Source organism: Synechocystis sp. LKSZ1 (assembly GCF_040436315.1).
Taxonomy (GTDB): Bacteria; Cyanobacteriota; Cyanobacteriia; order Cyanobacteriales; family Microcystaceae; genus Synechocystis.
In genome coordinates, this window is the sequence record NZ_AP031572.1 from 3505111 (window position 1) to 3619718 (window position 114608).

At 51.0% G+C, this 114608-nt stretch carries 103 protein-coding genes and 1 tRNA gene (1 of these 104 running past the window's edge); 51 read left to right on the forward strand and 53 right to left on the reverse strand.

From position 1 onward, the window contains the following. On the forward strand, positions 1-224 hold the 3' end of the coding sequence (gene pheA, locus ABXS88_RS15920) for a prephenate dehydratase (protein WP_353673026.1). The gene continues 664 nt to the left of window position 1, outside the view; 224 of the gene's 888 nt are visible here — the last part of the coding sequence; its start codon lies off the left edge, out of view; it ends in the stop codon at positions 222-224. Here the strand turns inward: pheA and ABXS88_RS15925 are convergent. The 9 genes from ABXS88_RS15925 to ABXS88_RS15965 all read right to left on the reverse strand — a co-directional run bounded on the left by ABXS88_RS15925 (position 180) and on the right by ABXS88_RS15965 (position 14429). Next, positions 180-1478, reverse strand: coding sequence for a PAS domain-containing sensor histidine kinase (locus tag ABXS88_RS15925; RefSeq protein WP_353673027.1), 1299 nt, complete (start codon positions 1476-1478; stop codon positions 180-182). The two genes, pheA and ABXS88_RS15925, sit on opposite strands and share 45 nt — an antisense overlap. A 7-nt stretch (positions 1479-1485) precedes the next feature. Further along, a complete protein-coding gene (locus ABXS88_RS15930; RefSeq protein WP_353673028.1) occupies positions 1486-1869 on the reverse strand; it encodes a response regulator in 384 nt (127 codons plus the stop codon). 32 nt (positions 1870-1901) lie between these two features. Beyond that, positions 1902-3398 carry an ATP-binding protein gene (locus ABXS88_RS15935; protein ID WP_353673029.1) on the reverse strand — a complete coding sequence of 499 codons (1497 nt, stop codon included), beginning with the start codon at positions 3396-3398 and terminating at the stop codon, positions 1902-1904. 18 nt (positions 3399-3416) lie between these two features. Beyond that, positions 3417-8312, reverse strand: a complete 4896-nt coding sequence (locus ABXS88_RS15940) for a PAS domain S-box protein (protein ID WP_353673030.1) — start codon at positions 8310-8312, stop codon at positions 3417-3419. A 102-nt stretch (positions 8313-8414) separates the two neighbouring features. Then, the gene (gene nadA / locus ABXS88_RS15945; RefSeq protein WP_353673031.1) at positions 8415-9371 is read right to left on the reverse strand and encodes a quinolinate synthase NadA; all 957 of its coding nucleotides are present in this window, start codon (positions 9369-9371) and stop codon (positions 8415-8417) included. 129 nt (positions 9372-9500) lie between these two features. Continuing rightward, positions 9501-10457 (reverse strand): RNA polymerase sigma factor, RpoD/SigA family, encoded by a 957-nt coding sequence (locus ABXS88_RS15950; protein WP_353673032.1) that lies wholly within the window; start codon positions 10455-10457, stop codon positions 9501-9503. Between the two features lie 983 nt (positions 10458-11440). Further along, positions 11441-12556: an NAD(P)/FAD-dependent oxidoreductase gene (locus ABXS88_RS15955; RefSeq protein WP_353673033.1), complete on the reverse strand. Its 1116-nt coding sequence runs from the start codon at positions 12554-12556 to the stop codon at positions 11441-11443. Further along, entirely contained in the window at positions 12553-13302 is a 750-nt protein-coding gene (locus tag ABXS88_RS15960; RefSeq protein ID WP_353673034.1) for a methyltransferase domain-containing protein, read from the reverse strand. Before ABXS88_RS15960 ends, ABXS88_RS15955 begins: the two co-directional genes overlap by 4 nt. Next, on the reverse strand, positions 13302-14429 hold the full coding sequence (locus ABXS88_RS15965; protein ID WP_353673035.1) for a type III polyketide synthase: 1128 nt from the start codon (positions 14427-14429) through the stop codon (positions 13302-13304). Before ABXS88_RS15965 ends, ABXS88_RS15960 begins: the two co-directional genes overlap by 1 nt. Positions 14430-14810: 381 nt before the next feature. Here ABXS88_RS15965 and ABXS88_RS15970 point away from each other — a divergent pair, with 381 nt between their 5' ends. Then, positions 14811-20453: a translocation/assembly module TamB domain-containing protein gene (locus ABXS88_RS15970; protein WP_353673036.1), complete on the forward strand. Its 5643-nt coding sequence runs from the start codon at positions 14811-14813 to the stop codon at positions 20451-20453. A gap of 22 nt (positions 20454-20475) precedes the next feature. Continuing rightward, positions 20476-21378 (forward strand): lipid kinase, encoded by a 903-nt coding sequence (locus ABXS88_RS15975; RefSeq protein WP_353673037.1) that lies wholly within the window; start codon positions 20476-20478, stop codon positions 21376-21378. Here ABXS88_RS15975 and ABXS88_RS15980 read toward each other — a convergent pair. The 3 genes from ABXS88_RS15980 to rpe all read right to left on the reverse strand — a co-directional run bounded on the left by ABXS88_RS15980 (position 21361) and on the right by rpe (position 25367). Further along, positions 21361-23340 carry an NAD-binding protein gene (locus tag ABXS88_RS15980; RefSeq protein WP_353673038.1) on the reverse strand — a complete coding sequence of 660 codons (1980 nt, stop codon included), beginning with the start codon at positions 23338-23340 and terminating at the stop codon, positions 21361-21363. The two genes, ABXS88_RS15975 and ABXS88_RS15980, sit on opposite strands and share 18 nt — an antisense overlap. Positions 23341-23356: 16 nt before the next feature. Beyond that, positions 23357-24550 carry an FtsW/RodA/SpoVE family cell cycle protein gene (locus tag ABXS88_RS15985; protein WP_353673039.1) on the reverse strand — a complete coding sequence of 398 codons (1194 nt, stop codon included), beginning with the start codon at positions 24548-24550 and terminating at the stop codon, positions 23357-23359. A 121-nt stretch (positions 24551-24671) separates the two neighbouring features. Next, positions 24672-25367 (reverse strand): ribulose-phosphate 3-epimerase, encoded by a 696-nt coding sequence (gene rpe, locus ABXS88_RS15990; RefSeq protein WP_353673040.1) that lies wholly within the window; start codon positions 25365-25367, stop codon positions 24672-24674. Between the two features lie 263 nt (positions 25368-25630). On the opposite strand from rpe, the gene ABXS88_RS15995 reads away from it, so the two are divergent. The 3 genes from ABXS88_RS15995 (at position 25631) to ABXS88_RS16005 (ending at position 31402) form a co-directional block, all read left to right on the forward strand. Beyond that, complete coding sequence (locus tag ABXS88_RS15995) at positions 25631-28480, forward strand: cation-translocating P-type ATPase (RefSeq protein ID WP_353673041.1); 2850 nt, start codon at positions 25631-25633, stop codon at positions 28478-28480. Positions 28481-28544: 64 nt separating this feature from the next. Next, positions 28545-29963, forward strand: coding sequence for a DUF2079 domain-containing protein (locus ABXS88_RS16000; protein WP_353673042.1), 1419 nt, complete (start codon positions 28545-28547; stop codon positions 29961-29963). Further along, positions 29963-31402 (forward strand): DUF2079 domain-containing protein, encoded by a 1440-nt coding sequence (locus tag ABXS88_RS16005; RefSeq protein ID WP_353673043.1) that lies wholly within the window; start codon positions 29963-29965, stop codon positions 31400-31402. Before ABXS88_RS16000 ends, ABXS88_RS16005 begins: the two co-directional genes overlap by 1 nt. A gap of 14 nt (positions 31403-31416) precedes the next feature. On the opposite strand, the gene ABXS88_RS16010 is transcribed toward ABXS88_RS16005, so the two are convergent. Beyond that, the gene (locus ABXS88_RS16010) at positions 31417-31863 is read right to left on the reverse strand and encodes a CopD family protein (protein ID WP_353673044.1); all 447 of its coding nucleotides are present in this window, start codon (positions 31861-31863) and stop codon (positions 31417-31419) included. 290 nt (positions 31864-32153) lie between these two features. Between ABXS88_RS16010 and ABXS88_RS16015 the strand changes: the two genes are divergently transcribed. Beyond that, complete coding sequence (locus ABXS88_RS16015) at positions 32154-32390, forward strand: hypothetical protein (protein ID WP_353673045.1); 237 nt, start codon at positions 32154-32156, stop codon at positions 32388-32390. Between the two features lie 13 nt (positions 32391-32403). On the opposite strand, the gene ABXS88_RS16020 is transcribed toward ABXS88_RS16015, so the two are convergent. Beyond that, complete coding sequence (locus ABXS88_RS16020; RefSeq protein ID WP_353674835.1) at positions 32404-33561, reverse strand: chloride channel protein; 1158 nt, start codon at positions 33559-33561, stop codon at positions 32404-32406. Positions 33562-33719: 158 nt separating this feature from the next. Then, positions 33720-34277, reverse strand: coding sequence for an HPP family protein (locus tag ABXS88_RS16025; protein ID WP_353673046.1), 558 nt, complete (start codon positions 34275-34277; stop codon positions 33720-33722). Positions 34278-34753: 476 nt separating this feature from the next. Between ABXS88_RS16025 and ABXS88_RS16030 the strand changes: the two genes are divergently transcribed. Continuing rightward, entirely contained in the window at positions 34754-35638 is an 885-nt protein-coding gene (locus tag ABXS88_RS16030; RefSeq protein WP_353673047.1) for a response regulator, read from the forward strand. 22 nt (positions 35639-35660) lie between these two features. Further along, a complete protein-coding gene (locus tag ABXS88_RS16035; RefSeq protein ID WP_353673048.1) occupies positions 35661-35954 on the forward strand; it encodes a circadian clock KaiB family protein in 294 nt (97 codons plus the stop codon). On the opposite strand, the gene ABXS88_RS16040 is transcribed toward ABXS88_RS16035, so the two are convergent. Further along, a complete protein-coding gene (locus tag ABXS88_RS16040) occupies positions 35944-36660 on the reverse strand; it encodes a precorrin-2 C(20)-methyltransferase (protein WP_353673049.1) in 717 nt (238 codons plus the stop codon). The genes ABXS88_RS16035 and ABXS88_RS16040 overlap by 11 nt on opposite strands. Before the next feature lie 65 nt (positions 36661-36725). Here ABXS88_RS16040 and ABXS88_RS16045 point away from each other — a divergent pair, with 65 nt between their 5' ends. From ABXS88_RS16045 to ABXS88_RS16070, 6 genes are all read left to right on the forward strand, one after another. Then, positions 36726-37646, forward strand: coding sequence for an NAD(+) kinase (locus ABXS88_RS16045; RefSeq protein ID WP_353673050.1), 921 nt, complete (start codon positions 36726-36728; stop codon positions 37644-37646). 203 nt (positions 37647-37849) lie between these two features. Then, a complete protein-coding gene (locus ABXS88_RS16050; RefSeq protein WP_353673051.1) occupies positions 37850-39280 on the forward strand; it encodes a protein kinase in 1431 nt (476 codons plus the stop codon). A 240-nt stretch (positions 39281-39520) separates the two neighbouring features. Beyond that, a complete protein-coding gene (locus ABXS88_RS16055; protein ID WP_353673052.1) occupies positions 39521-41794 on the forward strand; it encodes an ATP-binding protein in 2274 nt (757 codons plus the stop codon). Continuing rightward, positions 41775-42221 (forward strand): response regulator, encoded by a 447-nt coding sequence (locus ABXS88_RS16060; protein WP_353673053.1) that lies wholly within the window; start codon positions 41775-41777, stop codon positions 42219-42221. Before ABXS88_RS16055 ends, ABXS88_RS16060 begins: the two co-directional genes overlap by 20 nt. Positions 42222-42281: 60 nt before the next feature. Then, positions 42282-43487, forward strand: a complete 1206-nt coding sequence (locus tag ABXS88_RS16065; protein ID WP_353673054.1) for a hybrid sensor histidine kinase/response regulator — start codon at positions 42282-42284, stop codon at positions 43485-43487. An 88-nt stretch (positions 43488-43575) separates the two neighbouring features. Further along, positions 43576-43995, forward strand: coding sequence for a universal stress protein (locus ABXS88_RS16070; RefSeq protein WP_353673055.1), 420 nt, complete (start codon positions 43576-43578; stop codon positions 43993-43995). Here ABXS88_RS16070 and ABXS88_RS16075 read toward each other — a convergent pair. The 7 genes from ABXS88_RS16075 to ABXS88_RS16105 form a co-directional block, all read right to left on the reverse strand. Continuing rightward, a complete protein-coding gene (locus tag ABXS88_RS16075) occupies positions 43958-44320 on the reverse strand; it encodes a hypothetical protein (protein ID WP_353673056.1) in 363 nt (120 codons plus the stop codon). The genes ABXS88_RS16070 and ABXS88_RS16075 overlap by 38 nt on opposite strands. A gap of 38 nt (positions 44321-44358) precedes the next feature. Beyond that, entirely contained in the window at positions 44359-45870 is a 1512-nt protein-coding gene (ilvA, locus tag ABXS88_RS16080; RefSeq protein WP_353673057.1) for a threonine ammonia-lyase, biosynthetic, read from the reverse strand. Positions 45871-45982: 112 nt separating this feature from the next. Further along, the gene (locus ABXS88_RS16085; RefSeq protein WP_353673058.1) at positions 45983-47377 is read right to left on the reverse strand and encodes an ABC transporter substrate-binding protein; all 1395 of its coding nucleotides are present in this window, start codon (positions 47375-47377) and stop codon (positions 45983-45985) included. Positions 47378-47447: 70 nt separating this feature from the next. Beyond that, positions 47448-48395, reverse strand: a complete 948-nt coding sequence (locus ABXS88_RS16090) for a prohibitin family protein (protein WP_353673059.1) — start codon at positions 48393-48395, stop codon at positions 47448-47450. A 166-nt stretch (positions 48396-48561) separates the two neighbouring features. Then, complete coding sequence (gene psbA, locus ABXS88_RS16095; protein WP_353672378.1) at positions 48562-49644, reverse strand: photosystem II q(b) protein; 1083 nt, start codon at positions 49642-49644, stop codon at positions 48562-48564. Between the two features lie 221 nt (positions 49645-49865). After that, a complete protein-coding gene (gene asnS / locus ABXS88_RS16100) occupies positions 49866-51257 on the reverse strand; it encodes an asparagine--tRNA ligase (RefSeq protein ID WP_353673060.1) in 1392 nt (463 codons plus the stop codon). A 45-nt stretch (positions 51258-51302) separates the two neighbouring features. Then, on the reverse strand, positions 51303-53264 hold the full coding sequence (locus ABXS88_RS16105; RefSeq protein WP_353673061.1) for a pentapeptide repeat-containing protein: 1962 nt from the start codon (positions 53262-53264) through the stop codon (positions 51303-51305). Between the two features lie 113 nt (positions 53265-53377). Here ABXS88_RS16105 and ABXS88_RS16110 point away from each other — a divergent pair, with 113 nt between their 5' ends. Beyond that, positions 53378-54346 (forward strand): aldo/keto reductase, encoded by a 969-nt coding sequence (locus ABXS88_RS16110; RefSeq protein ID WP_353673062.1) that lies wholly within the window; start codon positions 53378-53380, stop codon positions 54344-54346. Positions 54347-54434: 88 nt separating this feature from the next. On the opposite strand, the gene psaK is transcribed toward ABXS88_RS16110, so the two are convergent. Then, positions 54435-54698 (reverse strand): photosystem I reaction center subunit PsaK, encoded by a 264-nt coding sequence (gene psaK, locus ABXS88_RS16115; protein WP_353673063.1) that lies wholly within the window; start codon positions 54696-54698, stop codon positions 54435-54437. A 127-nt stretch (positions 54699-54825) separates the two neighbouring features. Between psaK and ABXS88_RS16120 the strand changes: the two genes are divergently transcribed. Continuing rightward, positions 54826-55560 (forward strand): LapA family protein, encoded by a 735-nt coding sequence (locus ABXS88_RS16120; protein WP_353673064.1) that lies wholly within the window; start codon positions 54826-54828, stop codon positions 55558-55560. 17 nt (positions 55561-55577) lie between these two features. Here ABXS88_RS16120 and ABXS88_RS16125 read toward each other — a convergent pair whose 3' ends face one another. Continuing rightward, positions 55578-55910, reverse strand: coding sequence for a hypothetical protein (locus tag ABXS88_RS16125; protein WP_353673065.1), 333 nt, complete (start codon positions 55908-55910; stop codon positions 55578-55580). Between the two features lie 113 nt (positions 55911-56023). Beyond that, positions 56024-57550 carry a D-alanyl-D-alanine carboxypeptidase/D-alanyl-D-alanine-endopeptidase gene (dacB, locus tag ABXS88_RS16130; RefSeq protein ID WP_353673066.1) on the reverse strand — a complete coding sequence of 509 codons (1527 nt, stop codon included), beginning with the start codon at positions 57548-57550 and terminating at the stop codon, positions 56024-56026. A gap of 61 nt (positions 57551-57611) precedes the next feature. Between dacB and ABXS88_RS16135 the strand changes: the two genes are divergently transcribed. Together ABXS88_RS16135 and ABXS88_RS16140 are read left to right on the forward strand one after the other, a co-directional pair. Beyond that, positions 57612-58046 (forward strand): hypothetical protein, encoded by a 435-nt coding sequence (locus ABXS88_RS16135; protein ID WP_353673067.1) that lies wholly within the window; start codon positions 57612-57614, stop codon positions 58044-58046. 22 nt (positions 58047-58068) lie between these two features. Beyond that, complete coding sequence (locus ABXS88_RS16140) at positions 58069-58353, forward strand: DUF2288 domain-containing protein (RefSeq protein ID WP_353673068.1); 285 nt, start codon at positions 58069-58071, stop codon at positions 58351-58353. Here the strand turns inward: ABXS88_RS16140 and ABXS88_RS16145 are convergent. Next, on the reverse strand, positions 58350-59645 hold the full coding sequence (locus ABXS88_RS16145) for a sugar ABC transporter substrate-binding protein (RefSeq protein ID WP_353673069.1): 1296 nt from the start codon (positions 59643-59645) through the stop codon (positions 58350-58352). The genes ABXS88_RS16140 and ABXS88_RS16145 overlap by 4 nt on opposite strands. Before the next feature lie 138 nt (positions 59646-59783). Here ABXS88_RS16145 and ABXS88_RS16150 point away from each other — a divergent pair. Both ABXS88_RS16150 and ABXS88_RS16155 read left to right on the forward strand, forming a co-directional pair. Then, positions 59784-59857, forward strand: a tRNA-Pro gene (locus ABXS88_RS16150). 376 nt (positions 59858-60233) lie between these two features. Continuing rightward, a complete protein-coding gene (locus tag ABXS88_RS16155) occupies positions 60234-61106 on the forward strand; it encodes a hypothetical protein (RefSeq protein ID WP_353673070.1) in 873 nt (290 codons plus the stop codon). Positions 61107-61430: 324 nt separating this feature from the next. On the opposite strand, the gene ABXS88_RS16160 is transcribed toward ABXS88_RS16155, so the two are convergent. The 4 genes from ABXS88_RS16160 to ABXS88_RS16175 are packed head-to-tail and all read right to left on the reverse strand — an operon-like array spanning position 61431 to position 65493. Beyond that, the gene (locus tag ABXS88_RS16160) at positions 61431-62363 is read right to left on the reverse strand and encodes an S-layer homology domain-containing protein (protein WP_353673071.1); all 933 of its coding nucleotides are present in this window, start codon (positions 62361-62363) and stop codon (positions 61431-61433) included. Beyond that, positions 62360-63595 (reverse strand): NAD(P)/FAD-dependent oxidoreductase, encoded by a 1236-nt coding sequence (locus ABXS88_RS16165; protein ID WP_353673072.1) that lies wholly within the window; start codon positions 63593-63595, stop codon positions 62360-62362. The genes ABXS88_RS16160 and ABXS88_RS16165 overlap by 4 nt, the downstream gene beginning before the upstream one ends. A 16-nt stretch (positions 63596-63611) precedes the next feature. Next, complete coding sequence (locus ABXS88_RS16170; RefSeq protein ID WP_353673073.1) at positions 63612-64955, reverse strand: TRAP transporter large permease subunit; 1344 nt, start codon at positions 64953-64955, stop codon at positions 63612-63614. Further along, positions 64939-65493, reverse strand: coding sequence for a TRAP transporter small permease subunit (locus tag ABXS88_RS16175; RefSeq protein ID WP_353673074.1), 555 nt, complete (start codon positions 65491-65493; stop codon positions 64939-64941). Before ABXS88_RS16175 ends, ABXS88_RS16170 begins: the two co-directional genes overlap by 17 nt. Positions 65494-65789: 296 nt before the next feature. Here ABXS88_RS16175 and ABXS88_RS16180 point away from each other — a divergent pair, with 296 nt between their 5' ends. Further along, on the forward strand, positions 65790-67004 hold the full coding sequence (locus tag ABXS88_RS16180) for an SGNH/GDSL hydrolase family protein (protein WP_353673075.1): 1215 nt from the start codon (positions 65790-65792) through the stop codon (positions 67002-67004). Here ABXS88_RS16180 and ABXS88_RS16185 read toward each other — a convergent pair. Next, positions 66955-67839, reverse strand: coding sequence for a biotin--[acetyl-CoA-carboxylase] ligase (locus ABXS88_RS16185; protein ID WP_353673076.1), 885 nt, complete (start codon positions 67837-67839; stop codon positions 66955-66957). The genes ABXS88_RS16180 and ABXS88_RS16185 overlap by 50 nt on opposite strands. 270 nt (positions 67840-68109) lie before the next feature. Between ABXS88_RS16185 and ABXS88_RS16190 the strand changes: the two genes are divergently transcribed. The 3 genes from ABXS88_RS16190 (at position 68110) to ABXS88_RS16200 (ending at position 69938) form a co-directional block, all read left to right on the forward strand. Next, the gene (locus ABXS88_RS16190) at positions 68110-68442 is read left to right on the forward strand and encodes a DUF6679 family protein (RefSeq protein ID WP_353673077.1); all 333 of its coding nucleotides are present in this window, start codon (positions 68110-68112) and stop codon (positions 68440-68442) included. Between the two features lie 105 nt (positions 68443-68547). Then, entirely contained in the window at positions 68548-69456 is a 909-nt protein-coding gene (gene crtE, locus ABXS88_RS16195; RefSeq protein WP_353673078.1) for a geranylgeranyl diphosphate synthase CrtE, read from the forward strand. A gap of 26 nt (positions 69457-69482) precedes the next feature. Further along, on the forward strand, positions 69483-69938 hold the full coding sequence (locus tag ABXS88_RS16200; RefSeq protein WP_353673079.1) for a divergent PAP2 family protein: 456 nt from the start codon (positions 69483-69485) through the stop codon (positions 69936-69938). 2 nt (positions 69939-69940) lie between these two features. On the opposite strand, the gene ABXS88_RS16205 is transcribed toward ABXS88_RS16200, so the two are convergent. From ABXS88_RS16205 to ABXS88_RS16215, 3 genes are read right to left on the reverse strand one after another with little or no spacing between them, the layout of a single operon-like run. Continuing rightward, the gene (locus ABXS88_RS16205; RefSeq protein WP_353673080.1) at positions 69941-70789 is read right to left on the reverse strand and encodes a hypothetical protein; all 849 of its coding nucleotides are present in this window, start codon (positions 70787-70789) and stop codon (positions 69941-69943) included. Positions 70790-70825: 36 nt separating this feature from the next. Further along, positions 70826-72307, reverse strand: a complete 1482-nt coding sequence (locus ABXS88_RS16210) for a TM0106 family RecB-like putative nuclease (RefSeq protein WP_353673081.1) — start codon at positions 72305-72307, stop codon at positions 70826-70828. A 36-nt stretch (positions 72308-72343) separates the two neighbouring features. Next, positions 72344-72700 (reverse strand): DUF2605 domain-containing protein, encoded by a 357-nt coding sequence (locus ABXS88_RS16215; protein ID WP_353673082.1) that lies wholly within the window; start codon positions 72698-72700, stop codon positions 72344-72346. A gap of 127 nt (positions 72701-72827) precedes the next feature. On the opposite strand from ABXS88_RS16215, the gene ABXS88_RS16220 reads away from it, so the two are divergent. After that, positions 72828-74054: an FAD-dependent oxidoreductase gene (locus tag ABXS88_RS16220; RefSeq protein WP_353673083.1), complete on the forward strand. Its 1227-nt coding sequence runs from the start codon at positions 72828-72830 to the stop codon at positions 74052-74054. A 3-nt stretch (positions 74055-74057) separates the two neighbouring features. Here ABXS88_RS16220 and ABXS88_RS16225 read toward each other — a convergent pair whose 3' ends face one another. Beyond that, the gene (locus tag ABXS88_RS16225) at positions 74058-74540 is read right to left on the reverse strand and encodes a YbjN domain-containing protein (protein WP_353673084.1); all 483 of its coding nucleotides are present in this window, start codon (positions 74538-74540) and stop codon (positions 74058-74060) included. Between the two features lie 394 nt (positions 74541-74934). On the opposite strand from ABXS88_RS16225, the gene ABXS88_RS16230 reads away from it, so the two are divergent. Both ABXS88_RS16230 and ABXS88_RS16235 read left to right on the forward strand, forming a co-directional pair. Next, positions 74935-75624, forward strand: a complete 690-nt coding sequence (locus ABXS88_RS16230) for a class I SAM-dependent methyltransferase (protein WP_353673085.1) — start codon at positions 74935-74937, stop codon at positions 75622-75624. 122 nt (positions 75625-75746) lie between these two features. Beyond that, complete coding sequence (locus ABXS88_RS16235) at positions 75747-76379, forward strand: TetR/AcrR family transcriptional regulator (protein WP_353673086.1); 633 nt, start codon at positions 75747-75749, stop codon at positions 76377-76379. A gap of 191 nt (positions 76380-76570) precedes the next feature. Here the strand turns inward: ABXS88_RS16235 and clpB are convergent, their stop codons facing one another. Beyond that, entirely contained in the window at positions 76571-79189 is a 2619-nt protein-coding gene (gene clpB / locus ABXS88_RS16240; RefSeq protein ID WP_353673087.1) for an ATP-dependent chaperone ClpB, read from the reverse strand. 193 nt (positions 79190-79382) lie between these two features. On the opposite strand from clpB, the gene ABXS88_RS16245 reads away from it, so the two are divergent. Together ABXS88_RS16245 and ABXS88_RS16250 are read left to right on the forward strand one after the other, a co-directional pair. Further along, positions 79383-80618, forward strand: a complete 1236-nt coding sequence (locus ABXS88_RS16245; RefSeq protein ID WP_353673088.1) for a hypothetical protein — start codon at positions 79383-79385, stop codon at positions 80616-80618. A gap of 126 nt (positions 80619-80744) precedes the next feature. Continuing rightward, positions 80745-81401, forward strand: a complete 657-nt coding sequence (locus ABXS88_RS16250) for an NAD(P)H-dependent oxidoreductase (RefSeq protein ID WP_353673089.1) — start codon at positions 80745-80747, stop codon at positions 81399-81401. On the opposite strand, the gene ABXS88_RS16255 is transcribed toward ABXS88_RS16250, so the two are convergent. From ABXS88_RS16255 to nuoH, 7 genes are all read right to left on the reverse strand, one after another. After that, positions 81388-81804, reverse strand: a complete 417-nt coding sequence (locus tag ABXS88_RS16255; protein ID WP_353673090.1) for a ferredoxin — start codon at positions 81802-81804, stop codon at positions 81388-81390. The genes ABXS88_RS16250 and ABXS88_RS16255 overlap by 14 nt on opposite strands. Continuing rightward, positions 81804-82190: a DUF1257 domain-containing protein gene (locus tag ABXS88_RS16260; RefSeq protein ID WP_353673091.1), complete on the reverse strand. Its 387-nt coding sequence runs from the start codon at positions 82188-82190 to the stop codon at positions 81804-81806. The genes ABXS88_RS16255 and ABXS88_RS16260 overlap by 1 nt, the downstream gene beginning before the upstream one ends. 58 nt (positions 82191-82248) lie before the next feature. Beyond that, a complete protein-coding gene (locus tag ABXS88_RS16265) occupies positions 82249-82464 on the reverse strand; it encodes a DUF2997 domain-containing protein (RefSeq protein WP_353673092.1) in 216 nt (71 codons plus the stop codon). Positions 82465-82684: 220 nt separating this feature from the next. Further along, positions 82685-82996: an NADH-quinone oxidoreductase subunit NuoK gene (gene nuoK / locus ABXS88_RS16270; protein WP_353673093.1), complete on the reverse strand. Its 312-nt coding sequence runs from the start codon at positions 82994-82996 to the stop codon at positions 82685-82687. Between the two features lie 62 nt (positions 82997-83058). Next, on the reverse strand, positions 83059-83655 hold the full coding sequence (locus tag ABXS88_RS16275; RefSeq protein ID WP_353674836.1) for an NADH-quinone oxidoreductase subunit J: 597 nt from the start codon (positions 83653-83655) through the stop codon (positions 83059-83061). A 66-nt stretch (positions 83656-83721) separates the two neighbouring features. Next, positions 83722-84309 (reverse strand): NAD(P)H-quinone oxidoreductase subunit I, encoded by a 588-nt coding sequence (ndhI, locus tag ABXS88_RS16280; protein WP_353673094.1) that lies wholly within the window; start codon positions 84307-84309, stop codon positions 83722-83724. 66 nt (positions 84310-84375) lie between these two features. Further along, on the reverse strand, positions 84376-85494 hold the full coding sequence (nuoH, locus tag ABXS88_RS16285) for an NADH-quinone oxidoreductase subunit NuoH (protein ID WP_353673095.1): 1119 nt from the start codon (positions 85492-85494) through the stop codon (positions 84376-84378). Positions 85495-85710: 216 nt separating this feature from the next. On the opposite strand from nuoH, the gene pyrG reads away from it, so the two are divergent. The 7 genes from pyrG (at position 85711) to ABXS88_RS16320 (ending at position 92354) form a co-directional block, all read left to right on the forward strand. Then, on the forward strand, positions 85711-87348 hold the full coding sequence (gene pyrG / locus ABXS88_RS16290; RefSeq protein WP_353674837.1) for a glutamine hydrolyzing CTP synthase: 1638 nt from the start codon (positions 85711-85713) through the stop codon (positions 87346-87348). Between the two features lie 69 nt (positions 87349-87417). Next, entirely contained in the window at positions 87418-87762 is a 345-nt protein-coding gene (locus tag ABXS88_RS16295) for a rhodanese-like domain-containing protein (RefSeq protein WP_353673096.1), read from the forward strand. An 84-nt stretch (positions 87763-87846) separates the two neighbouring features. Continuing rightward, positions 87847-88935, forward strand: a complete 1089-nt coding sequence (gene hrcA / locus ABXS88_RS16300; RefSeq protein ID WP_353673097.1) for a heat-inducible transcriptional repressor HrcA — start codon at positions 87847-87849, stop codon at positions 88933-88935. 187 nt (positions 88936-89122) lie between these two features. After that, positions 89123-89674, forward strand: coding sequence for a hypothetical protein (locus ABXS88_RS16305; protein ID WP_353673098.1), 552 nt, complete (start codon positions 89123-89125; stop codon positions 89672-89674). A 109-nt stretch (positions 89675-89783) separates the two neighbouring features. Further along, on the forward strand, positions 89784-90038 hold the full coding sequence (locus ABXS88_RS16310; protein ID WP_353674838.1) for a DUF6761 family protein: 255 nt from the start codon (positions 89784-89786) through the stop codon (positions 90036-90038). Positions 90039-90052: 14 nt separating this feature from the next. After that, complete coding sequence (gene purU, locus ABXS88_RS16315) at positions 90053-90907, forward strand: formyltetrahydrofolate deformylase (protein WP_353673099.1); 855 nt, start codon at positions 90053-90055, stop codon at positions 90905-90907. Between the two features lie 85 nt (positions 90908-90992). Continuing rightward, positions 90993-92354, forward strand: a complete 1362-nt coding sequence (locus ABXS88_RS16320) for an NAD-dependent succinate-semialdehyde dehydrogenase (protein ID WP_353673100.1) — start codon at positions 90993-90995, stop codon at positions 92352-92354. On the opposite strand, the gene ABXS88_RS16325 is transcribed toward ABXS88_RS16320, so the two are convergent. Continuing rightward, complete coding sequence (locus ABXS88_RS16325) at positions 92355-92834, reverse strand: SRPBCC family protein (RefSeq protein WP_353673101.1); 480 nt, start codon at positions 92832-92834, stop codon at positions 92355-92357. Positions 92835-93054: 220 nt separating this feature from the next. Here ABXS88_RS16325 and hemF point away from each other — a divergent pair, with 220 nt between their 5' ends. Beyond that, the gene (gene hemF, locus ABXS88_RS16330) at positions 93055-94089 is read left to right on the forward strand and encodes an oxygen-dependent coproporphyrinogen oxidase (RefSeq protein ID WP_353673102.1); all 1035 of its coding nucleotides are present in this window, start codon (positions 93055-93057) and stop codon (positions 94087-94089) included. Between the two features lie 11 nt (positions 94090-94100). Here the strand turns inward: hemF and ABXS88_RS16335 are convergent, their stop codons facing one another. Continuing rightward, positions 94101-95570 (reverse strand): TldD/PmbA family protein, encoded by a 1470-nt coding sequence (locus ABXS88_RS16335; RefSeq protein ID WP_353673103.1) that lies wholly within the window; start codon positions 95568-95570, stop codon positions 94101-94103. Positions 95571-95737: 167 nt separating this feature from the next. Here ABXS88_RS16335 and ABXS88_RS16340 point away from each other — a divergent pair, with 167 nt between their 5' ends. The 6 genes from ABXS88_RS16340 (at position 95738) to lepB (ending at position 100515) form a co-directional block, all read left to right on the forward strand. After that, positions 95738-96361 carry a class I SAM-dependent methyltransferase gene (locus ABXS88_RS16340; RefSeq protein WP_353673104.1) on the forward strand — a complete coding sequence of 208 codons (624 nt, stop codon included), beginning with the start codon at positions 95738-95740 and terminating at the stop codon, positions 96359-96361. A gap of 55 nt (positions 96362-96416) precedes the next feature. Further along, the gene (locus ABXS88_RS16345) at positions 96417-96983 is read left to right on the forward strand and encodes a Uma2 family endonuclease (RefSeq protein ID WP_353673105.1); all 567 of its coding nucleotides are present in this window, start codon (positions 96417-96419) and stop codon (positions 96981-96983) included. A 178-nt stretch (positions 96984-97161) separates the two neighbouring features. Beyond that, positions 97162-97392, forward strand: coding sequence for a photosystem I reaction center subunit IV (locus ABXS88_RS16350; protein WP_353673106.1), 231 nt, complete (start codon positions 97162-97164; stop codon positions 97390-97392). Between the two features lie 35 nt (positions 97393-97427). Further along, complete coding sequence (locus tag ABXS88_RS16355) at positions 97428-98276, forward strand: DNA-formamidopyrimidine glycosylase (protein ID WP_353673107.1); 849 nt, start codon at positions 97428-97430, stop codon at positions 98274-98276. 10 nt (positions 98277-98286) lie between these two features. Continuing rightward, positions 98287-99693 (forward strand): hypothetical protein, encoded by a 1407-nt coding sequence (locus ABXS88_RS16360; protein WP_353673108.1) that lies wholly within the window; start codon positions 98287-98289, stop codon positions 99691-99693. 201 nt (positions 99694-99894) lie between these two features. Further along, positions 99895-100515, forward strand: coding sequence for a signal peptidase I (lepB, locus tag ABXS88_RS16365; protein WP_353673109.1), 621 nt, complete (start codon positions 99895-99897; stop codon positions 100513-100515). Here the strand turns inward: lepB and ABXS88_RS16370 are convergent. From ABXS88_RS16370 to queF, 3 genes are read right to left on the reverse strand one after another with little or no spacing between them, the layout of a single operon-like run. After that, positions 100512-101582: an AI-2E family transporter gene (locus ABXS88_RS16370; protein ID WP_353673110.1), complete on the reverse strand. Its 1071-nt coding sequence runs from the start codon at positions 101580-101582 to the stop codon at positions 100512-100514. The genes lepB and ABXS88_RS16370 overlap by 4 nt on opposite strands. A 16-nt stretch (positions 101583-101598) precedes the next feature. Next, on the reverse strand, positions 101599-102549 hold the full coding sequence (locus tag ABXS88_RS16375) for a lysylphosphatidylglycerol synthase domain-containing protein (protein WP_353673111.1): 951 nt from the start codon (positions 102547-102549) through the stop codon (positions 101599-101601). Then, positions 102546-102971, reverse strand: coding sequence for a preQ(1) synthase (gene queF / locus ABXS88_RS16380; protein ID WP_353673112.1), 426 nt, complete (start codon positions 102969-102971; stop codon positions 102546-102548). The genes ABXS88_RS16375 and queF overlap by 4 nt, the downstream gene beginning before the upstream one ends. A 247-nt stretch (positions 102972-103218) precedes the next feature. Here queF and ABXS88_RS16385 point away from each other — a divergent pair, with 247 nt between their 5' ends. The 6 genes from ABXS88_RS16385 to ABXS88_RS16410 all read left to right on the forward strand — a co-directional run bounded on the left by ABXS88_RS16385 (position 103219) and on the right by ABXS88_RS16410 (position 106958). Next, entirely contained in the window at positions 103219-103635 is a 417-nt protein-coding gene (locus ABXS88_RS16385) for a DUF1816 domain-containing protein (RefSeq protein WP_353673113.1), read from the forward strand. A 59-nt stretch (positions 103636-103694) separates the two neighbouring features. Beyond that, on the forward strand, positions 103695-104276 hold the full coding sequence (locus ABXS88_RS16390) for a phycobiliprotein lyase (protein ID WP_353673114.1): 582 nt from the start codon (positions 103695-103697) through the stop codon (positions 104274-104276). 156 nt (positions 104277-104432) lie between these two features. Next, the gene (locus ABXS88_RS16395; RefSeq protein WP_353673115.1) at positions 104433-105182 is read left to right on the forward strand and encodes a phycobilisome rod-core linker polypeptide; all 750 of its coding nucleotides are present in this window, start codon (positions 104433-104435) and stop codon (positions 105180-105182) included. Positions 105183-105427: 245 nt separating this feature from the next. Beyond that, on the forward strand, positions 105428-105670 hold the full coding sequence (locus ABXS88_RS16400; RefSeq protein WP_353673116.1) for a hypothetical protein: 243 nt from the start codon (positions 105428-105430) through the stop codon (positions 105668-105670). A gap of 49 nt (positions 105671-105719) precedes the next feature. Beyond that, the gene (locus tag ABXS88_RS16405; protein WP_353673117.1) at positions 105720-106379 is read left to right on the forward strand and encodes a hypothetical protein; all 660 of its coding nucleotides are present in this window, start codon (positions 105720-105722) and stop codon (positions 106377-106379) included. Positions 106380-106385: 6 nt separating this feature from the next. Beyond that, complete coding sequence (locus ABXS88_RS16410; protein ID WP_353673118.1) at positions 106386-106958, forward strand: TIGR04376 family protein; 573 nt, start codon at positions 106386-106388, stop codon at positions 106956-106958. Between the two features lie 54 nt (positions 106959-107012). Here ABXS88_RS16410 and ABXS88_RS16415 read toward each other — a convergent pair whose 3' ends face one another. From ABXS88_RS16415 to ABXS88_RS16425, 3 genes are all read right to left on the reverse strand, one after another. Continuing rightward, entirely contained in the window at positions 107013-108125 is a 1113-nt protein-coding gene (locus ABXS88_RS16415; RefSeq protein WP_353673119.1) for a response regulator, read from the reverse strand. Between the two features lie 373 nt (positions 108126-108498). Then, the gene (locus ABXS88_RS16420; RefSeq protein WP_353673120.1) at positions 108499-109245 is read right to left on the reverse strand and encodes a response regulator transcription factor; all 747 of its coding nucleotides are present in this window, start codon (positions 109243-109245) and stop codon (positions 108499-108501) included. 34 nt (positions 109246-109279) lie between these two features. Continuing rightward, a complete protein-coding gene (locus tag ABXS88_RS16425; protein WP_353673121.1) occupies positions 109280-111358 on the reverse strand; it encodes a PAS domain S-box protein in 2079 nt (692 codons plus the stop codon). Positions 111359-111544: 186 nt separating this feature from the next. Here ABXS88_RS16425 and shc point away from each other — a divergent pair, with 186 nt between their 5' ends. Next, positions 111545-113479 carry a squalene--hopene cyclase gene (gene shc / locus ABXS88_RS16430; protein WP_353673122.1) on the forward strand — a complete coding sequence of 645 codons (1935 nt, stop codon included), beginning with the start codon at positions 111545-111547 and terminating at the stop codon, positions 113477-113479. A gap of 260 nt (positions 113480-113739) precedes the next feature. Here shc and ABXS88_RS16435 read toward each other — a convergent pair whose 3' ends face one another. Beyond that, positions 113740-114561, reverse strand: coding sequence for an ABC transporter permease (locus ABXS88_RS16435; protein ID WP_353673123.1), 822 nt, complete (start codon positions 114559-114561; stop codon positions 113740-113742). Positions 114562-114608: the final 47 nt, after the last annotated feature.

Below are 114608 nucleotides of genomic sequence, written 5' to 3' on the forward strand. Positions count from 1 at the left end.
AGCGTCAGATTAATCTCTGTCGCATTGAATCCCGGCCCACTAAGCGTTCCCTGGGCGAATACCTGTTTTTTATGGATCTTGAAGCCAGTCAGACCGATGAGCATTTGCAGGCTGCCTTGGCAGAATTAGAACAGTACACGGAAATTTTGAAACTTTTCGGTAGTTACCGTGTCCAGCACCTAGACCCGATCCAAGGGACGCTGGCGGGGCAGACAAACGGATAAATGGGCACCACCGGTATCGGGGTCGTTGCTTGCCGTAATCTGGCCCCCGTGGGCGATGATAATTTCCTTGGCAATGGCCAGGCCCAGACCACTCCCCTGGCGGCCTGCCCGGTACTGAGTGCGGGAACGGGAGGGCTCCCCCTGGAACAATCGCTCAAAAATGTGGGGCAAATTATCGGGATGAAATCCTTCCCCCTGATCAACAATATCAACCTGGAGGACAAATTCTTCTAAGGCCCTGGCCTGCACCGAAATCTTGCTTCCTGGTGGACTATGTTTGATGCAGTTGTCTAATAAATTCATAAACACTTGAATCAATCGGTCATGGTCGGCTTCGCAGGGTAGTTGGTCGGGGCCATCATAGGCAATGTGAACTTGTTTTTCCGCGGCCAGGGGAGATAGTCGTTGCCAACTGGAAATGAGAATATCGTGGAGATCCACTACTTGATAGTCTAAACATTGTTTCGGGTTCTCCCCAAGCCGGGCTAAACTGAGCCAATCATCCACAAGGGTGCGTAGCCGCTCTGTTTCCTCCAGCATTTGCTTTAACCAGTCTTGTTCCGGTGGCTGGAGCCGGTGATGGAGGGCCTCGGCGACCAGGGAGATGGCCGTTAAGGGAGTGCGGAGTTCGTGGGTTAAGTCGGAAAAAATTCGGTCTTGTTGACGCTGAATTTCGGCCAGGGGCTGTAGATTTTCCAAGAAGACGGCGACTTTTTGTTGGGGGAGGGGATAGCTATGACCTTTAAGGAGCAAGGATTCTGAAGATAGCTTGGTTTTTGTTTCTTGAAAGGAGATGGGCGACGGAAAAAAAAGCCATTCCTGGACGTGGGGTTGTTGGGTATGACGGGTATGTTGAATTAATTGATCCAACTCGTAGGAACGAACTAGTTCCAGGAGCAAGCGGATTTGCGGAGGTCGCCAACGGTCAATCTGGAGTAGGGCCTGGGCGACGGTATTGCACCATAGCAGATGATCCTCGGCATCCACGTATAAAAATCCGATGGGGGCCTGGTCGAGAAGTTGTTGCCAAGCCTGGGATTCCGCTTGATAGATCTGGCACTGTTGCTGGAGGTAGCTCAACTCTCGACGAACGAGGGAGGTAAGGGACAAGGACTTGGCCACTTCAGCGGTATCTTGCAAACTGGTCAATAGGGGCTGGAGGCGGCGTTTTAGTTGATGACGTTCCCAAGCACCAATCGCCAGGCCCAGTAAGCCACCTAGGAGCAAAAATAGAACATTCACCGTGACTTTCATAAGCAACTTAGGCGGTTGGGGCCTCTCCTAGAATGGCCTGGAGTTGTTGGGCCAACTGGAGAGGACGAAAGGGCTTAGGCAGGATCCCAACGGCACCAAGGGCAGTTAGGGTTTCCGGCGGGAGGGGAGCCGCCGTCATCAGGAGTACGGGGATAGATTGGGTTTGGGGATGGGCCTTGAGCTGTTGTAGGGTGCTGGGGCCATCCATGCCGGGCATCATGCGATCCAGCAGGATTAGATCAGGCTGTTGAGTCTTGGCCAAACTGAGGGCTTCGGGGCCAGAGCTAGCGAGGAGAACTTGCCAAGGGGTCTGCAGGGTCAGGGCCAATTGGATAATTGACCGGATATCTTCCTCATCATCAACGACTAAAATCCTTTGGGGGCTTGACACTCGCTCTAGATATTCCAGAATTTTTTGCTAGTTTAGCGCACTGGGGGAAGAAGGATATGGAAAGTACTGCCTTGGCCCAACTGACTCTCGACCCAGAGGCGTCCTTGGTGTTGTTCCACCAGGCGGCGACAGATGGCTAAACCCAAACCAGTACCCCCCTTTTGGTAGGCATCGGCGGTATTCACTTGCCGGAACGGCTCAAAAACCTGCTGGAGTTGTTCCGCGGGAATGCCCCGGCCTTGGTCCCGCACCCATAGGTGGATGCCTTGTCTATCCTGACTACCCCGTAACCATACTGTTTGGCCCGGTTCAGAAAATTTAATGGCATTGCTGAGGAGATTGGTGAGGGTCTGCACCAGACGGTCCGGATCGGCCCAGAGGGTCAGAGGAGGGGCCTGGTAATCGAGGGTAATGCCCTGGCGGTCGGCCCAGGACTGGAGGGTCTGCACTGACTCCCGAAACAGGTCTTCTAGAGAACACTCGACCTTGCTGAGAACCAGATGGCCGGCTTGAATCCGGTCTAGATCCAGAATGTCGTTCACCAAGCGGATCAGACGCTCACTGTTGCTAATGGCAATATCTAGAATATGCTGGCCCTGGGGGGTGAGGGTTCCCAATTGTCCGGTACGGAGCAGATCAAGAGAACCAACGAGGGCATTTAAGGGCGTCCGCAATTCATGGCTCACCAGGGAAATAAATTGCGTTTCTAGGCGTTTATATTCGGTAATGTCGTGGAAAATATGCAGTGTGCAGGGGTTGTCGTCTAGCTCCAGGGCCTCGATGGAGAGTAGCACGGTGCGTGTTTCTCCGGTTTTGGTTTGTAGCTCACAGGCCTGGTTGTAGAGAGCACCCTGCTGGTTTAACTGGGCTAGCCATTGCGGATAGGTTGCTTGGCCAGTGCCTAGGTGTAGGTCATCGAAGTTGCGCCCGAGAATGTCCTGCAGGTCATAGCCCGTTAATTGGCTAAAACTGGGATTGACTTCTAGAAACTGGCCCTCGGGACGGCGGAGAATGGCAAGGGGACTGGGACAGGCCCGGAAGGCCTTGGTAAATTTCTCCTGAGCCGCTAAACGTTCCGCCATTTCTTGCTGGAGTTGCTGATTTTGGGCCTGGAGTTGCTGTTGCAGACGACGGAGGGTAAGGTGGGTTTCGATGCGGGCCAGCACTTCTTCCGCCTGGAAGGGCTTGGTGATATAATCCACTCCGCCGATGCCAAAGGCCTTGACCTTATCGATCACTTCCCCGAGGGCACTAATAAAAATTACGGGAATGGCCTGGGTGTGTGCTTGGGCCTTGAGGCGTTGACAGACCTCGTAGCCATTCATCTCCGGCATACGAATATCCAAAAGAATCAGATCCGGCGGTGCGGCCTGGGCGCCGCGTAAACCAGCCGAGCCCTTGGTCACACTCCGCACCTTGTAGCCTCTTTCTTTAAGCAGTTGGGACAACAGGGCCAGATTTTCAGGGGTATCGTCTACGACCAAGATATCTCCCTTGGAAGCACTGGAAGGGGGTTGAGTCAGGGTCATACGGATTATCTTTTGAGATCAGTGGGATTCTCGATTTAGGGCCTCATCGGCCAACTTAATAATGGCATCAAAGTCGTAGTCATGAGTGAGACGGATCAGAGCCTCCGTTAAACGGGCCTGGACCGGGGGAATTTGGGCCAATAATGTTTCGATCCAGTCGCCATCCACTTCCACGGCCGCCTGTCGCAGGGCCTGTAGCCAATCCGGGGTCATGCTTTGTAGGGCCTGGGGACTAAGGGGCGCTAAGGTGATACGACGGGGGGGCAGACTCGGGTCAGCATAGAGGTATTTGAGGCCTAAATACTGAGCCATCTTATCGAAAATAATTGATTCCTGAAAGGGTTTGCGTACCATATCATCACAGCCCATGGCCAGGATTCCCGCCCGTTGTTCCTCAAAGGCCGTAGCCGTCAAAGCAATAATAATCGGCGTAGGGCCCTGGGAAGAGCGCTTGATGCGTTGGGTGGCCTCGTAGCCATCCATCACCGGCATGCGCATATCCATCCAGATCAGATGGGGTTGCCAGGCCTGCCAGACGGCAATGGCCTCTTCGCCATTGGCGGCCGTGCGAGTTTCTAGGCCGACACTGGCTAGCAGACGAGCCAACAGTTGCCGGTTTTCTTCCCCATCATCGACGACCAGAATGCGGTACTGGGGTTGGTCGGGCAGGAGCCCAATCACCCGCCGCCGGACCGGATTGGTGGGGACTTTACCAGGAGGGGTAACGATGAGGGGCAGAGTAAAGCTAAACACAGACCCTTGCCCCGGCTGACTCCGAACCTGAATGTCTCCCCCCATCAACTGCACAAACTTGCGACTAATGGCTAGGCCCAGGCCCGTTCCCCCTTCATTCTGGCCATCGCGGCCGGCTTGGACAAAGGGCAGAAAGAGTTGAGCAAGGTCGGCGGCCGCAATCCCCCGCCCGGTGTCTTCAACGGCAAAATAAAGCTGGCCTGGGGTTTCCAGATTCACCCGCAGCGTGACGCCTCCCGTTTCTGTAAACTTGAGGGCATTACTCAATAAGTTAATCAGGACTTGGCGGAGTTTTCCTTCGTCGGCGCGGATAAATTGCGGCAGGGTCGGCGGCAGATCCATCTGCAAAAATAGGCCTTTTTCCTGGGCCCGGGGCTGAAATAACTCCTGTAGGGCCTGCAACAGATGCTGAAAATCGAAGGAAGTCGGATGGAGCCGAGTTTGGCCGGCCTCAATTTTGGACATCTCCAGCACATCATTAATGAGATTCAGCAGGTGTTCGCCACTGCGGTTAATAATGGCTAGGGATTCCTGTTGTTGGGGCGAGAGGGTTGTATCTCGCTCCATCAATTGGGCAAACCCAATAATGGCATTGAGGGGCGTTCGTAGTTCGTGGCTCATGTGGGCCAGAAATTCACTTTTGGCTCGATTGGCGGATTCGGCGCTCCGCTTAGCCGCCTCTAAATCCCGGCGTTGGCGTTTTTCTTGGGCCAGCAGTTGACCCTGGGCAATGGCAATCCCCACTTGGGCCGCAACGGCTTCCAGTAACTCGATTTCCCCCTGGCTCCAATGGCGGACTTGGTGGCGTTGATAGACCACAATGGCCCCGTTGGGTTCACTTTGATAGGAGGTGCGGATGGCAATTAACGATTGAATATCCATTCGTTGGTCAAGATGAGTGGGGTCGTCGTCGGCCTGCCAAATCACCGCTTGATCCTGAGTCAAGGCCTGGTCTAAACCCGCTACATCGGCCAATTGCAGGGACTCCTCGTTACCAATGTGGGAGCAGGGCTTGCGATATTCCGCCACCACTTGGGCTTGATTATCGGCCTGGTAACTGAAGATCTGACAGCCATCGACCTGAAAACTTTGGCCAATCTGGTTCACTGCCGTGCAGGAAATGCGTCCCAAGTCTAAGCTCTGGCGAATATTCTGGGTAATTTGCTCCAGCAAGAGGGCTCGCTGGAGTTGTTGTTCCAGGGCCATTTCCGTGCGCAACCGCTCTAATTCAGCTCCAGCCCGAGCAGCAAAAATCTTTAAAATCAGCTTTTGATCTTCAAAATTAGGCTCATCCAAAGGTTTAGTATCTAGTGCTGCAATATGGCCCAAAATATCGCCAGCAGGATTCAGTAGAGGCATACTGACGTAACTTTCCACTCCGAGTTTGACGAGATCGATATCTTCGGGAAAACGGGTCTGAACCGCATCCGAGTAACAGACCATTCTGCCTTGGAGAATGGCCTCACAGGGGGTTCCAGCAATATCGTACTCAAAGTTTTCACCAAAGTCTTTACCCGTCCAGACAGCGAAGGTTCGTGCCCGCCGTTTACTGGCATCGGTAAATTCAGCAATGAGCGCATAGCGGACTTTCAGGAGTTCCACTAGGGAGCGGACACAAGAGCGGAAAAAATCATTACCGATCTTGGCGGCGGTACCCTCCACAATCAGACGCAGGGCCTGTTCCCGCTGTTTTCGGTGGGTAATATCCTGGAAATACCAAACACGGCCGTAGTAGTCGCCCTGGCTGGAGTGAATCGGGCTAGAATAGCGCTCTAAAATACGCCCGTCCTTGAAGGGAATCTCATCCCGGCTAATTTCTAGGGGGGATTGGTAAAGATAATCTAATTTGGCTTTAAACTCCTCGGGTTCCGCCAACTTCGACAGAACGTATTCTCGGAGGGGAATGGCGTTGTCCCCTGTCATGACGGCGGGAGGAATTTGCCAGAGATCCCGAAAACGCTGATTGTAGGAAATAATTTGGTGTTGCTCATTGACCACCAAAATACCTTCGGGGGAGGCATCGCGCTGGGCCTTGAGCAGGGCATTATTCCGCTCTAGCATGGCCTGTACCTGTTGGCGTTGGTGGGTTTCCAGAGCCAAGGCCACAAAATCAGCAATAGAGCCCGCAAAATTCTGCTCTGCCAGCGTCCAGACCCGGGGGGCTTGAATTTGTTCGTGGCAGACCACCCCAACAATTTTCCCCTTCACCCGGATCGGTGCATCCAGGTTGGCCTGGATTCCCAGGGGAATGAGGTAGGAATCCAGGAGTTCCTGGAGGCGGGGGTCATTCTGAGCATCGGGAAAGGATAAACTCCGGCGCGAAGTCTGGAGGGCCTCGCAATAGGAGGGATAATCCCGAATGCACAATTCCAGACCCAGACTATGACGGTCATCTGGTAATTCGTAGAGGTCGGCACAGCGGAGTTTGGTATGGTCGCGGTCAAAGAGCCAAATCCCCACCCGCTCAACCCGGAGGGAACTGGCGGCGGCTTCGGTAATGGCGCGGAGGGCCAAATCGAGCTGGCCCAGGGCCAGGGCCTGACTTTGGGCCAGACTTGCCAAGGCCTGACTTTGTTGCTGTAAGCGCCGTTCACTATCGGCTAGGGCCATTTCGGCCTGTTTACGGTCACTGATATCGAGCATTACTCCTTCTAGGCAGTTCTCCTCCCGATTAAGCCGAACCGAGCAGAGGCCCCACCGCAGGGACTGGTCGTGGCGACGAAAACGCAGTTCGTAGTAGCCCAATTCTCCCTGCTGTTGCAATTGGGCCACAATCCGTTCCCGGTCACTGGGATCGGCGTAAAAGTCCAGGGTGCGTAATTTCCCGACCACCTCTGAGGGGTCTTGGTAGCCCCCCAATTCAATAAAGCGTTGATTAGCTTCGAGAACCAGACCATCGGTTACCCGAGTGCGAAAAATACCAACCTGGGAATTTTCAAAGAGGTTGCGGTACTTGAGTTCACTGCGCCGCAGGGCCTCTTCCGTCCGCTTACGCTCTGTGAGGTCGTAGATAATGCCTTGAACAAGACGACGATCACCAATCTGAATCGGGGTTAACCAGACCTCGGCTAGAAAGTCAGTGCCATCGGCCCGGCGATGAATCCATTCAAAACGATGACTCCCCTGGGCAAAGGCCTGCTGGATATATTCATTGGCCAACTCCTGGGAAGAACGTCCATTGGGTTGCTGGGGCGGGGATAAACGACTGGGGTGTTTGCCGATAATATATTGGCGACTGCATCGAAAAAGGATTTCCGCCGCATTGTTACAGTCAAAAATCCCCTCATCGTTGCCGGTAATAATGCCCAAGCTAATGGAATCGTAGAGGACGCGCAGGCGGGTTTCCGATTCTAAAAAAGCCTGCTCCGAACGCTTCCGGTCAGTAATATCTTCACAAATCACCAGCAAATGTTGGGGTTGCTGGGCCTCATCGTAGAGGGGAATCTTGCGGGTATGGAGTATCCGCTGTCCTTGGTGAGGAGTATCAATAAACTCCTCGGGAATTTCTTCGGAGTGGCCCTGCTCAAAGGCCTGGTGGTCTTTTTGCTCAAAAAACTGGGCCTGCTCTAAGGGTGAAATATCATAGACGGTTTTTCCCAGGGCCTGCTCAGCGGAAATACCAAACATGCGTTCACAGGTTTGATTCCAAAATTGAAACTGGCCAAAGGTATCAGGACGGCCATCCTTAACAAACAGGGCCAGGGGAATGTTATCAATCAGCGTTTGTAAAAAGGCCTGGGAGCGCTGGAGTTCCCTCGCCAGAGCTTGGGCCGGCCCCCCATCGGCCGGAATGACTTCCATCAGCCAAAAGGTACCCAGGTCGGGTCGCTCTCGATCGATCCAACCTCCCCAAATTTGCAGGGACTCCTCTCTGTAATCATAGATTCCTGCTCCGGTTTGGCCCCGGCGGAATCGGGCCTCGGGATAGTCGCTGGCTGCAAGGAGCCGGCCGCCCTGACGGAGGGGCATCACATCGGGCCAGGTTTGGCCCTGGAGTGGTCTAGGATTCGGGCACCAACTGGCCCAGCGGGAATTGTAGTGACTAATTTGTCCTTGGGCATCCAACCACACCACCCCCTGATTCAAGGCCGCTATGACCGCCCGATACTGGGCCAATTCCGTCTGCAGTGGTTCGACAGGGGAGACAGTGGGGGTAGACATGGGGTTCCAAGCTTGCAAGCCAGACTATGCAGACAGGATAGCTCAGCCCAAGGTCGAAAGGTTCCTCCCTCTGGGGGGATTTTGGCCTGACCGAAGGCAGCCCTAGGACAGGTCTAGCATCCGCTGAATAGGTTTCAAAGCCGCCTGGAGCGTTGTCGCTGGTAACGTAATTTCCGGCTGACGATGCTTCATGGCCAGATAGACCTTTTCCAGGGTATTTAGGCGCATGTGGGGACATTCATTGCAGGCACAGTTTCCCAGGCCCGGCAGAGGAATAAAGATTTTATCGGGGCAGGCCTTTTCCATCTGGTGGATAATCCCCGGTTCCGTGGCCACAATAAAGGCTTGGGACGCACTGCGCTGGCTATAGGTCAACAGGGCCGTGGTCGAGCCAATGAAATCAGCATGCTGGAGGATCGGCGTTTCACACTCGGGATGGGCAATCACCTCAGCTTGGGGATGCTGGAGCTTGAGGTCAATCAGTTTACGTTCCGAAAAGGTTTCATGGACGATACAACTGCCCTGCCATAACACCATCTCGCGGCCCGTTTGTTCCATCACGTAGCGGCCCAGGTTCCGATCCGGAGCAAAAATCAGCGGCTGGGAAGGGGGCACTTGCTGGACAATCTTAACGGCATTGGAGCTAGTACAAATAATGTCGCTCATGGCCTTGACTTCCGCCGAGCAGTTGATATAAGAAATCACCCAATGGTCGGGATACTGGGCCTTAAAACGGGCAAAGGCCTCCGGGGGACAGCTATCAGCCAAAGAACAGCCCGCCGCCAAGTCGGGTAACAACACCAATTTATGGGGATTGAGAATTTTGGCCGTTTCCGCCATAAAATGCACCCCGGCAAAGAGAATCACATCGGCCTGGGTTTGGGCCGCCTGCTGGGACAGTCCCAGGGAATCTCCTAAATAATCAGCAATGTCCTGGATCTCTGCGGCCTGGTAATAATGAGCCAAAATCACCGCATTTAATTCCTGCTTGAGGGCCTGGATGGCCCCTACTAAATCTCGGGGCAGGGGAGTAGACGGACGAGCAACGGTGGTGAACACTAACGGAAAAACTCCTGCGGTCAATAACTAGCTTATAGTTTATTCTACCAAAAATTATAGTCTATCTTACTAAAAAAAGGCCAGGGAAGGGAGAGCCGTCCCAAGCCAACTTCAATCCAGCGGAGGGGCCTAACTGGCCAAGTATTCTCGAATCACTGATTTGCGCTTACGGAGTTTCGTTAAGGCCTCCCGTTCGATCTGACGTACCCGCTCCCGGCTGATATTCAGGAGAGTGCCAATTTTGGCCAGGGTCAGGGGTTGGCCGTTAGTCAGGCCAAAGCGGAGAGTCAAGACTTCACGCTGTTGGGGGGTCAGGTCAGCCATCAAATTATCAAGGTCTACTTGTAGGGCAACGTGGGTGGCGAAGTCTTCCGGTTGAGGGCCATCATCCTCGAGCAACTCCCCGAGTTCGGTATCTTGGTTATCTCCCACCCGCAGATCTAAAGAGAGGGGATGGCGGGCCCGTTCCAGATAATCTCGCACCTGACGGGGGGTCAGCTCCAGGGCCTCTGCTAGTTCGCCAATGGTGGCCGCTCGTCCTTTCTCCTGGGCCAGTTGCCGCTGGGCCTTTTTGATTTTGTTCAGTTTCTCGGTGATGTGGATGGGGAGTCGGATGGTGCGGCTCTTTTCCGCAATCGCTCGGGTAATGGCCTGGCGGATCCACCAGTAGGCATAGGTCGAAAAACGATAGCCCTTGGTGGGGTCAAACTTTTCCACCCCCCGTTGCATCCCGATGGTTCCCTCTTGGATCAGATCCAGAAGGTCAAGATTCCGCTTGAGATATTTTTTGGCCACGGACACCACCAGTCGGAGGTTCGCTTCCACCATTTTTCGCTTGGCCGCATCCCCTGCCGCCGTGGCCGCCAGTAATTCTGTTTCTGTCAGACCCGTGGCCTCTGCCCACTGCTCTAGGCTGGGTTCCTGCCCTAACTGTTCCTTTAACGTCGCTTTTACCTCTGCCAGAGAGACAGAACGCTGAATCCGTTTCGCATAGAGAATTTCTTCCTCGTGGGTTAAGAGAGGAACGCGACCAATTTCTCGTAGGTAGGAACGTACTGGATCAGGGGTGTTTTTCGCAGTCTTCATAGCAGAAAGTGGGGTAAAAAGGCAATCCTAGGCAATAGAAGCAGGGGTCGTGCAAAGCGGACGGTTGTCAGGGCCTTAATCAGGTCAGCAGTGGAGAGAAGTCGGCGAACTAGAAGTGTTAGGGAAAGGCAGGCAGACTTCAGGAGTTGCTAGGGTAGAAGCGATTTTCTCGTAGGTAGGAACGTACTGGATCAGGGGTGTTTTTCGCAGTCTTCATAGCAGAAAGTGGGGTAAAAAGGCAATCCTAGGCAATAGAAGCAGGGGTCGTGCAAAGCGGACAGTTGTTAGGGCCTTAATCAGGTCAGCAGTGGAGAGAAGTCGGCGAATTAGAAGTGTTAGGGAAAGGCAGACTTCAAGAATTGCTAGGGTAGAAGCGATCGGGAAAAACGGTGTTCCTTAATAATACTAAACAAATCTTTAAGTTTTGTAAAGCAAAGCTGAGGATTACAGGGCCTCCTTCTTAACTTTGATGATCAATCGTTACCATTGGCCCTCCGACAAACTCATCGGAAGCCTCCGGTGTCCACAACCCATTGTGGCCATCATCTCCCCTAGACTTCTGTGTTCACAGTAGCCAAACGCCAGAAATAGTTCAAAAGATCCAATGGCAGACCAAGAAGAGTAACCCGCGAGGTGTCCTTGTAACTAGGCTAGACTCCCACAAATGTTAGCCTTGGAAATCTTGCGCTATCCTACTTTTAGTACAAAATCTTTATTCTGTCTGCTCACAACAAAGCTGCCAACTGGAGTGAGGAAAACTACTTATTTTATCGACATTTAGCTTGTAGCCTAGATACAGCAAGGGTTGTAAGACTCAGGAGAGTCCCCTTAGATGAATTTTTCACTACATAGATAACACCAATCAGAGGTCTTTGGGCTCTAGATTAACGACTTCTGGCTTGTTTCCGCTACTCCTAGGTTTTCATAAGCTTGCGAAGTACTTGAATGGAATCTTTCGATTTCGCGTAGTATCCTAAAAATGATTACGCAGCTTTTCCCCTCGTAGAGGCAATCAACCAACGACCGAGGGCAGGGAAGAAACGACAACTATTCACCCCGATCGCCGCAAGAGTCGGATTAATAAAGGCCTGGTGCATAAAACGACCCAGTTGTAAGCGTTGGTTAAATTCCTGTCGCCAAGCACGCTCATAAAGGTCTTTAAAGGTTGCTAAGGGAAAGGAATCTTGTAATAGTTGACTGATTAAAGGAACCACTAGATCGGCAGACCGCAGGGCCATGGCCATGCCATCCCCACAAAGCGGCGTAATCATCCCTCCTGCATCCCCAATCAAACAAAGGTCGTCTTCAAAGGGGTCTTTACGGGCAAAGGAAATCTGGGCGAGATTTTTGGGACTCGTCACCCGTTCCCAGGACTGTAATCGCTCGGCTAACATCGAATTCTGAAACAGGGCTTCTGGGGTATGACGGTCTCTAGGGTTATTTTTCAAGACACGCTGATGGGCAATCCAGCACACATTGATTTTGCCCGCTTCCACCTGAGACAGTCCACAGTAACCCCCAGGAAAAGCATGGAGTTCAATTCCCTGAGGTAATTCTTGCCCCTGATAATGGGCTTTACTGGCAATCCAGGGAGATTTTTGCTGGATAAAGGGTCGGTTTAGCTGGTGATCCAAGGATGAGGCTTTACCAAAGGCTCCTAGGACAAAACGACCGTCAAAGTTGCCCCGATGGGTACTCACTTGAAAGCCTTCTCCAAAAGACCCGGCGATCGCCTTGACTGCTGTTCCTTGATGGGCGATCGCTCCCACCGCCTCGGCCCGTTCCCACAAAATACGATCCAATTGGTAACGACTGAGTCCTAGGGCGGTACCCGGTAATTCTCCGCGAAATTCTGCCCCCTGATTGTTAGTGAGATAGACGTTTTGGATGGGATAGGCCCCGACAGCTCTCACGGTTTCTAAAATGCCTAGCCGTGCAAAGATTTCAATCACTTCAACGGATAAAAATTCGCCACAAAGTCGGTGGGTGGGATAACGAGCTTGTTCTAATAGCAGAACCTGATAACCTCGTTGGGCCAGTTGAATGGCCGCGCTAGACCCCGCTAATCCTGCGCCGACAACAATCACGTCATAAATCATTTGCTTCTTTCCCTCCGTACTGTACTGAGTAACCAGCGAAAGGGAAAATACCACCGCAAGGAAAAATCCGTTAACCCTGCACCTTCGGCGATCGTCGTCAAATCATTAGCCCGAAAACCGCGCAATACGGACAGAGGGCCGTCATGGCGTACCATCGGAGCGGCGGGTAATAAACGGGTCAAGCTATAGATGCCCGCATAGGCCAGGGGATGACGGTGGAGATCGTTGATAATAATGCCGTGCTGGGAAACCCGTTGCAGATCTTTCACAATGGCGATCGCCTTGGGTTGGGCAAAGTGATGTAAAAACATGGCTCCCATACCAATATCAAAGGCATGATCAGCGTAGGGTAAGGCTAAAGCATCGGCCACTTCGAGACTAATTTTTGCGCGTTGGCGATCATTTAAACGTTTTTCTAGGGTTTGCTGGGCATAGTCAATGGTGGCCGGGTTGGCATCTACCGCCGTAATTTCTATCGGTATATCAACGGATTGAGCCTCCGCCCAGCGCACAATATATTCGGGAAAATCGGCAATCCCTGTTCCTAAATCCAGAATGCGTGTCACCTGGCCCGCCCTTGACTGCAAAAACGGAGCCAAAATCGCCATCGTGGTACTATAGCCCCCCAATAAACGATTGACCCAACGTAATTGCTCCAAAGCCTCGGTTAAGCGTTCATCGGTAATGGAAAAATCATCCATTAATTCATCGGTGTCGGTACGAATTTGAAAAGACGGAAAAACCATTATGCGTTTGCCCCTAGCTGTTGCCATAAACAACTTTCAATGGTTAAGCCCGGCCCAAAGGCCAGACCTACCAGATGATTGAAACCGTTTCCCGCCGTTAAACCTCTGTGATGACGGGCCAGTAAGCGTTGCAAGATAAATAAAATCGTGGGAGAACTCATGTTGCCATACAAACGTAGAACTTCAAAGGAATCGTGAACTAATGAATCGGACAGAGCTAACAGGTCTTGAATGGTTTCTACAATTTTTCTACCCCCTGGATGAATCGCCCAACCGTCAATCATGGCAGGATTTAATTGGTGTTTAGCTAAAAAGTCGTGCAAAAAATGTGGTAAATATTCGGCAATGACTTCTGGTACTTTTGGCGACAATCCCATCAAAAAACCGGTATCACCAATCGTCCAATTCATTAAATCTTCCCCCGCCAATAGTTGGCTATAACTGTCTTGATAGATCAGTTTTCCTACGGCTTCTGAATAAGACTGCGATCGCAGAATGGCGGCAGCGGCTCCATCGGCAAAAATGGCATTAATCACCAAATTTTCCACCGAATCATTGATCTGAAAATGAAGCGAACAGAGTTCCACACAGACCAGTAAGACCTGAGCTTGATCGTCTCCCTGACAAATAGCATGGGCTAATTTCAACCCGTTTAAGGCGCCATGACAGCCCATAAACCCGACGAGAGTTCTGGCTACCATTGCGGGGAGTCCCAAACTTTGGATGAGATGAATATCTACCCCTGGCGCAGAAAAGCCTGTACAACTGACCACAATCAGATGGGTAATGGTTTCTGGTTTTAAGCCTGCTTTTTCGAGGGCCTGTTGGGCCGCGCTGGTGGCGATTGCCTTGGCCCAGATTTGATACTGTTGATTACGGTCGCGGGTACTGGGGGCGGGTTGTAGGTAAGGGTTATTGGCAAAAAAGCGAAATTGATCTGGCTCTAACCCATAGTCTTCAAGACAGCTATAACGATAATCAATGCCCGATTGTTGATAAATACGAGTAATACGATTTTGTGTAGCCTCGGAAAATCGCTGAACACGGATCATAAACGCGGCGGCTTCTGCCTGGGATCGCCGAAAAGGAGGATTAGCCGTCCCAATAGATTCCAAAACCGTGTACATAGAGGCATCATTCCTAATTGGCAGACTCAAGGTTAACACAGAAAATGGTATTCAATTTGTGTGTATTGTTTGAGCAAATCAAGGGAGTGTAAGTAGCTAGGTGCAATTAAATATAAAACGCTCAAGGGAGTATCCACCGGCCTCTCTACAAGCTGTCATCCCATCTATTACCGCTCTGGCTAAATCATATTCGTTATCAATGGGGATTGAGTGCAGTTGCGGTCATTGATGGATTGAGTTGATACAGTGCTGACGTAAAATAGTACCTTTGATTCGATCGTCTGCGGAATGGCAGGTATAAGCCTAGACAAGAAACCTAATCCTGGAAAATCGAGTCTACACTAGGGGTCGAGTTGTCTCTTCGTTTACCCTGTCTCTGGCATGTCTTCTCCCCGGCCAAGATTTTTCCGTTTTCCTCCCCTTGGGCGATGGCTGAGAAAGCCTGCTGTCCTGGGGGTAACCAGTGGTGTACTGGTTTCTCTAGGGGGAATCTGTGCCGGTCTCCAGTACTGGGCCTATCATCATCTCTCCCCCTGGCTCTCGTCCGAATTATCTCGCCAGCTTCGGCGGCCAGTGGAAATCGGGCCAGTGCAGCATTTTTACTTCACTGAAGTCCGCTTCGGCCCTTCTCGCCTCTCGGCTACAGCCAAAGATCCGACCAGCCTAAACCTGCCCAATCTGACCATTGCCCTCAATCCCTGGTCTTTCTTGATGGGGCAACCCCTGGCCCTAGAGGCCAAGGCCAATAAACTAGTACTAACTTTGCAACAAAATACGGCGGGGAAATGGTCTAACTTCCAACTTCCGGAGGGCCAAGGCCCCCTACGTTTGCCCACAGATATTGCGGCCCGGTTGCAAATCCAGGAGGGCCAAATTAAACTACTACCCCACGGGGCTCCCCAGGCCCTAATGCTCAAGCTTGAGGGTACGGGCCAGTATCAGTACCAAAGAAGCAACCAGGCACAGACAATTGACTATAATCTGGCGGTCGGCCTCCAAAAGAGTCAAGTTCAAATCCAGGGCCAAACCCAACTCAATACGGGCCAGAGTCAAGTGGCCTTGAGTCTCAAAAAACTTAATTTAACTGAACTAGTCGGCCTGTTCCCCCGTTTTCCGGGCCAACTCCAGCAGGGGTCGGTGCAAGGCCAAGCCAAGATTCATTTGCCCAGTTGGCAACAGGCTAAGGAAGCTGAGGTCAAGGGCAATGTCACTCTGCAACAACTCCAGGCCCAATGGCAGGGTCTCAAGGCCCCCCTCCAGGCCAATCTAGAGTTGGGCTTGATTGGCCAGAGCCTGGTAATTCGACAAGGGCAGTTGGCCCTCGGCCCTTTGAAAACAGCCCTGCAAGGGACGGTGGATTGGCAAAAGGGTTACGCCCTTGCCTTCCAGACAGAGGACATTAATACGCAAGCTTTCCTCAAAACCTTCCAACTGACCTCACCCCTGCCCCTGACGGGTTCCCTCAAAGCCCAATGGCAAGTCACGGGGGCCTTGGATAACCCTCAATTTCGAGGTCGTCTTGGCAACATAAAACCCCTCCGCCTCGATAAAGTCAGTATTTCTACCCTGGGGGCCGAGTTCCGGGGCAATCTAGACCGATTGGAACTAACTCAGTTCCAAGTCCGGCCGACCACGGGGGGAAACATCCAAGCTCAGGGCCAAGTCCAGTGGCAACTGCGGCCCCTGTTGAGAGGTCAAGCTTGGCGTTGGCAGACGATTCCCTTGGCCCTGCAATGGCAGGGAGAATTAGCCAGTCAAAAACTGCTCCAACCCTACCAAGTCCTGGCCGATGACATCCAAATCGGCAATCTCCAGACTCGGGGGAATCTATCGGGAACCCTGGGAAATCCCCGCGCCCGTCTCGATTGGCAAACTACCACTCCCAACCGGTGGCAAGACCTCAGCTTGGCCTTGGCGGGGCAGGCCAGTCTAGAGGGCCAAACCCTGCGCCTAAACCAGGCCCGCGTCCAAACCCAGGGGGGCGAACTCCAGCTAACGGGCCAAGGAGATTGGAGCCGTAACCAATGGCAGACTCAAATTCAGGCCAATCAGTTGGCCCTAGCGCCATTTTTCCCGTTGCTTTGTCGTTCCGTCTCCTGTCCCGAGACCTTAGCCCAGCGGCCACTCACCCTCCAACAGGCGAATCTTCGCTTAGCAGGGACGCTCCAAGACTTGAACCCGGAGACCTGGCAAGGGAGTGGACAGTTGCAGATCCGGCGTGACGCAGAACGCCTAGCTCTCCAGGCCGAGTTAAACCAAGGGGAACTCAAGACGGCCCTTGCCCTGAACAATTGGCAACTCCAGCCTTTTTTAAGAGAACTCCCCCCAGAGGTTCGCTTGGCCCAGGCAACCTTGAATCTGCGGGGCCGTTTAGCCGATTATCAGACTCTGAATTGGCAGGGCCTGACCGGACAAACGCAAATGGCCTTGAGCCTGGGAAGAGATCAAATTAATCTCCAAGGGGACATTGCCCAGGGTCAACTCCGGGGTCAAGCCCAGATGGGGACGCTAAATCTCCAGGCCCTGGCCCCAGCCCTCACGATTCCGGTGCAATTACAGGGGGGCCAGATTCAATTCACCGCGCCCTTAGGGGATTTGCTTCAGGCCCAACCGCAACTCCAGGGGGTTCGCGCGACGGCGGATCTGCGCTTCCGGCTGGGCGGCGGGACTATCCTCAGCACCACGCAACTCACGGCCCGGGGTTGGCAAAGCCGCCTCATGGCCCAACGGGTCAACCTGCAAAGTCTTTTCCCTGAACAGGGCCTGGCCCTAGACCCCCTTTCGGCCCAAGTGCAAGTCGCGGGGACGTTTCCCCAGAATTGGGGCCAATCCCTCGCCGTCCAGGTGAAAACGGCTCAGCTCAAGCTTGGCCCTGAAAGCCTCCAGGCCCAGGGAAGCCTAACGTTAGCCAATCTGCTCCAGCAACCCCAACTGGCCCAGGTTAAGCTCCAGGTGCAAAGTCAAACCAATCTGGCTAAGTTCCCCGTGAATACTTGGTTAGATCATCTCCCCCTGGCCCCGAGTCTACGCCCGGAATCCCTAAGCTTGGCGGGATTAGCTCGCTTTAAGGGCCAATTAACAGGAAAAGCGGTCACGGATTGGCGGGATCTGCAACTCCAGGGCCAGGTTAATTTGGCCAATCTGGTGGTTAATCAAAGGACGTTTGAACCAATCTTGCAGGGAACCCTCGGACTGAGCCGGGGCCGACCCTTAAGCCTGAAACTCAAGGGCCAAGAAGATCTACTGGCCCTGACCCTAGGCTATTGCCCCAGGGAAGCCTGCCTCCTGCCCCTCCTGCCGACCCAGTTTAGCCTGCGCCAGACTTACCAAACCGATAGTCCCCTGGCCTTAGAGGGCTATCAAAATGGTGATTACCTGCGGGTTAATGTGCGTCAGTTGCCTCTAACAGCCCTAAACCTACAACCGGGCCGTCAGTACAATATTCCCGGTCTTCTCACTGGCCAAGCCGAAGCTCAATTTGACCTTAATCTCCAGGATGGCACGGGCCAGGGCCATCTAAGAATTGATCAACTTGGCCTGGGGGGCCTAAAAGCCGATATCCTCAAGACCCAGGTAGCCTATCAGAATCAAGTTCTTAGTTTTGATCATACCGTCCTACAACTGGGTCAAAGTCGCTATAACCTCCGGGCCAGTTTGGATCTGAAAACCCAGGCCCTCCAGGGCAACCTGCACATTAGCCAGGGCAAGGTCAATGAATTGTTGAGTGCCCTCCGTATTTCTGATGTGGATTCTCTCCTGCGCCTCCTGCAATGGCAAGCGCCTCCTGACAATGTAGCTCAATCCCTGGCCCCACTCACGGTGGGGAATCCCAATTATCCTCTAGAGCACCAACTCAATCTCCTCTACGTTATCGATCAAAAAATTCGTTTGCTGGCTCAACAGTACCAACAAGGAACCCTACCTCGAGAACTGAACATTGATGGTCTATTTGATGCCGACATTAGCCTGAGTGGCAATCTCCAGGCCCCCCAACTCGATCTGCGTCTCCAGGGCCAGCGTTGGAGTTGGTATCCTCAGCAGGCCTTTCCGAATATTGTGCCGCCCCTCGGCCTGGTGCTGAATAATACCCGCTTTTTGCCCATCCATCGGGTGGATCTCCAGGCCCGTTTCCGCAACGGTGTGGTCACTGTCAAACCCTCCTTTGTGGATCTTCGGGATGCCCGGCTGGCCCTCGAAGGGAATTTCTCAGCGAAGCAAAATGCCGCCGTCTGGTCGGTAAGCAACTTTTCCCTCGATACCCTGGATATTTTTCTGCCGCTTCCCAGCGAGGTGGCCGGTAAACTCAATGCCCAGGGGAGTATTCTCGGCACTCTCCAAAAGCCGCAGATTCGCGGCTTATTTAGCGTGGATGAACCAGCGCTAAACGCTCGTCCCCTACGCCGGAGTCTAGCAGGGAATTTTAGCTTTACCGATGGCCGTATCCAGGTGGCGACGGACGGCCAATCCCCCCTCTCCTTCTACGCCAATATTCCCCTAGTGCCCCAAAGCAAGCACCACGGTACTATTACCACTAAGCCCTTTGAGGTGCGTCTGAACTTGCAATCAGAAGCGATGCAACTGCTGGGGGCCCTGACCCAAGACCAATTAGTCTGGCTGGATGGCCTCGGTGAAATTAATCTCAATATTCAGGGAGAACTGGCCATTAATTCCCATGTCCAGTTGTCTAATTTTGATGCACGGGGCCAGATTCGCTTAGAGAATGCCCGCCTCAAGAGTGCGGCCCTGGAAGATCCCCTACAAGTTAGTGGCCTGATTAATTTTGACAACGAAACCCTGACAGTTGAAGAATTGGTCGGTATTTTTGACCAAAGTAAGGTAAGCGTCCGGGGCCAACTCCCTTTGTTTACGGCCCAGGCCCAGGTAGAAAATCCCCTTAGCATCAGTATCAACAAAGCCACCCTCAACCTGCCGACTCTCTACACCGGTGCTCTGGAGGGCCTGATGAGTGTTGATGGCACCCTGTTCAAGCCACGGGTGAGCGGCTATCTGCAATTGGCTAACGGGCAAGTGTTGCTGCCGGCCCAAGTGTTCCAGGCCAATAATACGGCCCCCGGCCTCCCCCGAAACGATTGGTTCCGACCCCAGCAGAGTCAGCCCCTGATCACCCCGGAATTGGATAATCTCCGGCTCCGCATGGATAACCTCTTCATTGAGCAGAATCCTCTCTACAGTTTCGCCTTTGGCGGCAATTTACGATTGAATGGCCCGCTCATGGATCCCGAGCGCATTCGTCCGGAGGGAGAGATTGCGATCCAACGGGGCCGGGTTAGTTTTCTGGATACCCGTTTTCTCCTCGATCCACGTAACTCCAACCAGATCGTTTTCAAACCCAATCAAGGCCTGTTTAATCCTGACTTGAACGTGGCGATGCGAACAATTGTCTCGGAATTGCCCCAGTCCCAGCGTATCCGCTCTGCTGATAGTAATGAAATTCCCGACGATAGCATTAATAAAATTCAGCGGATTGATATTCGTCTCTTGCTCAACGGTTCTCTCAATCAACTCCTGCCCAAGCTCAATGCCCAAAAGGCCAGGGCCTGCCGCGCTACGCCAGAATTTAAGCCCCTACCAGGGGTCAGTAGCTTTTCCGAGTATCAACTCCGTAATTTATCTAACTGTTTAGATGTACTGGCTTCCCAAGGCTTTAATGATAAACAGGTCTTTAGCAATCCCGCTATTCGCCTAACCAGTAGCCCACCTCGTAGTGAGGGGGAAATTATTCGCCTGTTAGGAGAACAGGTGATTGTGTTGGTGGATGCCTTCCAAGGGAAAAATTCTAGCCAGTTAATCGATGTCGGCATTACCCAATTAGCCATTCCCATGATCTTCCAGGGCCTGGTGTACGATGTGGAAACTGCCATTAGCAATACAATTAGTAGCACGGATTTCCGCATTGCCCCCTTCCTGGAGGCCATCTACGAAGTAGAAAAAAAAGGCTATGTCCGCTTTACCTATGACTACGGTGTTAACGAAGTCCGGGTGCGGTACGAAAAGCAATTTTAATTTAATTAGGGCCGAGGCAACCATGAGCAAACGCGCACTCCTGCTAATTAATCGACAAGCCCGCAGTGGTCAACGTTTTTTTGCCCAGGTTATTGATACCCTCGACAATTTTGGCTTTGAATTAATCACTGTTCCCAGTCAAAATGCCCAGGCCTGGCCCGACCTAATCGCCTACCATGCGGCCACGGTGGATCTGGTCATCGTGGGTGGGGGAGATGGCACCCTGAATCGGGTAGTCAATAGCCTTGTAGATCACCAGCTACCCTTAGGGATTCTGCCCTTGGGCACGGCCAACGACCTAGCCCGGACTCTGCAACTCCCCTACAACCTGCCGGAGGCCTGTCGGGTAATTGCCGAGGGCCATACCAAAAAGATTGACCTGGGAGTCGTTAACGGCCACTGTTACTTCAATGTGGCCAGCCTGGGCCTGAGCGTGGACATTACCCAAAAATTAACCCAGGGAGCCAAGCAACGCTGGGGCATTCTCGCCTACGCCATCACGGCCCTGCAAGTGCTGAGCCAATTGCGTCTTTTCCATGCCACCCTACGCTACGAAGGCCAATCCCTACGGGTGAAAACCCTGCAAATTGCCATTGGCAATGGTCGTTACTATGGCGGGGGGCTAGCCGTCGCCGCCGATGCCACCATTGATGACCAACGCTTAGATATCTATAGCCTAGAAGTGCGCCACTGGTGGCAGGTTTTTTCTCTGCTCTTTCATCTACCCCGTGGCCAACAGCAATTGCTTCCCTGGGTTCGCACCATCCAGACCGATGCCATTCAAATTCTCACCTCCCGTCCCCGGCCCATCAACACCGATGGAGAATTGACGACCCAAAGTCCAGCCAAATTTTCCCTACTGCCCCAGGCCCTTTCCGTTTTTGTCCCTGCTCCCGATGCTCCCTGGCTACGCAATGGGTACTAGACCGGCCTTGACCTGTACTTTTCGCAGGGCTCGGATGAGGCGTTGCCCTTGGGGCCGATAGAGGGGTGTGGCCAAGGTTGCGGGTAATTGGGCGATAAGTTGTCGGGCCTGTTTGAGGGAACAGCCGGAAATGCGACTGAGAATATTGGCTCCTTCAAAGGCAGCTTCTTCGTTGCGGATGGCCTCGACTCGGACTCGCCAGGTTTTGGGCTGGAGGTCACGGATCTCGATTTTTTTCAGCCCCTCGATGGTGCCCAACACCACCAAGCGGTCGCCGGCCTTGAGCGCGATATCATCGGAGGGCAGAAAAGCAGAATTGTGGCCGGCTGTCTGATAGAGAATGGGAATAATACCGTAGCCGTAGGCAACTTCGGCTAAGAGTAGACCACAAAGCGTATCTTTGCTCTCAATTTGGTATTCCGTGACCAGGATGGTTTGTTTTTGTAGACGAAACAGATTCAGAATATTTTCCCCGAAGGCTGCTCCTACAAACACCTCAGCGGCCAAGCGATAGGTTTCTAACACCTGGGCTCGGGGCAAGAGGCCCATCAGGCTCTGACTCAGGCCCTCCTTGCCGGTGCGGATCACGAGACGGGCCTGGGCATTTTGTTTCTGGGTCATCAGGGCCACTTCCAGGTTGAGCAAATCATTGTCCGTCACTACCACCACACTATTAGCCGTCATTAGGTTGGCCCGGCTTAAGCCATCCTGAAGTGAACCACTAATCACGGGCACTTCAGGCAAAATTCGGGCATCCATTGTCCCGCTAAAGGTCACGCCCACCGTCGCCTGTTTCCAACTCTTGAGGACTTGGGCGACCCGTTGGCCCACTCGTCCCAGACCAATCACCACCGTATGGCCATGGCTAGGAATGGGTAGGCGTTTACGAATAAAGTTCAGCTTACTGGAAATCAAATTATCCGTCAGCAGGGCGTAGAGAATGCCGACAAAGGCCGTCCCCGCTAGGGTTAAGAGCAGGGCCACGGGCTGGAGCAACCAGCGATTGGCCTGGGCTGCCTGAAATTCGGAAAAGAGGTCGCCGTAGCCGCCTAGGAGCAGAATAGCCGTTCGATAAAATGAGTCCACCAGCGGGGTTCCTGGCAGAGCCAGGTTCAGGAGCAGAGTTCCCAGGAGAATCAGGCCCAGTACCATACAACCCGCCAGGGCAATTACCGGCCGGGATTCCAGCAATTGACGATAATTTTGGCCCTGTTGCCACAGCCATTGGCCCCCACGACCCAGCCAGGAAGAAGAAGGAAGCGTCGGCAGGGCCTGGGTCTGAGCACGTTGCAAGGGATGCAGGCCCCAGGCATCCAGCAGTTCCACATAGATCAAATAGTCGGCCATCTGGAGGGTACTGTCGGCATCCCATTCATGGAAACCGGGCCAGGCAAACTCCCGCAAGGGCTTATGGATTAAGATACGCCTTGTTCGGCTATGGAGTTCGTGGAGCCGAAAGTTGTGAAGCCAGGGGTGCTTGGCATCCAGTTGAATTTGCACCACCCTCAGCCATTGTTGATCCAACTCGAAAAAGCCCAGGGTTTCACTGCCCAGAGCTGCCAGGGCAAAGGCATTGGCAGGGAGTTCTAGGGGTTCGTAGGCAATAAAGTTGCCCAATTGTTCGCTTAATAATTCATTCAAATTCTGCTGGCCAGAACGCACCACTAGACGGGTTTTGGGGCTTAACTGACGAATCAACAGGGCCGTTTCAATATTGACTTCCTCTAAAGACGTGGCCAATAGGGCCGCCCGACAAAACTCTAGATTAAGCTGTTCTAGAGTTGGTGGGTAGGCACAGTCTCCAATCACCAGTTGATCAAGCAGATCCGGCAGATGGGGAATTTCGTAACTGTCCAGGCTCTGTTTTTCCACAGCCTTAACGCGAACCCCAAACTGCTTCAGGGCCAGGACACATTGCTGACCAAGGCTACCCAGACCACAGACCAGAAAAAATTCATTCACGGGAACTCACCAGGGCTTAGCGGGCCGTGGCCAAGGGAATCTGAGTCGGTTTCTGGAGACGAATCACCTCTGCTTCATTGCTTTCCCGAGCGACCCGCACCAGTAGGCCCGCCAAGATCAAGCTTGCTAGACAGGAACTGCCACCGTAGCTAAAGAACGGTAGGGGTAAACCGGTGGTGGGCAGGGCTCCACTGGCCACGCCAATATTCAATAGAGATTGACCTACCAGTACAATGACAGCACCCATGGCGATCAATCGCTTCACCCGATGACGACAGCGCATCGCCACCCGCAGGCCAATGGTGGCATAGAGTAGGAGAAACGCTAAAAATACAAGACAACCAATCAGGCCCAATTCCTCGGCAAACACGGAGAAAATAAAATCGGTGGTTTGAATTGGCAGATAGAATAGCTTCTGTTGGGACAGGCCATAGCCCGTACCTGTTACCCCTCCTGACGCAATAGCATAAAGACTTTGTACCAGTTGGTAGCCATTCCCCATTGGATCCGCAAAGGGATTCATAAAGGAGGTAATCCGCTCCCGTTGGTATTCTCGAAAGGCAATACTCGTCACCGCAGCCAAACAGCCTAGTGTCGCCGTTGTGCCGAGATAAACAAGTGGTAGCCCAGAAGAGAGCGCAACTAGCCAGAGGGTAATACCGCAGAGGGCTGTCGTACTTAAGTTGGGTTGGAGCAGAATGCCTGCTAAGGTCAGGCAGAAAATGCCAACCCAGAAGGCTCTAACCCGGACAGGTAAACGGGGCCAATTGCCGAAAATATGAGCACTCTGCAGCACCAGACAGGGCTTCATAAACTCGGAGGGCTGTAATAAAAAAGGCCCAAGGGCAATCCAACGTTTAGCCCCATTAATTTCTGTCCCCAGGCCAGTTTTAGTGGAAATGATCAACCCTAAAAAGAGCAAGAGAAACCAAGGGGCTAAGCCAAGAACATCAACCAGGGGCCGTCGCACCAAAAAATTAAAAGCCAGGAGACCCACCCAAAAGTAGGCCGCTTGTTTCCAAACGATAGAAAAACCATTGCCGCTATTTTCGAGACCTTCCGGGTAGGACGCCGAAAAAAGAACGATCAGGCCAACAAGCATCCAGGCAAAGGTGAGGGTGCGGAGGAGACGCGCTTCACCGGCCCAACTGTTGACTGTTGGATCATAAATAGGAATTAGATAACGGAGAATGGTGCCAAATTTCAGCAAGGGCGTTCAACGGGTTCCTAGACCATAACTCTGAAGCAAAAATTTCCTCTGAAGTTCCCTAGACCTTAGAAATGGCTGAATTCCCCCATTCTTAGGCGATTTCCCCAGAGGAAAAGGCCATCTACACTGCAGCTAACTGGGGTTCAGGACGTTTGCTGTTCCGCACGCCTTCAATCGCAGTGGTGTAGTCCGGTGCGTTGAAAACCGCTGAACCGGCCACAATGGCATTGGCCCCCGCTTCTAGCACTTGCCAGGTATTGGCGGGCTTGAGGCCACCGTCCACTTCAATCCAAGGATCTAAGCCTCGCTCATCACACATCTGACGAAGCTTACGAATTTTTGGTAACACTTCGGGAATAAAGCTCTGGCCCCCGAACCCTGGGTTCACACTCATGATCAGTACCAGGTCACAGACGGGCAAAACGTATTCAATTAAATCCAACGGTGTTGAGGGATTGAGCACCACACCGGACTGTTTTCCGAGCTCGCGAATCTGACACAGAGTGCGGTGGAGGTGGGGAGAGGCGTTGTGTTCTGCGTGTACCGAAATAATATCGGCGCCAGCCTTCGCAAAATCTGCGACGTATTTTTCCGGCTCTACAATCATCAAGTGGACATCAAGGGGCTTTTGCGTGTAAGGGCGGATGGCACTGACAATCAGAGGGCCAATGGTGATGTTGGGAACAAAGCGTCCATCCATCACATCAACATGAATCCAATCGGCCCCAGCCCGATCCACGGTCTGGATTTCTTCACCAAGACGGCTAAAGTCGGCAGACAAAATAGAGGGCGCAACGACAATCGGTTTCTGGGACATGGCAGAATATCGGAGGATAAGGCTTGGAAATTGAATTTAGTGTAAACAATTACGGTCATTTCCGTAACCCCTGGCGACTGGGGCCTAATTTTTGATGGTTCTCCCCCAAGACAATGGTTGTTGAAACGTGCCCCGGTGGCGTTAACTTAAGCTTGAGGGCAGAGGCTCCCCCTGTATCATAGGAAATAGCAAGGGCCTATTTGGGTTTAGAGAGCTTATCCCGATCAACATCCCTTGAGCGCTCAAACTATTCAGGGTTTCCCATGATTTCCGCTGAGTCCCATCCGTTGCCAGATCAAAACCAGCGCTGGCATAGCTACAGCAGTGAGAAAACTGTAGAAATTTTAGCCAGCGATCCTCAGCAGGGCCTCGATCAAGCGGAACTCCAGCAACGACAACAACACTACGGCAAAAACGAACTGGTCGAAGGGGCCAAGCGCAGTAACGGGGAAATTTTCCTGGACCAATTCCAGAATGTCATGCTGTTGATGCTGATCGCGGTGGCCTTGATCTCTGGTCTGCTAGACCTCTGGCAAATCCACAGCGGCCGTGGGGCCAGTATGGGATTCCCCTTTAAAGATACCATTGCCATTTTTGCGATTGTGCTCCTTAACGGCGTCCTCGGTTATCTCCAGGAAAGCCGAGCCGAAAAGGCCCTAGCGGCCCTGAAGCGATTGGCGGCTCCTAAGGTGCAGGTGATTCGAGAGGGTCAGCGTCAGGAAGTGGAGGCCCCTAGCCTCGTTCCGGGAGACATCATGCTCTTAGAAGCGGGAAGTCAGCTCTGTGCCGATGGCCAATTGCTAGAGGCGGCGAATTTATACCTACGGGAATCGGCCCTGACCGGAGAGGCCCAGGCTGTGGTCAAGGTTCCCCATGCCGAAGGTTGGCCGGCCGATACCCCCGTGGGAGACCGCCAAAATATGGTCTTTATGGGCACTGAAGTCATTCAAGGCCGGGGCAAGGCTATTGTCACAAGTACTGGAATGAGTACTGAACTGGGGCGAATTGCCCAGATGCTTCAGGAAGTTAAAAATGAACCCACGCCTCTCCAGCGACGCATGGCCGACCTGGGTAATGTGTTAGTCAGTGCTTCTCTCATCCTAGTGGCCCTGGTGGTGACGCTGGGGGTAGCCCAAAAGGGCTGGGGCATGCTCCAACAGTTGGTGGAAATTTCCCTGAGTATGGCCGTTGCAGTGGTGCCCGAGGGCCTGCCTGCTGTGATTACGGTGACCTTGGCCCTGGGGACTCAACGGATGGTGCGACGCAATGCCCTGATTCGCAAGCTCCCTGCCGTCGAAACCCTCGGCTCTGTCAATGTCATTTGCTCCGATAAAACCGGCACCTTAACCCAGAACAAAATGGTGGTGCAGGAGCTACAAACCCTAGAGCATCAATTACAGGTCACTGGGGACGGCTATGCTCCTGAGGGGGACTTTAAAACCCTACAGGGAGAAACTATTTCACCCACTCAATGCTTACCCTTTTCCCTGCTCTTGCTGAGTGGTCTGCTCTGTAACGATGCTCACCTGAACTATAGCGGGCAGGAATGGGCCATTATGGGCGATCCTACAGAAGGGGCCCTCCTGGCGCTAGCGGGGAAAGCTGGTTTTCAGCAAGAGGCTCTACAATCCCGTTGGCCGAGGATGGGAGAGTTTCCCTTTTCGTCCGAGCGTAAACGCATGAGCGTTATTGTCGCAGTACCCTCCTCTTCCGATGTGCTGAGCTTGCTGCCCGCCTGTCAAGATGCTCCCTTTCTATTGATCACCAAAGGTTCTCCCGAACTTGTTCTGGCTAGTTGTTGTTATGGCCAACGGGAGACGGGAGTCCAGGCCTTAGAGCCGACCCTGAGACAAAACATCCTGAGGGCCAACGATACCATGGCCAGTCGAGGCCTACGGGTTCTAGGTTTGGCCTATCGACCCTTGCGTCAGATTCCAACCGCCGATAGCGAAACGGATATGGAAACAGACCTGGTCTGGCTCGGCCTGGTGGGAATGCTAGATGCCCCCCGCCCTGAGGTCAAGGCTGCCGTGGATAAATGCCTGGCGGCGGGGATTCGTACCATCATGATTACGGGAGACCATCAATTAACGGCGGCAGTCATCGCCAGGAGTCTCGACATCAATCCCCAGGGAGGGCCAGTTTTAACAGGAAAAGAATTGGATCAGCTTTCCCAGACCGACCTAGAAGCCAAGGTCGAACAAGTCAATATTTTTGCTCGGGTTTCTCCAGAACATAAGCTAAGGATTGTCAAGGCCCTGCAAAAGCGCAACTGTTTTGTGGCGATGACCGGCGATGGTGTTAATGATGCCCCGGCCTTGAAGCGGGCGGATATTGGCATCGCTATGGGGATTACCGGCACCGATGTCAGCAAAGAGGCCAGTGATATGGTGTTACTCGACGATAATTTCGCCACCATTGTCGCGGCTACCGAGGAGGGGCGTGTCGTCTACAGCAATATTCGCCATTTTATCAAGTACATTTTGGGCAGTAACATTGGCGAAGTGATCACCATTGCCGCCGCTCCGATTATTGGCCTGTCGGGGGTTCCCCTCACGCCGTTACAAATCCTGTGGATGAACCTGGTCACGGATGGTTTACCGGCCCTGGCCCTGGCAGTGGAACCCGGCGACCCCAATATTATGAACCGCCCGCCCTTTAGCCCGAAGGAAAGTATTTTTGCCCGGGGCCTGGGTTCCTACATCATTCGCATTGGCATTATTTTTTCGGTGATTACCATCAGTCTCATGGTCTGGTCTTACCATAGCGCCATTGATTCAGGCGCACCGGATAGTTGGAAAACCATGGTCTTTACAACGCTCTGTATCGCGCAGATGGGTCATGCCATTGCGGTACGTTCCAATAGCCGCCTTACCATTGAAATGAATCCCTTCAGTAATCCTTACCTATGGGGCTCTGTGATCGTCACCACTGTTTTGCAGTTAATGCTGATCTATGTGGAACCCCTGCGGAACTTTTTTGAAACAGATCTGCTAACTCCCCAGCAACTGCTGATCTGCTTGGGTTTTAGTAGCCTGATGTTTCTGTGGGTGGAAATGGAAAAAGTTGTGATCCGGTTCTACCATCAGTTCAGTAGCCGTCGGCAACCCTAGTCATTATGCTAGTCTCTAGCCCAGCCAAGCGCTACAATGCTCAACGATATCCCGGCATTTTGCTTTGAAATCCCTGCTGTCTTCCGAAAACCGATTTTTACTGATGCTGATAGGGGTCAGCACGCTGGTTTTGAGTCTAGCCAGTGTTAGTCGTCATCTTTTATTTCAGTCCAATGCCCTAGACCTCGGCTTTTTCGACCAGGTTACCTACTTGATCAGCGTTGACCAGCCGCCCATCACCACTTTTCAGGATTTGCATATTTTGGGGGATCACGCCGCCTTTATTTTTTACCCCCTGGGGCTTCTCTACCGTCTCTATCCCTCGGTCTATTGGCTTCTGGCAGTCCAGGCCCTGAGTTTATCCCTAGGGGCCTGGCCGAGTTACCATTTGGCTTGTCAGGCAGGGGTGAAACCAGCGCAGGCCAAAGCGATTGCGGTTGTTTATTTGCTCTACCCCCTTATCTTTAACGTTAACCTGTTTGACTTTCATCCCGAAGTGATCGCGCTACCAGCAATACTCTGGGCCGTCTGGGCGGCTAGGGAGCAAACGTTAACGCAATTTATCGGGGCTATTATCTTAGTTCTGAGTTGTAAGGCAGTCTTATCCCTGACGGTGATCTTTTTAGGGCTTTGGTTACTTATCTGGCAACGGCGCAGACTCTACGGTGCTATTGCCCTAGGTTCTGGCGCGTTTTGGTTCATTTTCACGACCCAATGGCTTATTCCCCACTTCAAAGGTGGTGAGGTGGCCGCCGTGGGCCGCTACGATTTTTTAGGTAGTTCGGTTCTGGAAATTGCCGTCAATTTGTTGCTAAAACCCCAACTTGTCCTGGGCCATCTCTTCACTGGGGCCAACTTCATTTATCTGCTACTGCTAATAGCTCCTTTGCTCTGGGGCCTGACTTGGCGACATCTGGATCCCCTGATCCCGGCCTTGCCGGCCCTGGGCTTAAACCTGTTGACGGATCATCTGCCCCAAAAAGACCTGGTTCATCAATATTCCATTGCCATTTTTCCCTTTTTACTGATTGCTGTGATTGATAGTTTGGCCCATCAACGGGCTTGGCTTCAGCGGCCCCGTTGGATTCTGCTCTGGGCCTTGGTGGCGTTTCTGGCTTTGGCCAAGTTTGGTTATTTTACGTCTCTCTACCTGCAAAACCTGGACACCTGGCAGGCCTCGCGTCAGGCCATCCAGCAAGTCAGAACCTCTGGGGGCGTCCTCACAACGGCTACCTTGGCCCCGCACCTGAGCCATCGTGTTCTGATTAAACTAGCTATTAATGGAGCTGAAACCCTTGATTTGGGCCAGTTTGACTATGTTGTCCTGAATCAACGCCATCCGGGCTGGGAGATTGAGCCTGGCCTTTTGCCCCGACTCCGAGAGAGCCTCAGCCAACGGCACGATTTCCAGCTTCGTTACCAGCAAGATGAGGTGGTAGTTTTTCAAAAGCAGTCGCTTCAGACTGGGGAGCGTCAATCCTAATGGCTGGGTTATTTCCCCTGAATACCCGTTTGCCTGTAGCCCTCTGGAAAGCGGTGGGGGTCAGTTTTATGATTCTTTTAGGGGCCAGCTCTCTAAGGCATCTGCTCTATCATTCCACCGCTTGGGATTTGGGTATTTTTGACCAGGCTATCTATCTGATTAGCCAGGGCCAGCCACCGATTTCCTCTTTTCTCCAGGGCCACATTTTAGGAGACCACGCCGCTTTTATTTTTTATCCTCTGGCCCTGCTGTATTGGGTTTATCCCAGTGTCTATTGGTTGCTGGGACTCCAGGCTTTCGCCTTAGCCCTGGGAGCTGTTCCCTGCTATGGGTTAGCGCGTCAGGCGGGTCTTAGCTGTGGTCTGGCCCTGACCCTGGCTTATGTCTACCTGCTCTATCCTCTGGTTTTCAATCTCAATCTATTTGATTTTCACCCGGATGCATTGGCCCTGCCGGCCCTGTTGGGGGCTATCTGGGCCGCACGGGCCCGGCGACCGTTGGTGTTTACCCTGTTGTTGGTGTTGATCTGTAGCTGTAAAGCGGTATTGGCCTTGGCTGTCGTTGGCTTGGGAGCCTGGTTGGGATTGGAGAAACGTTGGCCCTATGCCGGAATTGCCCTGGGATTGGGGATTATCTGGTTTGGCCTAGCTACGCAGATTATCATTCCCTACTTTAGTCAGAATCCCGAATCAATTAGCCGCCACCTCTCCCGCTACGGCTACCTGGGGGCCTCCTTTACCGAGATTGCGGCCAATCTTCTATTCAAACCCTGGTTATTTTTGGGCGGTCTCTTCAATGGCCCTAATCTAGGCTACTGCCTTCTGCTGGTGCTACCACTCCTCTGGGGCCTACACCCCCACCAGGGCCTGGCCCTCGTTGCTTTGCTGCCTTTTCTGCTGATGAATCTGTTGTCCCAAGACCCCAGTCAAAAAGATTTATTGCATCAATACTCGTTGCCCATGCTGCCCTTTCTCTTGGTGATAGTGATCGATAGTTTAGCGGCCCAAACAGCCTGGATTCGTAGCCGTCGTTGGATTCTGGTCTGGAGTCTGGTGTGTTTTTTGGCCCTGGCCAAAATAGGTTACTTTTGGGAGCGTTATCTGACAACCTGGGATACTTGGCAGGCCACGCAAACGGCCATCGCGAAAATTACCCCCACTGGCAGTGTTTTAACGAATGCTAATATAGCCCCCCACCTAACCCATCGACCCATGGTGCAGTTGATTATCCCCGGTGCAGAAAAGCTCGACTTGACGACCTTTGACTATATTTTGTTAAATCAACGCCATCCCGGTCAGGACAGTTCTCCAGAAGTGGTTCAGGCCCTTATCGCAGCGATTCAGGAGAATGGCCATTTTCAAACCCAGTTTCAGCAAGATGGGGTCATGCTCTTCACCCAGCCGACTGCGCCCCTAGCCTTGGATTCAGTCAATCCTTAGCAGCAACCCATGGCTTAGGTTAATCCCCCTAAACGAATTCCGGCCCCTAGAATGACGAACAACACCGCCAAGGTAGTCACCCCGATAATGTGATAGGCCAGGGCCTGGAGAGTTTCCTGGGTTAAGTTAGGAATGATAAAGAAGCGGGCATGAATGGCCAGGGCCAGCGTTCCCAGCAGTAGCAAGAGCTTGAGGCCGATATAGGTCGATAGGTAGGACTCAAAGGCCCAGAAGCTCTGGAAGCCAGGAAAATAGATCCAAGTCAGACCCAAACCTGTGATCACCTGGAGTAATAGGGCCGCCAGGCCTAAGTTCTCGAAGTGTTCTTCAAACTGATGGATGCGGTCAGGGTCACGATTTTTCAAGGCCCCCGGTAAAACCATCATCGCCAGGACGAGGTGGCCGCCCGTCCAGACAGTGGATCCTAAGGTGTGCAGAATAACCAGAAGTTTGAACAGCATAAAGATTAATGACCCAGCATTATTAATCAGGATATGTCACGATTTGTGAATTTATTGTGATGGATTAGGCTAGAATGACTCTCTTTTGTAAGAATAAATACAGAAAATGTCTGGCCCTTCGCCCTCATTTTCCCGAAGGGAAAGCATTGTCCAGAAATCCCCATAGATTGTGTCCCTGGCAGGAGATGGAAGCCTGTCTACGATCTTCCTAAGCATCAGTCAACCCTTATGACTTGTGGGTATGGAACGAGGGGAACAGGAAAATATTCGAGGAATATGGAGTACTGACCATGCCGACCGACTCCCCCATTGACTGGGATGAAATGTTTGAGTATTTACCCGGAACAATGGTAGAACTCAAGGCTAAGCCAGGGGTCTTATATCAAATTGATTGCTACGAAACCATCATGGTACCGCCCATTTGGTTGGTGGATGATCCTCGACCACGCTACCCCCACGAGATGCGAATTGTCTCGCGCCAGCAGGTTCAGGCCTGTCAATTAGAGCTACAATCACTGCTCCCATAGGCTTTCCTCGCGTTCACTTTTCTTGCGCTCGAATAAACGGCAGTTTGGGAGATAGAAAAAAACCGACTAAACTCGCAAACAAAATGGGCGCAAAGGGAGTGAAGCCAGTCAATTTGCTGAGCAACAGAGTTGTACTAATTGGAGTGCGTGTTACCGCAGCGTTTAAGGCTGCCATGGTGGTAATCATTGAGAGTACCGGATGTACCCCAGGTATAAGCAGAGATAGAGCTTTACCGATACAGGCTCCAGTAAAAAAGAGGGGAATGATAAATCCGCCGCGCCATTCTCCGTTCACGGTAGTTGCTATCGCTAACATTTTTGCACCCGCTAAAAGTAGTAGGGCAAAGGCTGTTGCATTCTGTTCCAAAACTAGATTCAGTTCTTCATGCCCAAAGTAGCGTGTGAGTGGACACAAGATAGCCAGAACCCCCAGGATCAAGCCAGCCAAAGTTGTTCGGACATAAACTGGGCCAGGAATTTGCTGAAATAGCCATTGACATCGCTTGAAAATTCCGATGAAAATCCAGGCGGCGAGCGCCCCAAGAATCCCACATCCCATTGCCCAAACAAAATCATTGATGTCATGGATTAGATACTGAGGAAACTGCCAGGTTGGCCCAATTCCTAAACGTGTGATCCAGACAAACACTAGGTAGCTTGCGCAACTTGACACAATTGCCGGCAAAATTGCCTCATAATATTCGACTACATGCTGATGATGCAGGATTTCTAGTGCAAAGAAAGCACCTCCTAACGGTGCCCCAAACAATGCAGTGAAGCCGGCTGCCATGCCTGCCAAGCTAAGGGAGCGCAGGTCTTCTCCTTCTAGCTGCAACCGATCTGCAATCCAGGTACCAAAGGAACCCGTTACTTGTACCATTGGGGCTTCAGGGCCTAAACTACCTCCGGCGGAAATGCTTAGCAGTGAAGTCAGAAGCATAGCCGGATTTTCGTGAGTATCAATTCGTCCGCCCCGAGAATGGATATTATCTACGATCAAGCCAATCTCACCGGGTTGCCCCAATCGATGAATGACTAATCCGATCAACAGTCCGGCGCAAGGCATGATGACCAGGAGACTCAGACTGTGAAGCGCTCGCACAAACTCAGTGAGTCGCTCTAAAACCGTCCAATATAGACCCGCAAACAGCCCACACCCAATCCCAATCATCACCCAGTAAATAATCTGACGCGATAGATTCAGCCGCTGATGGATCACCAAAGAACGGAGGCAACGACTCAACCTCTCGAACAGGCGGAAACGAACATGTTGATGAGTCAAGATAAATTCAGAGTTGAATGAAGAGGTTTAGTAACTGGTGTATTGCACTATAACCAGTGTTTGGGATAGGTTCTTTCTTCTGCTAGATTATTGAAGATAACAGCACACAAGACTAAAAGCATTGACCCCTCAAAGGTTGGTGTCATGATAAACTGCCAGTCTGGTTTGGTCATCATGACTACCAAGGCAACAGCTCCCGAAGGAGGATGTACGGTTCCAGTTAATTGCATGATGCCAATAGCTAGCGAAACGGCCATTCCCATCGCCATCGGTGAAGAACCGAAAAAATGCAAAATCGTCAGACTCACCAAGGCCGCCAAGAAATTGCCACCAATAACATTACGGGGTTGTGCTAAAGGGCTATCGGGAACACCAAAGATCAAAACGCTAGTGGCACCAAAAGGGGCCATCAAAAAGGGAGAGTTCGTTTTTACTGTCAGATAAGCGCAGATGGAGATCGCCAGAAAACTGCCGAACCAACTCCAAAAAATGTGACGATGATGAGGCTTCTCAATTGCGCAAGTTAAAGGGCAAGAGCGCCATCGGTGGAAGGTTTTGAACCAATAGTTTTCCCATTTCGAGCGGGCTTTCCTGTAGTTAAGCATGAAGGATTAGGCACTCCTAAAAATACTGCTAAAGCATTGACATGTACTGTAGTGAACGATAATCATCAAGCTCAGTGAAGATGAGCAACCTACAATTGAGGCGATAAGCGGCTCCATGGGAGAGAGTCATTGCCCCACAAAAGTTAAGATAGCATGACATTTCGCCAAAAAATAGAAAAAAGTAGCTTACTACACAGTATTTTGCTAGAGCGTAGACTTGTATTAAATCAGCGGTTGATAAACGAAGGGTCGCCCTAAGCCTTTTTGTGGGACAGTTCAGGGTAGCTCTGGAAAAAGAAAGGATTCAGAGAAAAGAAAATCTTTTAGCGAAAAAACGGAAGAAAAAGGTAGGGTTTTCCGCCAACGAGGGAAAATTCTAGGCTAAGGTGCCTAATGCTAAAATTAGCAAGCTTTTTGATTCACCCCCCATCGGGTCATCTACTCCTGTCACGCATTTCATACCGCCTCAACCCAGCATGTTATCCGTGAATCATGAACCCTATCAAGTCCTTCTGATTGAAGATGAATTAGCGATGGCTGAGTGGATGCACGGCCTGCTTATGGTGTCTCCCTGCCGTGTGACCCCGAGGGAACAGTGTTTTAGTTGGAGGTGTGTGGCTTCCTTGGTTGAGGCAAACCACTATCTCGAAGCCCAGGCGGTGGATATTGTGGTGCTGGATTTAGGCTTGCAGGGGCCGGAGCAGACGGGGGGCCTAGGCATCTTAAGCCAACTGCGGGAACAACTGCCCACAACGGCCCTGGTGGTCTATACCAAAGATGATAATGAAACCTTGATTATTCAGGCTTTTCAGTACGGAGCTGATGGTTATCTCCGCCTGCAAACTCTGGATACGAATCTATTAACTTACGAACTGCTTTCAGCCAAGGAACGACAAAACTATCGCAGTAATTTGGCCCAGCAGCAAAACCTAGCCCGTCAAGAACAGGAATTTTTGGCCCTGGAATCCCTCGCCGCTTCTTCTACGAGCATCACAGCTCGTCTCTTTGGCTCCGAAACTATTCAAGAATACTTGCCGGAGATTTTTGCGGAGTTGAGTCAATCCTACGGTCAACTTCTGGACTTGGCCCTGGAGCAAAGAATTTACAAAGTTGACCATAATTTGTCAGAAGACCTGCGGATACTCGCCGATAAAATGGGATTTCTCAAGGCCAGTCCCCGCGATATTATTGAGCTCCACACCGTTACCCTGCGGGAAAAAAATCAGGATGTTCCCCTGGCTAAGGCCCAAGGTTATGTGACAGAGGGCCGACTGATGGTTCTAGAATTAATGGGCTACCTGGCCACTTTCTACCGAAAGTACTATATTGGCCTGAGTCGGCTTAATTTAACTACCAAATAATAATCCGATTCCGACGGTTTCCATGAATAAATATCTCCTCAAACTCTACATTACTGGCGACTCCATCCATTCCCAGCGGGCCATTGCCAATATTGTGCGCATCTGCCGAGAAGAACTCAATAACCAATACCAGGTGGAAATAATCGACGTTTTGGAACAACCCCATCGGGCCGAACAGGAGAAAGTGATGGTGACACCGACCCTGATCAAACAATTACCCCCGCCCCTACAACGCATTATTGGCGATATGTCCAACACTCAGCGGGTCTTGTTTGGGCTAGACTTACTTCCCAGTGAATTGGAACTTAATGCCTAGGATTTTGGATAATCAGCAGGGAAAAATAGGACAACGTTAGCTCTGGATAGCCATCCAGGGGATGATAAATTTTTTCTCCGGGGGTCGAGGCCCGCTCCACCAACCAAGCCTGGCCCAGAAGCTCCCGGGCCGCCAGGATAGACCAAACCTGGCCGTAGACCAAACGCACCTTCATCAGCACGATGACATCAGCCCAGTCTAGGGCCTGCTCCAGTTCCTGGGGATGGTACAAAGCTGGTAAAACCGCCAACCGTTGGTCTTGCATCGTCAAGGGGAGGCCTAGAACCGAGGCCGCCACCATGGGAGAACTGACCCCTGGAATTCGTTGAATCAAGACTTCTGGATGCTGGGCCTGGAGGGTTTGGGCCAGGTAGGTAAAAGTACTATAAAAACTAATATCTCCTTCACAGGCAAAGGCCACATCCCGGCCCTGCCGTAGGTAATCCCAAACGGTCGCCGCTGCCCTCTGCCAGGCCTGGGCCAACACATCGGTGTCTAGAACATAGGGAAAAGTCAAGGCCAGGGTAATTTGTTCAGGTTGTAGGTAGGGCCGAATAATCTCTTCCGCAATACCGGGTTGGCCCCGTAAACCCGCCGGAAAGGCGACAACGGGAACACGCTGTAAACAGTTGAGGGCCTTGAGGGTGAGCAATTCCGGATCGCCCGTCCCCACACTCACTCCCCAGAGGATGCCCAGTTTTTGCATTGACCACTCTCAGTTCACCATCGATACTCTACTATGGGAGGGCCCTCCCCATTTCTCGTCCTACCGTGGAACTACGACAGGTTATTATTGCCCACAAGGCCGGCCATCCCCAAAGCAAAGCCTACGCCGAGCGTTGTGCCAAAGAACTCGAAGCACTGAATTGCAAAGTTCTGATGGGCCCCAGTGGCTACAAAGATAACCCCTATCCCGTATTTCTGGCCTCGGCGAACGAAAAGATTGACCTGGCCCTCGTCCTGGGGGGCGATGGCACTATTCTAGCGGCGGCTCGACAATTAGCCCCGGAAAAAATTCCGATTCTTGCGGTTAACGTGGGGGGCCATCTGGGCTTTCTGACGGAACCCCTAGACCTATTTCAGGATACAGCGGCAGTGTGGGAGCGCCTACTCCAGGATCGCTACGCGGTTCTCCAACGCATGACCCTCGAAGCGGGCCTCTACGAAGGGTCTAAGGAAAATCCCCACCTCGTCAGTGAACGTTTCCATTGTCTCAATGAAATGTGCATCAAGCCCGCCAGCATTGACCGAATGCCCACCGCCACCATTGAGATCGAAATTGACGGGGAATTGGTGGATCAATACCAGTGTGATGGTCTACTCGTGGCGACACCGACGGGATCCACCTGCTATACGGCTTCGGCCAATGGCCCGATCCTCCACCCCGGCATGGATGCCATTATCGTTACCCCCATTTGCCCCCTCAGCCTTTCAAGTCGGCCGATCGTGATTCCCCCCGGTTCTACCGTCAATGTTTGGCCCCTGGGAGACTACGAACTCAACACCAAACTCTGGACTGATGGTTCCTTAGCTACCGGCATTTGGCCGGGCCAACGGGTGGGTATTCGTATGGCCCATGAACCGGCCCAGTTTATTCTTCTGCGGGAACATTACTCCTTTTATCACACCCTGCGGGATAAATTGCAGTGGGCGGGGGCCCGCATCCATTTGGAAAATAATCACACTAATTAACTTGTAGGGCGTCGCCAACTTAAGTATCACACTACTTTAAAGTAGTAGAGGTTGTGGGTTCGGGTCCTGCCGCTCTGATTGCAAACAATTTAATAGCTGATTTAGATTAACTTAGGATACACTTTCATGGTTGCCAAACTAGCCTATCATGCCTTTAAATCAGGTGCCTTGGTTTGAATTTACTTTAATTAACTGCTAAAACAATGAGTCTTTGCATTAATCCAGATTGTGAGAAGTCAAAAAATCAAGAAGATCAAGGTCTGCGCTTATTTTGCACAGGTTGTGGCTCAAGCCTTCTAATTAATGATCTCTACCGTGTGATTCAATATCTAGGGGGCGGTGGCTTTGGGATCACTTATTTAGTAGATGATTGTGGAAAAAAGAAAGTCTTAAAAATTCTTCATAATACTGACCCTAAAGCGATCTCCTTGTTCGATCAAGAAGCCCGTGTCCTTCAAGGTTTAACTCATCCGGGGATTCCCTCTGTAGAAATAGGAGGACGATTTGACTATTTTCCACGAGGTGGTCAGGAACCCTTGCGATGTTTGGTGATGGAATATATTGAAGGGGAAACCATTGAAGACTATTTGTCCAAAAGAGATTATAGACCTATTTCAGAACAAGCGGCAGTACGTTGGTTACAGGAGTTGATAGAAATCCTGGCGTTAGTACATAGTGCAAACTATTTTCATCGAGATATTAAACCAGCCAATATTATGCTAAGGTCTTCTGGTCAAATTACTTTAATTGATTTTGGTACAGCACGAGAAGAAACCCAAACCTATTTACAAAAACTTTCTGGACAAGGCGTTACAGGAATTGTATCAGTTGGTTATACTCCCCATGAACAAGCACATGGCCATGCAGAATATCGCTCTGATTTTTTCTCAGTGGGTCGCACGTTTGTTTTTTTATTAACAGGAAAAACACCAGATCAGTTTCAAGATAGCTTAAAAAATGGCTTGATTTGGCAACAGGAAGCCCAAAGCTATCGCCAGGAATTAAGAGATTTAATAGATGAATTAATGCGTCCCGATGTCAATGATAGACCAATCAACGCCCAGGCTATTTTAGAGAAATTAAAATTATTGGTTGATTTTTATCAAACCCCAAAAACAGTCAAGGTCTTTAAATCGAATTCTTCCACAAACAGCATAAAACCGATAAAAAGTAGCAAGTTATTTTTGAATCGCCAAATAACGATCAATCTTGATTTATTATTGATTTTTTCCAGTCTGGCAACAGGAACCATTGGATTAACACTGGGTTTAATGATTCCATTTCGTAACGCTGTAAAAGTTCCAGTTCAGCCCCGATCTTCTCCTCCTCTTAAAGTTGCCCCTAAACCAACTCAACCCGCTAAGCCTAAAGCTACTACTCCTAAACCAACTCAACCCGCTAAACCTAAAGCTACTACCCCTAAACCAGCTCAGACCGACAAGCCCAAAACTATTCAACCGGCCAAGCTTAAAGCTACTACTCCTAAACCAGCTCGGACTACTGAACTTAAAGTTACTCAACCTGCTAAGCCTCAATCTACTACCCCTAAAGCAACTCAGCCTACTAAACCTGACGCTACTCCTCCTAAAGCGACTCAACCCGATAAACCTAAAGCTACCCCTAAACCTGAGTAAACAAATAGGGAATTTGATCCATCTTTGTTTACCACCGATATTCTTATTTTAGTTCTAATTAAAAAAGCTTCTTAAACTTGAGAAGAGGCTCCACTCCTGTTCACATGACAAAAAAGACCAAAAAGTTTATGAAACTTTTCAAATCGTGATTTTTATTTAGATTTTGCCAGTCGTTCTCCCAGAATAAGTCCGCTAGGATAAATTCAAGACCAAATGTTAGGGCAATCCTAGGGAGACGGTATGGCTAATTTAGTGAGTCAACAGGATCAGCATTTACAGGAATTAGAAAAATTAGCAATTCATACGACGTCCCAGATTCAAGCCTACGGCATGGTTTTGGTACTCGCAGAGCCGGATTTAAGCATTGTTCAGACCAGTACCAATTGTCACAGTTTGTTAGGTATTTCTGCTCAGCAATTATTGGGTGAGTCCCTAGAGTCCATTTTTGATAGTTTTCAAATTGAACCCATTAAGGAACAAATTACCGCTGGTAACTTGGATTTTATTAATCCCACCAAGCTCTGGGCCCGTTTAGATGGCGATAATTACACCGTTTTTGACGCTGTTTTCCATCGCAATGCCGAAAATATTCTGATTTTAGAGCTAGAACCCACCGATTCCGTTGATAGTATTTCGTTTCTGAGTTTTTACCATCTGGCTAAGGTATCAATTAACGAACTCGGGGCCAGCGCCAGTCTGGAGGAATTTTGCCAGGTGATTGTAAAGGAAGTGCGCCAGTTAACCGGCTTTGACCGGGTAATGCTCTACCGTTTTGATCAATACAATCATGGCGATGTGATTGCCGAGGATAAGCGAGCTGACCTGGAGCCCTATCTCGGCCTGCGTTATCCCGAATCGGATATTCCCCAGCCCGCCCGTCGTTTATTTATCCATAACCCCATTCGTCTGATTCCCGATGCCAAGGCCCCAGTAGTGGAACTTTATCCGGCCCTGCATCCCAGCACGGAACAGCCCCTCGACTTGACTCAATCGATTCTGCGTAGTGCCTCTCCTTGTCACTTGGAGTACCTGCACAATATGAAGGTCGGGGCCTCCCTCACTATCTCTTTGATTAAGGATGGTGCCCTGTGGGGCCTGATTGCTTGCCACCATTTAACCCCGAAGCATGTGCCCTATGAACTGCGGAAGGCCTGCGAGTTTTTGGGGCGGGTGGTGTTTGCCGACCTTTCAGCACGGGAAGATACCCAGGACTACGATTACCGCATGGCCCTGAAGGAGATCCAAACCCGCCTCGTGGACGAAATGACAACATCCCCCGATTTTATTGAGGGGTTAATGGCTGACCGCCAGGGCCTGCTAGATTTAACCGGAGCCCAGGGCGCGGCCCTTTGCTTTGGAGACCGTCTGCTCTTGCTAGGCCAAACCCCCAGTGAATCGGAGGTGAAATATCTATTGCAATGGCTCAAGGGCCAGGCCTTAGATGATGTCTTTTTTACCCAGTCCCTAGCCAGTCTCTACAGTGATGCCCTCGGCTTTAAAGAAGTGGCGAGTGGTCTGATTGCTCTACCAATTGCAGAGCGCAATTATTTGCTCTGGTTCCGCCCCGAAGTGTTGCAGACCGTTAACTGGGGGGGCGATCCCAGTCATGCCTTTGAAATTGTGGCCCTCAATAATCAACAAGTACGGCTTTCTCCCCGTAAATCCTTTGAGCGTTGGAAGGAAACGGTACGACTGAATTCTCTACCCTGGAAACCGGTGGAAATTCGGGCGGCCCTAGAATTGAAAAAGGCCATTGTTAATATCATTCTGCGCCAGGCCGATGAACTCGCTGAACTGGCCCGGGATCTAGAACGTTCCAATGCCGACCTGAAAAAATTCGCCTACGTGGCCTCCCATGACCTCCAGGAACCCCTCAATCAAGTCGCAAATTACGTCCAACTGTTGGAAATGCGCTACGGCGAACAATTAGACGAAGACGCCGCAGAGTTTATTAATTTTGCGGTGGATGGGGTGTCCTTGATGCAGACCCTGATCGATGATGTGTTGGCCTACTCCAAAGTAGATGTCCAAAATGCAGAATTGGCCCTGACCGATAGTCATCAGGCCCTCGACCGGGCCCTGGCCAATCTCCGGCGTCGCATTCTGGAAAACCAGGCTCGGATCACCGTTGATCCCCTGCCGGCAGTGATGGCCGATGGCACCCAACTCATGCAGGTTTTCCAAAACTTAATTGGCAATGCTCTGAAATTCCGAACAAAGACTCCCCCGGAAATTCATGTCAGTGCCCAGCGTCTAGATAAGGCCTGGCTATTTTCCGTGCAGGATAACGGGATTGGCATTGACCCCCAATTCTTTGACCGTATTTTTGTCATTTTTCAACGCCTGCATACCCGTGATGAGTACAGTGGCACGGGCATGGGCCTGGCTATCTGTAAGAAAATTATCGATGGTCACCGGGGACAAATCTGGGTAGAGTCGGAATTGGGTCAAGGTTCCACCTTCTTTTTCACCATTCCAGTAGGAGGCGCTGAGCGTGACCGTCGCCGAGTATGAACAACCGAAAGTCATCCTGTTGGTGGAAGATAGTAAGGCGGATATTCGTCTTGTCCAAGAAGTGCTGAAATCCAGTACAGTCGCCCACGACCTCCGGGTGGTTCGGGATGGCCTGGCGGCCATGGACTACCTCTACCAACGCAATGACCACCTGGATGCCCCCCGGCCCAATTTGATTGTCCTTGACCTCAATCTGCCCAAAAAAGATGGCCGGGAGGTGTTGGCAGAAATTAAAACGAATCCTGACCTGAAGCGAATTCCGGTGGTGGTGCTAACCACTTCTCACCATGAGGAGGATATTCAATGTAGCTATGAATTACATGTCAACTGTTACATCACCAAATCTCGTAATCTCAAAGATCTTTTTAAGCTAGTACAAGGTATTGAATCGTTTTGGCTGGAGACCGTGACCCTCCCCCATGACTAGGCAATGCGATAAATCCTTGAGTAATCACTATCTGTTGGCAGGAGGTGTTGGGTATAGGTTATGGAGACCAATCGTACAATTCAAATTCTGTTAATTGAAGACAGTTTGGCTGAGGCGCGACTGCTCAAGGAAATCCTCAAGGGGGTAACGGGTTATCAATTTTTTATTGCCCATGTCCTGCGCTTGGCCGAGGCCCTCCAGTATCTTCAACAGCAGGAGGTGAACATTATTTTACTGGATCTGACCTTGCCCGATAGCCAGGGCCTATCTTCCCTCCAGCCCTTACTGCAAATCGCTCCCCAAGTCCCCATCGTTGTCCTGACCCACTACGATAACGACGGTTTGGCCCTAGAGGCCGTCCGTCAGGGGGCCCAAGATTACCTCGTTAAACGTCAGGCCAGTGCCGATAACCTGATTCGGGCTATTTGCTATGCCATTGAACGTAAGCAGGCCGACCAACACCTCTACCAACTCAACCAACATTTAACCGAAGATATTAAAGTCCAGGCGGCGGAACTGGATAAGGTCAAGGCCCTGAACCAAATGAAATCGGAATTTGTGTCGATGTTGTCCCACGATTTCCGCAATCCGTTAAATACCATCCTCTTATCTGCTGGCCTGTTGGAAGAAAGCCGCGACCGCCTCACCCCGGAACAGCAAGTCACCTATTTTCAAATGATCCGTACCGCCATTAAAGATATGGATCAACTGCTCAGCGAAGTGCTACTGTTGGGCCGTTCCGATGCCGGGCAATTGCAGTGCAGTTTTTCCCCCCTGGATTTGATGCAATTTTGCCAAGAGCTCGTCCGTTCTATTTCATCGAGTCGCCCGGAATCCCAACGGATTCGCTTTACCAGCCAGGGCAATGTGGCCGTTGGCCTGTGGGATGCGAAGTTACTGCGCCACATTTTATTGAATCTTCTCAGCAATGCCCTAAAATATTCTCCTGCGGGCCAGCCGGTGGACTTTACCTTAATTGGCCAGGGCCAACAGGTGTGCTTCCAAGTCCGAGACTACGGTATTGGCATTCCCCCAGAGGCAATTCCCCAGCTATTCCATCCTTTCTACCGAGCCGATAATGTGGATACCATCCAAGGAACCGGCCTCGGCCTGGCCATTGTGCAAAAATGTACAGAACTCCATGGCGGTCGAGTACAAGTGATCAGTGAACTCGGCCTGGGCTCGACCTTTACCGTTATCCTGCCCGTGCTCAATACCAGCGTCGAAAGCCTTTCCTTTGTGCCGGACAACCTACAAATACGCTAGTCCTAGTAGGACGTAACAATTTATCCTGGCCCCATTGCCAGCCCTTCCCCAATCACGTTATCAGTAGGATAGAACCACGGTGAATCCTATGTTTAAAAGTATTTTATTTCCCATTGACCAAAGCCGCGAAGCTCGGGAAGCCGCCCAAATGGTGGTGAATTTAGTGAAAACCCACCAGAGTCGTTTGACCCTGCTCTCGGTGGTGGAACAGACCCCTGCCGCTGATCAAGGAAGTAGCGAGACGACAAGCCCTATGGCCTCGCCCGAACAGGTCGCCCAACTCCTGCAGGCGGCCCAGGCCCTGTTTGCTAAGGAGAACATCTCTGCGGAGGTGATTGAACGGGACGGCATGCCCTCTTTTACTATCTGTGATGTAGCCGATGAAATTAATGCCGATTTAATTGTGATGGGTTGTCGGGGCCTAGGCCTAACGACGGAAGGGGCCGCAGAAAGCGTGACCAGTCGGGTGATTAATCTGTCTCCCTGTCCAGTTTTGATCGTTCCCTAGGTGTTGTTTGTGGGGCCTGTAACTGTCGCCAGAGGAGCCAAATGCAAGTTAGAAAATAACCCGAGGTGAACAGGCCGTTGAGGTACAGCAACCGGAGGCTCCAGAGTTCCGGGCCGATTGTACTCCCCAGGCTCAATAAACAGTAAAGGAGGAGCCAGCTTCCCGTGAGTCGCAGGGCCTGACGGCTGGCCCGATGGCGGCGATCCGATGGGGGCAATTGCTTGAGGAACCCCAGGGCCGGTACAAGGCCCAGCACCGGCAAAAAAACGAGGCTCCGTTGAAGACGCTCAAAGGGGTCTTCTGGAAAGGGGTCTTGGGCAGACATTGACAATGGCCTCAGGATAATCAACGCAAACCGCTCGCTCAGCCCAGAAAAAGCTGATAGGCCGGATTGTGGCTTTCATCCCAGTAACGATAACCCAAGTTATCTAGAAATGTCTGCCAATCAGCCATCTCCTCCGGGGGAACCTGCATCCCGACCACAATACGTCCATAGTCGGCCCCATGGTTGCGGTAATGGAACAAGCTAATATTCCAGGCCGGATTCATACATTTTAAAAATTTCATCAAGGCCCCCGGCCGCTCAGGAAATTCAAAGCGGTAGAGCAGTTCATGGTCGGCTAGGCTGGAACGTCCCCCCACCATGTGCCGCAGGTGGAGTTTGGTGAGTTCATCATCGGTTAAATCCAAGGTCTTAAAGCCATGGCCCTCAAAGATGGCGGCCAGATGGGTCGCATCGCCACGATTTTGAATTTGGATACCCACGAAGATATGGGCCTCCTCCCGACTGGCAATACGATAGCTAAATTCCGTTAAATTATGCTTGCCCAATAGCTCACAAAACTGCCGCAGACTGCCCCGTTGTTCGGGAATGGTCACAGCAAAAATGGCCTCGCGGTGTTCCCCATATTCTGCCCGTTCGGCCACAAAGCGGAGACGATCAAAATTCATATTGGCCCCGCAGGCCACGGCGATTAGGCTCTCCCCTTGACAGCCTTCCCGTTCCACGTAGGCCTTGAGACCCGCAATGGCCAAGGCCCCGGCCGGTTCCAAAATCGAGCGCGTATCCTCAAAGACATCCTTGATGGCCGCGCAAATATTGTCGGTATCCACCAAAATCATCTCGTCCACGTACTGCTGACACAGCCGGAAGGTTTCGTCCCCCACCTCCCGTACTGCCACCCCATCAGCAAAGAGGCCGACCTGAGCCAACTTAACCCGTTGACCGGCCTTGAGGGATTGGGCCATGGCATCCGCATCCACCGGCTCAACCCCAATCATTTTTATCTCGGGATAGAGTCGTTTAACGTAGGCGGCAATGCCCGCCATCAGGCCACCACCACCAATGGCCACAAAAATGGCGTGGATTGGCTGTTGGTACTGACGCAAAATCTCCATGCCAATGGTTCCCTGGCCGGCGATCACGTCCGGGTCATTGAAGGGATGAATAAAGGTTAGGCCCTTTTCCTGCTCTAACTGACGAGCGTAGGCGTAGGCATCATCATAGGTATCACCGTGGAGCACCACCACGCCCCCCCGGGCCTTGACGGCATCGACCTTAACTTGGGGGGTTGTTACCGGCATCACGATCAGGGCCTGAGTTCCCAATTTCGAGGCCCCGAGGGCCACACCTTGAGCATGATTCCCTGCGGAAGCGGCAATCACCCCTTGTTTAAGCAAATCTGGGGGCAACTGAGCCATTTTGTTATAGGCCCCACGCAACTTAAAGGAAAATACCGGTTGCATGTCCTCTCGCTTGAGGTAAACGCGATTATTGAGCCGACGGGACAGATTTTGGGCATAGTCGAGGGGCGTTTCCTGGGCTACATCGTAGACTCGGGCTTTGAGGATACGTTCAAGGTAATCGGAGGACATAGTTGCGCAATAAAATCAAATTCTGACGCTAGGCTTTGAAACTTGGGACTGCTCACTTATCCAAGCTTATGGGATGGGGGTTGATGATTATCTACCCCCCAATCATTATTGATTATGGATGAGCGATTAACGTAAAGTCATAGCCCGTAATATGGCCTGGGGCCGGTTTCATTTCCACGAGAGTAGCGGGCCCAGACCGCTCTCCATTGGGCAAAAAATGCACCTCTCCATTAATACTTGGGGCAACAAATTGAGGATTGCCTAGGGCCTGTTGTAAACCCGTGCGACTCGGATTTTGACCTAATCCCTGGGCCAGAACATAGGTGGCATCGTAGGCCCCGGCGGTACGCCAAGACACATCCCCTCCCCACTGCTGACGGGCGGCCTTGGCAAACCCCAAACTGGTTTTATTTTTGGCACTCCAAGGTACAGCGAGAATAAGGCCCACCGTATTTTGGCCCTGCTCTAGAGTCTTGATCGTTGCTAACGTGCTATTACCATACAGTTTCAATTGCCCCTGATTCGCTTTGGCGAGGTCGTAGGCATTCTGGAGTCGCTCAATATGGGGTAATAGCAATAAACCTTTGGCGCCACTGGCCAGGGCCTCTTGGATAGCTGTTTTCGGCACTAGAGTCTTATTACTCAGGTCACAGACGGTAGGCGCTAACTGGCCCCCATTTTTGAGGAAATTGGCCATAAATTCCTGTTCAAAGGAAACGGCGTCAGGGGCCTGGGAATCGTAGCAAACCGCTACCGTTGGTGTTTTGGCCCGGGCTATTTCGCTCAGAGAACGAGCTGCGGTACTGATGGTAGGCACAACCCGAAAAATATAGTCACCGACATCGCCCACCCCATTGGCCAGACTAGTCGGATTAACTAACACCAATTTCCCTGCTTGGTAAGTAGGAGCAGCACTTAGGGTCGCACTACTGGCATTATGGCCAATCACCCCAAGGATCTCTGGATTGGCTACCAAAGCCTGGGCCACCTTGGGGGCCAGATTGGAATCATTACTGTCATCAACTAGAGTGATGTGTAAATAGCGTCCTTTAATACCTCCCTGACGATTAATTTCTTCCTGGGCTTGGGCGACTCCTCGCAGGATCTCCTGGGCAATGTTGAGGTTACCGGAGACCGGGGCGACAACGGCAATTCTGAGAGGATTATTTTCCAGGGCCTTCAGGTTATTCAGATAAATAAGCGCTTCGGGATCATTGCGGTTTTGTTGGAGATACTCAGAATATAAATTAATAGCCTTAATACTATTGCTGGCTACTGCTGCTTGTATCGCTAATTGTTTTTTCTCATTGTTAGGACTAGTCACTAGAATCCGGGAGCCGTCACTAAACCGAGTTGCTAAATCAGGGGAAACAGAGAGACCGGATTGCGTAGACTGGAGACTTCCCCCTTGAATTTGTCGCCATAGCCACCAACCACCACCACCGACGAGCAGAAAACTCACTAACAAAGAAAGCCCGAGGATCAGTGTTTCGTTTTTTTTAGCCATGACTTGCCAGGAAAGAGGAGGAGAAAATCAAAACTTCCATAATCATTTATCCGCAGTAAAATCCATGAGCTTATTTTTCGTCAGATAAAATTAGAGAAGTATTGCCTTGGCTATTACCCATAATAATAATTTTGCTGTTAGGGGACTCCGCTAATTTTTGCTGAGCTTCAATGGCCTTAAGCTTGAGTATTTTATCCGTCAAACCATCAGAGAGAATTTTTTGAGAAGTGGAAATTCCTTGAGCTTCAACCTTTTTTCGTTCCGCTTCTTTTCTGGCTTTCGTAATTTCCAAATCTAACTTTTGATTTTCCTGTTCTAGGGCCACTTTAGATTGGATTGCTGCTTGAATATTGTCGGGTAAAATAATATTACGCAAGAGAGCCTCTTCTACCACAAATCCCAGCGGCTTTAATTGCTCATTCATTTTTTGGTAAAGGGTCTGGGCAATTTCTGGTCTTTTTTCGCTATAAATAGTCTGTAAACTATAGCTGGCAGTAACCTGACGAATTAAGGCTCGAAAACGAGAGACAATAATTTCCTCTTCATTAGCTCCTAATTTTTGATAAATCTCCTGGGCTTTTGCCGGATCAATACGGTACTGCAGACTTACATCTAACTTGAAACTCAATCCTTCCCTAGAAGTTGTATCAACGGTTTCTTTAATATCCTGCAAACGGGTTGAGAAAGTAATCAGTTCATCCGTAAAGGGATTCAGAAAATGCACACCAGGATCAAGAGTCTGGGGTTCAATGTTACCCAGGGTTTCCACAATCCCCACCTCCCCCGCCGGAATCACAATCCAAAAGCGCTTTAAGCTTCCCCAAAGCAAAGACACTAGCGCTAAAAGCCCAACTAGAAAGGATAAGGCCCGTATTCCCGTATTTTTGGGAGTATCCCCTTGGCTCTTGATGCTTAAAAATATACTAAAGCTAGCCACAGCAGTCATTAAAGACAACAGAAAGGGAAGCATGGTCATCACCTCAAAGGAATGTTTAGCTGAAGGGAGCAGGAAGTCCATACTGCACTAGTCAGCGATAGGCCATTCACAGCTTGATTCCAGTCTACTGTCAGTCGTGGAGATCGGCGTTCTTCAGAAGACGATATAACAACGCAAAAGCGCCTCCCATTGTTAGAAGACGCCTTTGAGTGAATTACTTATTCAATTGTTAGTTCCATCTCAGGAATTAACCATGAATCGCAGGGGCGGTCAGAGCTACCGGAGCTTGGTCGCCAGAAGCGAGGTCTAGGGGGAAGTTGTGAGCATTGCGCTCGTGCATTACTTCAAAACCAATGTTGGCACGGTTCAGTACATCAGCCCAGGTGCTGATCACACGACCTTGAGAGTCAAGGATAGACTGGTTGAAGTTGAAGCCGTTCAGGTTGAAGGCCATGGTGCTTACACCCATCGCCGTGAACCAGATACCAATTACCGGCCAAGCACCCAAGAAGAAGTGCAGAGAACGGCTGTTGTTGAAGGAAGCGTATTGGAAAATCAAACGACCGAAGTAGCCGTGGGCTGCAACGATGTTGTAGGTTTCTTCTTCTTGACCGAATTTGTAGCCATAGTTCTGAGACTCAACTTCGGTGGTTTCACGCACCAAGGAGGAGGTCACCAAAGAACCGTGCATGGCAGAGAACAGAGAACCACCGAATACACCCGCAACTCCCAGCATGTGGAAGGGGTGCATCAGGATGTTGTGCTCAGCTTGGAACACGATCATGAAGTTGAAGGTACCAGAGATACCCAGGGGCATACCATCGGAGAAGGAACCTTGACCAATGGGGTAGATCAAGAACACAGCGGTAGCGGCGGATACGGGGGCAGAGTAAGCCACGCAGATCCAAGGACGCATGCCTAAGCGGTAGGAGAGTTCCCACTGACGACCCATGTAGCAGAAAACGCCAATGAGGAAGTGGAAAACAACCAACTGGTAGGGACCACCGTTGTAGAGCCACTCATCGAGGGAAGCAGCTTCCCAGATGGGGTAGAAGTGCAGACCAATCGCATTGGAGGAAGGCACAACAGCACCAGAGATGATGTTGTTACCGTAGAGCAGAGAACCAGCAACGGGCTCACGGATACCGTCGATGTCAACGGGAGGAGCGGCGATGAAGGCAATGATGAAGCAGGTGGTAGCAGTTAGCAGCGTGGGGATCATCAGAGTACCGAACCAACCGACGTAGATGCGGTTGTTGGTGCTGGTGACCCACTGACAGAACTGTTCCCACAGAGAAGCGCTCTCGCGCTGTTGTAGGGTAGTGGTCATGGTTTTATAATTCCTGTTATGAATTTGTCAAGGTGCGGATTGCGTTTGACACCTCCTATATTACGGATTTCCTCACCCTTTGTAAAGCTTTGTAAAGCCTTTTTAACAAAAGTCTTTCTGATGACATGGATAAGTACAGATTATGGGGATAGCGAGACGACCGCAAAAGGCGATCTTTAGATTGCAGCCCCGGGCTTCAACGATGCTCAGCCCGCAATTCCCTAAAATTCTGCGTTAAGGGGGGTGCGGGGAAAGGGAATGACATCCCGGATATTAGCCATGCCCGTCATAAACTGCACAATCCGTTCAAAGCCCAGGCCAAATCCCGCATGGGGAACAGTGCCAAAGCGTCGGAGGTCAAGGTACCACCAGAGATCTTCGGGATTCATTCCCTGGGCCTGGATGCGTTTTTCTAGGATCTCCCAGCGTTCTTCCCGTTGAGAGCCACCAATAATCTCACCAATTTTAGGAACCAGGATGTCCATGGCGGCCACGGTTTTCTGGTCATCATTCAGGCGCATATAAAAGGCTTTGATCTCAGCGGGATAATCGGTCACGATCATGGGCCGCTTAAAGACCTCTTCGGCGAGATAACGCTCATGCTCCGACTGTAGATCTACGCCCCAGGCCACGGGATATTCAAAGGACTTGGGGGCCTTTTCCAGTAACTGAATTGCTTCGGTGTAGGTAATGCGGGCAAATTCCTGATGAATAATCTGATCTGCCGTCGCCAGCACGGTATTGTCGATACGCTGATTAAAAAATTCCATGTCCTCGGGACAGGCTGCTAAGACTGACTTGAAGAGATATTTCAAAAATTCCTCGGCTAAATTCTGATCGCCCTCCAGGTCACAAAAGGCCATTTCCGGCTCCACCATCCAAAATTCGGCGAGGTGGCGGGAGGTATTGGAATTTTCGGCCCGGAAGGTAGGGCCAAACGTATAGACATTCTGGAAGGCCAGGGCCATGATTTCGGCTTCTAACTGGCCACTGACGGTGAGATAGGCCTGTTTACCGAAAAAATCCTGTTTAAAATCCACGCTCTGGTCAGGATTCCGGGGAATTTTATGCAAATCCAGGGTCGTGACAGAAAAGAGCTCTCCTGCGCCTTCGCAATCACTGGCCGTAATGATGGGCGTATGTACCCAAAGAAAGCCCCGCTCTTGGAAAAATTGATGAATAGCCGCGGCACAGGCATTACGCACCCGCATCACGGCTCCTAGGGTATTCGTCCGGGCCCGGAGATGACCAATGGTTCTGAGAAACTCAAAACTGTGGCGTTTTTTCTGGAGGGGATAGGTGGCGGGATCGGCTTCTCCAAAAACCTCTACCTGCTGAGCCTTCAGTTCAATGCGTTGGCCCTGGCCCGGAGACAGCACCAATATTCCCGAGACTTGCAGGGACGCGCCCGTATTCAGCCGCGACAGTAGGTTAGAGTAGTCCGGCAGGGTCGGCTCTAGAATCACCTGGAGATTGGCCAGGGCCGAACCATCATTGACTTCCACAAAACTGAAGTCCTTGAGTTCCCGTTTAGTCCTCACCCAGCCCTGGATAGTGACTTCGGCGTTGGCTTGGCCATGGCGGAGGAGATGGAGAATTCGTTGATGCGTCATAAATTTACCCGTTAGCAGCCAGTAGTGAGGCGATCCCAGAAAAGCTCAGGGCCTATCCAAGGGAACGGTTGTTGGCTTGTTCAATTGTTGCAAAAAATCAGGATCGAATTGGGCCTTTTGCCAATGAAGAGCCGCTTGAATGTTGCCCACCGTTAATCCCTTGGCTCCCCGTAGGTCGGCCCCTGTCAGATCAACCCCTTGCAAAATGGCAGCTTGGAGATTGGCCCCCTGGAGTTTCGCTGCCACCAAGCTACTTTCGCTTAAGTTGGCCCCCTCTAGATTGGCCCCTGTCAGATTCGCTTCCATTAGTTTGGTTTGCTTTATCACAGCCTGACGGAGTTGGGCCTGGGCGAGATTGGCCCCGAACAAATTACTGCCCTGGAGATTTGTCCGATTGAGATTAGCCGCCGTGAGGGTAGCCATGACCAGGTTGGTATTTTCCAGGTTGAGACCGCTGAGGTCAGCACCAGCCAAATTAGCCTGGTAGTCCAAATTGTAGGCTTGGCGTTCAAACAACGAGACAAAAGCTGGCGGAATCTGGGTTGTCACATCGTAGAGGGCCCCGTGAACTTGGGCATTGGTCAAATCTGTTCCCATCAGGTTTGCGCCCCGCAGATCCGCTTGGCTCAAATTGGCCTGTTTGAGAATAGATTGGCTGAGGTTGGCCTGCCGTAGGTCTGCCCCCTGGAGGTCAGCACCAGTGAGGTTCTGCTTGGGTTCAATTTTATAAGCGGCGTTGAGTAGAAATTGCCATTGCTTGGGAAAATGATTTACCATCATCGCATCGTAAGTACTACCAGTAAAGTTAGTCTGTTGGTTAAGCTCGGCCTGTCTTAAATCGGCCCCCCGCAGATTGGCTTGCTTGAGAATGGTATTTTCCAGATGGGCCTTTTGAAGAGATGCTCCCCCTAAATTGGCTCTTGTCAGATCGACATCCCGCAGATTTGTACCACTGAGGTCTACACCACCTAGGTTGGCTTGAACTAAATCAGTCTGGGTCTTTTCCTTGCTATCAATAAAATAGGCCCCAGCGTTCTGGAGAAAGGTTTTAAGCTTAGAGAAGGGTTGGGTTTGTTGGTCGTAGATGGCCCCCTTCAAGTTAGTGCCGTAGAGATTGGCATTGATTAAGTTAGCCCCCCGTAAATCGACTCCACGTAGATCCGCTAAGCTTAGGTCTGCCTTAAAAAAGTCGGCCCTGCGTAATTTGCTCCCCACCAGTAGGGATTGACTGAGTTGGGCATTGCTTAGATTGGCCTCTGTGAGATCGGCCTGGGCCATCTGGGCACGATTTAAGCGTGTCGATTGGAGGTCGGCGAACTGGAGATTGGCCTGGTCGAGATTGATATTTTCGAGATTGGCCCGCTGGAGATGGGCCCAGGGGAGTTGAATTGTGGCCAGTTGGGCCCCCTGCAAATTCAGGCCGGTTAGGTTAACGCATTCGGCATAAAATCCCTTGAGGAAGGCTAGGCGGCGCCACTGTTGCCATTGAGACCGATTTAGGCCCCAAGGAGGGGTATTTTCTTCTGCACAGCCACGATTGAGGGAATCGAGGGCCTCGATCCGGCCAGCACTCGCGCTAATCTCAGCGGGTTGAATATTATTGATTACTTGCCAGGCCTGGTTCCGGGCTTCCCGTTGACGTTTATCCGCCTCTGAGATGAAGAGAATGGCCCCGAAGAGCAGACTTAATTGCCCCAAAAAAGTGACTAGGGCCGTGCAGGTTTTAACCGTTTCCCAAATATTTCGACGCGGGAGGCGGGAAGTATCAGCAGAAGCAGCCTGATGGTGCAGGAAATAGTTCCACAGACGACGACAATCTTCCAAGGAAATGTGCCAATCCCGTGCTGTATTGATCAGTTGCAATTCCAGTTCAAAGGGTTGTTTTTGTAAGTGCTGGAGGGCCTGAAAATGCGCTTGAACCGTCTCTGGATGGAGTTTAGCTAAGGCTAATTTCGTTGTGTCTAGGCTAGATTCAGGGGCGGGTTGTGGGGTCAGGGGTTCTTCCATCAGTAGCCAATCCAGCGGGCAATCCAGTGTGTAGGGAACGACGAAGCTAGTGTAGCGAATCCCGGAGATGCTATTTTGCCTAGGTGGGCAGTTTTGTGGCGTGAATCGAAACAATGGCGAAAATAATCTTTCCAGAGATGGGCTGTGGGACATGGGCCTGGGGAAACCGCTTTCTATGGGGCTATGGCCCGGAGATGGATGCCAGTCTCCAGCAGGTATTTAACTATTGCGTGGGTCAAGGCATCACCCTCTTTGATACGGGGGACTCCTACGGAACCGGCAAACTCCAGGGCCGCAGTGAGGAACTGCTTGGACAATTTGCCACTGCCTACCAAGGGCTTAACCAAGACCGGATTCAACTGGCCACCAAGCTGGCCCCTTACCCCTGGCGACTGACCCCTGCTTCCTTGGTTAAAGCCGGTCTAGCGTCGCAGCAACGCCTCCAGCGGCCCATTGATCTCGCGCAACTCCATTGGTCCACGGCCAACTATGCCCCTTGGCAGGAACGTCCCTTACTGGAAGGTCTGGCTCGACTGTGTGAACAGGGCCAGGCCAAGGTCATTGGCCTATCCAACTTCGGCCCAAAACGTCTGCAGCAGGCCCATCACTTTTTCAGCGATCGCGGCCTAACTATTGCCAGCTTGCAGGTGCAGTACTCTCTGCTGTCCACTTATCCTGTGACGGTACTGGACTTAAAGGCCCTTTGCGATGACTTGGGGATTCAACTGATTGCCTACAGCCCCCTGACCTTAGGCCTTTTAACCGGCAAATATGACCCTACGAACTTACCATCGGGAGTCCGGGGCTTGTTATTCCGGCGGTTATTACCTAAAATCCAACCGCTCCTGTCCCTGCTTCAGGCCATTGCCGATCAACGACAAAAAACACCGGCCCAGGTGGCCTTGAACTGGTGTCTGTGCAAGGGAACCCTGCCGATTCCGGGGGCCAAATCGCTGCAACAGGCCCAGGAAAATGCCGGGGCCTTGGGTTGGCGCTTAGATGATGGCGAAGTATTGGAACTTGACCGCGTCGCTGGGGGCCTAGGCCAAACCATGGTGCAAAATATTTTTCAAAGTCGCTGAAGATACGAAAAAGCCCCCCCCTTTAGTGCGTTGAGGGGGCCATTCAATCCTGTACCCACCGGTTATTCACCCGTGAATAGACACACTATTACAGAACACCAGCGCTGGCTAAACCGAGGATAACGCCGGCCCCTAGAACATGGCCAAAGCTAGCAGTTCCCAGAACCGCCCCCAGGCCAAAACCACCAAAGAGATTGGGAGAGGGCATAGCGGGGCCTTCACTGGGTTTTTGAATCGTGAATTTGCCAATGGCAATGGCAACGATATTGCAGGCGATCATCACAGCGGCCACTTTGGGGCTCCACTCAGCAGTGGTGGGGATAGTCGTAGCCAGTAATAGTAAAGAGGACATGAGATTCTCCAGATAAAAAATAATCAAATTTTGACTTGATTAAATCAGCTATGGTAGGGCCGGGTTTCCCTTCTCCCCTCAATTCTTTGCAAGACTTAACAATTCTCCAGGGAATTCCTGAACGGACATGATAGAGTGGCCAGCGAAACCCTTGGTCAGCGTTCGTTACTTTATGCTGGGTATCCTTGTTTTTCTATTGGGTTTGGGACTCATTTTTGTCTTCCAGAATCGGCAACCGGTAGTTCTTACTTTTCTCGGGGCTAGTCCCAGCCAGGCCCTGTTTAGTTTACAGTTACCCCTTGGCCTCTGGGTGGTTCTCTTCATCGTCGCTGGGGTGCTAACTAGTCTACTAATCTCAGGATTGATCCGCATCAGCCAGCCGACTCCGGCCCCAGCGCCCCAACGGCCCCGTCGCACCCCTCCCCGTCGAGCGCCATCCCCTCCGCCCCCCGCCAGTCCACCCCCATCGGCTAATCCCGCTTGGCAATGGGATAATCCCGTCCCGGAAGTTGACGATTGGATCGTAGAAGAATGGCCCCCGGAGCCAATGCCGCCTCGGCCAACCGAGATGCCACCTCCGGTTAAGCCAGCCCCGGAACCATCGGACTGGAAAGAAGACCGGCCTGAACCAATGGCCCCCCCAACCCCTCCCCCAGTGCAATTGCGGCAATTTGAGGCGTCTCAAACCCCCCAAAAAACAGAACGGCAGGGAACGATCTACTCCGTGACCTATCGAGATGCTCAAACGCCCCGGCCTCAGGATCGCTCAGGGGTTTATGATGCCAATTATCGGGTTTTAAATGCCCCTGCGACCCCGGATGAGCCGGCTAATGATACCGACAGTGACGAGGACTGGATTTAGCACCTCTGTTTTTTCTCCTATTTCAATTCTGGAAACAAGCCCAAATACTTGGCAAAGCCGACAACGGCGGCAACAACGACTCCCCCAATAACGCTACGGATGATAAATTCTAGATTTTCTAGTCGCTTGCTGACCCCAGAGACCTTTTCATCGAGGGCCTTGATGTCTCCAGAAACCTTTTCATCGAGGGCCTTGATGTCTCCAGAAACCTTTTCATTGAGGGCCTTGATGTCTCCCTTTAATTCCACCTGCCCCAGTTTGAGGGTGGTTAAGTCTACCTCGATGCGGTCTAATCGTTGGTCGAGCTTCGAGAGAACATCTTTGAGTTCGGTTTCGATAATAGTGCCCATGGTTTAGAAGTCCTGTCAATCAATGATTAAGCCTTGCCGGAAAGGGGGAGTGACGGCCCTCGCTTGTTTATAGCTTAACTTGCTTCTTACTTCCTTCCCAATGCTCTTTTGCCCTACGGACAAGGGCCGGTCTGATAGGCCAAGGCCAAAATCTTATCCAGGGCCTGCCGTAATTCAGGCAGAGGTGTCCTCGCGTTATTGACGAGGATACTAAAAGTAAGGAGAGAGGCATCCTTTCTTGACAAATAGCCGGATAAACTAACGACTCCTCCCAGGGTGCCAGTCTTAGCAGTTAAATTACCAGCTAAATCGGTATTCAGAAAGCGAGACTTTAACGTTCCCGTTTGCCCCGCCACCGGCAAGGATTGCTTATAAACTGTGGCCCATGGGCTTGCTTGCAGATTCTGAAGGACTTGGGTCAGGAGTCGGGGCGAGGCCAAATTATGACGCGATAGGCCCGAACCATCCCGCAGGGAATAGTCAGAGGCCTTGATGTTCAATTGTTGGAGGGGTTGGGCCAAAAGATTCTGATCCTGAGGCCATAAGCGGGCCAACTGCTGACGCAACGTTTCGGCGTAGAGATTATTGCTCTCTTGGTTAGTCGTTTGAATAAGAGTGCTCAGGGGAGGAGAGGTGATCACCAAGATTAATTTCTGGGCCTCGGTGGTCGGAGAGGATTCAATCCGCTCAGCCTCGATCTGGATGCCCTGTTCCACCAAGATCTGATGCCAGGTAGCCAGGAAATAATCTCTCGGTTTAGGGATAGCGAGATAAGTTACATCGGCCTCTGCTCTGGGGGCCAATTCGCCGCTAATGATCAATTGGCCCTGGCCATAAATGCCTTTTATTTCAGGAGGCCGGGAGGGATTTAGGGCCGTCCGACTACGATTAATGACTTGAAATTGTGCCCCGGCTAGGGGATCTGACCAACGAATATTTAGCGCTTCTCCCGGTTGGCCAGGCGTTAAGGTGAGGGCCACTTGATTTTGGTTGAGAATAGCCCGATTGATGGGGGGGGCATAACCGTAGAGTAAATCATCCCATTCCCAGCTAGGGGGATGATCCTGGGTCGGATCGCTACTATCTTCTAGGATTAACGTCTGGATACGGTTCACCCCCTTGGCCTTTAGGGATTCTGCGGTCGCTCTCAGTTGATCTTCGCTTAGACTAGGGTCTCCCTGGGCCACTAAACGGAGTTGACGCAGGACAGGGCCCTGTCCAGAAGCATAGATGGGAGTTTGAAATTGATAGTCTGGCCCTAGGGCCACCAGGGCGGCGGCCGTCGTTAGCAACTTGACGTTAGAGGCTGGAACAAAAAGCTGGTCTGCATTGCGGGCATAGAGTGGTTCTTGCTCATCACTGGCTTGAAGCAGGATACCCCAATGGGCCTGGGCCAATTCCGGTTGCTGGAGATGAGTATCCACCCGTTGCCGAAAGTCCGCTGGGCACAGGAGGGGAATCGCCCAACTTTTCGAGGCACTCCCCACAATAGTCAGGGCCGAAACAACAAGGTAAAACCAGCGCAGCCCGGCCAGGGGCCGAGTCCCCCCCATGGCACCAGGAAAAAGACCGCTCAAGGATCGTCCAGGGAAATCATTTGGCAACGAGACCAGGCGTTGGTACAGTTGTAGAGAAGCCATTGGCACAATTTTGGGCGATTTGATCAATAATGGCTTGGCATTTGAAGGAGATAGCTTAATCATGTTACCTTTTGGGGTCCCCCGGTCGGATAGTACGGTTCATCCCTGGCGTTCCCAGTTAGACTGTTTTGTCCAGGAACATAAGACGGCCTTAGCGGCCCTGGCCTGGGGCCTGCGCCAAGAGTGGCAAGACCCCCAGCAGTATTTAGGCCTGGATCTCCAGCCAACACCCCATTTTATCTGCTGTCCCTACGATGCCCTCGAAACCCTCAACCAGCGGCTAGACCGCCAGATTCAGGAAATTCTGGGACTACTCCATGGCCATGATCCAGAAACCGAAGTGGCCATTGTCGCCATTGCCCAGGGCCAACTCAAACTCCTCTATTTTCAACCCGATCCCCAGCCGGCCCTGTGCTTTGAACAGCATAACCGTGACCTAGATGCCTTAATTGTTCAATTAGAAACGACCCTCAGCCGTCTAATTACCCTAAGCTAACGCCTATCCCTCTGAGAATTCCATGACAGATATCCAAACCCAACTCCGCGACGAATTAGCCCCCATGGACTGGGAAACGATTATTCCCCACGTCAAGCGAGATGCCGTTATTATCGTTGATCCCAGTCTTGACCTGATTGAAGTTGCCACGGCCATCGCGGAAGACCAAGTGGCTCCTGTGCAAAATTGGATTCAAGCCGGCCTGTTGCATAAACCCTCAACCGCAGACCTCAGTGACTGGAATCACGACCTAAAAAAGGAATTCCAAACCCTGATCGTCCAGCCCTTTGTGCTGATCCAAGACTAGACATTGGCCTCGTTCCAGGCCTGGGCCGCATCCTGGAGGGCCTGGTCTACGGATTTCTGTTTGAGCATCGCCGCCCCTAGATTTTCGTAGATTGCCTTTTGCAGAAGGTTGAGATTTTTCATCGGCGGAATCAGTACCGTTGCTGTTTTTAGTTGACGGGCGCTGACTTGGCGGGCCTGGGCCAGAGTCGAACGATCACCATCCTTTTCTAGGTCTTGGATGTATTGTTCGACCGCTTTGATGTTGGAGGGGAGAACATTGCCTTCCTTGGCAAAGACCAGTTGATTTTCGGCATTGGTGACAAATTGAGCAAACTGAACCGCCGCCTCCTGATTTTTACTATTGCGAGGAATCACCAGATTCATCACCGCCACATTGGTTTGTTGGGTCTGCCCGGTGATTTGAGGGGCCGCGGCCGAAACCTTGGCGATACTGGGGGCATTGGTTTCGATGCTGGCGAGAAATTCTGCTCCTGAGGCCAGGACTGCGGTAGAACCAGCCTGATAAAGCTCAACGGCGTAGCGATGGCCCTGGGTCAATACTTCGGGGGGCAGAAGGCCCTGTTGATAGAGATCCACCCAATACTGAAATGCGGCTTTCCCCGCCGGACTGTTGAAGGCTGCTTTCCCTTGGTCATCGACCAATTTCACGCCCATTTGTACCAGGCTTTCGAGTACTTCGGCAGAGTCGGAGGGGGAAAAGGTAATAAAAAAGGCGTACTTGCCGGTTTTGTCTTTAATGGCCCGGGCTACTTTGGCTAGTTCTGCGTAGGTAGCAGGGGGATTTTTCAGGCCCGCCTTCTGGAAAAGGTCTTGGTTATAAATAGTGATGCGGGTGGTCAGATACCAAGGTAGGCCAAAGGTCGTATCGTCCAACGTATTAGCCTGCCAGATATTGGGCAGGTACTGGGCCTTGACCTCCGGTGAAAGGACTTCGTTAAAATTGAGCCAGGCCTTTTTAGCCGCCAACTGCGATGCAAACTTAGGATTTAGGTTAACCACATCGGGAGCTGTGTTCGCAGATACCGCCGTCAGGATTTTGCTTTCCATAGCTTCCCAGGGCACATCGATCCACTTCACCTCTTTACCCCCCTGGTCTTGACTAAAGCGGCTAATCAGTTGAGTAAAGTAGGGCGTGTATTTGGGTTGGAGTTGCATCGTCCAAAATTCCACCGGCTGGCCCCCTGGCCCGGAAGCAGTGGGAGCTGAGCCCTGACAACCGATGAGCAAGCTGACCATTAGGCCTAAGAATCCCCAGAGCAGGCCCTTGCGCCAGAATTTTGGTATCCGCATGATGATTTCCCGTAAATCTCCTTGAAATTATAGGGGGAAGCGGCTCCCTTCCTGCGGTGCTTCCATGTTCCCCAATAAATTTCCGCTGGGGGCTTGCAAAGCTTAGGAAGGATAGTGTATGTTGGTTAATTGTGACATCGGGGCGTAGCGCAGCTTGGTAGCGCACTACTTTGGGGTAGTAGGGGTCGTGGGTTCAAATCCCGCCGCTCCGATTGTAAACAATTAAATAATTTAGCCTTCCTAAGGTAAAAACTTTATTAGACAATGAGTTGCTTTGATGTTGTGATAACGACTGATGCCGCTCATTTTTTTATACAAATTTACTGTTGGCGCGACGAGAATATACGTTGTATTTGGGAAGCTTAAAAAAACTTTTAGTGTTGTAGTGTCTACAAGTGTGGGCATTGCTGGATTGCGAGACAAAACAAATGGTTGGCAGATTATTACACCCACATCTATGTCTCTGCCAGCACCCACATTTTACAAAACTTATTATCTTATCCCTACAATATCACTATCATTGTTGAGTAGAGTATAGGGCAAAAATGTTATTTCGTTAATGTCTTCACAGAAGTAGAAGGGGGGATTATGAAAGAAAAAAATCCTGTTATCGAAGATCTTAAGAAAGCATGTTATTGCGAAATAATACCCCACATTGAGGAATGGAGTAAAACCCCAGCAGATACATCAAGTGACTTTGATAAGTGCATATATTTAATGGACTCAAATCACTACAGACGATTTGCAGAAAATGCTTGTCGATCATGTAGTAATGTAACTTTTGGGGTTTTAAGTTGGATATATAAAAATACTGCTAATGAAACATCCCTAGCTAATTCTCTCCAGGAGTATCAACTAAACAATTTAGATTTAGCAGAAATACGTAACCATTTATATAGTTGCACCAAATCATTTTTTCCTGTTTTGCAAAACTACGAACGCTTGATGGCAAATTATAAATGTAAATTGCAAGACGCAGGTAAAAGAAGCGAAAATCATGGTGCAGGATGGGGATTATTGGGGGCAGCTATTGGAGGGGCTTTATTGGGGCCTCTAGGCGCTATGCTTGGTGGCTATGGAGGTGGGTATGTTGGAGCGGATATAATTTATAAAGAAATCCGACAAGACTGGAGCGCTATTCTTAATACTTTTCGTTCTATGATAGATGAGTATGATAATTTTGCGAATAAGATAATAAACGAATCATATCAAGTTATGCTTAACTATCAAGATATCTTGGAGGAAGGAGTGAAGCAAATCAAGGAAAAAAGAAGAACTGTATCGCAATTCAATATAGAAGATGTGCCTAAAGATGAGCCTTTATTTTTAGATATTAGTAATGTAAACTCAAATGCTTCTCAAGTTCAATCTAATGGACAATATAAAATGTGTCCTATGTGCGCGGAATATGTAAGACTTTCAGCAAGAATATGCCGATTTTGTCGGCATGAATTCTCATGAAAATAATGGCGAGAATGATAGGTGATTTATGAAATTCGCCTGGTATAGCGGTTTTCATTGAAATGAGGCCTACCCAAGGAGTTTAATTTTTTGATATTGGGCTGAGCGTAGTCGAAGCCCGTACTTCACTTTTGCGCAAACCGCTATGATTTTATTTTTTTTATTTTTTATAAAGTGTTTATGACCATTGCTTTTGATGCTCTTTATTTACTTTGTCCTGGATTTCTACTGAGTCTAATAAAACCCTAGATACTTATACAAAGTATATTGTATACTCAGGGAAAATTTCGAGTCATACCTAACGCTGAAAAGCAAGGCGGCGGCTTACGGTGAACCGGGGCTCGGAACGGCTGTGGTCTCTGGACTAGGGGCCGACTGGGCCTGGAGTTTCAGGGCCTCGGTGGCATTAAGTCCTTCTCCTTGGCTACCAAAATACCAGAGGGCCGCGGTGGCCTCGGCCTGGGTGACAGCTTTTTTGGGTTGGAAGAGGGTCGTAAAGCCCAACATGCGTCGTAAGTTCGCCTGTTCACCATTTTGATAGTCACCGTAGAGGGCCCGCCAGACCTTGGGATCAATTTTGGCTGCATCTTGGAAACCCCAGGTTTCTTTGATATTGTCCAGGCTGGCATTGGGTAGACTCCGCCGCTGGTCGAGGGGAACCTTCCAGAGGATGAGGTCTTCTCGGGTCAGGGGAGCATTGGGACGGAAGAGTGTTGCACTTGGGTCGTTGGTCAAACTAGAGGGAATCAGGCCCGCTTCGGCCAGGCCTTGGATAATAGTAAAATCGGGATCAGCCTGAGGAACATCAGTAAATACTGGGGCTGCATTGGCCTGGGCCGGCCGAATTTGTTTACTGGAAACGTTGAGAAAAAAGCGATTATTAGCCAAGAACAGCCAACGGGCGAAGTCCCGACGACGAACCGGGCTATTGGCCTGAAAATTGGGAGCGGATTGCTCTGTCACAATGTCGAGGGCCTGGAGATCTTGGATGTAGCGTTGAAAGGATTCCGGCAGGCCGGTTAGGTCTACTTGGCCCGCAGGAGAAGGGCTTGGAAAAGGGACGGGTGAGGCTCCAGTGGACGGCAAGGGACTGGAAATAGGAGAGGGACTCGGTGAGACCGTGAGAGAGGGCGTCGGGGTTCCCCCCAAGCTAGGATTAGCGGCTAAGCGATTTTGCAGGTTGTCAGCTCCTCGACAACTACTCAGGAGGCTAGCACTGCCGATTAGCAACAGGCCAAAACGAGACAGTTTAATCATGGTGAGGTTTTTCGGGGGTGAAGCCACTGCTGGACACGCTGTTGCCACTGGGCCAATTTTTTAAGTAAGTAGGGGTATAACCCTCCGTAGATCTTATCAAAGCGATAGTTGAAGAGGAGATCAATCACATCCTGAAAGGAAAAGTATTTGAGATAGGCCACGCCAAGGTCAATTTTTTCATCGCTGTATTCGAGGTAAACGCGCTTGCCAATCTGTTCGGAAGCGTTCCACTTCTGTAAAAAATGGGCTTTCATGGCCTGTTCGTAGCCTTGAAAATTCTCCCGCTGGTTCTGGAGGTAAGCCTCGATGTAGGGGACAGCAATATTGGCCCCTTGCATTGCGTGGCGAATGCCCTCTCCCCCCAAAAAGTTAACGGTGGATACTGCATCGCCAATGGCGATGATATTGTCTTGGCAGTAGATATCCTGGAGGCCACTGGCGTAGTCCAGAATTGAGCCGTGAATTTCAATGGTTTTGTAGGTGTCTAACTTGAGGTAGTCCTTGAGAATGGCCGTTGTGTATTCCCGCAGGGGCCGCAGATCTTTGAGGTGGCGATGCTCCCCTTCAATCCAGGCTGAACCGACCTTGAGTTGCTGGTGATCCATGGGGAAAATCCAGGAATAGCCACGAGGACTCCAGCGATAGCCCAAAAAGAAAACAAGCGTGTCCTGGTATTGGGCATAGGTTTCGGCATCTACTTCAATCAGGTACTCAATGCCGGTGCCTTGATAGAACTGGGGCCGGGCAACTTTCGGCGGATACATGACGGCCCGCGCGTAGCCGGTGGCATCCACTAATACTTGAGTCAGAACGTTGATGGTACTCCCTCCCCGTTGCTTCAGCATCACCAGGGTTTTACCGGCCTCCGGTTGATGGGCCAAGAAACGATGACCGAGCCACACTTGGGCCCCCTGGGCCTGAGCCGTTTCAGCGAGATAGGCCCGTAATTTAGCAAAGTCAAAAACCGCTCCTTGGGGAGCCAGCGCGTGCCAAGTATGTTGTTGCTGACTACTCACCAGAGTCAAATTCCGCCAGTAGCGAGCCACAACACTGTCGGGTAAATCAAACTGGGCCAGGGTTTCCAGGGGAGTTCCGGCGCTGGAGTAATTGTTGTGACGAAAATCCCGGTGTTGCTCCACCAGTAGAACTTGGTAGCCTTTACTGGCCAACAAACGAGCACAATGGCCGCCAGCTGGCCCGGCCCCAATAATCACGACATCAAATTGTTGCATTTGCTTCGATTCCCCCCTAGGTCTTGAGCGATGGTAACCAAGTCACCAGGAAGGGACAGAAAATCACCAATGTCAATACCAAAATTTGGAGCAGGATAAAGGGAATTACCCCCCGATAAATATCCCAGGTGCTAACCGTTGCCGGGGCTACTCCCCGCAGATAAAACAGAGCAAAGCCAAAGGGAGGCGTGAGGAAAGAGGTCTGGAGATTAGTACCGACCACAACGCTGTACCAAACTAAGTCAAGGTTAAGGGCCTCCGCCACGGGCTTGAAGAGGGGTAAAACAATAAAGGCAATTTCAAAAAAGTCGATGAAAAAGCCCAGGATAAAGATGGTGAGCATACTGACGACCATAAAGCCGATTTGACCACCGGGCAGATTGGCTAGCAGGTCAAACATCAGACGGTCGCCGTTGAGGCCACGAAAGACCAAGCTAAAGGCCGTGGAACCCAACAAAATAAAAAGGGCCATGGTGGTAATGCGGAGGGTCGCATCACAGACCTGTTGCAGGGTTTTCCAGCTTAATTGGCGATTGATAAAGGCCAGGGCCGTGGCCCCCACCGAACCAATGGCCCCCGCTTCCGTCGGCGTGGCGATGCCGAAGAAAATACTACCCAACACCAACAGGATTAAGGTCAAGGGCGGAATCATCACCTGTACGACTCGTTTTCGTAGAACGGCCCTGTCAATGTTGCGGACTTCTAGCGGTAGAGCCGGGGCTAGTTCTGGTTTGAGGAAGGCAATGATCAAGACATGGAGCGCAAAGGCCCCCGCCATCATCAGGCCGGGAATCAAGGCCCCAATAAACAGATCGCCAACAGAGGTTCCCATCTGGTCTCCCAGGACGATCAGCACCACGCTAGGGGGAATAATTTGGCCCAGCGTCCCCGACGCGGCAATGACTCCTGTGGCCAGGCCCTTATCGTAGCCGTAGCGCAACATGATCGGCAGGGAAATGAGGCCCATGGCCACTACGGTTGCGGCCACTACCCCCGTGGTTGCCGCAAGCAAAGTTCCCACAATCACCACTGCCAGGGCCAGGCCCCCACGCAGACGACCCATGACAATGCCCATGGTCTCTAGCAACTGCTCAGCGATGCCGGATTTTTCCAGCATGGAACCCAGAAAAATGAAGTAGGGAATAGCCAACAGGGTGGAATTGGCCATAATGCCAAAAATCCGCTGAGGCATAGCCGATAGAAAGATGGGATCAAAAACGCCCAGGGCCGCTCCCAACAGTGCAAAAACAATGGCCACGCCTCCCAGGGCAAAGGCCACGGGATAGCCTGTGAACAAAAATACTAAGGCCCCCAGGAACATGAGGGGGCCTAGCCATTCGTACTCATAGGTTAGGGTCATGCTGTTCCTCCGGTAGAGAACGCAGACCACAGATAATGGCCCAGTTTTTAATCATTTCCGCCAGGCCCTGCAAAATTAACAGGCCAAAACTGACGAGAATCATGGTCTTGATGGGATAGCGGGGCAGGCCACCGGGGTCAGGCGACATTTCCCAAATTTGCCAGGAATTGATCACCGATCCCCAAGAGTAGTAGAGAACCAGGCAACAGAAGGGAATGAGCAAAAAGATTGTTCCCAGGAGATTGACCCAGGCCCGGCCTTTAGGGCCTAAGGTTTTGTAAAAAATATCAACGCGGACATGCTCGTTATGTTGAAGCGCATAGGCGGCCCCCAGCAGAAAAATTAGATCGAATAAGTACCATTGGGCTTCTAGCAGGCCATTAGAAACCAAATTTTGGCCCAGCAGTTTACCGCCGTAACGACCAACAACGTTGCCCACACCAATACCAATCATGGCGACTACTAGCCAACCCGTCAGGCGACCGATCCTATCCATCAGTCGGTCGATCCTATCGGCCAAACGCAATAATATTTGCAAGCTTCCCCCCTCGTCAATCGGTCTTGCACAAGGCATCATAGCGGAAATGGATACCCGCTGGTGTCTGCAGGGGCCGGGAAATTTTTAGAGCGATGGATGCTGAACCGCTTCCGTCAAATGGGACTGTTGGTACGAGGCTGAATTTCCTGTCGGGTATTTTGAGTTGATTCCGCCACTGAAGTAGGGAAGAAACGCCAGCGCAGGGATGAGGAGATATTGTGAAAGGACTGGAATTGTTTTACTTTGAGTCGAACTAGCCACAATAAATTGGCTGTAATCCAGAGGAGAACTAGATCATGGCCTGGCCTGCAAAACTAAAACAATTGGGACTGAATCTATTACTTGGCCTCGGAGGCGTTGGTTTTGCCTTCGGCGTTGCAGAAATCGGCCTGCGGCTGGCTGGCATTAGTTATCCCAGCTTTTATCAGGTTGACCCTAACCGTGGCCATGCCCTCATTCCCAATTTTTCTGGGCAGTGGACCCACGAGGGCAATGGTTTTGTGCAGATTAATCGCGATGGCCTGCGGGACAAAGACCACGCCATTCCTAAACCAGAGCAGACCTATCGTATTGCTGTCCTAGGAGATTCCTTTACTGAAGCCATTCAAATCAACGCCGACCAGACCTTTTGGGCAAAATTGGAGCGGGGCCTAGCTAGTTGTCCGGCTCTAGGGGAGAAAAAACCGGAAGTGATTAATTTTGGGGTGGGAGACTACGGCACAGCCCAGGCCTTGATGACCCTCCGGCATCAAGTCGGCAAGTACCAACCCAATTTAGTCTTGTTAGCAATATTTACTGGCAATGATTTGGTCAATAATTCTCGGGTCTTGAGTCCCCCGGATCGTCTATCCCCTTACTTGGTTCAGCATCAGGGCCAATGGGTAATGGATACGTCCTTTAACCAAACCCAGACCTACCAACGGCGCGATAGCTGGCCTCGACGGGTTGTGTTTTCCATGATTAATCATTCCCGCGTGTTGCAGGTTCTCCACGAAGCTCGCCGAGTCTGGGGCACGGGCCAGGGCCTAGCGGGCCAGGTTAAAAATGATGACATTATTCCGTCCCTTGATTTTGACGCAAACCTGTACCATCCACCCACAAGCCCCGCTTGGCAAGAAGCCTGGGCTAGTACCGAGGCCCTATTAACCCAATTCAACCAAGAAAGTCAGGCCCTGGGGGCCAATTTCGTGGCCGTTACCCTGAGCAATCCCCCCCAGGTCTATCCCGACCTCAAGGTACGACAACGCCTCAGGGAATTGGGGGCCCAAAATTTGTTCTATCCTGAGCAACGCCTGGCGCAATGGGGACAACAGCAACACGTCCCCGTGCTCAATCTGGCCCCGGAACTCCAGGCCTACAGTGACCGCCAGCGGGCCTTTCTCCATGGTTTTGAGAATACGGCCCCCGGTATTGGCCATTGGAATGCCCTGGGCCATCAAGTAGCGGGCCAACTGCTGACGACTAAACTCTGTCCTCTGCTGGCCGAGGAGGGAAAGCATAGCCCAAACTAACCGCACCGGGGGGCAAGGCCAAACGACTCATAGCCCCTGGGGAACGCACTTCCACTAGCAATTCCCCTTGGGCAGAAACGCCGGTTACGCGGCCTTGACCTTGCTCGAGGGAAACAATTTGGCCAAGATTCAGAAAATAGTGGTGGTAGCCCGCCAGAATCGCCTCGACTCCTTGGGTTTGATAGGTGCGATAGCCTCTAGCCAGGCCCTGGAGAGTGAATCCCAGTAACGCCCCGAGGTTGGTCACGTCATCCCGCTTATTTTCCTGGAGCCAGGCCTGGAGTTGGATGCCCGTTGCTGGCACGGGATTACGCCAATTCAGGCCCACACCGATCACCACCTGGGTGATCCGCTCCCGCTCAATGTGACTTTCCCCCTTAATGCCGCCTAATTTGCGGCCGGCCAACACCAGATCATTGGGCCATTTCAAACCGACGGGAATCCCTTGGTCGTTGAGGGCCGTTGCAATCCCCCAAGCACTCCAAAGCGTCACTATTGCCGCCTGCTGTACTGGCAAATCCACCGCCAGGAGCAGGGAAAGATAGAGGCCCCCCGGCTCCGATTGCCAAACCCGGCCCCATTGGCCCTGCCCGGCACTTTGTTGTTGGGCCAGTACTAATAGGGGGGGCTGGATACCCGCTTGCTGTAATTCCCAGGCCCTTTGATTGGTGGAAGGTAAGGTTTCAAAAGACTGAACTGTCAGGTTGGGCCAACTCTGGGCTCGAATCTCCGCCAGTTCCTTGGCAGTCAGGCAGAAGGACAAAAGATCGTCACCGGCCATACAGGAAGCATTCTCCGTATTTTTAGGCAAAAAAAGCGTTGTAAACTCTCCCATTCTCGAGGAATTGCGCTACCATCTAGCGAAGAAACTACGGTAAGATGGGTTTAGTGATAGGTAAAATCCGCACTACATTATTAGCAATTGTGAAACTTCCTCGCCAACTTAGATATGGCCAAGGTAAACTTGCCCCAGCCTCCAAAAGCATGATTTTTGTAAATTCTCGTATTCTCATCGAGCCACAGCATTATTGTATGGGTTGCTAACCCCTGCCCGACCCAATGTCTTGGTTTGAGAGAACGGTTATTGAAGTTTAGGAGACTCCCCATGTTACATCGCAAGATTTATCAGTTTTGTACCGACGGCCAGGAAGTTTGCATTTACCTACGAGACCAACAACGCTGGATTGAGAATGCTTGTATTCTAGCTCTGGAAGGAGACCTCGTCACCATCCGCTATGAAACGGAGGAAGATGACGAAATTTGCTCCTGGGAAGAAATGGTGCGCCTAGAGAGTATTGGCGCCGTTAACCGCAAGTTGGCCTCGGTATCCCGCCTCAACACAGAAATCCTGGTGGCGGAAGACTGCCCGGAGGCCGAACAAATTTATGCCCATTACCCCGAAGTGAATCTAGACGAAGAAGACAACGATTTGGAATAAGCGACTGCCCTCGACGGAAAGGCCAGCGATGTTTCCTCGACCCTGTAAAATGGGTAGGACAGTCGGTGAGTTTGTCTTGTTTAGAACGAAAATATGGGTGACACAATGGTCGCAAACGAGCAGTCAATTCAATTTGACCTTGCTACCTATCTACAAGAAAAAAAGGCCCTAGTCGAAGTAGCCCTTGACCAATCTTTGCCCATTGTCCGGCCCGCGAAGATCTATGAGGCCATGCGCTACTCCCTGTTGGCTGGTGGCAAGCGACTCCGTCCGATTCTTTGTTTGGCGACCTGTGAGCTGAGTGGGGGAACAACGGCCATGGCCCTGCCGACGGCCTGTGCCCTGGAGATGATCCACACCATGTCTCTAATCCATGATGATCTGCCGGCCATGGATAATGACGATTATCGCCGGGGAAAACTGACCAACCATAAAGTCTTTGGTGAGGATATTGCTATTTTGGCCGGCGATGGATTGCTAGCCTACGCCTTTGAATTTGTCGCGACCCAAACCCAAGGGGTTGCTCCCGAGAACCTATTGCAGGTGATGGCTCGCCTGGGACGAACGGTGGGGGCCGCAGGTCTGGTGGGGGGCCAAGTCCTTGACCTGGAATCTGAAGGCAAGACGGATATTACAGCGGAAACCCTGACCTTTATCCACACCCATAAGACCGGGGCCTTACTGGAAACCTCTGTCGTGGCTGGGGCCATCCTGGCGGGAGCTGGAGAAACCGATATTCAGCGCCTGTCTACCTACGCCCAAAATATTGGTCTGGCCTTCCAAATTGTGGATGACATCCTGGACATTACCGCCACCCAAGAGGAGTTAGGTAAAACCGCTGGTAAAGATCTACTGGCCCAAAAAGCTACCTACCCGAGTCTCTGGGGTATTGAAGAATCCCGGCGCCAGGCCCAGGCCCTAGTGGATGAAGCCATTGCCGTTTTAGCGACCTATGGCCCCAAGGCTCAACCACTCCAGGCCATCGCCCACTATATTGTTACCCGTAAGTCTTAATTGCCTCTGGGATAATTGCTTCTTTTATGCAGGATTTTGAAGGCATTTTACACAATCAAGTTCTCATTGTTTCTTTGCTGGCCTGCTTTACCGCCCAAGGTCTCAAGGCCATTACGGAACTGGTACGCCACAGAAAATTGAATTTACGGGTTTTGGTCTCGACCGGAGGAATGCCCAGTGCCCATTCGGCCTTAGTGGGGGCCTTGGCGACTGGGGTGGGCCTCCAACGGGGTTGGAATAGTAACGAATTTGCCATTGCTTGTCTCTTCGCGGTGATTGTCATGTACGATGCGGCGGGGGTGCGCCAAGCCGCTGGGAAACAAGCCCGTATTCTCAATCAAATGATTGATGAGCTGTTCCAAGAGGGCCATACCCTGAACGAGGAACGGCTCAAGGAGCTTTTGGGCCATACCCCCATCCAAGTTCTGGTCGGGCTGGCCCTAGGCATCACCATTGCCTTGTTTGCGTTGCCCGTTCTCTAACCCTAATCCTGGGCGGCGGCGATACTCCAACTGGACTGCCAGGCCCGTTCAGCTTCAGCAATGCGGGACTCCCGTTGGAGTTGATGGTGATATTTATGCAATTTTTTGAGACGCTCCACCAGTTGACGGAGTTGTTTACGGAGTAAACCGAGACTGGAGTCGGCAAATTCAATGTCCGTCAATCGCAGGTGAATGGCGATCAATTTACTGACCTGGCCCCCATCGTTGTCTTCCTCTGCTGCTCCCTCTTCTTGATTAGCTTCAGCTCGTTGATTCGTCTCCACTAAGAGGCTCAGGACGTGGGGAATTTTACTGCGGTTGATATTCATGCCATTTTCCTGGGCCTGCAGGGCCATTTCTAGCACCTGAGGGGGGAGATGGTTGGGTAAAATCTGGGCTGCTTGGAGGTGTTGATTCGCCGTATGGGATAGCTCTTCGAGGACGAGTTGCAGGCCCTGTTCCAGCCGACGACACCATTGCACTAACTCTTCAGGGTGGCTAAAGCGTTTAGCGGGGGTTAAAGCTGAGGTATCCGTTGGGGGAACAAGCGCTGGCGGGAATTGCACCCCTTGGTGATGGAGTAGGGAGGTCAATTTTGTTTGAAATTGGCCCGATAGCTGATGGACTTGGCTCTGGAACTGTTGACGGTCAGAGAAATTGAGCTGTAGAAACTCATCGGGATAGAGGTGAGTACAGACCTGATGAATGGCCAGGATCAGTTGTTGCTGTAGCACCTGGTCTAACTGTTGAATGTATTGCTGGTAGGTTTGGACGAAGTTTTCGGACAGTTCTTGGGTCTGGGCCTCGAGTTGGATCAGTTTTTCACGAATACTGGCTAAGGACTGCGTCATAGATTCAAGAAATATCAGTTCAGTTCTTTCTCTAGCCTAGCGAGTTTTGCCAACGCTTCCGGCCTCAAGATTCAGGGCCAGAAATTGCCCTAGCCAATCCTTGAGTACCCAAGTGGCCCGACAGTCGTCTTCGTTGTAGCGCAGAATCCAATGGAGATATTGCCGCTCACCGCTTTCTAGCCATTGGTCGTACCAACAGACGGATTGGTCCCCGCTGGCCCCGGCATCCCGCCATTGAAAACCGAGCCAATTGGCCAGGGCCTTGAGGGAATAGCTTTCCACGGGACAAGTCACCGTGGCCACCACGTAGCGATGGAGGTCAAAGCATTGTTTGAGTAATCGATTCCGTTCCTGTTTGGGGGTGTCGTAGAGCTGGGCGAGGCGTTTAATGGTCTCCACTTCGTATTCCGAAAAATGGAAAATAGGCGCTGTGGGATAGTGATTCACTAAAGCCAAAAAGGCCTGCCAGATTTCAGCTTCCTGCTCCGGCGTTTCTGCTAAAAAACCATGGAATTGTTCTTTGCCCGTGCGGTGATCTACCACCATGACGCCCAAAAGGTAGTCCAGATTGCGCTCCGGCTCAGCTTCGATGTCAAAGTAGAGTTCTACCGGGGCCTGGGGCAGGGGATTGGCCTTCAGCGGTGTTTTGAGAATGGCCCGCTTTTCCACCATGGCCTGGGCCTGGAGTTGCAGTTGGGCCGCGATGGCTGGCCCCATCAATTCCTCCATAGACACCATCGCAATATCTGCAAGGGCAGAGATCGTGAATACCCCGAGGGATTGCAGGGATTCATAACGACTGGGGGTTACTCCTGGAACCAGGGAGAGATGCTCCTGGGCCTGGGCCAAGGTATAGCAATGATTATGCCAATGACAGAGAGTACAGCGTTGTCGCGAAATAAAGACCTCTGGTTCCCCTCGATGGACGAGGGTCTGGACGCAATCCATTAAGGTCTGCTGAAAGCGGGGCAACCATTCCAGTAAATCCACGCGATGCAGATTACCCCGCCGCAGAATAATGTCGGCGTGGGGCGGCAAATGGCCCTGGTGAACGGCGATTAATTGGGCGTAGAAAGCGGCGAGAATCTTGTATTCTGGTTTGGGCCGGCGGCCAAGCTGGATGCTGACCGGAACGTATTCCCAATCGCCCCAACAGGATTGACCAGGGTGTCTAACCAGCAGGGGAGGATAACCCACCAGAAGAAGCGTGTCCTGACCATCCCGGAAATGACCGAGGCCATCAGTGAGACAGCCATTGTAAATACAATCGGCTCCCTGGGCCATGAGTTGAAGGGTGGCCTGGGCCCGGAGTTCCCATTGTCCTTTCGCCGCAACGGGTTCCTGGTAGTGGGGGTAGAATTTCTGGAGAACGCTCTGGGTGTGTTTATAGCTTTCTTGACGCAGTTTCAGCAAAAAATCGCGCTCTGGACTGCGATCTTCAGGATTGCCATAGACATTGAGATAGGCCCGGCGTTGACAGCGCTTGTAGTCGAGGAGCAAAGAGTCTGTCACTAGCATGGCCGACCCATCCAGGCAAATACCCTCCTAGACATATCAGCTATCCAGTCCTGTGGGGAGCATCGTTGCATCCGCCTGGGGTTGCTGGAGTTGTCGCCATTGTCGCGCGACTTGCCAACACTCGGTCACGAGGTGATGCCAGGGCATAAGCACCCGCATTTCGATGCCGACCTGCTGGCCCGTAGCCATAAAGAGTAACTTGGCCGACTGCACTTCCTGCTGAGCCTGCTGTACCCGCGCCAATAATTGAGTCTGATCCGCTTCGGATAGAAAAGAAATCCGCTCCTTCTCCAGCAAACGCTGGGCACGGTCAAACCAGTAGTTAAAATCTTCTAACAACGGCTCAAGGATTGTTTTGAGCAGTTCTGGTTCACTAGGGTAGAGATTAGCCATGATTAATAGGGATTAAATAAAAGATTTTTATTGTCACGGATATTATCTTTATAATTCTTAACATTTTTTGACAACTTTTTCAGAAATTGCTTGACGGCCTCACTTTCCTCTTATTTTGACTCGTTTCATGTACGACCTTGTTATTATTGGCGCTAATCTTGCTGGAATTGTGGTAGCCCGGACAGCCATCCAGACAAAGCCCAGCCAACGGATTGCGCTAGTCTGTCAAGGGGAACAACCCCAGTTGATGATGGAGAAGTTAGCCGGCTTCCCCCCATCCCTAACGGGCCTGGCCCTGGCAACAGAATCCTGGTTAGCGGCCCTGAGTGAGTTGGCTGCCGCTGGTATTGATGTCGTTCCAGAATCAGGCTGTTTTTATCCAGGCCTACCACCCATTTTTCAAACCAATACCCGACAACTCCAAGCTAGCCGTTACCTTTTGGCTGGGGGCTATAGCCAGGAGCCCTCTCATTGGTTCGGTCTGGCCCCCGCTGACTACCTGGCCTTGGATCTGTTTCGGCTCCAGTCCTGGGATTTTTCGCCCCAAAGCTGGGCTCTTATCGGGGCAACTCCCGCCAGTATAGCCTTGGCCCAATTCCTTGCCCAACAAGGTAAAACCGTCTATTTGCTGACCCGCAATTCCCATCTTCTACCAGCAGAAGACCAAAGTCTGGCCCATTTGTTACAGGTTTATCTCCAGGTCTTGGGGGTGACGATTCTCAGCGTTCCAGAGACTCAACTTCAGCTTCACCGTGACGGGAAAACCATCCAGGTGAGTCACGCCCAACAAACATTGGCGGTGGAACAAGTCGTCCGTAACGGAGGTCATCCCCAGCCCCAGGGCCTGAATCTATCAGCCCTTGGCCTCGATTTCCCTACCGTAACCGCCCAGTTTCAGACCTATCATCCGGCCCTTTACGTCTGTGGCCCTTGGCTGAGGGGCTACGCCCTGCCCGCCCTCGTGCTTCAGGAAAGCCGTTGGCTGGCCTCCTTTCTTGTGGAAAAAAAGGTTTCCTCCCTAGATTATCTGGCCCTGCCCTACGGTATTGTCAGTGAACCGTCTTGGTTTCGCGTCGGCCTCACCGAGGCTCAGGCCAAAGACCGCTATGGCCAAGGTATCCAAATTCACTACTACACTGCTCCCCCAAAAATCGAAAAGGGCCTGCAGGATACCTTAAAAATTATCGCTGGCCCCTCACAACAACTGCTGGGGGCCCATTGGCTAGGAGAAGGCGCTCCTTGGGGAATTTCCCTTTTGGCCCTGGGCTATCAACAGGGCTGGACGCTAGATACCCTCCGGCCCCACCTGGCCCTGATCGAACAAGAGTTCCAAGGGTTCCGCTCAGCAACGTAGCGGCTAATCACTGGACGACTCGCTAGCAAAGCGCTCCCGCAGGTCATCGTCATTGTCGTCCGCCACTTCCGCCACCAAGGTAATCGCTCGGGAAATTTCTCCGGGGGAGAGATCGGCCACCGTCCGTTGCTGCATAACGACGACTTGATCATTCATCAGTGCGAAACGAGTTTCGAGGGTATCGGAACTATTACGAGTCAGTAGCGTTCTAAACAACTCTGTTTCATTCTCAACGGGAAGCGTCAGCACAGTGGCCCAAACGGTCAGTAGATCTTCATCACTTTCCCCCGTCAATTGCACGAAAACTTCCGCAGAACCATATTGGAATTTCCAAAATTGACCCTGGTCATTTTCGAGAACCATAGCGCTATTGTTCTGGGCCATACTACCAATCACAGTTTCGATTACATCATGGTGACTAGTCGCATTTAGGGTTTCGCTCCCTTGGTCAGGAGTCGTTAGGCTAAAGGATGAGGTCTGAGTCATAGACTTGTCGCGGCGAAATGAACAACGGCAGGCGATGCCTAGCTCAATTATCAGGGGAAGGGCGGCAACCGGGCCAAGATTTTCGCAGAAGGTAGACAAGAATCATACCTTCCATCGCACTTGTGTACCGTTTTAGTAGGTTGACTCGAAAGTATTTCTTAATGGGGCATACTGGAATGAGAAAGTATGCTTTGATGCCATTTTATTAGCTTTTCACTTTTATTGACTTCTTAACCAAGAATTGATAAAATATCTCCGATATTTTGAAAGATCATTAATTTTTTCACCCGATCCTAGAAAGTTGAGGTATTTACGGTCTCACAGGCGCTGGTTCATTGAACAAAAAGCAATAATAAATCAATTAATAGTAGTAATACAAGATGGAATAGTAAAAATGAATATATCAGATTTACAGAAAAAATGGGAGTATTTGGCAGAGGTAGACCCATTGTGGGCAATTCTGTCTGATGATACCAAAAAAGGGGGGAAATGGAATATCGATGAGTTTTTTCAGGTAGGTAGAAAGGATGCTCAAAACTTTATTAACTTAGCCAAGCACATTCATCCAAACCTTAATTATGGCAAAGCCTTGGACTTCGGCTGCGGAGTGGGGCGACTCACTCAGGGGCATGCGTCTTTTTTTGAAAAGATCATTGGGGTTGATGTATCGACGCGCATGATAGAGCTTGCCAATAAGCTTAATCAGCATCAAGCAAAAATTTCTTACTTAGCAAATAATTGTTCTAGTCTTCATGTTTTTGATGATAATAGTTTTGATTATATAATTTGCCATATTGTTCTTCAACATACCCCTCCTACAATTCACCAGAGTTATATACAAGAATTCGTTAGAATTCTCAAGCCGAATGGTTTTTGTATATTTCAGTTACCTGAGCCGTTCCCAGAATCTTGGGGTAGCGAAAGATTTGATGAAACAAGCAAAGATAAGCTAGATATGTATGGAACCTCAAAAGAAGAGGTCATAGAGATAGTGAAATCAAGAAATGGCCACATTCTTGATGTGGAGGATGATGGCTCATGTGGCCCTGACCACAAAAGTAACAGGTATTGCTTTACAGTTTAAAAATACTAAAATCATTATACCGGAAAAACACCTGTATGTGAAGATTCCTAGCTATCGTTGTAAACAAATTAGGGTCTTCAGGGACAATAAAAAAGAAGGGTATTGGGACAATGGGGATTACCATGCAAAGAACAAGCCATCCATCTAGCAGTCATCCGCCAAGTTCACTGCCGGAAGAATCGACTCGTACTCGTATTCTCCAAGGGGCCTTGAAGTTATTTGCTACAAAGGGGTACGATGGTTCTACTACCAAGGACTTGGCCCAAGTAGCCCATATTGCCGAAGGAACCCTATTTCGTTACTTTCCCAATAAAAAAGCTATTTTGGTGGAGGTGGCGACCCAGGGTTGGATTGATATTCTGACGGATTTACTCACAGAATTGAGTGAGATGGGGAGCTACAAGGCCATTGCCCAGGTGATGCGAAGACGGATGTTCCATCTCCGGGAAAATAAATATTTATTCCAAGTTTGCTTTGTCGAAGCGCAATTCCATCCTGAACTACGGGAACGAATCCAGGCCGAGATCATCGAAAAAATGACTGATGTGGCCGAGGCCTTTTTCCAGACTGCCATGGATAGGGGTATCTATCGGCGCATGAACCCCAAAATCGTGGCCCAGGTCTTTCTTGGCATGTTTGCTGTGGCTGGCTTTTCAGAGCAGACTCTAGATCCCAAGGTTTCCCCCCAGGCCCTGCAGGAAATGGCAGAAGGCCTGGCCGATATTTTTTTGCACGGGGTTTTGATGCCGGAGTAACAGGCTAATTGTCCTAAGTGCTAAGACTGGCATACAACTCACCTTGACGCTACTACCTCAACCATAAGTTAAATCGAACGAGGTATGGAGATTGTGGGTGTCTCTAATAAACTGATGCTGACTGGCCCCTGGGAAAACCATCAAATCAAAAAGGGCTGGGGCAATTAGTCCCCAACCCCTTCTTGGTTCAATTAAGCGGTGACAACGAGTTGTGATAGCGGTTTGAAGCTGAGTCGCTCTCCCTCCACATCGACAAGAATGGTGTCGCCAGGTTTGTAATCACCCCGCAGAATGGCCTTGGCGATGGCCGTTTCTAGGTAACGTTGCACCGCTCGTTTGAGGGGCCTTGCACCATAGACCGGGTCGTAGCCCACTTCTGCGAGGAAATCAAGGGCCACTTCCGATAGTTTCAGACCCAGTTTTTGTTCTGCTAGGCGTTGGGCCAATAGATCGACTTGCAGTTGGATGATCTGCCGCAATTGGGCCTTTTGGAGCCCATGGAAAATAATGGTTTCATCGACGCGGTTGAGGAATTCCGGTCGGAAACTATTGCGCATCACCTCCATCACCCGACTCCGCATTTCTTCGTACTGGCTATCATCTCCGGCCACATCCAGGATGTACTGGGAACCCAGGTTGCTGGTCATAATAATGATGGTATTTTTGAAATCCACCACATGGCCCTGGGCATCGGTGAGGCGGCCGTCGTCCAGAATTTGGAGCATGACGTTGAAGACATCCGCATGGGCCTTTTCAATCTCATCAAAAAGGATCACGGAATAGGGCCGGCGACGAATGGCTTCCGTTAATTGGCCCCCTTCTTCGTAACCGACGTAGCCCGGAGGGGCTCCCATCAAGCGGGAAACGGTATGTTTCTCCATGTATTCCGACATATCAATGCGGACTAGCGCCTCTTCTGTGTCAAAGAGGTTTTGGGCCAGGGCCTTGGCCAGTTCTGTCTTACCGACCCCAGTGGGCCCCAGGAAGATAAAGCTGGCCGTAGGGCGATTGGGATCCGATAGGCCGGCCCGAGACCGTTGGATGGCTTCGGCCACCGCAGTAACGGCTTCTTCTTGGCCCACGACACGCTGGTGCAATTCATCTTCTAGGTTTAGCAGTTTTTCCTTTTCCGATTCCACCAATTTGCTGATGGGAATGCCTGTCCATTTAGCAATAATTTCAGCAATGTCGGATTCGAGTACTTCTTCCCGCAGGAGGGATTTACCAGAGGTTTGTTTTTCTGCTAATTGAGCTTCTAAACTTTGAACTTTTCGTTGCAGATCCGTGAGTTTACCGTATTGTAGTTCTGCCGCCCGATTGTAGTCATAATCCCGCTGAGCTTGTTGAATTTCCAGATTAACTTGTTCAATGGATTCCTTGACAGAGCGAATTTGATCAATGACTTCTTTTTCTCCTTGCCACTGGGCATTCAGGCCAGACTGTTCCTCTTTGAGATCCGCCAGTTCCTTTTCCAGTTTTTCCAAGCGCTCCTTGGAAGCCGGGTCGTTTTCCCGTTGCAGGGAAAGCCGTTCCATTTCCAATTGCAGGATCTTACGATCTACCTCGTCCAGGTCTTCCGGCTTGGAGGTGATTTCCATTTTGAGCTTGGCCGCTGCTTCATCTACTAGGTCAATAGCTTTATCCGGCAGGAAGCGGTCGCTGATGTAGCGATTAGAGAGCATGGCCGCCGCCACCAGAGCACTATCAGCAATTTTGACCCCGTGGTGCAATTCGTAGCGTTCCTTCAGGCCCCGCAGGATGGAAATGGTATCCACAACATTGGGTTCATCGACAAAGACTTCTTGGAAACGGCGTTCCAGGGCCGCATCTTTTTCGATGTATTTACGGTACTCATCCAGGGTTGTGGCCCCAATACAGCGCAGTTCCCCCCGAGCCAGCATCGGTTTGAGCAGGTTGCCCGCGTCCATCGCCCCTTGGGTGGCCCCGGCCCCAACGACGGTATGGATTTCATCAATAAAGAGGATGATATTACCCTGGCTTTCGGTGACTTCTTTTAAAACTGCTTTCAGTCGTTCCTCAAATTCCCCCCGGTACTTGGCCCCGGCAATTAAGGCCCCCATGTCAAGGGAAATGAGTTTGCGATCCCGTAAGGATTCCGGGACATCCCGGTTAATAATACGCTGGGCCAGGCCTTCGGCGATGGCGGTTTTACCAACCCCCGGCTCCCCGATCAGGACTGGGTTATTTTTGGTACGGCGGGAAAGAATTTGAATGGTGCGGCGAATTTCTTCATCGCGGCCAATGACGGGATCGACCTTGCCTTGACGGGCCAACTCCGTTAGATCACGGCCGTATTTTTCTAGGGATTCGTATTTACCTTCGGGATTTTGATCGGTCACTTTTTGACTACCTCGGACTTGTTGAATAATCTCTTTGAGTTTGCTTTCCGTCAGACCTAAATCCTGGAACAGGCCCTTGCCAAAGCGGTCGTCCCTAGCGTATCCCAGCAGGAGATGCTCAATGGAAATAAAGTCATCGCCAAACTCCTTGCGATAAGCTTCGGCCCGGTCAAGTAGGGTATCTAAACTCCGGCCCAGATAGATCGAATCCGTCGGATTGCTCAACTTGGGTTGACGATTAATAAAATCATCCGTCCGTTCTCGTAGGCGGGCCAGACTAATATTGGCCTTACCGAGAATGCTACTGGCCAGGCCCTCTTGTTCCAGCAAGGCCCTCAGGAGATGCTCACTCTCGATCTGCTGTTGCCGGTACTGCTTGGCAATCTCCGGAGTTTTGGCGATGGCCTCCCAGGCCTTTTCCGTAAATTGATTGGGATTAGTGGGTTGCATAGAATTTCACATAGGCGACTACTCCCTTAATTTTAGGAGGCCACTTCCAGGGACTAGGATGGGGTTTTCCGGATCTGGGGGTAGGGTTTTCCCGGCGGGCCTGGGCAGAATGACTAACGGTGGTGCTGTGTTGAACAGACTGGATAGGCCTCGTATAGACTTTTAGCAGTGTCATTCTCCGATCAGGAATCCGATGTTGAATAAACTGCGCTTTTGGCTTCAGCAGGCCTTCCGTAAGTCGAGAACTCTCAATAATGAGCCCCTCAATAAAGTTAGCCTAGTTGTTTTAATTATTGTTGATCTGTTTATTTTGGTTAATGTTTTTTCCGGCTTAGATGACATTGGCCAATGGTACTTAAGTCCAGAACAACGTTATCCTTGCTATGGCCAATGGCAACAGTTTCAGCAAGATAGTCAAAGCCAGAAAAGATATCAAATTATTGACGATGCCATTATCATTGCCGATCCCACTCACAGCTACCAAACGGAATATCGCCAGGCCCAAAGCAATCATTTGGGTAAGGTTTCTGCCACCTGCCTCCAATACGGTGGCCTAAAGGACAAAGTCAATAGTAAAACCAACCAGGCCCTGCTCAGGGAAATTCAGACACGCCAAAGTGAAGTTCGGAAACTGGATGAGGCTAACAGTAATATCCTTAATCAATACGATTCAACCTTGCTTGAAAAAATTGCGGGGCAATCTCCCGACCGCTCGATCAATGCCGTTGGAGCTGATAAAGCAAAACAGCAATTAGAGCAAAACAGTCGTCAAATCCAGCGCTTAGAAAAAGAAATTGCCAATCTTAAAAGGGACTTACTGAATCAGTCCAGTAGCTTAACTTTTCTGGCCCTTCTGGAAGATAAAACCAGTTTTATCCAGCTTCAAAAGGATTATCAAACGGCCCGGTTTTGGTATCCTAGCCTGCAATTATTGCTACAAGTGCTTTTTTTGGCCCCGCTGATTTTAGTGGCCCTCGGGGTGCATCGCTTGGCCCAACGTCAAAACTATGGCCTGGTTGCCCTGATTAGCTGGCATTTGCTAGTCATTTTTTCTATCCCCCTGCTTCTTCGAGTTTTCCAGTTTCTTCAAATCGGTTTCATTTTCCAGGGCCTTTTCGATCTCATCCAGGCCCTTGTAGGAGAATTATTATTCCTCGTCAACTATATCTATATTCTGCTAATTCCCCTCTTGGGTTTTGCTATTATTAAATTCTCCCAACGAGTCATTTTTAATCCTAAACGCCAAGCGGCCAATCGAATTCAACAAAATCGCTGTTTTTACTGTGCAAAAAAGTTACGCCCCACCGACCGCCATTGTCCCCATTGTGGCCAGGGCCAATACCAAGCCTGTGAGCAATGCCATTGCCTAACCTATTCTGTTCTTCCCTACTGTCGTAAGTGCGGTCATTCCTTACTGTCAAGGCGTTGAAGTATTAAGAAACACACTTAAAAAATAATGCTTCAGATATAAAAAAAGGCTTTTTCCAAAAGGATCACTAGGCGTTAGAATTGGAACCAGCTTGAATTCCTTTTATGCAAACACCAGAAATTGTCAATGAATACTTCTGTCTGTACACCGGATAGCTTACTCACGCAACTGCAATGGCGTTATGCGACCAAAAAGTTTGACGCCACCCAGAAAATCAATCTTGATCAGTGGCAGGCCTTAGAACAAAGTCTGGTTCTTTCCCCCTCTTCCTTTGGTCTCCAGCCTTGGAAATTTTTTGTCATTACTAGCCCGGAAAAACGAGCCCAACTGCTCTCCCATTCTTGGAATCAGCAACAAGTCGTTGATGCCTCGCATTTTGTGGTTCTAGCGATTAAAAAGGACTTAGATGAAGCCGATGTAGAACGTTACTTGGCCCGTATGGCCGAGGTGCAGCAGATCCCTAGGGAAAATTTAGACAAATTAGGGGGAGTAGTGAACAGCTTTCTGGATAAGCTAGACTCTCCCCTGGCTAAACAGGCCTGGTCGGCTCGCCAAGTCTACATTGCCCTAGGCTTTTTTATGTTATCCGCCGCCCTCCTCGGGATTGACACCTGCCCCATGGAAGGCATTGATCCGTCAGCCTACGATCAAGTCTTGGAGCTAGAGGATTTGGGTTACCAAACAGTGGTGGCCTGTGCCGCCGGTTATCGAGCCGCAGATGATGGCAGTGCCCAACGGCTTAAAGTCCGTTATGCCCAAGCAGACGTCATCACTTATCTGTAAACGACTCCGGGGCTAGCTTGCGATGGCTCTGGGGAAAACCCAGGGGTTTAATTTCCTGGGTATGCCGTAGCACCTCCAGGGCCTTGAGTTCGTTATAGTTCACCCAATGGATACAATCCACGGGGCAGGTATCGATGGCTTCTTGAATGACAGCTTCCGAGTCTCCATCCTGATTAAAAACCCGGGAACGTCCGTACTCTATTTCGATAAAAAAAGTATGGGGAGCGACGTGGGCACAGTGTTTACAACCAATACAGGTTATCTCATCCACGTAAACTCCCTTTTCTCGCAGCTCCCCCCCGAGTTCGGGTTCATACCCAGAACGCTCAGGAAAAAGACGCAAATCCCCCCCTAATTCCGGCTCTTGGCCTGAACGAGATAGAGGGGAAAAGGAGTCTGACATTAGGCACTCCAGCGTTGAACCACTAAGCGAATCGAGCCATCAGCCTGAGTTTGTTGCTCGGCCACCTGAAATCCTTGCTTGTTGGATTCGGTTAAAACGGTTTCCAGGGCGTAGCCTTGGGTGATTTTTTGTAAAAAGCCCTCCACGGATAGGGGCTGTTGCCAATACTGTAGATCCGTGACCATTTCGTAGGCCTGGCCATTCCAAGCAAAGCCGATATCGTAGGCATTATCTTGCTCAAGGACGAGGGCCGCTTCCAGGGTTTGGCCTTGGTAACCACGAACAGCACAAGGGCCTTCCTTCCAGGAGAGACCAAGATTGCTGAGGGTGGTCTTGAGGGTATCTAAATTACGGATTTGAGTTTTGATGTTGCTAAAGTGGGACATGGGGCTAAACAGTTTTAAGAAAGGATGAATCAAAAACCCCGAGGGACAAGGCCAAGAGCTACCAACTCATTGGGGAATGACTTTGGTTTACCTGGGATGACACCGTAGGATTTTGGGCAAAATAGTCGGCCGTGGTGTTCTGAGAAATAACTACTCCCAGTTGGGCTTCGATGAGAGCAGTGACTTCCGCACAGGATTTACCGATGATGCCCGTGACGGTTTCTTTGACCCGACCATCGGGATAAATGATAAATTCTAGGGTTTCCATTGCCATCGGTCGTCCTCTCGGAGGGTTTCAACAGGTCTACAACGGTCAAAGCTTAGCTACAGATTTTAGATAACTTTTCCGGAAAGCTTGGAGCAGAACAACCTTAATCTTAACAAAAATTAATCTTTTGGCGAGTCTCCGACTCCAATTAAATCAAGATTGCTATTGTTACCTTGAAAAACAGTCAACACCCAGCATTACTTCAATTCTGACTATTGAGAATTTCCTACCATTTGAGCAGGTTAAATTGTTCCATGTCTGTGGTTTCGCGGTTACGGTAAATGGCGAGGATGATCGCTAAACCCACGGCAGCCTCTGCCGCCGCCACCGTGATCACAAAAATGGCGAAAATTTGTCCCTTAATTTCGGAAGGGTCAAGAAAATTAGAAAAGGCCATCAGATTGAGATTGACCGCATTCAGAAGTAATTCAATGGACATCAAAACCCGTACGGCATTGCGACTGGTAATTAAGCCATAGATACCAATGCAAAAAAGAGCTGCGGCAAGGACAAGGCAATACTGGAGTTGTAAATGCATGGGATGTTAGCGTTGAGAATAAGGAGCAAATAAGGGGCATTGAACCTAGCCCCTGTCGGTGACTATTCAATACCGGTTAATTCTCGGGGCCGTTCGGGCAAGGTCAGGGCCGTGGCCGTCGGTTCTTCCGCACTTAAATCGGGAATCAGGTCACGCCGAGCCAAAATAATGGCCCCTACCATCGCCATCAGGAGCAGGACAGAAGCCAATTCAAAGGGCAGAAGAAAATCGCTGAAAAAGTGCTTGCCAATGGACACAATTGTATTGCTAATACCTGTTTCTGCAACCGGCGCCAGGGCCCAGGGGGTGATCAAGATCATCGTACTCAGAAGGCCAAAAATGCCGACACAAACGACGGCAGTAGCTGCCTTACGGAGCCAGCGTCCTGGGATTACGGCAAAATCCTCCCGCTTATTGACCAGCATGATGGCAAAGAGAATTAAAACATTAACCGCACCGACGTAGATCAAAATCTGAGCCGCAGCGACAAAATCGGCATTGAGCAGGATATAAATACCCGAAATACTGATGAAAACTCCCCCTAATAGGAAGGCGGAATAAACAATGTTCGATAACAGAACAACCCCTAGGGCAGTCCCTAACACCAGCAGGGCCAGGATGGCAAAGGAGACAATCTGAACTCCATCCGCTAAATTCACGGTCATTAACCTCCTACAAATTGCACAATAAAAATTTTCAGTCTTGCAAAAATGCCCCTTGGATTGTTAGGCCTTCTCGCTGGATTTCACCAAGTCTTCCGGATGCTGACCGGCCCGCTGACTGCCCTTAGGTAAATCGTGGGGTTCCAGTACCCCCTTGGGTAAGTAGCCCAATTCACGCAGGGGCGTCACCATCGGGTCTTGGGTAACTTTGTAAGGTAAGCGCCCTAAAGCCACGTTGTCATAGTTCAATTCATGACGGTCGTAGGTGGCGAGTTCGTATTCTTCCGTCATGGAAAGACAATTGGTAGGGCAGTATTCCACACAGTTGCCACAGAAAATACAAACACCAAAATCAATGCTGTAGTGTTTGAGTTCCTTTTTCTTAATGGCTTTGTTAAATTCCCAGTCCACGACGGGGAGATTAATGGGACAAACCCGCACGCAAACTTCGCAAGCGATGCACTTGTCAAATTCAAAGTGAATGCGGCCCCGAAAACGTTCTGAGGGAATGAGCTTTTCGTAGGGATATTGAACGGTGATGGGCCGACGACTCATATGGTCAAAGGTCACAGCCAGGCCCTGGCCAATATACTTAGCAGCTTGGAGGCTTTCTTTAGCGTAGTCGCCGACTTGTTTGAGAATGTTGAACATAGGAGACTCCAGTCGAGGGAAGGCTAGCGAAAATTGTCTTTGTTGAACCTTGGGAAAGGTCAGGGTCTAACCGCCGAAGGCCAACGGGAAAGCTAATTTAAGACCGGCAGTAATCAGGAGATTGGCAAAGGAAACCGGGAGCAGAAATTTCCAGCCGAGGTTGAGCAGTTGGTCAATCCGCACACGGGGCACCGTCCAGCGCACCAGAATGGCGATGAAAATTAGGAAATAGGATTTGAGCACAGTCATAGCAATGCCCAACGATGCCGTAACGACCTGGAGCCAGGAAGTGGTTTCACTCACTCCCAACCATTGGGCAAAGTGATCCAGGGGCACCGGAAATTCCCAACCCCCCAGGTATAGCACGGAAAAGACCAGGGCCGAGAGGATGAGGTTAACGTAGGAACCAAGGTAGAACAGCGCAAACTTCATGCCGGCGTATTCGGTTTGATAGCCCGCCACCAATTCCTCTTCTGCTTCTGGTAGGTCAAAGGGCAGACGTTCGCATTCCGCCAGGGCCGCGATCCAGAAAATAATAAAACCAATGGGTTGACGCCAAATATTCCATCCCAGAATGCCGTAGCCAGCCTGCTGATCCACAATATCAATGGTGCTGAGGCTATTGGACATTAGAGCAATGGCTAAGACCGCAAAAGCGAGGGGAATTTCGTAACTAATGGATTGGGCCGCCGCTCGTAGGCCGCCCAAAAGGGAATATTTATTGTTGGAGGCATAGCCAGACATCAATAGGCCAATGGGCGCAATGCTGGAGAGAGAAATCCAAAGAAAAATACCAACATTTAAATCGGTAATGACTAAGTTTTGGCCAAAGGGCACAATCAAATAAGACAAAAATACAGGTAAGACCACCAGTACCGGCCCCAGGGTAAAGAGCCAGGGATCGGCTTTGGCGGGAACAACATCTTCTTTAAAAACTAACTTGATGCCATCGGCTACGGGCTGTAGAACGCCTAAGGGGCCAGCATACTCAGGGCCAATACGCTGTTGGGCCGCCGCCGAGATTTTCCGCTCTAACCACACCACAACCAAGACACCGACGGTTGCCCCAATAATCATCAGGATTGCCGGCAGGGGAATCCAAAGGGTTTTAGCGGCACCGGGAGGGAGGCCTAGATTTTGAAGGGAGTCAATAAAGCTGTTTTTGAGGTCAATTCCTGCATTCATGGTGGCAGTGCTTCCCAAGGTATTCACATTGCTGATAATTGTAAAGAAATTCTCTCGCTTCGTATAGCCTGGTGCGACTCTCTGTTTTTGATTTGTCTAACTCTATGCCAAGAACTAGAACAGTCTATTCCAGACCCCAGTAAAATTCCTGAAAGACAGGGGCCAGAATATATTAAGCTGGGGGTTTGCCTGGGTTATGTTGTTAGGGGATAGATGATGACCAAATTCGTTTTTGTAACTGGTGGGGTTGTTTCAAGCATTGGGAAGGGAATTGTGGCCGCTAGTCTGGGCCGTCTTTTCAAATCTCGTCAATACTCCGTTTCAATTCTCAAACTCGACCCCTACATTAACGTTGACCCCGGCACCATGAGTCCCTACCAACACGGAGAGGTATTTGTTACCGAGGATGGGGCCGAAACCGATCTCGACCTGGGCCATTACGAACGCTTTACCGATACTTCTATGTCCCGCCTCAATAGCGTGACCACTGGCTCAATCTACCAAGCCGTGATCAATAAAGAGCGGCGGGGGGCCTATATGGGCGGAACTGTCCAGGTGATTCCCCATATCACCAATGAAATTAAAGAGCGGATTCTGCGGGTGGCCCAAAACACCAATCCCGATATTGTGATCACCGAAATTGGCGGCACGGTGGGGGATATTGAATCTCTGCCCTTCCTCGAAGCCATTCGTCAGTTCCGTAAAGAGGTAGGTCGTCACAACGTCCTCTACATGCACGTCACCCTGATTCCTTGGATTCCAGCGGCTAAGGAAATGAAAACCAAGCCCACCCAGCATTCCGTCAAAGAACTGCGCTCCATTGGGATTCAACCCGATGTCCTGGTTTGTCGCTGTGACCGGCCGTTGCATCCCGGCATGAAGGAAAAGCTCTCAGAATTTTGTGATGTACCGGTGGAATCGGTGATTACCTGCCAGGATGCCAGCAGTATCTACGAAGTGCCCCTGATTCTGGAGCGAGAGGGCCTGGCCCAGCAGACCCTGGCCCTGTTAAAGCTAGAACCCCGTCATCCGGACCTGTCCCAGTGGCAATCCTTAATCGAGCAGATGCAATCTCCCCAACAGGAAATCGAAGTGGCCTTGGTGGGTAAATACGTTCAACTCAGTGATGCCTACCTTTCCGTGGTGGAGGCCCTGGGCCATGCGGCCATTGCTGTAAACAGTAAACTCAAACTCCGCTGGGTGAGTGCCGAAGAAATTGAAGATAAGGGGGCCGCGACCTATCTGCAGGGAATTAGCGCCCTGATCGTGCCGGGGGGATTTGGGATTCGGGGGGTTGATGGCAAAGTCCAGGCTATTGAGTACGCCCGTCGGCAAAAGATTCCTTTCCTAGGCCTATGTTTGGGGATGCAGTGCGCCGTGATTGAATGGGCCCGCCATGTGGCCCGGCTTGACCAAGCCAACAGCGCTGAATTTGAACCCGATACCCCCAATCCAGTGATTAACCTCTTACCCGAACAGCAGGATGTGGTCGATCTCGGCGGTACGATGCGGCTTGGCCTCTACCCCTGTCGCTTGGCCCCGGATACCCTGGCCTTTTCCCTCTACCAACAGGAAGTGATCTACGAACGCCATCGCCACCGCTATGAATTTAACAATGCCTACCGGACACGGTTCTTAGAAACGGGTTTTGTGGTGAGTGGAACTTCCCCCGATGGGCGTTTAGTGGAGATTGTGGAATATCCCCAGCATCCCTTTTTTATTGCCTGTCAATTCCACCCTGAATTTCATTCCCGCCCCAATCAGGCCCATCCTCTGTTTCTGGGCCTAATGCAGGCAGCTCTCCAGTATCAAGGTCAAGCGGCGGATTCTTCAGCTCTGGCCCCGGTAGGATAATGGCCGGACGAGAAGGATTGGGCCGGCTCTGATAAACCTGCTACCCTAGATTTTATTTTGCCTAGAGCCATGCCCCATCCTCATCTCGAAATTAGCGTTCAAGAATTGGCCCTGCGCCTGGCTGAAGCCGATCCAGATCTGCAATTGATTGATGTGCGAGAACCCCATGAGGTGGCCATTGTCCATTTGGAGGGTTTTGATGTACTTCCTTTGAGTGATTTCACCCATTGGTCTAGTACAATTAAAACCCGCTATAATCCTCAGAAGGAGACCCTGGTTATTTGTCACCATGGGGTTCGTTCTGAGCAAATGTGTCACTGGCTACGCAATATTGGCTTTACCAATGTTAAAAATATCGTGGGCGGTATCCATGCCTATGCCCAGCTTGTTGATAGTACCCTAGCCTGCTACTAAAAAGCTGATTTCTGAGCTTGGGGTTGATAATATTCACATCATTTTTTGAAAAACTTTTTATTTAATAAATAACGACTTGAGGCTATGTTTAACGCACCACCTTTAAGTGAGCGTCATCAAAATATCCTGAGGGCCACGATCCAGCATTATATTGCCACTGCCGAACCAGTGGGCTCTAAAACCCTTGTGGAAGAGTATAAATTTAGTGTCAGTTCCGCCACGATTCGCCATGCCCTCGGCCACTTAGAAAAAGCAGGCCTACTCTATCAACCCCATATTTCTGCCGGCCGTATTCCTTCCGATTGGGGCTATCGTCTTTACGTTGAACAACTCATTAATTTAGATAATCCCAACACTGAAACCGTTAAACAATCTCTCCAACAAAAACTTCAGGGAGAACACTGGAATTTCGAAATTCTTCTGCAACGGGCGGCCCAGATCTTAGCGGGTCTAAGTGGTTGTATTGCCCTAGTGACCTTTCCCCAGACCCAAGTCATTCAACTACGCCACCTCCAGTTAGTACAAATTTCAGGGGAACAGATTGTTGTCATTTTGGTGACCGATAGTTATCAGACACACTCTCTTTCCCTGGATCTCCCCATCAGCTTGCAGGAAGCCGATAACCAAGAACTCTTAGAACAGGAATTACAGATTCTTTCTAACTTTTTAAATCATAAACTTAGGGGTCAACGTCTCTCTCAATTGGCTAGCCTTAATTGGCAGGAACTGGGGCAAGAATTTGCTTGCTATGCAGATTTTCTGCAAGGTTTACTCCAGCAATTACAACCGTTTTTTCGTCCCTCTCCACCGTCCGCTATGGTGATCCATGGCGTCTCCGAAGTAATTCGACAACCGGAATTTTCCCAGTTGGATCAAGTTCACATGCTCCTGCATCTTCTAGAGCAAGAACAGGACCAACTCTTTCCGGTCATTTTTGATGTGGGAGAAGGGCCTGGCCCAGCTCGTCCCGAGCCTAGCGTCACCCTCCGCATTGGGGCCGAAAATCCCCTAGAATCCATGCGGCCCTGTACCTTGATTTCAGCCTTTTATCGTCAGGGCCATTTACCCGTCGGCAGTGTCAGCGTCATTGGGCCAACCCGTATGCTTTACGAACAGGTGATTCCCTTGGTGGAGTCCACTGCCGACTATCTCTCGGCGACCCTTTCGGGTTAGGGCCGGGAACCCAAATTACTGCCTGGTCATCCCAGGAATCATGCCTATTGCTGTCCCTATGCTTTACCTTTTTCGATTCCCCTGGTGCATTCTGGGCTTGTTCGTGGGTTGGGTTAGTCTGGCGTTACCCAGCCAGGCTCAAACTGAAGCGTTGGATCTAAACCCCGAGATTCTTCAGGAGAGCCCTGTGTTACAACGCTGGCTGCAGAAAATCCCCGACCTTAACCAGGAGATGGCCCAAGATCCCAGTTTCCGGCCCCGTTTTCGCTTGGGGTACAATTATTTTCCTTCTTCCGACAACAGCAGTGGTCTGGGTGTTGGGGTTGAGGATCTATTCCTGGGCCAATCGCCCGTTACCCTCAGCGGTGATTATAGTACTAACTTTAGCCAACGTCAGGCCGGAGGAATTAATGCCCAGTACTATCTTTTACCTTTGGGGGGATACTTCAATATTACGCCTTTGCTAGGCTACCGCGCCCTTCAAACGGGGGACTACGCCAGCCAGGGCCTGAATCTGGGCGGTAAAGTTAATTTGGCTCTGTCCCGTACTGGAGCGGCCGACCTCAGTTTTAGTCAGAGTTTTGTGGCCCCTGGCAGTAGTGACGAAGTAGGGATTTCCACCCTATCCGTCGGTTATGCCGTCACGGAACATTGGCGCATTGCCACCGATCTACAACAACAAAACTCCCGCGCCCAAAAGGATAATCGCTTGGGTATTTATCTAGAGTGGATGCCCTGAGGCAATTTGGTTCTAGAACGGTAATCCCCCCTGTCCATACCAGTCGTATCAATAGGGGCGTTCAATTTTGATAAAATTAGGCTATTAAGTCTGCTTGCTGATGTTTTCCATGCTCCAAGACCCTCAAACAATCCGTTATTACCAACGGTTAACCGATGCCATGGTAGACCTCTGGAACCGCGGCCGTTCCCTAGAAGAAGTCCGGGTCTATACCGACGGTTATCTCGCCTGTTTACGCCATAGCAACACCATTGAACCGTATTTAATTCATCGTCTAGAGGAAGAAGTGTTTTCCTTTCTCCGCGACCCCTCTAATTTTGCTCTCCCCGCCTTCCAGCCCGAGGTGGATTACGATTACCGTTAGGCCCTATATTCTTTATGAGTGAAGCCACTGCCACCCTGCTAATTTCCTGCCCTGACCAAAAAGGCATCGTGGCCACCATTGCTCAGTTTTTGTACCAACATAACGGCAATATTATCCACGCCGACCAACATACGGATTTTTCCTCAGGCCTTTTTTTAACGCGCATTGAATGGCAGTTGCGGGATTTTCAATTGTCTCAGGCGCAATTAGTTGAAAAATGGTCGGCGGTGGCCAAGGGACTGGGGGCCACTTGGCAATTACATTTTTCTCAAAAACGGCCCCGGCTGGCGGTGTGGGTCACCAAGCAGGATCATTGTCTGTTGGATCTCCTGTGGCGTTGGCAGTCCCAGGAGCTTCCCTGCGAAATTCCTCTAATTATCAGCAACCATAGTGCCCTAGCTCCCATTGCTGAGCAATTCCAGATTGATTTTCACCATCTCCCCATTACCAAAGATAATAAGCGCGACCAAGAGCAGGCTCAGCTTGGCCTCCTGCAAAAATACAGGATTGACTTGGTGGTACTGGCCAAGTATCTGCAAATCCTGACCCCGGACTTTATCCGGGCCTTTCCCAATATCATTAATATCCACCATTCCTTTTTACCAGCTTTTCCGGGGGCTAATCCCTACCAACGGGCCCACGACCGAGGCGTCAAAATTATTGGGGCCACGGCCCACTATGTCACCGCCGATCTCGATGAAGGGCCCATTATTGAGCAGGATGTGGTGCGGGTCAGTCACCGGGATGAAGTGGCCGATTTGATTCGTAAGGGCAAAGATCTAGAACGGGTTGTGCTGGCCAGAGCGGTACGTTTACACTTGCAAAATCGCGTCTTGGTGTATGACAATCGCACGGTGGTCTTTGCCTAGGGGCCTATCCCTGGGCCTTGATTTCCCCAAGTTATGATGGACTTAAACGCACCATTTGATTATCGCGTTACGGGAGGGCCAGGCCATGATAGTGAGTATGAATCCCTACAATGGGGAAGTCCTCAAGCGCTTCAGCCCCGATGAAGGTCCGGCCCTGGAAGCTAAATTATGTCGGGCCGAGCAGGCCTTTCAAGCCTATCGCCGCACCTCCTTTGCACAACGGGGCCAATGGCTGCAACGGGTAGCAGACTTGTTAGAGCAACGTCAGGCTGATTATGCTCGCCTTATGACCCTCGAAATGGGCAAACCCATCAACCAGGCCCGAGGAGAAGTTAAAAAATCTGCCTGGGTCTGTCGATTTTACGCTGAAAAAGCCGCCTCTTTTTTGGCCGATGAAGGGGTTGAAACCGATGCTCGGCGTAGCTTTATTCGCTACCAACCCCTGGGCGCTATTTTGGCGGTGATGCCCTGGAATTTTCCCTTTTGGCAGGTTTTTCGCTTTGCGGCGCCGGCCCTGATGGCAGGCAATGTGGGCCTGTTAAAGCATGCTTCCAATGTGCCCCAATGTGCCCAGGCCCTGGCAGACCTGTTCCTGGACGCCGGGTTTCCCGAGGGAGTTTTTCAAGCGCTCTTTATTTCCGGATCCGAGGCCAGTGCCCTGATGGCCGATGACCGTATCAAGGCCGCGGCTCTGACGGGGAGTGAGGCCGCCGGGGCCAGTTTGGCTAGTGCGGCGGGACAACAGATCAAAAAAACGGTGCTGGAATTGGGCGGTTCTGACCCTTTCATTGTGTTGGAAAGTGCCGATCTAGAGCAGGCGGTTCAAGTAGCGGTGATGGCCCGTCTGCAAAATAATGGCCAGTCCTGTATTGCCGCCAAACGGTTTATTGTCCAGGCCACCGTTGCGGATCAGTTTTTTAGCCAATTATGCCAACGCTTCCAGGCCCTGAACATCGGAGATCCCCTAGAGGAAACCACTAATATTGGCCCTTTGGCCAATGCTCAAATCCTGGCCGATCTGGATACTCAGGTTCAACAAACGATACAAGCTGGAGCGACTCTCCTCTGCGGTGGCCATCCCCTGGACGGGCCGGGCTACTTTTACCCCCCGACCGTGATCACAGATATTTCTTCCCAGGCCCCGACCTATCGAGAAGAATTTTTTGGCCCGGTGGCCCTGGGTTTTCGGGTCAACACGATGGAAGAAGCGATTGCCCTCGCCAACGACGTGCCCTTTGGCCTGGGGGCCTGTGCCTGGACTCAGAATCCAGTGGAACAGGAGCAATTAATCGATGAACTGGAAGCCGGCGCGGTGTTTATCAACGGCATGGTTAAATCTGACCCCCGTTTACCTTTTGGGGGCATTAAACGCTCGGGCTTTGGTCGGGAACTCGGCCGCGCCGGTATTCTAGAGTTTGTTAATACCAAAACTGCTTGGCTGGCCTAGTCAATAGACCACTCGTTCCGCCGCATTGGCCAGTTCCGTTACCACTCGGTCGGAATAGGGCTTGATTAACCACCAGATAAAGGGAGAGAGCCAACCCCGTAGCGTGACGGAATAGGAAATATAGGTGCCACAGAGGGTGGATTCTACTTGATAGGTAATTTTTTGCTCTAGGCCAGGAATCGTCAAGACTCGCAGGCTGAGGAGATTCCCCGGCCGAACATTTTCCACAAAGAGGCGGACGGGAATGGGTGTTAAACGAGTCACGACTTGGTAAATCAGGCCAGGTTTGGCGATCAATCCTAGGGGAACATTAGTTTTAAAAAAAAGAGGGTGCCAGGAGACATCGGCCAGGTCAACCAATTTGTACCAGAGAACCTCTAGGGGAGCGGAACTAACCACACGATAGGTTTTGTAAAGAGAAAAGGCAAATAAACGCTTTCCCCGAATGGCTAGACGTTGTAGCGAACGCTTGAGACTCACCTGGACTTTCCTGAGCAAAATCTGAGGTCAATTTTTAGTGTAATGGCTGGGGGGAGTCATGATTTTGAATATTAAGATACATTTTCATTAATTGGCGTAGGGATTCCCAAAGGCGTAGAGTGTTGAAAGTCTTTCTGCCGGATGCCAAGCGGGCCCCTGTCCTTCCTTGGGGCAAAAAGGCTGGTTGTGAACTTTTGCAGAGATAACATTCCACGATACTATGACCGTTTCTTCCGCTAGTCCTACTCCCGTTACCCAGACTCCGTCCCTCCCCCCCTCCGATGCCAAAAGTCGCGTCAGTCAGTTTATGCAGGCCATCCAAACGGAAATTTGCCAGGGCCTAGAGCAATTGGATGGTGGAGGTAAATTTCAAGAAGATAGCTGGCAACGAGAAGAAGGTGGCGGTGGCCGTTCTCGCGTGCTGAAGGACGGTGATTTTCTGGAACAGGGGGGCGTTAATTTTTCCGAGGTGTGGGGTAAAGAACTTCCCCCTTCCATTCTTAAGCAACGGCCCGAGGCCGCCGGCCATGAATTTTATGCTACGGGCACGTCCATGGTGCTCCATCCCCGCAATCCCTACGTTCCCACGGTTCACCTCAACTATCGTTACTTTGAGGCCGGCCCGGTCTGGTGGTTTGGTGGTGGTGCCGACTTAACGCCCTACTATCCCTTTGCGGAAGATGCGGCCCATTTTCATCGCACCCTAAAACAGGCCTGTGACCAGACTCATCCCGAGTTTTATCCGGTGTTTAAGCGCTGGTGCGATGAATATTTTTACCTCAACCACCGGCAGGAGATGCGGGGCATTGGCGGTATTTTCTTTGACTACCAGGATGGCCGGTCGCCCATTTACCGGGGCCCCCATCCCGACAAAGCCGCAGCCCAGTATAGTAATCAGCTGGCCCCGATGACTCCTCTCCATTGGGAAAATCTGTTTCAATTGGCCCAAAATTGCGCTCGGGCCTTTTTACCCGCCTATACCCCCATTGTCGAAAAACGCCGCCACACGCCCTACGGAGATCGGGAACGACAATTCCAGCTCTATCGCCGGGGCCGCTACGTGGAGTTTAATCTGGTCTATGACCGGGGAACTATTTTTGGGCTACAAACCAACGGCCGTACAGAATCCATCCTGATGTCTTTGCCGCCCCTCGTCCGTTGGGAATACTGCTTCAGCCCCGAGGCCGATAGCCCCGAGGCCGAATTGACCCAGCGCTTCCTAGTTCCCCAGGACTGGGCCAACTGGCAGGCCTAAGGCCAATCAGATTAGCGGCCCCCGACGGTAATGCCGTCTACCTTGATATGGGGTTGGCCAACGGTAACGTAGACGCTACCACTGACGGAGCCACAAAAACCCGCGGCCAGCCCCAGATCCTGAGAGGACATGGAAATCCGTTCCATAATGTCCGTGGCGGTACCAATCAAGGTGGCCCCCTTTAACGGTTTCCCAATTTTCCCCTTTTCAATCAGGTAGGCCTCGGAAACGGCAAAGTTAAATTCCCCGGTGGCTCCAACACTGCCGCCGCCCATTTGTTTACAATAAATGCCCTTTTCGACGGAGTTAAACAGGTCGTCGAGGCTATAGGGGCCAGGGGCAATGTAGGTGTTGCGCATCCGTGAGGCCGCAGCGTAGGCATAGCTCTGGCGACGACCACTGCCCGTGCGGGGATGACCAGTCCGCAGGGAGCCGGTTCGGTCGGCAATGAAGTTTTTGAGAATGCCGTTTTCAATCAACAACGTCCGCTGGGCCGGCATCCCTTCATCATCCATATCAATGGTGCCAAAGGCTTTATCCGACAGGCCCTCATCCCAGGCCGTGAGGTTTTCGTGGGCAATTTTTTCTCCCTTCTTATCCAAGAAAGGAGTGGTTTTGTGTTCGATCTGGGTGGTTTCGAGAAGATGACCACAGGCCTCGTGGAAAATTACACCGCCAAACTCGTTGGCCATAATGACGGGATAGGTTCCCGATTCAACGTAATCAGCGTAGAGCATTTTACCGGCGGACTCGGCGACTTCCTGGGCCGTGGTGGTGAAGTCCCACTGGCGTAGATAGTCCGGGTCACTGGTATTGCCGGAACGCTTGCCCATGGAGGCTCGGTGGGTCCCATCCGCACAGAGCAAAGAATAGCCCACGGATTGGGTGAGGCGAATATCCCGCGCAAACGTCCCATCACTGGCGGCCACCAGAACTTCTTGCCAGTCCCGAAAATAGACGGCCCGACGGGATTGGGCATGGCTGGCGTATTGATTCAGGGCCTGGTTAGCCTGTAACAGAACGTCGCTCATTTCCTGCATCGAGCTACAGCGGCTCAGCCAATCTTCCTTACCCTTGGCCGTAGCATAGTCCCGCAGAAGTTCTAGGTTGATCTGGGGAATGTAAGACTGGGGGGAGGGCAGGGCCAAACCCAAAATGGCTAGGCCTTTTTCTAAAGCCGTGCGCAAGCCAGCAAAGGACAAATCATTGGTGCTGACGTAGCAATCGGCCTTCCCCCGATAAACCCGTACTCCACACCCACTGGAAAGACGGGGAGTCAGACTGGTGATGGCATCTTCCTCGGCCATGCAGCTGACGTAGTTGACCTTTTCTAGAAAAAATTCCACCAGATCTGCCCCTGCGGCTCGACCCAGGCCCAACAGCGTGGCCAGGGAGGCTTGCCACGTTTCATCCAAACGAGTCCGGTTGAGGGAGTAATCAAGTTGGGGCAGTTCTTGGGACAGGAGGAGGGTAGGCGCCATAGGATTGGGGTCAAGATCGATAAGGGAAAACTTGTTTGCCCAGTCTAACGCAGAGCGGAAACGGTCTTCAATGGCAAGCAGGGCCAAGGAAGATCCGGCCTTTGCTATCCTCAAGGCTAGGAGAACCGGCTTTTTCCACGCTCTTATTGGCCCCCGACGATGACCCTATGGCGACTATTTTACGAACCTGGAGTTACCAATACCCTTGGCTCTATGCCACCGTTTCGACCCTGGCGACCTGGATGGTGGGGGGTGAAAAGCGTTTCCACCAACTGCCCCTCTTGGGTTTAAGCCTCGGGCCAGAGCAAACAATCCTGGATCTCTGTTGTGGCGGTGGTCAGGCCACTCAATTTCTGGTAAAAACCCAGGCCCACGTCACGGGCCTAGATGCCTCTCCCGTGGCCTTACAACGGGCCCAGGCCCAAGTCCCCCAGGCCGCCTACGTCCAGGGATTTGCCGAGGCTCTACCTCTACCCGATAACAGCTTCGATCTGGTGCATACCAGCGTGGCCCTGCATGAAATGACCCCCGAGCAGTTACGCCAAATTATTCAGGAGGTCTATCGGGTTCTCAAACCCGGCGGCATTTTTACCTTTATTGACCTCCATGCGCCCCATAACTGGTTGTACTGGCCGCCCCTGGCCCTGTTCATGGCCCTGTTTGAAACGGAAACCGCCTGGCAATTGGTCAAAACTGACCTCATGGCCCTGCTCGAACAAAATAACTTTCAAGATTGCCAGCAATGGCTCTACGCTGGAGGCAGTTTACAAGTGCTTCAGGCCCGGAAGTAATTTGAGGGAATGCCTGCGCCACAATTAAAGTTATCTCTAACGCTACGAGGTTTGTATGGTTGCACTTTCTGAGCCGCACTATCTAACGCCAGAGGAATACCTGGCCTGGGAAACCCAAAATGCCAGCAAGCATGAATATCGGCAGGGAGAGGTTTATGCCATGGCCGGGACAACGGATCGGCATAATATCCTGATTGGTAATTTATACAGCCTGATCCGGATCCATTTGCGGGGCAGTGCTTGCCGAGTTTATTTTGCTGAAGTCAAGGCCCGCCTAGAAAAACGGAATTGCTTCTATTACCCCGACTTGATGGTGACCTGTGATCCTCGATACCAGGAAACACCGCTCTACAAATGCTTTCCCAAATTAATTGTGGAAGTGCTTTCCGAGTCCACGGAGGCCTTTGACCGGGGCGATAAATTCAACGATTACCAAACCCTAGAAACTTTAACAGAATACGTTCTGATCAATACTCAACGGCAACGGATAGAAATCTTTCGGCGTAGTGGAGATAAATTTTGGTTTCTACAAACTTACCATCCTGAAGACGGACGGTTTGAGTTGCAGAGCCTCCAGTTAATGCTTAACTTTGCAGATCTCTATGAAGATGCGGGTATCTAGTACTTTTATAGAACAAGTTGGTAAAGATTTGTAATGGCGTTCTGGGCCAAGCGTGGGCGGTTTCGGAAAAACTGATAGAATTTGGCGTTAAGTAAAATGGATACCTCGCCTCGGTTTCCATGGGAAATGACTGGGCGTGGCAAACTTATCACAAACGGACTTATTTAAGGACAAACCTATGGCAATTAAACGTGGAGACAAAGTTAGAATCAAGCGCCCCGAATCTTACTGGTATGGTGATGTGGGAACCGTTGCCAGCGTTGAAAAAAGCGGCATCCTCTATCCGGTAATTGTTCGCTTTGAGCGCGTCAACTACAACGGTTTTAGTGGTAGTGCCTCTGGGGTTAACACCAATAACTTTGCAGAAAACGAACTGGAACTGGTGCAAGCGGCCCCCGCCAAGGCCTAAAATCAAGGGTTGTGATGCCTTGAATTAGCGCAACTGTGCCAGAACTGCCAGAAGTAGAAACAGTTTGTCGGGGTCTTAATCGTCTGACCCTTGGACAAATCCTCCAGGGGGGAGAAGTGTTGCATCCAAGCACGCTCGCTTACCCCCTTTCTGTTGCCGCCTTTCAACAGGCCCTAACCGGACTACAGTTCCAGGCCTGGCAGAGGCGGGGCAAATATTTACTTGGCCAATTAATCAACCCAAAAGGTCAATCAGCCAGTGTCCTCGGGATTCATCTCCGTATGACGGGCCAATTGCTCTGGGTGAACCAAGCAGAAATGCGGACTCCCCACACTCGCCTTTGCTTTCCCTGTCAATCGGGCCAAGAACTCCGTTTTATTGATATTCGTACTTTTGGTCGAATCTGGTACGTCCTACCGGGCGAATCGATCGAGAGTGTGATAACGGGTCTGAAGCGCCTCGGCCCGGAGCCTTTTTCCCCAGACTTTAGCCCAGCCTATCTCCAATCACGCCTGGGGCGTAGTCAACGACCTCTGAAAACGGCCCTACTCGACCAAGGCCTGGTGGCTGGCCTGGGTAATATCTATGCCGATGAAGTGTTATTCCAATCGGGTATTTTACCGACCCGAACAGGCTCCCAATTACAGGCCAAATACTGGCCCCTTCTCCACCAAACGATTTTGCAAGTGCTAGAAACGGCCATTGCCGCTGGGGGAACCACCTTTAGCAACTTTTTGGATCCGACCGGAATTAACGGTAACTATGGCGGTCAGGCCTGGGTCTATGGGCGCAAAGGAGAGACCTGTCGAGTCTGTGACACCCCCATTGAACGGATTAAACTGGCGGGCCGTTCCAGTCACTTTTGCCCGACTTGTCAGCGCTAGGAGGATAGAAATGCTGAACGCCTTAACGCGCTGGGATGAAAAAACTGTCCACCGTTGGTTTTGGGTTGGTGTCGGTATCACCCTAGCAATCTTCCTGATTAAGTTCTCTCTGACGGGCTTTGGCGTCTTTGGCGATGGCTTGGGTTACTATACGCCCCTGCGCTCTTTAATTTTTGATGGCAATCTCCGGGTCGATAACGAGTACCGTTACTATGCCCAATCGGCCTCTAGTTTTGGGGGCGGCCTGCGCGTGCCGGGCCCTATCCCAGAATATAGTAAATATACTCTAGGCCTGGGTTTAGTTTTGCTTCCCTTTTTTCTGCTGGGCCATCTGCTGGCCTTGGTTTTGAATAGCCTTGGTTTTGCCGTGGAAGCCAATGGTATGACCTGGCCCTACGAACTTCTATACTGTTTGGGGAGTCTTAGCCTAGGGATTAGTGCCCTGGTATTGGCCTATCGCCTGGCCCGTCGTTATTTCCGCCTATCGTCAGCGGCTCTGGCCGTGGCCGGCATCTGGTTTGCGTCGCCCCTGACTTACTACCTCTGCCTAGAGGTTTCCATGTCCCATGCGGTCTCAGCCTTTTTAATAGCGGCTCTGGTGTATCTAACGGTAAGCAAACCCTGGCTTGATCAGTGGCCCTGGCAAATTACCCTAGGCGGAATTTTAGGAATGGCGGCCTGGGTACGGCCCCAGGATGGTCTTTTTTTTGTGGTTCCCGTGGTGTTGGGTTGGCTTGGGAGTGAAGGGCCTCAACGTCAAATAAAAACCTTTTCCTGGCCCTGGCGACGATTACTGAACCCAACCTATCTGCGGGCCTTGGTAGTGATTTTGGGGATTACGTTGATGATGCAAATTCCCCAGGCCCTGATGTACCTCTGGCAGTATGGCGGCCTACAGCGCATTCCCTACCTGGAGGAAGGCCAAGCACGGGGCTATGGCGGTAGTTTTAACTGGTTACAACCGGCCCTTTGGCAGGTTCTATTTTCTGGCCATCGGGGCCTGTTTATCTGGCATCCCCTCACGTTGCTAAGTACAATTGGCTTGGGTTTAGCTTGGCGACACCTACCCCGACTAAGCTTTAGTTTGGGTCTGGCCCTCGTTTTGCAAATTTACTTTATTGCAGCCTGGTGGTGCTGGTGGCAAGGGGCCAGTGTGGGTGGACGTATGTTTTCTAACTGCACGATTGTGTTTGTCTTTGGCCTGGCGGCCCTGTGGGATAGTCGTCCCCATCGTTCCTGGCTTAAGGTCGGTCTTGGCGCTACGTTATTTTTCTGGGTTTGGAATACGTTGATTATTATGCAGTATCAATCAGCGATGATTCCACCGGAGGCACCGGTGAGTCTTGCCCAACTCTATCAAAACCAATTTCGAGTGATTCCCTTCTTTATCGAGCATTTACTGAAACGCTTGGTCTAGCCCCAAGGCCATGGCCGTATCGACTCGAGTACTGGATCTTTCGCTAGGTCATAGGTATTAATTTCTTGGGCGACAGTCTTGGCCTACGGACATCACCGTCCCCGGCTTCCCAAGATTAGGCCAAGAGATTCGCTACACTGGAAAAACAAGATTTACCCGAAGCCGAGTTAAGGTTTTGTTTTTTTTGAGTATTTACTGACTATGACCCAGCGCGTCGATCAAGAGCCGAAGCCAATGTCCCCGGCTCCCCAGGAAAACCCCTGGCTAGAAATTGCTAAAACCGTGGTGACAGCAGCCATCTTGGCCTTTGGCATCCGTACTTTCGTGGCAGAAGCCCGCTACATCCCGTCTTCTTCCATGGAGCCGACCCTACAGATCAATGATCGTTTGATCATCGAAAAAATTAGTTATCATTTTCACGCTCCCCAACGGGGCGATATTGTGGTTTTTAATCCCACAGTGGCATTGGAAGAGCGCAATTTTAAGGATGCTTTCATTAAGCGGGTGATTGGTCTACCCGGTGATACGGTGGAGGTTTCCCGAGGAACCGTCTATATCAATGGTGAACCCTTAAAAGAAAATTACATTGCCCAGGCCCCGACCTATGACTATGGCCCGGTGACGGTTCCCCCTAACCAATATCTAGTGCTGGGTGATAATCGCAACAACAGCTATGATTCCCACTTTTGGGGCTTTGTACCTCGCGAAAAATTAATTGGCCGGGCCTTTGTTCGATTCTGGCCCTTTACACGCCTGGGCTTATTGAGTGGAGAGGCAGAACAACCAGAGCAATCCTTGAGTCCCCAAGCCTCTCCCCACTAGTTTATTCGTTGTGACTCAGCTAAGACATCGGGGCCAGGGAAAAACTCGTCGATCATATCTTTGATAAAACTAGTACAAGGAACGGCGATTAAAATCCCTAGAATACCGGCTATTTTAGCTCCGATCATCAACGATAATAGTACCCATACCGGGTGAACACCGGTAAATTTTCCTAGTAGTCGCGGGGCCAGACCATTTTCAATAATTTGATCAATGATGGTGGCAATAACCAGCACTTGAACGCCGACCCACAGGCCATGAAAAGTTGCCAGGGCACTCACCAGGGCAATGGTAATGGCCCCACCAAAAGGGAATAGGGCCATTACTCCCACTGCTAGACCGGACAGCAAGCCAAAGGGAATCTGGAAAGCAATCAAAGCCAGGCTGAGACTGACTCCCAACAGGCTCGCCACGGTTGCTTGGCCAATGTAGTAGTTCTGAAAACTACGGCGGAAGCTTTGGCGAACAGGATGACGCCAGCGACGGGGGAGCCAGCGGAAAATACCATCCCAAAATTCGCGGCCCCGAAGGAGGAGATAGATGGTGATGATTAGGATAAAACCCGCTTCAAAAAGGCCCCCCGCCGTCCAGATCAAGAGTCCCAATAGGTGACTGAGCATTCCTTGTACTTGGCCTGGAATCTGCTCCGAGGCCCGCAGGGCAAACTGTTTTAAATTGCTGGGCAGTTGCCACTGGACGGTCCACCGGTCGAGGAGTTGAAAATATTCTCCATTGACATCCCCGAGTTTGGCCAGGAGGTGTAAGAGTTGACGAACTTGTTCCATCAGCGGTGGCACGACGAGTACAGCAATACAGGCAAGGGCCAGGCCGGCTCCCACCAGGACGAGAATCACTGCTTGAAAACGTTGGATATGGGGATGGCGCTGGAGCCAACGCACCGGATAGCCCAGAATAAAAGCCAGTAAATTGGCAATGATAAAGATGCGGATGGGGGACTGAAAATATTCCAATACCTGCAACAGCACCCAAGCATTGAGGAGGCCGAGGGGTAGGATTAGGCTAGGCCAGAGCCAACGGGGCCATGGTGGTAAGCGACGAAAGCCCATGGTGTCCCCTCCGGGTCTAGGATTGAAGTTTACGCTGATAATACTGCCACAATTCGTAGCCGCTGAGACTGAGGCTGGCGGTTCCCAGGGGAATCCAGAAATAGATCACACGGTAGGCCAGCAAGGCCCCCAGAATTTCCACAGAACTAAAGGTCGGTTGAAGAATAAATAGGATCACCGTTTCAAAGACACCTAAACCACCGGGCACATTACTCACAATTCCTGCTAATTGGGCCAGGAGGTAAATCCCGAAGAAACCCGCATAGCTCAGGTCAGCCCGAGGGGAGAACAGCACAAATAATACTGCCGAGGCCAGGCCCCAGTCCGCCGCCGTCACCACAATTTGGGCCAAGGAAATGGAGAGGGGGACATGGGGAAGTTGCCAGCGACCGATGACAATACCTTGCTTTGTGGCCAAACTCAGGGCCAGATAGGCCAGGGTCAAGCCGACAAAAACGATGCCCACTGGATGCATGGAATCGAAGGGTAAACGCAGAAATTTCGGTACCTGGAGTGGTTCCACAAGGAAGGTGATCCCCCCCACCGCAAACAGGCCCAGCCAAAAACTGGCATTACAAAAGGCAATGATCGCCGCAATTTGGCCATTGCCCAGGCCCCACTGTCGATAGAAGCGATAACGCAGGGCGCTACCACTCAACAGAGCTAGGCCGACGCTATTACTGATGGCATAGCTGATGAAACCGACCCAACTGGTTCTAGCGAGGGCCAAGGGATATTGGAGATAACGGAGGGCTAAAGTATCATAACCCGTGAGAAAAATATAATTGATCCCCATCAAACCCAGGGCCAAACCGAGACGTTGGTCGGGAATGGCATGAAGACTGTTGACAATAGCCGACCAACCGTAGCGGTGAATTTCCCCCTGGATCGCCGTCAAGGACAGCCCAAACAAAACGAGGCCAACGAAGGCCGGCCCATAGCGTTGGAGGTGTTTCCAGAGCGTCATGATCCGGCTGACGATTGAGTATGCTCGACTTCCACAACGGTATGTACATTTCCTCGGGGGTTAAAGTCTGCCCGCAGTTTGGCGTAGAGGGGATCGCAGGCCGCTACAAAATCATCCAAAATTACGTTCACCACTTCCTCATGGGAAATATATTGGTCGCGATAACGGTTGATGTAGAGCTTAAGAGATTTCAGTTCTACCACTTTTTCGTCGGGGCAATAGGTCAGCTCAAAGGTGGCAAAGTCAGGGTAGCCAGAAAAAGGACATTTGCAGGTAAATTCCGGCAGGGTGATGTGAATGTTGAAACGGCGGCCCACTCGAGGATTGGGGAAGGTCACCAACTGGCCCTCTTCAATTAAGCGTTCACCGTACTTGACCGTGCTCACGTTGGTCGTGGAGGCTGGGGAAGGAAAAGCAGTCATAGAAAAGTTGAGTAAGGATGGATGAGACTACAGACAATGGCTACCCTTGGCCCAAGCCAGGCCTGTCGCCGGGGCAACCATCGCCTTACCGATTATTACAAAACTTTAATCTCTTCATCATTGCCCCCCGGTTTTTTTGGTCAATAATAGGGGAAGCGCCTAGAGCCCCCACCGGTTTAAAGCCCTATTCTTCGGTATTTTATCCCTTTTTCCTCCCCTAAACAGCCTACTGAGCGCCGCCAACCCTATGTTGACCAGTCCCAGTGCCGATGACCTGCAATTTATTCTCGAAATTGTTGTCCTGCCTGCCCTCTCCTCTTGCCCCGGCCTACAGCAAACTCGTAGTTATTACTCCCTAAAAGTGCCGTTGGCCCGACTGAGTAACGAAATCCAGCGGGTTCATCGCGACGGTGGCCAGATCGTTCGAGTAATGCCCAGTGCTCTCCTTAATCCCTTACTGTCACCCCGGTCAAGCCTCCCTTGGTGGATCGAAATTTACACCGACTATCCCCGTTGTCTCTACTACTTTGGCCCCTTTGAGAGTCTGGTCGAGGCCCAAGCACACCAAGCCGGTTTCGCAGAAGACCTACACCAGGAAGGAGCGGAGTCCCTGGTTGTGCAAATTAAGCAATGCCAACCGCCCATTTTGACCCAGGAATGGTGAGGCCCCAAACCTCTTCTACAATGGGGAAATGACCCTATTGCGAACAGGAGCCCCTCACCATGGATGCCATGGAGTTTTTTTTGAAAAGTGCTGGCACGTGGCAATCCCAGCGCACCACCCATCATTTGGCCTTTCGCCGTGCCGAAACGGGTACTTCCGAAATTTTTGTGGAGGCTCTGGGGGCCGACCACCCCAAAATCATCGAAATTTGTCAACTTCATCAGGTTGATCCGGCCCTGGCCGTCGGCGGGGCCTTTGTCCGTTGGGAAAGTACCATGGCCTGGGACAAAGAAGATGAAAACCATGAAGGGACAACGGTTTTTGCCCTGATTCCTCAGGTGGATAATCCCCGTCAAGGCCAACTGCTGCGAGAACGCGGTTACGCCGAAATTGTCCCCATTGCGGGCCAGTACCACCTAGACGAAGAAGATGCCCTGGTGCTCGTGACTGAGTACGAAACCATGACCACCATCGAGCGTTTTTGGTTCGTCAATGCCAACATGCGCCTGAGAACCAGTACTGTCCAGCGTTTTGGCGGATTTAACACCGCTACCTTCTGCACGGAAATGCGAACAACAAGTACTGCCAGTGCTGCTCCAGAAGAAGCCGTAACCGCCTACGAACAACTCAGTGGCTGGTAAGGGCAGTCAGTCATGTTCCTTGCCCCTGGGCCAACCTTCACGGGTAAAACTTTAGGCTTTGTAAGAATTTGTAATAATTGACCGTGGGGAGGCCCTTGCTCCCTTATGATTTACATAACTCGTTTAAAGCTTTTCTAAGATTACGGAGGTTCCATCTTGGCTATTCCGCTTATAAATTACGCCCCCAAAAGCCAGAACGTACGAGTTGCTGGCTACGACATTGGTGGTGATGAAAAACCCACTGTTTTTACGACGGAAAACCTGCTCTCTTCGTCCGATATGGACAATCTGATCGAAGCGGCCTACCGTCAAATTTTCTTCCATGCCTTTAAGTGGGACAGGGAAAAGATCCTAGAATCCCAACTCCGCAATGGCCAATTGACCGTGCGCGACTTTATCCGCGGCCTCTTGCTCTCCAAAACCTTCCGCGATAGCTTCTACGACAAAAATAGTAACTATCGCTTCGTTGAGCATTGTGTTCAAAAGGTTCTGGGTCGGGATGTCTACGGTGAACGGGAAAAAATTGCCTGGTCTATTGTCGTCGCCACCAAAGGTCTTCAAGGGTTTGTGGATGACCTCCTCAATAGCGACGAGTATCTGAGCAATTTCGGCTACGATACCGTTCCCTACCAACGTCGTCGTAATTTGCCGGGCAGAGAAGCTGGAGAAATCCCCTTCAATATCAAATCTCCCCGTTACGATGCTTACCACCGTCGTCAGTTGGGCTTCCCCCAAATCGTCTGGCAAAACGAAGTTCGTCGCTTTGTTCCCCAGGACAAAAAGGCCAAAGCCGGCGATCCCGTCAATTTCTTGGCCATGGCTCGGAGCATCAACCCCTCCGCCAATACCATTCCCAAGATCTCTGCCTTAAACATTAACATCGAAGCCTCGGTTCCCCGTCGCTAGATAGTTTCGATGATCCCCTGGGGGGAAAGTCTCAGTGCGCTGAAGGATTAGCGGTAACCGTTGATTTCAGAGTGGACTACAGGCTTTCCCCTTCTTTGTTGATCAGTTTTTGGGGGCCTGGCCAAACTTTAACGTTTTTGTCAGTGAGAAAGATCACCGTTCCTGGGTGACGGTTATTATGGCAAGGACTGGGCAGATCAAGAACACTGGGAGTATTCCTATCTTTAGATTTGTCGTATTGTCCTATGTTTCTGCCCATTTCTACGGATACCTCTCTCCTCAATGGCCCTGGTGGCCTAATGCCTCCTTCCCGTGTTGCCCCAGAATGGGAACCCCTATTGCATGGCCTCGCAGAACCCAAAGCACCATCCCTAGACCCCGAAACCCGACAACAAATTTTGCTATCGCTCATTTTTCGACTACAGCGGCTCCGCTCTCTACGACGCCTTCCCACCCGCTACGATCTCTCCCTAAAATTGGCCCCCTAGGACTAGGGGTGTGGCAGAATAAAGCCTGTAGATTCCTGGGTAGATTGTTATGGGTATTGATCTTCGGGGGGCCACCCTCCGGTCACATCTAGATAAACTCCTCTTCCTAGTAGGTGTGCTCTACTTGCTGGGGGTTGGCCTCTGGCTGAACGGCCAGCCAACACGTCCTCGTCCTCTTCCCTCTTCCCAGACCTCGGTGGAAGACGCTAAATTTATTGCCTATCTCCAGCAATCCCTCCGGTTACTACAAAATACCCCGCCCCGTCCCCAAAATCCGGCCCCCCCGATGGCGAAGACTCCCCCGACGGTTCCCGTTAATCCCCAGCTTGCCTCTCCGAGGATTCCTCCCCTCCCCCCCCTCCCCGCCAGTAATCCGGCCCCCAATCTAGCCGCTCTCTACAATGCCCCTCCCCTACCGGCAACGCAGGCCGTCGTGCCAGCCCCACCCCCCATCCCCCAAGCCCCAGCGAATCCCATCAGCGCCATTCCTCCGATGGTTAAGGCCAAGCAGGCCCATAGCCTCGTGGGTGTTCTCGAATCAGGAGAACGTTCTTCTGCACTGTTTAGTTGGGATGGCCTCACGCAACGCATTCAGGTGGGAGAAGTCGTTGGGGGTAGTGGTTGGACACTAACTGGGGTCAGTAATCAAAAAGCTATTCTCTCCCGCCAAGGTAAAACACGCTATCTTGAGGTAGGACAAAGTTTTTAGGCCGCCATGGGTGTATTAGACGATTTCAGTCGCTTTCTCGAAACTCGCCTCGAAGAATTTTTACAAAACAATCCCCATCTAGAACTTCAGGCCCTGCTCGAGCAATTGCGGGAACAGGAACAGGATACTCGCAACCTATTAACCAGCCTAGAAGCCCAAAAACAGCGCCAGGAACAAGACCTACTGGCCCTGGCCCAGGATATTCAACTTTGGCATGATCGCATTGCCAAGGCCCAACAGGCAGGTCGTCAAGATTTGGCCGAGGCCGCCCAGGAACGGGAAGCGGCCCTTCTGCGTCAGGGCAATCTTCTCTGGGGACAGATGGAAGGGAGCCGCACCCGCTTGAGCCAATCCCAGGCCCTCTTGGCCCAAATCCAGAGCCGTCAAAAAGAGATACAAAGCAAAGCAGAACAGATGAAGGCTCAACCAAGCCCACCGCCCAATCGAGATACCACGGGTTGGAATCAAGGGGGCCAGTACAGTCAGTATAAACGGGCCAAGGATCCCCTAGAAGCGGCTTTTCAGGATTGGGAGCTCGATGAGGAGTTGGAACGCCTCAAACAGAATACCCGTCGATAGCGTCAATCTGTTGGATAGGCTAAGATCATCAGCAAATTATAATATTTACAACCCCTAGCTGGCCAACGGGAAGGTCATCAGTTGTGCTTCAACAACTGTTAACAGTTCCTGGGGAAGAAAGGGCTTCTCGAGGTAAGCCGAGGCCTGGGCCAATTTCCCTTGGATGCGGTCCACTAAGCTGGCCTGCGGAGTCAGTAAAATCACTGGGGTTTCCTTGACCGGAAGAGATTGACGGATTAAGCGACAGAGTTCGTAGCCATTAAGGCCGGGCATATCCGCCTCTACGAGAACAGCACTGGGTTTTTGACTCATGACCACTGCCAATGCGGTTAAGGATTCCTGTAGACAGAGCGTTTTGAAGCCATTATGATCCAGTGTTGCCTGTACCATGCGCTGTAGGGCAGGACGATGATTGATCGACACAATCAAGGGCCGACGGTCTACCTGAATGTCTTGGTAGGGAAGCATTTTGATTCCACCCTGCTGAACTTGGGGCCGAAGCAAAAGGGCCAACTCCAGAACATTGGTATGAGTCCGACTGGCCAAATTATAGAGACAGGATAGGTCGGTCAAGCCCCGATTGAATTGAGCAAGCCATTGGTTATCCCGTTGGCAATGCTGACTCAGTGAAGCTTTGATTTTGCCCCAATCTTCAACGAGAGGACGCTGAAATGGTGAACTAATTTCTGTATGAAGGGCCTGCCAAAACTTGACTTTGTGCTTTAGGGGGGCCATTACCTTATCTAGCTCAAACTTTAAGAAAGGGTCTTCGAGGGTTTCTTGGTCATTAAAAAAACAGGTCGATTGGGGAAGGGCTAGAATCTGAACCAAAGCTTCCTGGGTGAAGCGAGTCAGGATAGAGCGTGTTTGTTGCAGAGAAAAGATCCCCCTACGCCATAGATGGTAGAGGTGCGAGTAATCATGGCTGACCTGTTCGGGTAAGTCCTGCTGTTGTTGCAGATGATAGCCGAGGAGATATTGCATCCTTTCTCTGATGCCTACGCCGCTGTTAGCAAAATGAATCTTGCCATCCCCCAAATAAACTTGCCAAGTGACAAATTCGTCGAAGGGGTTTTGAATAGTCAGCTTTCCCGTGGCTTGATTAGCTTCTAGGGTTTGCAGAAGTTGGACAGGAAGATAAGTTTTGGGTAGGGAGGTTGTCATCATGGCAATTTAGGAAGAAGCTGGCGAATCAGGTTTTGGAAATTTTGGTGTAGTAGCCTAGGGGAAAATGGACACGGTATCGTGGCAATGGAGCGAGAAAAGGGGGCTACGTGATTCTAATGAAGAGAGCAGGAAGAGACGTAACCCTAGACCCCTACACGGACTGGCGATGTCTAGTCGCTTAATCGCTAGCGAACCGTTGGAGGAACAGTACCGTAAACTTACCTGCTATCTTAGGCAGTCCTGCTCCTGCTTGTCTTGATCGATTTTTGACAAACTAACGGATTTTTGACCTGACTTGGCTCTGCATGGCCCGATGGTCTTGGTTGCTTCACAACCACTGCCAAGGCCATGAAAATAGAATATTGAGACGAGTTTAAGTCTTGCTGGCCAGGGAATGACGGAAATCCCTCGGCGTCAGGCCAGTGAGATTACGGAAATGGTGGGTGAGTTGGCTATGGGAGGTAAAACCACAGCGTAGAGCAATATCGCTAATGGAAAGCTCCCGTTGTTTGAGGAGTTCCTTAGCCCGTTGGATCCGGCTCTGGATAATAAATTGGTAGGGCGAGCATCCCATTTCTTTCTGAAAAAAACGACAAAAATAGGCTGGACTCATCCCGATTGCTCCCGAAAGAAATTCAATGGTGATGCTTTTATCGAGGTGTGCTTCGATATAGGCCAGAGTTGCCTGTAAACGATAGGGAGCCGCGGCTAGATCTTCGGCGGTTTTCTGGGCTGGAACCTCAGCGTTTTGGGCCGGCTGGGCCAGGGCAATAGCCATACTAGACAGAAGTTGCTCACGACGGAAGGGTTTAACCACATAACCAGCGGGATTAATCGCCTGGGCCCGCTTCAGCGTTTCAGTATCAGAAAAAGCCGTGAGAAAAATAATTGGAATAGCATAAAGAGACTGAATTTGTTCAGCCACTTCAATCCCATCTAATTTACCCTTAATACAAATATCTAAGAGAATAAGGTCAGGCCGTAATTCAACCACTTTTTTAAGCGCTATTTCGCCATCAGATACCGTCCCACAGACTTGATATTCATTATCTTTAATTAAGTGGGCAATATGTTGAGCAACCAATCGTTCGTCTTCAACAATCAGCACTTGAAAGGGCATAGTTCACCACGACTATTGGCTCTATGATTTTAGCTTACAAAGGAAAGTCGATGCAAAAACGAGCTCCCCCTTGCTTTGTATAATGAAAATTGCCCTGCAATTGTTCTGTGAGACTTTGGATTAACTGCATTCCTAAACTATCTGTATTATCAAGATCCAGGTCTGGGGGAAGACCGACGCCATTATCAGCTACCTCCAAATGTAGGTATCGGCCGACTGGCGTTAACTGAATCGTAATTTCACCTTCTCCATTGGGAAAGGCATACTTGAGAGCGTTGGAGACTAATTCATGGACAATCAGGCCTAAGGGAATGGCTTGCTCTAGGGGAATCGTTAGATTTTTGATCGCTAGATTCAGGTGAATATGGCGAGAACCCTGGCCGTAGCCTTGAAAAATATTATTGGTTAAATTGGCGACGTACTGACAAAAATCAATACAGGCTAGATCATCACTACGATAGAGCTGTTCGTGGATTAAGGCCATGGATTGAATACGACTTTGATAACCTTCGCTCATAGCCTGGATTTCAGCAGAAGCCTTACTAAATTGTAAGTAAAGAAGGCTCGACATGATTTGTAGATTATTTTTAACGCGATGATGAATTTCTTTGAGAAGAATTTTCTTTTGCTCTAGTTCACTTTTGAGCTGAGCAAACAATTGGTTTTTAGCAACAAGTTCCTGCTGGGCCTGCTGATACAGACTAGCCTGTTGAATGGCTATTTCAAATTGATTGGTAATTTGTTTTAGAAAATTAATTTCTGCCGTTTGCCAAGTCCTGGGGGCAGAACATTGATGAACACAAAGAAGGCCCCATAAAGCATGATTATTAATTAAGGGTAGAACGAGATTGGCCCGCACCTGAAATTGTCCTAAAAATTCGGCATGGCACGGCAGGATCTTGGCCTGCTTAAGATCTTCAATGACTTGGATTCGTCCCTGCTGGTATTGATGGGCATACTGGCCACTAAAACAGGTTTCTTGGATGCGAGTACTCAGGACAGAGCTAAAGGGCGGTATTACCGATTCTGCGACAATGCTTCCAAACTCAAAATGAGTATTTGGCTCAAATTGAAAAATCGCCACCCGGTCAGCCTGGAGAAATTGGCGAATTTCTTGCACAACTGTCTCGAAAATAATTGGTAAATCCAAAGATTGGCGGATGCGTTGGGTCATTTCTCGCAGGACAATTTCTCGGGTTTCAACGGTGAGACGCTCACTAATATCTCGGGCAATTTTAGAGGCTCCGACAACGTTACCCTCGTCATCCCAAATGGGGGAGACCGTCAGGGCCACGTCAACTAGACTGCCATCTTTACGCTGTCGTTTTGTTTCATAGGTTTGAACAATTTTTCCCTGGCGAATTCCTCGACAAACTTTTTCTTCTTCTTCTCGGTATTCAACAGGAATAAGTCGTTGGATCGACTGGCCAATCATCTCTTGACTGGTATAACCAAAGAGGCGTTCAGCGGCCTGATTCCAACTGGTAATAATCCCTTCAGGGGTCTTGCTAATAATGGCATCCTGTGAGGATTTAACAATGGCCGCCAATTGGGCCAACTGATTTTTGTTTTGCTCTAATTGTTGATTGCTCTGGGCTAGCTCCGCTGTTCTCGCCTTGACTCGCTCCTCGAGATGACCATTAAGTTCTTGGAGGGCTAATTCTGCCGCCTGGCGCTCCTGAATTTCTTTTGTCAAGGCCTGGTTCAGGCCTTCAAGTTGCTTGGGGGAACTAAGATTGAGGGCCAGGGGAATAATTTGGATTAATTCAAAAACGGTGAAAACTGAGACGATGGCCATTAACGCCTTGACTAGGCCAGAAATCCAGTAGATGGGAAACCAGAGGGTAATAACGTCAAAAACATGGCTTGTCCCACAACAAAGAATAAAAGCACTAAACAACGCAATGATATTGGGAAAGGGAATATCCTGGCGTTTACGGAGAAAATAAAGCAGAAGCAGGGGAATGGAATAGTAAGCAATCGCCGTAAAGCTGTCGGAGAGGAGGTGGAGCCAGACAAGGGGGGTCTGCCAAAGATAACAATGACCGTGGGGAATGTAGCCATTACCCTGGAAAAAAAGCCAGGGGTTAATAACCCAGAGAAAAAAAGACATGGGATGAATAAGTAAGAAGACTCAAAGCTGAGGAAAGGAAAAATCGAGAAGCCCAGAGGAGAGAATTTTGGCCTCAACTTTCAATCATGGTATTACGTCTTCACAGATAGCCGGTGCCGGTCTTTTTGGCCACTGAGCCTAAACCTGTTACCTTAAGGATGAAGAAATATTAAGCCCCGTTGTTGAATGATGCCAGTTCCAGCGTCTTCCCTTGCCACAACTCTCCAAGCGGCCATTACCCAGAGCCAGAATTACCTCCTTTCTCAGCAATACCCAGGCGGATACTGGTGGTCAGAATTAGAGTCCAATGTCACTATTACGGCCGAAGTCATCCTACTCCATAAAATTTGGGGGACAGATAAGGCCCGGCCTCTGCACAAAGCGGCAGCTTATCTGCGGCAACAGCAACGGGAGCACGGCGGTTGGGAACTCTACTATGGCGATGGCGGAGAAATTAGTACTTCCGTTGAAGCCTACCTAGCTCTGCGCGTCTTGGGGGTTCCGGCAGAAGATCCGGCCCTGCTCAAGGCCAAGGACTTTATCCTAAGCCGAGGCGGCATCAGTAAAACCCGAATTTTTACCAAGATGCACCTGGCCTTGGTGGGTTGCTACGACTGGCGAGGCACGCCATCCATTCCCCCCTGGGTAATACTCTTGCCCGACTGGTTTCCCTTCAATATCTACGAAATGTCTAGTTGGGCCCGTTCAAGCACGGTTCCCCTAATGATTGTCTGTGACCAAAAGCCCGTCTTTGATATTACGAATGGCCTGCGGGTGGATGAACTCTACGCCGAAGGTATCAACAATGTAAAGTACGAATTGCCCAAAGCCAACAATTGGGCCGATATTTTTCTGGGCCTAGACCAACTGTTCAAATGGCAAGAGGACTGGCATTTGGTGCCTTTCCGAGAAGCGGGCCTGAAGGCGGCAGAAAAATGGATTCTCGAACGCCAAGAAGTGAGTGGTGACTGGGGCGGCATTATTCCCGCCATGCTCAATTCCCTCCTGGCCCTGAAAGTCTTGGGCTATGACCTACACGATCCGGTGGTGCAACGGGGCATTCAGGCCATTGATAATTTTTCCATAGAATCGGAAACCAGCTTTTGTGTTCAGGCCTGTGTCTCGCCGGTTTGGGATACGGCCTGGGTGGTGCGGGCCTTGACGGAATCGGGTTTCGATCCGGCCGATCCGCGCTTAGTCAAGGCGGGGGAATGGCTCCTCTCCAAACAAATTCTGACCTACGGCGACTGGCAGGTCAAAAATAAGCAGGGTAAACCCGGCGGCTGGGCCTTTGAATTTGATAATAATTTCTACCCGGATCTCGACGATTCAGCGGTGGTCGTCATGGCCCTCCAGGGCCTGCATTTACCCCACGAGGCCCAAAAACAAGCCGCAATCCAGCGGGCTGTTGCCTGGATGGCCACCATGCAATGCAAAGGGGGCGGCTGGGCGGCCTTTGATATTGACAATGACCAGGCCTGGCTCAATGACCTCCCGTACGGCGATCTCAAGGCCATGATTGATCCCAATACCGCTGATGTGACGGCACGGGTGTTGGAAATGCTGGGTTCCTGCAGTCTGACCATGGAGCCAGAACGGATTGAACGGGGCCTGCGTTATTTAGAAGCAGAACAGGAAACCGACGGCAGTTGGTTTGGTCGTTGGGGGGTTAACTATCTCTACGGCACCAGCGGCGTTGTTTCTGCCCTAGCGGCCTTGGCCCCGCAACGCTATCAAACCCAAATTCAACGGGCCATGGCCTGGGTCGTAAGTTGCCAAAATCCTGACGGCGGCTGGGGAGAAACCTGCGAAAGTTATCGAGATGTTAGCCTCAAGGGTAAGGGCATCAGTACCGCTTCCCAGACGGCCTGGGCCTTGATCGCGCTCCTGGATGGCGGCCAAGCAACCGGCCTGTGGCACCATCAGGCCCTTCAACGGGGGATTGACTATTTAATTTCAACCCAAAACCCGGATGGTAGCTGGGACGAAGCCGAATTTACGGGCACGGGTTTCCCTTGTCATTTCTACATCCGTTACCATTTCTATCGCCAATATTTTCCCCTGATGGCCCTTGGTCGCTATCAGTCAAGCCAAGGTCATCAAAATGGAATCACGATGTAGCTAAATTCAGAGGGAGGCACACCCAGGTAGTTGTTAGAAGTTGTTGAATCAAAATGGGTAATACCAAATCTCTAAAGCCCGACTACATAACTAGACCCCACTGTCCCCTTGCGAAGGGGAGGTGCCGTAGGCGGAGGGGTAAACATCTGTATCCTTAATTTGGAGGATTGGTATAACGCTTAGAAGACTCGTGCTCTTGAACTATTTTGGGGACTCAGTGGAATCGAATCCAGAGTGGAAAAGGAGCATCAGCATTCACGCTAAATCACATCGGCAAAAGTCCGTTCCATTTTCCTGAAATACCAAATACCACTTAATAATAGTCCCATGACCAACAATAACGACACGCCAAAACCGGGCCAAAATAATCGCGACTCCCCTCCCAAAATGGCCCAGCGGAAACCATCAATAACCCCGACCATGGGATTTAAAGAGTACAGCATCCGCCATCGTATAGGCACAATCTCACTGCTAAACCCCACGGGAGAAACATACAGTCCAAATTGCACAATAAAGGGCACAATGTAACGAAAATCTCGAAATTGAACATTGAGAGCAGCTAACCATAGTCCCGCTCCCATGGAGGCCATAAAGGCAATCACAATAAAAATCGGTAGCGTGATAATGCGCCAGGAAGGGACGAAATTGTACCAGGCCATTAGCCCCAGTAAAATCATTCCGGAAATCAGAAAATCCACAAAACTGACGACAACGGCGCTGGTGGGAACCACTAGACGGGGGAAATAAACTTTTGACAGCAAATTAGCGTTGTTAATCAGGCTATTACTGCATTCCGTGAGGGCATTGGCAAAAAATTGCCATGGTAGCATTCCAGCAAAAACCAGAATTGGATAAGGAACCCCTTCGGAGGGAAGTTTGGCTAGACGACCAAACACGATCGAGAAGACGATCATGGTTAGCAAGGGCCGCAGGAGAGCCCAGGCAATACCGACCACTGTTTGTTTATAGCGAACAAGAATATCCCGCCAGGCCAGGAAGTAGAAGAGTTCCCGATAGCGCCAGAGGTCTCGCCAATATTCTTTTTCCGTCTTACCGGCTTGAATTACAAGTTTTTGAGCCATTGGCTGTTTCTTTGTGATCCTGCCCCTATCCTACGGTCAAACCGGAT

What these genes read in the sequence shown, in the direction of transcription:
- ABXS88_RS16425 (WP_353673121.1), bottom strand. Translation starts at nt 111,358, where the DNA reads ATGTCTTTTTTTCTCTGGGTTATTAACCCCTGGCTTTTTTTCCAGGGT.
- ABXS88_RS16345 (WP_353673105.1), top strand. Translation starts at nt 96,417, where the DNA reads ATGGTTGCACTTTCTGAGCCGCACTATCTAACGCCAGAGGAATACCTG.
- ABXS88_RS16055 (WP_353673052.1), top strand. Translation starts at nt 39,521, where the DNA reads ATGGCTAATTTAGTGAGTCAACAGGATCAGCATTTACAGGAATTAGAA.
- ABXS88_RS16050 (WP_353673051.1), top strand. Translation starts at nt 37,850, where the DNA reads ATGAGTCTTTGCATTAATCCAGATTGTGAGAAGTCAAAAAATCAAGAA.
- ABXS88_RS15960 (WP_353673034.1), bottom strand. Translation starts at nt 13,302, where the DNA reads ATGGTTTTTCCGTCTTTTCAAATTCGTACCGACACCGATGAATTAATG.
- ABXS88_RS16125 (WP_353673065.1), bottom strand. Translation starts at nt 55,910, where the DNA reads ATGGGCACTATTATCGAAACCGAACTCAAAGATGTTCTCTCGAAGCTC.
- ABXS88_RS16295 (WP_353673096.1), top strand. Translation starts at nt 87,418, where the DNA reads ATGCCCCATCCTCATCTCGAAATTAGCGTTCAAGAATTGGCCCTGCGC.
- hemF (WP_353673102.1), top strand. Translation starts at nt 93,055, where the DNA reads ATGACCGTTTCTTCCGCTAGTCCTACTCCCGTTACCCAGACTCCGTCC.
- purU (WP_353673099.1), top strand. Translation starts at nt 90,053, where the DNA reads ATGAGTGAAGCCACTGCCACCCTGCTAATTTCCTGCCCTGACCAAAAA.
- ABXS88_RS15935 (WP_353673029.1), bottom strand. Translation starts at nt 3,398, where the DNA reads ATGACCCTGACTCAACCCCCTTCCAGTGCTTCCAAGGGAGATATCTTG.
- ABXS88_RS16030 (WP_353673047.1), top strand. Translation starts at nt 34,754, where the DNA reads ATGTTATCCGTGAATCATGAACCCTATCAAGTCCTTCTGATTGAAGAT.
- ABXS88_RS16375 (WP_353673111.1), bottom strand. Translation starts at nt 102,549, where the DNA reads ATGACGCTCTGGAAACACCTCCAACGCTATGGGCCGGCCTTCGTTGGC.
- pyrG (WP_353674837.1), top strand. Translation starts at nt 85,711, where the DNA reads ATGACCAAATTCGTTTTTGTAACTGGTGGGGTTGTTTCAAGCATTGGG.
- ABXS88_RS16370 (WP_353673110.1), bottom strand. Translation starts at nt 101,582, where the DNA reads ATGGGCTTTCGTCGCTTACCACCATGGCCCCGTTGGCTCTGGCCTAGC.
- ABXS88_RS16250 (WP_353673089.1), top strand. Translation starts at nt 80,745, where the DNA reads ATGAATACTTCTGTCTGTACACCGGATAGCTTACTCACGCAACTGCAA.
- ABXS88_RS16210 (WP_353673081.1), bottom strand. Translation starts at nt 72,307, where the DNA reads ATGCTAGTGACAGACTCTTTGCTCCTCGACTACAAGCGCTGTCAACGC.
- shc (WP_353673122.1), top strand. Translation starts at nt 111,545, where the DNA reads ATGATGCCAGTTCCAGCGTCTTCCCTTGCCACAACTCTCCAAGCGGCC.
- ABXS88_RS16020 (WP_353674835.1), bottom strand. Translation starts at nt 33,561, where the DNA reads ATGATTGGGATTGGGTGTGGGCTGTTTGCGGGTCTATATTGGACGGTT.
- ABXS88_RS16185 (WP_353673076.1), bottom strand. Translation starts at nt 67,839, where the DNA reads ATGGGAGAGTTTACAACGCTTTTTTTGCCTAAAAATACGGAGAATGCT.
- ABXS88_RS16230 (WP_353673085.1), top strand. Translation starts at nt 74,935, where the DNA reads ATGAATATATCAGATTTACAGAAAAAATGGGAGTATTTGGCAGAGGTA.
- ABXS88_RS15940 (WP_353673030.1), bottom strand. Translation starts at nt 8,312, where the DNA reads ATGTCTACCCCCACTGTCTCCCCTGTCGAACCACTGCAGACGGAATTG.
- ABXS88_RS16040 (WP_353673049.1), bottom strand. Translation starts at nt 36,660, where the DNA reads ATGCAAAAACTGGGCATCCTCTGGGGAGTGAGTGTGGGGACGGGCGAT.
- ABXS88_RS16415 (WP_353673119.1), bottom strand. Translation starts at nt 108,125, where the DNA reads ATGATGACAACCTCCCTACCCAAAACTTATCTTCCTGTCCAACTTCTG.
- ABXS88_RS16255 (WP_353673090.1), bottom strand. Translation starts at nt 81,804, where the DNA reads ATGTCAGACTCCTTTTCCCCTCTATCTCGTTCAGGCCAAGAGCCGGAA.
- ABXS88_RS15950 (WP_353673032.1), bottom strand. Translation starts at nt 10,457, where the DNA reads ATGAAGACTGCGAAAAACACCCCTGATCCAGTACGTTCCTACCTACGA.
- ABXS88_RS16085 (WP_353673058.1), bottom strand. Translation starts at nt 47,377, where the DNA reads ATGGCTAAAAAAAACGAAACACTGATCCTCGGGCTTTCTTTGTTAGTG.
- nuoK (WP_353673093.1), bottom strand. Translation starts at nt 82,996, where the DNA reads ATGCATTTACAACTCCAGTATTGCCTTGTCCTTGCCGCAGCTCTTTTT.
- ABXS88_RS16070 (WP_353673055.1), top strand. Translation starts at nt 43,576, where the DNA reads ATGTTTAAAAGTATTTTATTTCCCATTGACCAAAGCCGCGAAGCTCGG.
- ABXS88_RS15965 (WP_353673035.1), bottom strand. Translation starts at nt 14,429, where the DNA reads ATGTACACGGTTTTGGAATCTATTGGGACGGCTAATCCTCCTTTTCGG.
- ndhI (WP_353673094.1), bottom strand. Translation starts at nt 84,309, where the DNA reads ATGTTCAACATTCTCAAACAAGTCGGCGACTACGCTAAAGAAAGCCTC.
- ABXS88_RS16155 (WP_353673070.1), top strand. Translation starts at nt 60,234, where the DNA reads ATGAAAGAAAAAAATCCTGTTATCGAAGATCTTAAGAAAGCATGTTAT.
- ABXS88_RS16225 (WP_353673084.1), bottom strand. Translation starts at nt 74,540, where the DNA reads ATGACTCAGACCTCATCCTTTAGCCTAACGACTCCTGACCAAGGGAGC.
- ABXS88_RS16260 (WP_353673091.1), bottom strand. Translation starts at nt 82,190, where the DNA reads ATGTCCCACTTTAGCAACATCAAAACTCAAATCCGTAATTTAGATACC.
- ABXS88_RS16235 (WP_353673086.1), top strand. Translation starts at nt 75,747, where the DNA reads ATGCAAAGAACAAGCCATCCATCTAGCAGTCATCCGCCAAGTTCACTG.
- ABXS88_RS16010 (WP_353673044.1), bottom strand. Translation starts at nt 31,863, where the DNA reads ATGCTGTTCAAACTTCTGGTTATTCTGCACACCTTAGGATCCACTGTC.
- ABXS88_RS16420 (WP_353673120.1), bottom strand. Translation starts at nt 109,245, where the DNA reads ATGCCCTTTCAAGTGCTGATTGTTGAAGACGAACGATTGGTTGCTCAA.
- ABXS88_RS15925 (WP_353673027.1), bottom strand. Translation starts at nt 1,478, where the DNA reads ATGAAAGTCACGGTGAATGTTCTATTTTTGCTCCTAGGTGGCTTACTG.
- ABXS88_RS16385 (WP_353673113.1), top strand. Translation starts at nt 103,219, where the DNA reads ATGTTGACCAGTCCCAGTGCCGATGACCTGCAATTTATTCTCGAAATT.
- ABXS88_RS16265 (WP_353673092.1), bottom strand. Translation starts at nt 82,464, where the DNA reads ATGGCAATGGAAACCCTAGAATTTATCATTTATCCCGATGGTCGGGTC.
- ABXS88_RS16015 (WP_353673045.1), top strand. Translation starts at nt 32,154, where the DNA reads ATGCCGACCGACTCCCCCATTGACTGGGATGAAATGTTTGAGTATTTA.
- ABXS88_RS16335 (WP_353673103.1), bottom strand. Translation starts at nt 95,570, where the DNA reads ATGGCGCCTACCCTCCTCCTGTCCCAAGAACTGCCCCAACTTGATTAC.
- ABXS88_RS16065 (WP_353673054.1), top strand. Translation starts at nt 42,282, where the DNA reads ATGGAGACCAATCGTACAATTCAAATTCTGTTAATTGAAGACAGTTTG.
- ABXS88_RS16035 (WP_353673048.1), top strand. Translation starts at nt 35,661, where the DNA reads ATGAATAAATATCTCCTCAAACTCTACATTACTGGCGACTCCATCCAT.
- ABXS88_RS16215 (WP_353673082.1), bottom strand. Translation starts at nt 72,700, where the DNA reads ATGGCTAATCTCTACCCTAGTGAACCAGAACTGCTCAAAACAATCCTT.
- ABXS88_RS16140 (WP_353673068.1), top strand. Translation starts at nt 58,069, where the DNA reads ATGACAGATATCCAAACCCAACTCCGCGACGAATTAGCCCCCATGGAC.
- ABXS88_RS16105 (WP_353673061.1), bottom strand. Translation starts at nt 53,264, where the DNA reads ATGGAAGAACCCCTGACCCCACAACCCGCCCCTGAATCTAGCCTAGAC.
- ABXS88_RS16075 (WP_353673056.1), bottom strand. Translation starts at nt 44,320, where the DNA reads ATGTCTGCCCAAGACCCCTTTCCAGAAGACCCCTTTGAGCGTCTTCAA.
- ABXS88_RS16220 (WP_353673083.1), top strand. Translation starts at nt 72,828, where the DNA reads ATGTACGACCTTGTTATTATTGGCGCTAATCTTGCTGGAATTGTGGTA.
- ABXS88_RS16405 (WP_353673117.1), top strand. Translation starts at nt 105,720, where the DNA reads ATGGGTATTGATCTTCGGGGGGCCACCCTCCGGTCACATCTAGATAAA.
- ABXS88_RS15970 (WP_353673036.1), top strand. Translation starts at nt 14,811, where the DNA reads ATGTCTTCTCCCCGGCCAAGATTTTTCCGTTTTCCTCCCCTTGGGCGA.
- psbA (WP_353672378.1), bottom strand. Translation starts at nt 49,644, where the DNA reads ATGACCACTACCCTACAACAGCGCGAGAGCGCTTCTCTGTGGGAACAG.
- ABXS88_RS16310 (WP_353674838.1), top strand. Translation starts at nt 89,784, where the DNA reads ATGCTCCAAGACCCTCAAACAATCCGTTATTACCAACGGTTAACCGAT.
- ABXS88_RS16025 (WP_353673046.1), bottom strand. Translation starts at nt 34,277, where the DNA reads ATGCTTAACTACAGGAAAGCCCGCTCGAAATGGGAAAACTATTGGTTC.
- nuoH (WP_353673095.1), bottom strand. Translation starts at nt 85,494, where the DNA reads ATGAATGCAGGAATTGACCTCAAAAACAGCTTTATTGACTCCCTTCAA.
- ABXS88_RS16245 (WP_353673088.1), top strand. Translation starts at nt 79,383, where the DNA reads ATGTTGAATAAACTGCGCTTTTGGCTTCAGCAGGCCTTCCGTAAGTCG.
- ABXS88_RS16320 (WP_353673100.1), top strand. Translation starts at nt 90,993, where the DNA reads ATGATAGTGAGTATGAATCCCTACAATGGGGAAGTCCTCAAGCGCTTC.
- ABXS88_RS16350 (WP_353673106.1), top strand. Translation starts at nt 97,162, where the DNA reads ATGGCAATTAAACGTGGAGACAAAGTTAGAATCAAGCGCCCCGAATCT.
- ilvA (WP_353673057.1), bottom strand. Translation starts at nt 45,870, where the DNA reads ATGTCCTCCGATTACCTTGAACGTATCCTCAAAGCCCGAGTCTACGAT.
- ABXS88_RS16360 (WP_353673108.1), top strand. Translation starts at nt 98,287, where the DNA reads ATGCTGAACGCCTTAACGCGCTGGGATGAAAAAACTGTCCACCGTTGG.
- ABXS88_RS16145 (WP_353673069.1), bottom strand. Translation starts at nt 59,645, where the DNA reads ATGCGGATACCAAAATTCTGGCGCAAGGGCCTGCTCTGGGGATTCTTA.
- psaK (WP_353673063.1), bottom strand. Translation starts at nt 54,698, where the DNA reads ATGTCCTCTTTACTATTACTGGCTACGACTATCCCCACCACTGCTGAG.
- ABXS88_RS16090 (WP_353673059.1), bottom strand. Translation starts at nt 48,395, where the DNA reads ATGGACTTCCTGCTCCCTTCAGCTAAACATTCCTTTGAGGTGATGACC.
- ABXS88_RS16160 (WP_353673071.1), bottom strand. Translation starts at nt 62,363, where the DNA reads ATGATTAAACTGTCTCGTTTTGGCCTGTTGCTAATCGGCAGTGCTAGC.
- ABXS88_RS15995 (WP_353673041.1), top strand. Translation starts at nt 25,631, where the DNA reads ATGATTTCCGCTGAGTCCCATCCGTTGCCAGATCAAAACCAGCGCTGG.
- ABXS88_RS16410 (WP_353673118.1), top strand. Translation starts at nt 106,386, where the DNA reads ATGGGTGTATTAGACGATTTCAGTCGCTTTCTCGAAACTCGCCTCGAA.
- ABXS88_RS16205 (WP_353673080.1), bottom strand. Translation starts at nt 70,789, where the DNA reads ATGACGCAGTCCTTAGCCAGTATTCGTGAAAAACTGATCCAACTCGAG.
- ABXS88_RS16180 (WP_353673075.1), top strand. Translation starts at nt 65,790, where the DNA reads ATGGCCTGGCCTGCAAAACTAAAACAATTGGGACTGAATCTATTACTT.
- ABXS88_RS16120 (WP_353673064.1), top strand. Translation starts at nt 54,826, where the DNA reads ATGATAGAGTGGCCAGCGAAACCCTTGGTCAGCGTTCGTTACTTTATG.
- ABXS88_RS16340 (WP_353673104.1), top strand. Translation starts at nt 95,738, where the DNA reads ATGGCGACTATTTTACGAACCTGGAGTTACCAATACCCTTGGCTCTAT.
- ABXS88_RS16110 (WP_353673062.1), top strand. Translation starts at nt 53,378, where the DNA reads ATGGCGAAAATAATCTTTCCAGAGATGGGCTGTGGGACATGGGCCTGG.
- crtE (WP_353673078.1), top strand. Translation starts at nt 68,548, where the DNA reads ATGGTCGCAAACGAGCAGTCAATTCAATTTGACCTTGCTACCTATCTA.
- clpB (WP_353673087.1), bottom strand. Translation starts at nt 79,189, where the DNA reads ATGCAACCCACTAATCCCAATCAATTTACGGAAAAGGCCTGGGAGGCC.
- rpe (WP_353673040.1), bottom strand. Translation starts at nt 25,367, where the DNA reads ATGTCCCAGAAACCGATTGTCGTTGCGCCCTCTATTTTGTCTGCCGAC.
- dacB (WP_353673066.1), bottom strand. Translation starts at nt 57,550, where the DNA reads ATGGCTTCTCTACAACTGTACCAACGCCTGGTCTCGTTGCCAAATGAT.
- ABXS88_RS15955 (WP_353673033.1), bottom strand. Translation starts at nt 12,556, where the DNA reads ATGATTTATGACGTGATTGTTGTCGGCGCAGGATTAGCGGGGTCTAGC.
- ABXS88_RS16170 (WP_353673073.1), bottom strand. Translation starts at nt 64,955, where the DNA reads ATGACCCTAACCTATGAGTACGAATGGCTAGGCCCCCTCATGTTCCTG.
- ABXS88_RS16435 (WP_353673123.1), bottom strand. Translation starts at nt 114,561, where the DNA reads ATGGCTCAAAAACTTGTAATTCAAGCCGGTAAGACGGAAAAAGAATAT.
- ABXS88_RS16165 (WP_353673072.1), bottom strand. Translation starts at nt 63,595, where the DNA reads ATGCAACAATTTGATGTCGTGATTATTGGGGCCGGGCCAGCTGGCGGC.
- hrcA (WP_353673097.1), top strand. Translation starts at nt 87,847, where the DNA reads ATGTTTAACGCACCACCTTTAAGTGAGCGTCATCAAAATATCCTGAGG.
- lepB (WP_353673109.1), top strand. Translation starts at nt 99,895, where the DNA reads ATGACCCAGCGCGTCGATCAAGAGCCGAAGCCAATGTCCCCGGCTCCC.
- ABXS88_RS15975 (WP_353673037.1), top strand. Translation starts at nt 20,476, where the DNA reads ATGAGCAAACGCGCACTCCTGCTAATTAATCGACAAGCCCGCAGTGGT.
- ABXS88_RS16135 (WP_353673067.1), top strand. Translation starts at nt 57,612, where the DNA reads ATGTTACCTTTTGGGGTCCCCCGGTCGGATAGTACGGTTCATCCCTGG.
- queF (WP_353673112.1), bottom strand. Translation starts at nt 102,971, where the DNA reads ATGACTGCTTTTCCTTCCCCAGCCTCCACGACCAACGTGAGCACGGTC.
- ABXS88_RS16390 (WP_353673114.1), top strand. Translation starts at nt 103,695, where the DNA reads ATGGATGCCATGGAGTTTTTTTTGAAAAGTGCTGGCACGTGGCAATCC.
- ABXS88_RS16005 (WP_353673043.1), top strand. Translation starts at nt 29,963, where the DNA reads ATGGCTGGGTTATTTCCCCTGAATACCCGTTTGCCTGTAGCCCTCTGG.
- ABXS88_RS16400 (WP_353673116.1), top strand. Translation starts at nt 105,428, where the DNA reads ATGTTTCTGCCCATTTCTACGGATACCTCTCTCCTCAATGGCCCTGGT.
- ABXS88_RS16190 (WP_353673077.1), top strand. Translation starts at nt 68,110, where the DNA reads ATGTTACATCGCAAGATTTATCAGTTTTGTACCGACGGCCAGGAAGTT.
- ABXS88_RS16200 (WP_353673079.1), top strand. Translation starts at nt 69,483, where the DNA reads ATGCAGGATTTTGAAGGCATTTTACACAATCAAGTTCTCATTGTTTCT.
- asnS (WP_353673060.1), bottom strand. Translation starts at nt 51,257, where the DNA reads ATGACGCATCAACGAATTCTCCATCTCCTCCGCCATGGCCAAGCCAAC.